This window comes from Synechococcus sp. Nb3U1 (assembly GCF_021533835.1).
Classification (GTDB): Bacteria; Cyanobacteriota; Cyanobacteriia; order Thermostichales; family Thermostichaceae; genus Thermostichus.
In genome coordinates this window covers 1,910,943-2,022,008 of sequence record NZ_JAKFYQ010000001.1, presented here as the reverse complement: position 1 = coordinate 2,022,008, position 111,066 = coordinate 1,910,943, and the positions used below count along the sequence as shown (strand labels likewise).

General features: G+C 54.4%; 127 protein-coding genes and 1 riboswitch (1 of these 128 cut by a window edge). Of the genes, 74 read left to right on the top strand and 53 right to left on the bottom strand.

Features of this window, described 5'->3' with window-relative positions; all coding sequences use genetic code 11:
• On the bottom strand, nt 1-401 hold the 5' portion of the coding sequence (locus tag L1047_RS09625) for a pseudouridine synthase (protein ID WP_235278639.1). 199 nt of this gene lie to the left of the window's left edge; only the first 401 of its 600 coding nucleotides appear in the window; its start codon is at nt 399-401; its stop codon lies beyond the left edge, outside the window.
• 132 nt (nt 402-533) lie between these two features.
• On the opposite strand from L1047_RS09625, the gene L1047_RS09620 reads away from it, so the two are divergent.
• Nucleotides 534-878, top strand: coding sequence for a hypothetical protein (locus tag L1047_RS09620; RefSeq protein WP_235278638.1), 345 nt, complete (start codon nt 534-536; stop codon nt 876-878).
• Between the two features lie 224 nt (nt 879-1,102).
• Here the strand turns inward: L1047_RS09620 and L1047_RS09615 are convergent, their stop codons facing one another.
• On the bottom strand, nt 1,103-1,354 hold the full coding sequence (locus L1047_RS09615) for an RNA recognition motif domain-containing protein (RefSeq protein WP_235278637.1): 252 nt from the start codon (nt 1,352-1,354) through the stop codon (nt 1,103-1,105).
• Nucleotides 1,355-1,735: 381 nt separating this feature from the next.
• On the opposite strand from L1047_RS09615, the gene L1047_RS09610 reads away from it, so the two are divergent.
• The 4 genes from L1047_RS09610 to def are packed head-to-tail and all read left to right on the top strand — an operon-like array spanning nt 1,736 to nt 3,157.
• Nucleotides 1,736-1,912 (top strand): NblA/ycf18 family protein, encoded by a 177-nt coding sequence (locus L1047_RS09610; RefSeq protein WP_235278636.1) that lies wholly within the window; start codon nt 1,736-1,738, stop codon nt 1,910-1,912.
• Nucleotides 1,912-2,244 (top strand): DUF2499 domain-containing protein, encoded by a 333-nt coding sequence (locus L1047_RS09605; RefSeq protein WP_235278635.1) that lies wholly within the window; start codon nt 1,912-1,914, stop codon nt 2,242-2,244. Before L1047_RS09610 ends, L1047_RS09605 begins: the two co-directional genes overlap by 1 nt.
• A complete protein-coding gene (locus L1047_RS09600; protein ID WP_235278634.1) occupies nt 2,241-2,552 on the top strand; it encodes a DUF3593 domain-containing protein in 312 nt (103 codons plus the stop codon). The genes L1047_RS09605 and L1047_RS09600 overlap by 4 nt, the downstream gene beginning before the upstream one ends.
• A gap of 41 nt (nt 2,553-2,593) precedes the next feature.
• Nucleotides 2,594-3,157: a peptide deformylase gene (gene def / locus L1047_RS09595; protein ID WP_235278633.1), complete on the top strand. Its 564-nt coding sequence runs from the start codon at nt 2,594-2,596 to the stop codon at nt 3,155-3,157.
• A gap of 244 nt (nt 3,158-3,401) precedes the next feature.
• On the opposite strand, the gene L1047_RS09590 is transcribed toward def, so the two are convergent.
• A complete protein-coding gene (locus tag L1047_RS09590; RefSeq protein WP_235278632.1) occupies nt 3,402-3,755 on the bottom strand; it encodes a hypothetical protein in 354 nt (117 codons plus the stop codon).
• 339 nt (nt 3,756-4,094) lie between these two features.
• Here L1047_RS09590 and cbiD point away from each other — a divergent pair, with 339 nt between their 5' ends.
• On the top strand, nt 4,095-5,216 hold the full coding sequence (cbiD, locus tag L1047_RS09585; protein ID WP_235278631.1) for a cobalt-precorrin-5B (C(1))-methyltransferase CbiD: 1,122 nt from the start codon (nt 4,095-4,097) through the stop codon (nt 5,214-5,216).
• Nucleotides 5,217-5,284: 68 nt separating this feature from the next.
• On the opposite strand, the gene L1047_RS09580 is transcribed toward cbiD, so the two are convergent.
• The 5 genes from L1047_RS09580 to L1047_RS09560 all read right to left on the bottom strand — a co-directional run bounded on the left by L1047_RS09580 (nt 5,285) and on the right by L1047_RS09560 (nt 12,168).
• Complete coding sequence (locus L1047_RS09580) at nt 5,285-6,577, bottom strand: ExeM/NucH family extracellular endonuclease (RefSeq protein WP_235278933.1); 1,293 nt, start codon at nt 6,575-6,577, stop codon at nt 5,285-5,287.
• Nucleotide 6,578: 1 nt separating this feature from the next.
• Nucleotides 6,579-7,496 (bottom strand): hypothetical protein, encoded by a 918-nt coding sequence (locus tag L1047_RS16655; RefSeq protein ID WP_235278630.1) that lies wholly within the window; start codon nt 7,494-7,496, stop codon nt 6,579-6,581.
• A complete protein-coding gene (locus L1047_RS09570) occupies nt 7,421-8,854 on the bottom strand; it encodes a choice-of-anchor J domain-containing protein (protein WP_235278629.1) in 1,434 nt (477 codons plus the stop codon). The genes L1047_RS16655 and L1047_RS09570 overlap by 76 nt, the downstream gene beginning before the upstream one ends.
• Before the next feature lie 224 nt (nt 8,855-9,078).
• Nucleotides 9,079-10,542 carry a hypothetical protein gene (locus L1047_RS09565; protein ID WP_235278628.1) on the bottom strand — a complete coding sequence of 488 codons (1,464 nt, stop codon included), beginning with the start codon at nt 10,540-10,542 and terminating at the stop codon, nt 9,079-9,081.
• A gap of 237 nt (nt 10,543-10,779) precedes the next feature.
• Nucleotides 10,780-12,168, bottom strand: a complete 1,389-nt coding sequence (locus L1047_RS09560) for a hypothetical protein (protein WP_235278627.1) — start codon at nt 12,166-12,168, stop codon at nt 10,780-10,782.
• A 212-nt stretch (nt 12,169-12,380) separates the two neighbouring features.
• Between L1047_RS09560 and L1047_RS09555 the strand changes: the two genes are divergently transcribed.
• The 4 genes from L1047_RS09555 (at nt 12,381) to purE (ending at nt 16,541) form a co-directional block, all read left to right on the top strand.
• The gene (locus tag L1047_RS09555) at nt 12,381-13,838 is read left to right on the top strand and encodes a BCD family MFS transporter (protein WP_235278626.1); all 1,458 of its coding nucleotides are present in this window, start codon (nt 12,381-12,383) and stop codon (nt 13,836-13,838) included.
• A 131-nt stretch (nt 13,839-13,969) separates the two neighbouring features.
• The gene (locus L1047_RS09550) at nt 13,970-14,935 is read left to right on the top strand and encodes a YihY/virulence factor BrkB family protein (protein ID WP_235278625.1); all 966 of its coding nucleotides are present in this window, start codon (nt 13,970-13,972) and stop codon (nt 14,933-14,935) included.
• Complete coding sequence (locus L1047_RS09545) at nt 14,935-16,038, top strand: L-threonylcarbamoyladenylate synthase (RefSeq protein WP_235278624.1); 1,104 nt, start codon at nt 14,935-14,937, stop codon at nt 16,036-16,038. The genes L1047_RS09550 and L1047_RS09545 overlap by 1 nt, the downstream gene beginning before the upstream one ends.
• The gene (purE, locus tag L1047_RS09540; protein ID WP_235278623.1) at nt 16,017-16,541 is read left to right on the top strand and encodes a 5-(carboxyamino)imidazole ribonucleotide mutase; all 525 of its coding nucleotides are present in this window, start codon (nt 16,017-16,019) and stop codon (nt 16,539-16,541) included. Before L1047_RS09545 ends, purE begins: the two co-directional genes overlap by 22 nt.
• Nucleotides 16,542-16,556: 15 nt before the next feature.
• On the opposite strand, the gene L1047_RS09535 is transcribed toward purE, so the two are convergent.
• From L1047_RS09535 to hisG, 3 genes are all read right to left on the bottom strand, one after another.
• Nucleotides 16,557-17,360, bottom strand: coding sequence for a class I SAM-dependent methyltransferase (locus L1047_RS09535; RefSeq protein WP_235278622.1), 804 nt, complete (start codon nt 17,358-17,360; stop codon nt 16,557-16,559).
• 136 nt (nt 17,361-17,496) lie between these two features.
• Nucleotides 17,497-18,291, bottom strand: coding sequence for a photosystem II manganese-stabilizing polypeptide (locus L1047_RS09530; protein ID WP_235278621.1), 795 nt, complete (start codon nt 18,289-18,291; stop codon nt 17,497-17,499).
• Between the two features lie 176 nt (nt 18,292-18,467).
• Complete coding sequence (gene hisG / locus L1047_RS09525) at nt 18,468-19,211, bottom strand: ATP phosphoribosyltransferase (protein WP_235278932.1); 744 nt, start codon at nt 19,209-19,211, stop codon at nt 18,468-18,470.
• Nucleotides 19,212-19,462: 251 nt separating this feature from the next.
• Here hisG and L1047_RS09520 point away from each other — a divergent pair, with 251 nt between their 5' ends.
• Both L1047_RS09520 and L1047_RS09515 read left to right on the top strand, forming a co-directional pair.
• A complete protein-coding gene (locus L1047_RS09520; protein ID WP_235278620.1) occupies nt 19,463-20,590 on the top strand; it encodes a nucleotidyltransferase family protein in 1,128 nt (375 codons plus the stop codon).
• Nucleotides 20,591-20,733: 143 nt separating this feature from the next.
• Complete coding sequence (locus tag L1047_RS09515; RefSeq protein ID WP_235278619.1) at nt 20,734-21,462, top strand: GvpL/GvpF family gas vesicle protein; 729 nt, start codon at nt 20,734-20,736, stop codon at nt 21,460-21,462.
• A gap of 2 nt (nt 21,463-21,464) precedes the next feature.
• Here L1047_RS09515 and L1047_RS09510 read toward each other — a convergent pair whose 3' ends face one another.
• Nucleotides 21,465-21,851 (bottom strand): thioesterase family protein, encoded by a 387-nt coding sequence (locus L1047_RS09510; RefSeq protein WP_235278618.1) that lies wholly within the window; start codon nt 21,849-21,851, stop codon nt 21,465-21,467.
• The gene (locus L1047_RS09505; protein WP_235278617.1) at nt 21,848-23,410 is read right to left on the bottom strand and encodes a hypothetical protein; all 1,563 of its coding nucleotides are present in this window, start codon (nt 23,408-23,410) and stop codon (nt 21,848-21,850) included. Before L1047_RS09505 ends, L1047_RS09510 begins: the two co-directional genes overlap by 4 nt.
• A 129-nt stretch (nt 23,411-23,539) precedes the next feature.
• Between L1047_RS09505 and L1047_RS09500 the strand changes: the two genes are divergently transcribed.
• The 4 genes from L1047_RS09500 to pdxA all read left to right on the top strand — a co-directional run bounded on the left by L1047_RS09500 (nt 23,540) and on the right by pdxA (nt 28,828).
• Nucleotides 23,540-25,639, top strand: a complete 2,100-nt coding sequence (locus L1047_RS09500) for a toll/interleukin-1 receptor domain-containing protein (RefSeq protein WP_235278616.1) — start codon at nt 23,540-23,542, stop codon at nt 25,637-25,639.
• A gap of 77 nt (nt 25,640-25,716) precedes the next feature.
• A complete protein-coding gene (gene aroB, locus L1047_RS09495; protein WP_235278615.1) occupies nt 25,717-26,838 on the top strand; it encodes a 3-dehydroquinate synthase in 1,122 nt (373 codons plus the stop codon).
• Between the two features lie 125 nt (nt 26,839-26,963).
• On the top strand, nt 26,964-27,752 hold the full coding sequence (locus L1047_RS09490; RefSeq protein WP_235278614.1) for a hypothetical protein: 789 nt from the start codon (nt 26,964-26,966) through the stop codon (nt 27,750-27,752).
• 38 nt (nt 27,753-27,790) lie between these two features.
• The gene (gene pdxA / locus L1047_RS09485; protein WP_235278613.1) at nt 27,791-28,828 is read left to right on the top strand and encodes a 4-hydroxythreonine-4-phosphate dehydrogenase PdxA; all 1,038 of its coding nucleotides are present in this window, start codon (nt 27,791-27,793) and stop codon (nt 28,826-28,828) included.
• 38 nt (nt 28,829-28,866) lie between these two features.
• On the opposite strand, the gene L1047_RS09480 is transcribed toward pdxA, so the two are convergent.
• The 3 genes from L1047_RS09480 to argC are packed head-to-tail and all read right to left on the bottom strand — an operon-like array spanning nt 28,867 to nt 32,287.
• Nucleotides 28,867-29,625 (bottom strand): pentapeptide repeat-containing protein, encoded by a 759-nt coding sequence (locus L1047_RS09480; protein ID WP_235278612.1) that lies wholly within the window; start codon nt 29,623-29,625, stop codon nt 28,867-28,869.
• A 53-nt stretch (nt 29,626-29,678) separates the two neighbouring features.
• Nucleotides 29,679-31,136, bottom strand: a complete 1,458-nt coding sequence (locus tag L1047_RS09475) for a hypothetical protein (protein ID WP_235278611.1) — start codon at nt 31,134-31,136, stop codon at nt 29,679-29,681.
• Nucleotides 31,137-31,174: 38 nt separating this feature from the next.
• Nucleotides 31,175-32,287 carry an N-acetyl-gamma-glutamyl-phosphate reductase gene (argC, locus tag L1047_RS09470; protein WP_235278610.1) on the bottom strand — a complete coding sequence of 371 codons (1,113 nt, stop codon included), beginning with the start codon at nt 32,285-32,287 and terminating at the stop codon, nt 31,175-31,177.
• 123 nt (nt 32,288-32,410) lie between these two features.
• On the opposite strand from argC, the gene L1047_RS09465 reads away from it, so the two are divergent.
• A complete protein-coding gene (locus L1047_RS09465; RefSeq protein WP_235278609.1) occupies nt 32,411-32,695 on the top strand; it encodes a hypothetical protein in 285 nt (94 codons plus the stop codon).
• Here the strand turns inward: L1047_RS09465 and L1047_RS09460 are convergent.
• Genes L1047_RS09460 through L1047_RS09450 form a run of 3 tightly spaced genes read right to left on the bottom strand, consistent with a single transcriptional unit; the run spans nt 32,692 to nt 34,958 of the window.
• The gene (locus L1047_RS09460) at nt 32,692-33,357 is read right to left on the bottom strand and encodes a hypothetical protein (protein ID WP_235278608.1); all 666 of its coding nucleotides are present in this window, start codon (nt 33,355-33,357) and stop codon (nt 32,692-32,694) included. The genes L1047_RS09465 and L1047_RS09460 overlap by 4 nt on opposite strands.
• Nucleotides 33,358-33,393: 36 nt before the next feature.
• A complete protein-coding gene (locus tag L1047_RS09455; RefSeq protein WP_235278607.1) occupies nt 33,394-34,128 on the bottom strand; it encodes a 2-phosphosulfolactate phosphatase family protein in 735 nt (244 codons plus the stop codon).
• Nucleotides 34,129-34,184: 56 nt separating this feature from the next.
• On the bottom strand, nt 34,185-34,958 hold the full coding sequence (locus L1047_RS09450; RefSeq protein WP_235278606.1) for an ABC transporter permease: 774 nt from the start codon (nt 34,956-34,958) through the stop codon (nt 34,185-34,187).
• Nucleotides 34,959-35,020: 62 nt separating this feature from the next.
• On the opposite strand from L1047_RS09450, the gene purS reads away from it, so the two are divergent.
• Together purS and purQ are read left to right on the top strand one after the other, a co-directional pair.
• Nucleotides 35,021-35,278, top strand: a complete 258-nt coding sequence (gene purS, locus L1047_RS09445) for a phosphoribosylformylglycinamidine synthase subunit PurS (protein ID WP_235278605.1) — start codon at nt 35,021-35,023, stop codon at nt 35,276-35,278.
• A gap of 35 nt (nt 35,279-35,313) precedes the next feature.
• On the top strand, nt 35,314-35,991 hold the full coding sequence (purQ, locus tag L1047_RS09440) for a phosphoribosylformylglycinamidine synthase subunit PurQ (protein ID WP_268836282.1): 678 nt from the start codon (nt 35,314-35,316) through the stop codon (nt 35,989-35,991).
• Between the two features lie 32 nt (nt 35,992-36,023).
• Here the strand turns inward: purQ and L1047_RS09435 are convergent, their stop codons facing one another.
• The 3 genes from L1047_RS09435 to psbB form a co-directional block, all read right to left on the bottom strand.
• Nucleotides 36,024-36,434: a response regulator gene (locus L1047_RS09435; protein WP_235278604.1), complete on the bottom strand. Its 411-nt coding sequence runs from the start codon at nt 36,432-36,434 to the stop codon at nt 36,024-36,026.
• 237 nt (nt 36,435-36,671) lie between these two features.
• Complete coding sequence (locus L1047_RS09430; RefSeq protein ID WP_235278603.1) at nt 36,672-36,770, bottom strand: photosystem II reaction center protein T; 99 nt, start codon at nt 36,768-36,770, stop codon at nt 36,672-36,674.
• A 114-nt stretch (nt 36,771-36,884) separates the two neighbouring features.
• Nucleotides 36,885-38,417: a photosystem II chlorophyll-binding protein CP47 gene (gene psbB, locus L1047_RS09425; protein ID WP_235278602.1), complete on the bottom strand. Its 1,533-nt coding sequence runs from the start codon at nt 38,415-38,417 to the stop codon at nt 36,885-36,887.
• Between the two features lie 376 nt (nt 38,418-38,793).
• On the opposite strand from psbB, the gene L1047_RS09420 reads away from it, so the two are divergent.
• Nucleotides 38,794-39,090 (top strand): 2Fe-2S iron-sulfur cluster-binding protein, encoded by a 297-nt coding sequence (locus tag L1047_RS09420; RefSeq protein ID WP_235278601.1) that lies wholly within the window; start codon nt 38,794-38,796, stop codon nt 39,088-39,090.
• An 81-nt stretch (nt 39,091-39,171) separates the two neighbouring features.
• Nucleotides 39,172-39,279 carry a photosystem II reaction center protein PsbM gene (gene psbM, locus L1047_RS09415; RefSeq protein WP_235278600.1) on the top strand — a complete coding sequence of 36 codons (108 nt, stop codon included), beginning with the start codon at nt 39,172-39,174 and terminating at the stop codon, nt 39,277-39,279.
• Nucleotides 39,280-39,469: 190 nt separating this feature from the next.
• Here psbM and L1047_RS09410 read toward each other — a convergent pair whose 3' ends face one another.
• From L1047_RS09410 to thiC, 4 genes are all read right to left on the bottom strand, one after another.
• Nucleotides 39,470-39,865, bottom strand: a complete 396-nt coding sequence (locus tag L1047_RS09410; RefSeq protein ID WP_235278599.1) for a VOC family protein — start codon at nt 39,863-39,865, stop codon at nt 39,470-39,472.
• A 118-nt stretch (nt 39,866-39,983) separates the two neighbouring features.
• Complete coding sequence (locus tag L1047_RS09405; protein WP_235278598.1) at nt 39,984-40,382, bottom strand: hypothetical protein; 399 nt, start codon at nt 40,380-40,382, stop codon at nt 39,984-39,986.
• 85 nt (nt 40,383-40,467) lie between these two features.
• Nucleotides 40,468-40,815, bottom strand: coding sequence for a hypothetical protein (locus L1047_RS09400; protein ID WP_235278597.1), 348 nt, complete (start codon nt 40,813-40,815; stop codon nt 40,468-40,470).
• A 201-nt stretch (nt 40,816-41,016) separates the two neighbouring features.
• Complete coding sequence (gene thiC, locus L1047_RS09395) at nt 41,017-42,396, bottom strand: phosphomethylpyrimidine synthase (protein WP_235278596.1); 1,380 nt, start codon at nt 42,394-42,396, stop codon at nt 41,017-41,019.
• 5 nt (nt 42,397-42,401) lie between these two features.
• Nucleotides 42,402-42,503: riboswitch (TPP riboswitch) on the bottom strand.
• A gap of 524 nt (nt 42,504-43,027) precedes the next feature.
• Here thiC and L1047_RS09390 point away from each other — a divergent pair.
• The 7 genes from L1047_RS09390 (at nt 43,028) to L1047_RS09360 (ending at nt 49,718) form a co-directional block, all read left to right on the top strand.
• Nucleotides 43,028-43,456 carry an ester cyclase gene (locus tag L1047_RS09390; protein WP_235278595.1) on the top strand — a complete coding sequence of 143 codons (429 nt, stop codon included), beginning with the start codon at nt 43,028-43,030 and terminating at the stop codon, nt 43,454-43,456.
• 45 nt (nt 43,457-43,501) lie between these two features.
• The gene (locus tag L1047_RS09385) at nt 43,502-44,311 is read left to right on the top strand and encodes a phytanoyl-CoA dioxygenase family protein (RefSeq protein ID WP_235278594.1); all 810 of its coding nucleotides are present in this window, start codon (nt 43,502-43,504) and stop codon (nt 44,309-44,311) included.
• 81 nt (nt 44,312-44,392) lie between these two features.
• Nucleotides 44,393-45,412, top strand: a complete 1,020-nt coding sequence (locus L1047_RS09380; protein WP_235278593.1) for an ABC transporter substrate-binding protein — start codon at nt 44,393-44,395, stop codon at nt 45,410-45,412.
• The gene (locus tag L1047_RS09375) at nt 45,390-46,220 is read left to right on the top strand and encodes an ABC transporter ATP-binding protein (RefSeq protein WP_235278592.1); all 831 of its coding nucleotides are present in this window, start codon (nt 45,390-45,392) and stop codon (nt 46,218-46,220) included. Before L1047_RS09380 ends, L1047_RS09375 begins: the two co-directional genes overlap by 23 nt.
• A gap of 53 nt (nt 46,221-46,273) precedes the next feature.
• Nucleotides 46,274-47,800 carry an ABC transporter permease gene (locus L1047_RS09370; protein ID WP_235278591.1) on the top strand — a complete coding sequence of 509 codons (1,527 nt, stop codon included), beginning with the start codon at nt 46,274-46,276 and terminating at the stop codon, nt 47,798-47,800.
• Nucleotides 47,797-48,405, top strand: coding sequence for an aromatic-ring-hydroxylating dioxygenase subunit beta (locus L1047_RS09365; protein ID WP_235278590.1), 609 nt, complete (start codon nt 47,797-47,799; stop codon nt 48,403-48,405). Before L1047_RS09370 ends, L1047_RS09365 begins: the two co-directional genes overlap by 4 nt.
• A 20-nt stretch (nt 48,406-48,425) precedes the next feature.
• Nucleotides 48,426-49,718 (top strand): aromatic ring-hydroxylating oxygenase subunit alpha, encoded by a 1,293-nt coding sequence (locus L1047_RS09360; protein WP_235278589.1) that lies wholly within the window; start codon nt 48,426-48,428, stop codon nt 49,716-49,718.
• Between the two features lie 49 nt (nt 49,719-49,767).
• Here L1047_RS09360 and L1047_RS09355 read toward each other — a convergent pair whose 3' ends face one another.
• The 4 genes from L1047_RS09355 to gap all read right to left on the bottom strand — a co-directional run bounded on the left by L1047_RS09355 (nt 49,768) and on the right by gap (nt 52,649).
• Nucleotides 49,768-50,514, bottom strand: coding sequence for a DUF1995 family protein (locus L1047_RS09355; protein WP_235278588.1), 747 nt, complete (start codon nt 50,512-50,514; stop codon nt 49,768-49,770).
• 40 nt (nt 50,515-50,554) lie between these two features.
• Nucleotides 50,555-51,013 (bottom strand): GUN4 domain-containing protein, encoded by a 459-nt coding sequence (locus tag L1047_RS09350; RefSeq protein WP_235278587.1) that lies wholly within the window; start codon nt 51,011-51,013, stop codon nt 50,555-50,557.
• A gap of 85 nt (nt 51,014-51,098) precedes the next feature.
• Nucleotides 51,099-51,626 (bottom strand): hypothetical protein, encoded by a 528-nt coding sequence (locus L1047_RS09345; protein ID WP_235278586.1) that lies wholly within the window; start codon nt 51,624-51,626, stop codon nt 51,099-51,101.
• A 6-nt stretch (nt 51,627-51,632) separates the two neighbouring features.
• Nucleotides 51,633-52,649: a type I glyceraldehyde-3-phosphate dehydrogenase gene (gap, locus tag L1047_RS09340; RefSeq protein WP_235278585.1), complete on the bottom strand. Its 1,017-nt coding sequence runs from the start codon at nt 52,647-52,649 to the stop codon at nt 51,633-51,635.
• Between the two features lie 159 nt (nt 52,650-52,808).
• Between gap and surE the strand changes: the two genes are divergently transcribed.
• From surE to L1047_RS09315, 5 genes are all read left to right on the top strand, one after another.
• Entirely contained in the window at nt 52,809-53,543 is a 735-nt protein-coding gene (gene surE, locus L1047_RS09335) for a 5'/3'-nucleotidase SurE (protein ID WP_235278584.1), read from the top strand.
• 50 nt (nt 53,544-53,593) lie between these two features.
• Entirely contained in the window at nt 53,594-54,259 is a 666-nt protein-coding gene (locus L1047_RS09330; RefSeq protein WP_235278583.1) for a hypothetical protein, read from the top strand.
• A 138-nt stretch (nt 54,260-54,397) separates the two neighbouring features.
• Nucleotides 54,398-54,847, top strand: a complete 450-nt coding sequence (speD, locus tag L1047_RS09325; protein ID WP_235278582.1) for an adenosylmethionine decarboxylase — start codon at nt 54,398-54,400, stop codon at nt 54,845-54,847.
• A 3-nt stretch (nt 54,848-54,850) separates the two neighbouring features.
• Nucleotides 54,851-55,783, top strand: coding sequence for a fused MFS/spermidine synthase (locus L1047_RS09320; RefSeq protein ID WP_235278581.1), 933 nt, complete (start codon nt 54,851-54,853; stop codon nt 55,781-55,783).
• A 103-nt stretch (nt 55,784-55,886) separates the two neighbouring features.
• Nucleotides 55,887-57,038 (top strand): NAD-dependent epimerase/dehydratase family protein, encoded by a 1,152-nt coding sequence (locus L1047_RS09315; protein ID WP_235278580.1) that lies wholly within the window; start codon nt 55,887-55,889, stop codon nt 57,036-57,038.
• On the opposite strand, the gene L1047_RS09310 is transcribed toward L1047_RS09315, so the two are convergent.
• From L1047_RS09310 to L1047_RS09270, 9 genes are all read right to left on the bottom strand, one after another.
• Nucleotides 57,035-57,952 (bottom strand): histone deacetylase family protein, encoded by a 918-nt coding sequence (locus L1047_RS09310; RefSeq protein WP_235278579.1) that lies wholly within the window; start codon nt 57,950-57,952, stop codon nt 57,035-57,037. The two genes, L1047_RS09315 and L1047_RS09310, sit on opposite strands and share 4 nt — an antisense overlap.
• A gap of 80 nt (nt 57,953-58,032) precedes the next feature.
• The gene (locus L1047_RS09305; protein WP_235278578.1) at nt 58,033-58,353 is read right to left on the bottom strand and encodes a hypothetical protein; all 321 of its coding nucleotides are present in this window, start codon (nt 58,351-58,353) and stop codon (nt 58,033-58,035) included.
• Nucleotides 58,354-59,143: 790 nt separating this feature from the next.
• Nucleotides 59,144-59,515: a ribosome silencing factor gene (gene rsfS, locus L1047_RS09300; RefSeq protein ID WP_235278577.1), complete on the bottom strand. Its 372-nt coding sequence runs from the start codon at nt 59,513-59,515 to the stop codon at nt 59,144-59,146.
• 12 nt (nt 59,516-59,527) lie between these two features.
• Nucleotides 59,528-60,181: a bis(5'-nucleosyl)-tetraphosphatase (symmetrical) YqeK gene (gene yqeK / locus L1047_RS09295; protein ID WP_235278576.1), complete on the bottom strand. Its 654-nt coding sequence runs from the start codon at nt 60,179-60,181 to the stop codon at nt 59,528-59,530.
• Nucleotides 60,174-61,985, bottom strand: a complete 1,812-nt coding sequence (gene lepA / locus L1047_RS09290; protein WP_235278575.1) for a translation elongation factor 4 — start codon at nt 61,983-61,985, stop codon at nt 60,174-60,176. Before lepA ends, yqeK begins: the two co-directional genes overlap by 8 nt.
• Nucleotides 61,986-62,123: 138 nt before the next feature.
• Entirely contained in the window at nt 62,124-62,648 is a 525-nt protein-coding gene (locus L1047_RS09285; RefSeq protein ID WP_235278574.1) for a LabA-like NYN domain-containing protein, read from the bottom strand.
• 156 nt (nt 62,649-62,804) lie between these two features.
• Entirely contained in the window at nt 62,805-63,791 is a 987-nt protein-coding gene (gene glyQ, locus L1047_RS09280) for a glycine--tRNA ligase subunit alpha (RefSeq protein ID WP_235278930.1), read from the bottom strand.
• A 60-nt stretch (nt 63,792-63,851) separates the two neighbouring features.
• The gene (locus L1047_RS09275; protein WP_235278573.1) at nt 63,852-64,616 is read right to left on the bottom strand and encodes a proteasome-type protease; all 765 of its coding nucleotides are present in this window, start codon (nt 64,614-64,616) and stop codon (nt 63,852-63,854) included.
• 37 nt (nt 64,617-64,653) lie between these two features.
• Nucleotides 64,654-66,084, bottom strand: a complete 1,431-nt coding sequence (locus tag L1047_RS09270; protein ID WP_235278929.1) for a DUF697 domain-containing protein — start codon at nt 66,082-66,084, stop codon at nt 64,654-64,656.
• Between the two features lie 142 nt (nt 66,085-66,226).
• Between L1047_RS09270 and L1047_RS09265 the strand changes: the two genes are divergently transcribed.
• From L1047_RS09265 to L1047_RS09255, 3 genes are all read left to right on the top strand, one after another.
• Complete coding sequence (locus tag L1047_RS09265; RefSeq protein ID WP_235278572.1) at nt 66,227-66,511, top strand: DUF427 domain-containing protein; 285 nt, start codon at nt 66,227-66,229, stop codon at nt 66,509-66,511.
• A gap of 53 nt (nt 66,512-66,564) precedes the next feature.
• The gene (locus L1047_RS09260; protein ID WP_235278571.1) at nt 66,565-67,173 is read left to right on the top strand and encodes a TolB family protein; all 609 of its coding nucleotides are present in this window, start codon (nt 66,565-66,567) and stop codon (nt 67,171-67,173) included.
• Between the two features lie 62 nt (nt 67,174-67,235).
• On the top strand, nt 67,236-68,438 hold the full coding sequence (locus L1047_RS09255) for an LL-diaminopimelate aminotransferase (RefSeq protein ID WP_235278570.1): 1,203 nt from the start codon (nt 67,236-67,238) through the stop codon (nt 68,436-68,438).
• On the opposite strand, the gene L1047_RS09250 is transcribed toward L1047_RS09255, so the two are convergent.
• Nucleotides 68,425-69,237: an EI24 domain-containing protein gene (locus L1047_RS09250; RefSeq protein ID WP_235278569.1), complete on the bottom strand. Its 813-nt coding sequence runs from the start codon at nt 69,235-69,237 to the stop codon at nt 68,425-68,427. The genes L1047_RS09255 and L1047_RS09250 overlap by 14 nt on opposite strands.
• A gap of 155 nt (nt 69,238-69,392) precedes the next feature.
• Between L1047_RS09250 and L1047_RS09245 the strand changes: the two genes are divergently transcribed.
• The 3 genes from L1047_RS09245 (at nt 69,393) to L1047_RS09235 (ending at nt 70,617) form a co-directional block, all read left to right on the top strand.
• Nucleotides 69,393-69,797, top strand: a complete 405-nt coding sequence (locus L1047_RS09245) for a universal stress protein (RefSeq protein WP_235278568.1) — start codon at nt 69,393-69,395, stop codon at nt 69,795-69,797.
• 196 nt (nt 69,798-69,993) lie between these two features.
• On the top strand, nt 69,994-70,338 hold the full coding sequence (locus tag L1047_RS09240) for a ferredoxin-thioredoxin reductase catalytic domain-containing protein (RefSeq protein ID WP_235278928.1): 345 nt from the start codon (nt 69,994-69,996) through the stop codon (nt 70,336-70,338).
• 162 nt (nt 70,339-70,500) lie between these two features.
• The gene (locus L1047_RS09235) at nt 70,501-70,617 is read left to right on the top strand and encodes a photosystem II reaction center X protein (RefSeq protein ID WP_235278567.1); all 117 of its coding nucleotides are present in this window, start codon (nt 70,501-70,503) and stop codon (nt 70,615-70,617) included.
• 117 nt (nt 70,618-70,734) lie between these two features.
• Here the strand turns inward: L1047_RS09235 and L1047_RS09230 are convergent, their stop codons facing one another.
• The 4 genes from L1047_RS09230 to L1047_RS09215 form a co-directional block, all read right to left on the bottom strand.
• Nucleotides 70,735-73,860 (bottom strand): efflux RND transporter permease subunit, encoded by a 3,126-nt coding sequence (locus L1047_RS09230; RefSeq protein ID WP_235278566.1) that lies wholly within the window; start codon nt 73,858-73,860, stop codon nt 70,735-70,737.
• Between the two features lie 23 nt (nt 73,861-73,883).
• Nucleotides 73,884-74,216: a hypothetical protein gene (locus L1047_RS09225; protein WP_235278565.1), complete on the bottom strand. Its 333-nt coding sequence runs from the start codon at nt 74,214-74,216 to the stop codon at nt 73,884-73,886.
• On the bottom strand, nt 74,149-75,252 hold the full coding sequence (locus L1047_RS09220; RefSeq protein ID WP_235278564.1) for an HlyD family secretion protein: 1,104 nt from the start codon (nt 75,250-75,252) through the stop codon (nt 74,149-74,151). The genes L1047_RS09225 and L1047_RS09220 overlap by 68 nt, the downstream gene beginning before the upstream one ends.
• Before the next feature lie 208 nt (nt 75,253-75,460).
• The gene (locus tag L1047_RS09215) at nt 75,461-76,471 is read right to left on the bottom strand and encodes an integron integrase (RefSeq protein ID WP_235278563.1); all 1,011 of its coding nucleotides are present in this window, start codon (nt 76,469-76,471) and stop codon (nt 75,461-75,463) included.
• 610 nt (nt 76,472-77,081) lie between these two features.
• On the opposite strand from L1047_RS09215, the gene L1047_RS09210 reads away from it, so the two are divergent.
• The 22 genes from L1047_RS09210 to L1047_RS09105 all read left to right on the top strand — a co-directional run bounded on the left by L1047_RS09210 (nt 77,082) and on the right by L1047_RS09105 (nt 94,161).
• Nucleotides 77,082-77,510: a toxin-antitoxin system YwqK family antitoxin gene (locus L1047_RS09210; RefSeq protein ID WP_235278562.1), complete on the top strand. Its 429-nt coding sequence runs from the start codon at nt 77,082-77,084 to the stop codon at nt 77,508-77,510.
• Nucleotides 77,511-77,578: 68 nt separating this feature from the next.
• Nucleotides 77,579-78,013, top strand: coding sequence for a hypothetical protein (locus tag L1047_RS09205; protein ID WP_235278561.1), 435 nt, complete (start codon nt 77,579-77,581; stop codon nt 78,011-78,013).
• Between the two features lie 187 nt (nt 78,014-78,200).
• Nucleotides 78,201-80,345, top strand: coding sequence for a Piwi domain-containing protein (locus L1047_RS09200; RefSeq protein WP_235278560.1), 2,145 nt, complete (start codon nt 78,201-78,203; stop codon nt 80,343-80,345).
• Nucleotides 80,346-80,483: 138 nt separating this feature from the next.
• Entirely contained in the window at nt 80,484-81,305 is an 822-nt protein-coding gene (locus L1047_RS09195; protein WP_235278559.1) for a class I SAM-dependent methyltransferase, read from the top strand.
• A 13-nt stretch (nt 81,306-81,318) separates the two neighbouring features.
• Nucleotides 81,319-81,708 carry a (2Fe-2S) ferredoxin domain-containing protein gene (locus tag L1047_RS09190; RefSeq protein WP_235278558.1) on the top strand — a complete coding sequence of 130 codons (390 nt, stop codon included), beginning with the start codon at nt 81,319-81,321 and terminating at the stop codon, nt 81,706-81,708.
• 173 nt (nt 81,709-81,881) lie between these two features.
• The gene (locus L1047_RS09185; RefSeq protein WP_235278557.1) at nt 81,882-82,352 is read left to right on the top strand and encodes an AraC family transcriptional regulator; all 471 of its coding nucleotides are present in this window, start codon (nt 81,882-81,884) and stop codon (nt 82,350-82,352) included.
• 477 nt (nt 82,353-82,829) lie between these two features.
• Nucleotides 82,830-83,075 (top strand): hypothetical protein, encoded by a 246-nt coding sequence (locus L1047_RS09180; protein WP_235278556.1) that lies wholly within the window; start codon nt 82,830-82,832, stop codon nt 83,073-83,075.
• A complete protein-coding gene (locus L1047_RS09175) occupies nt 83,068-83,208 on the top strand; it encodes a hypothetical protein (protein WP_235278555.1) in 141 nt (46 codons plus the stop codon). Before L1047_RS09180 ends, L1047_RS09175 begins: the two co-directional genes overlap by 8 nt.
• Before the next feature lie 95 nt (nt 83,209-83,303).
• Nucleotides 83,304-83,915 (top strand): hypothetical protein, encoded by a 612-nt coding sequence (locus L1047_RS09170; RefSeq protein ID WP_235278554.1) that lies wholly within the window; start codon nt 83,304-83,306, stop codon nt 83,913-83,915.
• A 139-nt stretch (nt 83,916-84,054) separates the two neighbouring features.
• Nucleotides 84,055-84,285 (top strand): addiction module protein, encoded by a 231-nt coding sequence (locus tag L1047_RS09165; protein ID WP_235278553.1) that lies wholly within the window; start codon nt 84,055-84,057, stop codon nt 84,283-84,285.
• Nucleotides 84,282-84,542: a type II toxin-antitoxin system RelE/ParE family toxin gene (locus tag L1047_RS09160; RefSeq protein ID WP_235278552.1), complete on the top strand. Its 261-nt coding sequence runs from the start codon at nt 84,282-84,284 to the stop codon at nt 84,540-84,542. The genes L1047_RS09165 and L1047_RS09160 overlap by 4 nt, the downstream gene beginning before the upstream one ends.
• Before the next feature lie 230 nt (nt 84,543-84,772).
• The gene (locus L1047_RS09155; protein ID WP_235278551.1) at nt 84,773-85,009 is read left to right on the top strand and encodes a hypothetical protein; all 237 of its coding nucleotides are present in this window, start codon (nt 84,773-84,775) and stop codon (nt 85,007-85,009) included.
• 2 nt (nt 85,010-85,011) lie between these two features.
• Nucleotides 85,012-85,248 (top strand): hypothetical protein, encoded by a 237-nt coding sequence (locus L1047_RS09150; protein WP_235278550.1) that lies wholly within the window; start codon nt 85,012-85,014, stop codon nt 85,246-85,248.
• Between the two features lie 131 nt (nt 85,249-85,379).
• Nucleotides 85,380-86,522, top strand: a complete 1,143-nt coding sequence (locus tag L1047_RS09145) for a hypothetical protein (RefSeq protein ID WP_235278549.1) — start codon at nt 85,380-85,382, stop codon at nt 86,520-86,522.
• Nucleotides 86,523-86,533: 11 nt separating this feature from the next.
• Entirely contained in the window at nt 86,534-88,648 is a 2,115-nt protein-coding gene (locus L1047_RS09140; protein WP_235278548.1) for an ATP-binding protein, read from the top strand.
• Nucleotides 88,645-89,751, top strand: a complete 1,107-nt coding sequence (locus L1047_RS09135) for a DNA methyltransferase (RefSeq protein ID WP_235278547.1) — start codon at nt 88,645-88,647, stop codon at nt 89,749-89,751. Before L1047_RS09140 ends, L1047_RS09135 begins: the two co-directional genes overlap by 4 nt.
• A gap of 52 nt (nt 89,752-89,803) precedes the next feature.
• Nucleotides 89,804-90,361, top strand: a complete 558-nt coding sequence (locus L1047_RS09130; protein ID WP_235278546.1) for a hypothetical protein — start codon at nt 89,804-89,806, stop codon at nt 90,359-90,361.
• 302 nt (nt 90,362-90,663) lie between these two features.
• Nucleotides 90,664-91,683, top strand: a complete 1,020-nt coding sequence (locus tag L1047_RS09125; RefSeq protein ID WP_235278545.1) for a DNA-methyltransferase — start codon at nt 90,664-90,666, stop codon at nt 91,681-91,683.
• Nucleotides 91,684-91,688: 5 nt separating this feature from the next.
• The gene (locus L1047_RS09120; protein ID WP_235278544.1) at nt 91,689-92,018 is read left to right on the top strand and encodes a hypothetical protein; all 330 of its coding nucleotides are present in this window, start codon (nt 91,689-91,691) and stop codon (nt 92,016-92,018) included.
• Nucleotides 92,019-92,567: 549 nt separating this feature from the next.
• A complete protein-coding gene (locus L1047_RS09115; protein ID WP_235278543.1) occupies nt 92,568-93,494 on the top strand; it encodes a hypothetical protein in 927 nt (308 codons plus the stop codon).
• A complete protein-coding gene (locus L1047_RS09110) occupies nt 93,487-93,852 on the top strand; it encodes a hypothetical protein (RefSeq protein WP_235278542.1) in 366 nt (121 codons plus the stop codon). The genes L1047_RS09115 and L1047_RS09110 overlap by 8 nt, the downstream gene beginning before the upstream one ends.
• 6 nt (nt 93,853-93,858) lie before the next feature.
• A complete protein-coding gene (locus L1047_RS09105) occupies nt 93,859-94,161 on the top strand; it encodes a hypothetical protein (RefSeq protein ID WP_235278541.1) in 303 nt (100 codons plus the stop codon).
• A gap of 360 nt (nt 94,162-94,521) precedes the next feature.
• Here the strand turns inward: L1047_RS09105 and L1047_RS09100 are convergent, their stop codons facing one another.
• The 4 genes from L1047_RS09100 to L1047_RS09085 form a co-directional block, all read right to left on the bottom strand.
• Nucleotides 94,522-95,520 (bottom strand): permease, encoded by a 999-nt coding sequence (locus L1047_RS09100; protein ID WP_235278540.1) that lies wholly within the window; start codon nt 95,518-95,520, stop codon nt 94,522-94,524.
• 14 nt (nt 95,521-95,534) lie between these two features.
• Complete coding sequence (locus L1047_RS09095) at nt 95,535-95,777, bottom strand: thioredoxin family protein (protein WP_235278539.1); 243 nt, start codon at nt 95,775-95,777, stop codon at nt 95,535-95,537.
• A 54-nt stretch (nt 95,778-95,831) separates the two neighbouring features.
• The gene (locus L1047_RS09090) at nt 95,832-96,260 is read right to left on the bottom strand and encodes a beta-lactamase hydrolase domain-containing protein (RefSeq protein WP_235278538.1); all 429 of its coding nucleotides are present in this window, start codon (nt 96,258-96,260) and stop codon (nt 95,832-95,834) included.
• Nucleotides 96,261-96,328: 68 nt separating this feature from the next.
• Nucleotides 96,329-96,784 (bottom strand): heavy metal-responsive transcriptional regulator, encoded by a 456-nt coding sequence (locus L1047_RS09085; protein ID WP_235278537.1) that lies wholly within the window; start codon nt 96,782-96,784, stop codon nt 96,329-96,331.
• A 611-nt stretch (nt 96,785-97,395) separates the two neighbouring features.
• On the opposite strand from L1047_RS09085, the gene L1047_RS09080 reads away from it, so the two are divergent.
• From L1047_RS09080 to L1047_RS09070, 3 genes are all read left to right on the top strand, one after another.
• On the top strand, nt 97,396-97,953 hold the full coding sequence (locus tag L1047_RS09080; protein ID WP_235278536.1) for a hypothetical protein: 558 nt from the start codon (nt 97,396-97,398) through the stop codon (nt 97,951-97,953).
• A 96-nt stretch (nt 97,954-98,049) separates the two neighbouring features.
• Nucleotides 98,050-98,454, top strand: a complete 405-nt coding sequence (locus tag L1047_RS09075; protein WP_443081689.1) for a type II toxin-antitoxin system VapC family toxin — start codon at nt 98,050-98,052, stop codon at nt 98,452-98,454.
• Nucleotides 98,455-98,550: 96 nt separating this feature from the next.
• Nucleotides 98,551-98,742: a hypothetical protein gene (locus tag L1047_RS09070; protein ID WP_017305734.1), complete on the top strand. Its 192-nt coding sequence runs from the start codon at nt 98,551-98,553 to the stop codon at nt 98,740-98,742.
• 189 nt (nt 98,743-98,931) lie between these two features.
• Here L1047_RS09070 and L1047_RS09065 read toward each other — a convergent pair whose 3' ends face one another.
• Entirely contained in the window at nt 98,932-99,237 is a 306-nt protein-coding gene (locus tag L1047_RS09065; RefSeq protein WP_235278535.1) for a hypothetical protein, read from the bottom strand.
• Here L1047_RS09065 and L1047_RS16785 point away from each other — a divergent pair.
• Entirely contained in the window at nt 99,127-99,486 is a 360-nt protein-coding gene (locus L1047_RS16785) for a VOC family protein (protein ID WP_443081712.1), read from the top strand. The two genes, L1047_RS09065 and L1047_RS16785, sit on opposite strands and share 111 nt — an antisense overlap.
• 384 nt (nt 99,487-99,870) lie before the next feature.
• Here the strand turns inward: L1047_RS16785 and L1047_RS09055 are convergent, their stop codons facing one another.
• Complete coding sequence (locus L1047_RS09055) at nt 99,871-100,128, bottom strand: ArsR/SmtB family transcription factor (RefSeq protein WP_443081688.1); 258 nt, start codon at nt 100,126-100,128, stop codon at nt 99,871-99,873.
• Between the two features lie 418 nt (nt 100,129-100,546).
• Between L1047_RS09055 and L1047_RS09045 the strand changes: the two genes are divergently transcribed.
• The 8 genes from L1047_RS09045 to L1047_RS09010 all read left to right on the top strand — a co-directional run bounded on the left by L1047_RS09045 (nt 100,547) and on the right by L1047_RS09010 (nt 105,823).
• Entirely contained in the window at nt 100,547-101,149 is a 603-nt protein-coding gene (locus tag L1047_RS09045) for an alternative oxidase (RefSeq protein WP_328286065.1), read from the top strand.
• Nucleotides 101,150-101,209: 60 nt separating this feature from the next.
• Entirely contained in the window at nt 101,210-101,926 is a 717-nt protein-coding gene (locus L1047_RS09040; protein ID WP_235278532.1) for an MBL fold metallo-hydrolase, read from the top strand.
• Between the two features lie 9 nt (nt 101,927-101,935).
• Nucleotides 101,936-102,481: a rhodanese-like domain-containing protein gene (locus L1047_RS09035; RefSeq protein ID WP_235278531.1), complete on the top strand. Its 546-nt coding sequence runs from the start codon at nt 101,936-101,938 to the stop codon at nt 102,479-102,481.
• On the top strand, nt 102,478-103,356 hold the full coding sequence (locus L1047_RS09030) for a sulfite exporter TauE/SafE family protein (RefSeq protein WP_235278530.1): 879 nt from the start codon (nt 102,478-102,480) through the stop codon (nt 103,354-103,356). The genes L1047_RS09035 and L1047_RS09030 overlap by 4 nt, the downstream gene beginning before the upstream one ends.
• A 193-nt stretch (nt 103,357-103,549) precedes the next feature.
• A complete protein-coding gene (locus tag L1047_RS09025) occupies nt 103,550-103,840 on the top strand; it encodes a nucleotidyltransferase family protein (RefSeq protein ID WP_235278529.1) in 291 nt (96 codons plus the stop codon).
• The gene (locus tag L1047_RS09020) at nt 103,830-104,168 is read left to right on the top strand and encodes a HepT-like ribonuclease domain-containing protein (RefSeq protein WP_235278528.1); all 339 of its coding nucleotides are present in this window, start codon (nt 103,830-103,832) and stop codon (nt 104,166-104,168) included. Before L1047_RS09025 ends, L1047_RS09020 begins: the two co-directional genes overlap by 11 nt.
• A gap of 154 nt (nt 104,169-104,322) precedes the next feature.
• Nucleotides 104,323-104,667 (top strand): SRPBCC domain-containing protein, encoded by a 345-nt coding sequence (locus L1047_RS09015; protein WP_235278527.1) that lies wholly within the window; start codon nt 104,323-104,325, stop codon nt 104,665-104,667.
• A gap of 391 nt (nt 104,668-105,058) precedes the next feature.
• Nucleotides 105,059-105,823, top strand: a complete 765-nt coding sequence (locus L1047_RS09010) for a SinI family restriction endonuclease (RefSeq protein WP_235278526.1) — start codon at nt 105,059-105,061, stop codon at nt 105,821-105,823.
• On the opposite strand, the gene L1047_RS09005 is transcribed toward L1047_RS09010, so the two are convergent.
• Nucleotides 105,809-107,239, bottom strand: coding sequence for a DNA cytosine methyltransferase (locus tag L1047_RS09005; protein WP_235278525.1), 1,431 nt, complete (start codon nt 107,237-107,239; stop codon nt 105,809-105,811). The genes L1047_RS09010 and L1047_RS09005 overlap by 15 nt on opposite strands.
• Before the next feature lie 297 nt (nt 107,240-107,536).
• Nucleotides 107,537-108,838 carry an IS110 family transposase gene (locus tag L1047_RS09000; RefSeq protein ID WP_235278524.1) on the bottom strand — a complete coding sequence of 434 codons (1,302 nt, stop codon included), beginning with the start codon at nt 108,836-108,838 and terminating at the stop codon, nt 107,537-107,539.
• A 431-nt stretch (nt 108,839-109,269) separates the two neighbouring features.
• Here L1047_RS09000 and L1047_RS08995 point away from each other — a divergent pair, with 431 nt between their 5' ends.
• On the top strand, nt 109,270-110,076 hold the full coding sequence (locus tag L1047_RS08995) for an FAD binding domain-containing protein (protein WP_235278523.1): 807 nt from the start codon (nt 109,270-109,272) through the stop codon (nt 110,074-110,076).
• On the opposite strand, the gene L1047_RS08990 is transcribed toward L1047_RS08995, so the two are convergent.
• On the bottom strand, nt 110,073-110,930 hold the full coding sequence (locus L1047_RS08990; RefSeq protein ID WP_235278522.1) for an ABC transporter permease: 858 nt from the start codon (nt 110,928-110,930) through the stop codon (nt 110,073-110,075). The genes L1047_RS08995 and L1047_RS08990 overlap by 4 nt on opposite strands.
• Nucleotides 110,931-111,066 lie beyond the last annotated feature (136 nt).

Below are 111,066 nucleotides of genomic sequence, written 5' to 3'. Positions count from 1 at the left end.
ATGGCACGGCGAAAGCGTATGGGCGGATCCCGTGGGGGGAGATCGGGTTCTGTAGAGAGAATGCGGGCTTGGGCGGGGCGGGTTTTGCGGCCTTGGATCATCACTCCTTGTCGCAGTTGTTCTAGGGCTTGTGGGGTTGGGATCCCTTCCACTTGAACCCAATAGGTGCGCTCATGGCCAAACTTGGGATTGATCAAACGGGCATTGAGGATGCCATCATCCGTGAGCAGGAGCAAGCCCTCACTGTCGCGATCCAGCCGCCCCACTGGATAGACCTTGGGCACCGCGATGAAAGCCTTGAGGGTAAGACGCCCCGATTGAGCATCCTCTGGAGATCCCAGAAGGCTATCGGTGAATTGGGTGAGGACACCGTAGGGTTTGTAAAACTTGAGATAACGCATGATCCCAACAATGGCGGTTCTTTAGATCCTTAAGATTTGCGGGGGCGGCTTCAACGGTAAGATCAATCCTTAAGGGAAGAGCATCCCTCAGTGGCAGGTGTAATTCCAGGTGTAATTCACGGATCCCACCTCATGGCAATAGACAACACTCTACTCTGGGTTTTGATCGGAACAGCGGGCATCTCTCTCCTCACCCTGGTGTATGTGCTGGTGGATGAGGGTACGAAACGACGTCGCTACGAACAACAGAAACAAGAGCAAGCAGAACAAGCTGCCGCTGCAGTGGCCCAATCATCGCAACCGGCAGAACCCCCAGAAGCGGAGGCAGGGATCCCGACGGTATCCTCTTCTGCTGAACCTGTCCCCAAAGAAACACCTAAAGAATCATCTGCTCAAGAACCGGCAGTGAGCCCTGTTGATTCTGCCTTGTCAGAGGAAGCGAAAGAAGAGGTAGAAACCCCGGAAACCTCCGGCTAAAGCATTCTGCTTGAGGGAGATCAATCCTGATCAATCCTTTCTAGAGGGACTAGAGGGACGTAGGGCCTACAGAAATCAACACTTCTGGGTAGAACAACTCCTATCTAAATCAAGCCATTGGTTGGGACAAGTCGACTGGTTAAAAGAGGAACCCCGTACGGTGTGCACAGCAACCCTGCCGGAAGTAAGCTACAGCGTCGGGAGGATATTCAGAAACTCTTTGCTTAAGCTTGTCGGCGAGGTCTGGCCCGATCCAAACGCAAAGGTCGCCCCATAAAGTCCTCCCCGTTGGCGCTATCGATGGCTTCGTCCTCTTCGGCATCCGTGGCCAGATCCACAAACGCAAAGCCCCGTGTTTGCCCGGTCTCTCGGTCTGTCGGGATTGTAACCGACTTAACGTTCCACCTCTGCTGGAAGAAAGCCGTGAGTTCTTCTGTTGAGGCTTTATAGTTTAGGTTTCCGACAAAGATGGTCATGGCAATTCAAGCAAAGTGCATCACAAATCAACAGGAATGGTAGCGAAACCTCGGGACACTTTACTTCTATCATGGGGCCTTACTTGATCGCACAACATGACGGGATGTAAAGGGATCCCTGTCAGAAAATCTTCGCACTTCACTATCAAGAAATGTGCATTTCTCAAACTTTACGGGCCTGTACTTTCTCTGCTGCTTTGTTCATTCAACTCTTCTCCCCTCACCACTGCCCCCTCACTCACGCGCCGACGGGATCCCGCACCTTGTCGTTTTGTTGCAACTTGTTAAGATATGTATTATCTTGCTTGCATTGCATCGCCGAATTCCCATTAGCGAATCCCTTCGCAGTTTCCCGTTCTTTAGGCCTCTGAGGTGATGATAATGGATGAAATGCTAGATCTGTCTTTGGAGCAACAGTTCCGCCAGCGGGCTTTCGAGAGCCTAGTCTCTCGGATGAGCCATGAGCAGGCTCAAGAGATCCTGGTTAAGTTGCACAAGCAAATGCTCTTGCAAGAAGCCACCTACCGTCATCTGCTTCGTCACTCCCTCAGCGCCTGATGCACGCCCTTTCGCTGCCCACTTGGTGGATTCATATTGCCAGTGTCTTGGAGTGGATTGCCGCTATCCTTCTGGTGTGGCGCTTTGGAGAGCGAATTGGCCAACTGGAATGGCGGGGTTTAAGCTGGGCAATGCTGCCTGCTCTGCTGGGGGCGATGTGTGCGATTACCTGGCACTGGTTTGATAACGATCCGAATCTGGACTGGATCGTGACGGCTCAGGCTAGTTTGACCTTGTTGGGCAACTGTACCTTGGCTTGGGCCGCCTATCACATTTGGCAAGTTCAGAAGGTACGGCAGCGTTTGCAGGAGGAGAAACAGGATCCGAAATGAGCAGTCTGTTTGCCCTCTCTTTGTTTCCTTATTTGGCCTTTTTGTTTTTCTTATCGCGGCTACGTCGGATCCCGCGTTTGGCTCTGGTTGGGTTTTGGATGTTGTTGCTGTTTGTGGCCGTGACCATCCCAGCAAGCTTGTACGCACAGATGCGTTACGGTACCTCTTTGGCCAATGTGGATCCCTTGCATGGGGGGGCAGAGGCGTTCCTTACTCTTTCCAACATTTTGGTGGTTTTGGGCTTCAAACAGGGGATTGACCAGCAAGCCGAGCGACCGCCAGAGTCGAAGAACCCTGAGCTAGAATAAGAGTCCTGCTTGGATTGTCTGCTGTTTTTTTGAGAAACCTGATGGTTGCCACCCTTTCCGTCCCTAAGGTGAAGTTAAAGCACCCCCCTTTGCGTATTCATCACATGGGGGATAAAGTGTTGCGGCAGCCCGCTAAGCGCATCAGCCAAGTTAACGATGAAATCCGCCAACTGGCTCGGGACATGCTGCAAACCATGTATAGTTCCGACGGCATAGGCCTAGCGGCTCCACAGGTGGGTATTCACAAGCGCATAATTGTGGTGGATCCCTATCCCGACAAGGCAGAGGTGCCCCCCTTGGTGCTGATCAACCCGGAGATCCGTGAGTACCTTGGCGAAACCGTTGCCGGTCAGGAGGGTTGCCTGAGTATTCCGGGGGTATTTTGCGATGTCATGCGTCCGGCAGGGATTGTGGTTTCTTTTAAGGATGAGACGGGGCGGCCTCGCACCATCCAAGCGGATGATCTGTTGGCGCGGGTAATCCAACACGAAATCGACCACCTGAATGGTGTGCTATTTGTGGATTACGTGGAAAATGAGCTGGTGCTGGATCAGGAGCTACGCAAGCACGGCTTCCACATGCAGGATGTGCAACGGAAAAGGTAAGCGCTTGCTGCCGAGTTTGAACGGCAACAGGAGATTTCAGGCTTTAGATAGCTCGGTCAGGGCTTACAGCCGACTTCACACAGGCCCTTGAGCCAGGCAAAAAGCTTTATGGAGCAAGGGATTGACCTGAATCTTCTATATCAGATAATGCTGGAAAAGGCTGTAGGGCTAATCTGGATCTATCTGGATCTATTTGGACTCAATTGGGATTCAGATTTATTTTCATTAGACTCATTCATTAGACTCAATGCTGCAGGCGCTGGGCCAAGAGCTGTTCTTCTAGCGCAGCAATGCGGTTGTAGGCGGCAGTTAACTGAGCACTCAAACGCTGAACCTGAGCTTCTGGGGCAATGTCGTGCCCCATGCTGCGGCTGCTCACCGTAGGCATCTCCTCATCCAGCAAAAAGCTGTGGCTGCCATCTTCTACTAGATCAGAGGTTAAAACGCTGTAACGGGAGGGAGTGGGGCTACTTCTTTTGGCATCTTGAGCAGCCAGGAGAACAGCGACCAATTGTTCGGGCATACGCTCGATGGCAGCTTTTAGCTCCTGTACTTGCGATTCCAGACGCTCAAAATGGTGCTGCAATGCTTCGCTCATAACTGCCCTATTCTTTGACTACTCTCATTGAAAGAGACAAATTCCTGTTCTGCCCCCACTTCCTCCAGATCATTTAACGATTGGCTCTGGGGTTTGTTCTGTGAATTCACAGATTCCCTTAAGGTTGGACAATCAGATAGGGATCCAACAACAAAAAGAGATGCTTTCGCTGGATGGGAGCGACTTTTGACAGGGATCCCAATAGCTGCCAACGTGATGATTGAAGTCCTTTCAGGAGGCGATCCAGGCTCCGAACATCCCCGCCTAGAAGCAAGGATTTTCCCAGAGTATTTTGAATTTCATTACAATCGGTTGGCGTTTGTTGGGTGAAGAAAGACTGTGAAGACCTCCGACCAGCCCATGGGGAGCCCGCAAGCGAGTGGATATACCCTGCCTGTATTTGCTGTGGCTGCGGCCAAGGCGGCGTTGTATCATCTGCTGGGGATCCCGTTGCAGGGGGAGCCGGAACAGCCCACCATTGCCGTCCAATTGCAGCCCGAACACAACCGAGGAGATGCAGTAGGGATCCCTGTGCAGCAACTGGCCTGTGTGGACATCGATACGGCTCTAGCCATCACCCGTTCCGATCCAGGCCCGCACCTGGATCTCACCCGCAACACCCCCATTTGGGCCTGGGTGAAACGGGAACCCTGGGTTGAGGGCTATCCAAGGTTGATCTTGGAGGCTGGAGAAGGGTTAGGCCGCCAAGCGGATGGCACACCGGCCATTTACGCCTATGCAAGGCGGCTCTTTGAGGTCAATCTTTTGTCTCATCTTCCTGTTCAGTGCCAGCTGCGGGTACGTATCATCTTGCCGGAGGGAAGACGCCTAGCGGAGCGAACCTCCAATGCGGCCTTCGGGGTGCTAGAGGGGTTAGCGCTTTTGGGGACGCGGGCGGAGGTAGAGCCCTCCTCCAGTGCAGACAGCTTAGAGAAGGCTCGCCGAGCGTTGCAACAGAGGCTGGAGCAACACAAGCAGTTGGCCTTTTGTGTGGGTAGCCACGGGCAACAGGTGGCGCTGCGGCAAGGGATCCCGGCGGAACGGGTTCTGGTGGTGGCCAATTGGCTTGGGCCTTTGTTAGTGGAGGCAGCCCTGCGGGGGGTAGACTCCATTCATCTGCTGGGCTACCACGGCAAGTTGATCAAGCTGGCGGGGGGGATTTTTAATACTTCTAGCCATGTCGCTGATGGCCGACTGGAGATTTTGGCGGCAACGCTGATTCGCTGTGGGGGAGGGGCAGAACAAGCTCGGCAGGTGCTCACTTTTGGAACGGTAGATGCCGCTGTTGGTTATCTGAGCGGCCTCGGTTGGGGGTCCCAGGTGATGGAGGAAGTGGCAACTCAAATCCTGGGGCGAGTGGATCGCTATATCCAGAAATATGCCAATTGTGCGGTGGAGCTGGGGGTTACCTTGTTTGATCGACAGGGGCAGATCCTCACTCAGTCCGGGATCCGAGGATAAAAAACGGGATCCCTCACCAGAAGGATCCCGTCAATAAATAATAATAAAAAATATTAGGAGCGCAGCGGTTAGTCAAATCGAGTGCGGAAACTGAAGTTGACCGGATTGGCCAGAGGGGATCCACCCAAACTGGTGACACCGCCGGCAGGGAAGGTGAAATCGTAGAGGGTGAGCCGATTCAACAGCGTGCCTCGACCGCTAACCGTGAGGATAAAACGGTTCCCATCAAGGGTCACCCGAGGGCTGGTGGCAATATCGGTGGTACGGGTATCGAGAATGGGCAACACCCGCCGCCGCAAGATGATGGTGCCGGTTCCTTTCTGGATCGGCTGATCAAAGGTGAGAATGATTTGGGTATTTCGGGGTACACCAATCGCTCCGTTGGCTGGGCTGGTGGAAACCACCACTGGCGCTGTCGGCTCTGTGGGGCCATTGCCGGTCAGGCTCAAGCCGACGATCACTGGGTCGTGGTCGGAAGACCGGAAGGGATCATTGGAGTAGAACAGGCTCTGTTGCGAGGGACTCTTGAAACTGAGGCCATAGTCTAAAATGACCGGCTCGTCGGCGTTGATATGCCATTTGTCTGACCCAGTGACCTGGCTGTTGAGGCTGCTGTTGGCCAAGGCATGGTCTAGGGATCCCCACTGCCCTTGGAAGCTGAAGGAGTAGCTGTTGGGGCTATTCAGATTGGTGAATCCGCCCGCCTCCAGGGTTTTGATCGGGTCTTCCATGGCGTAGGCGTTGATATCCCCCATGATCAGTACGTCAGGATCGTTTGAGCCGCTGGGGTTGGTGGCCAACCAGGTGAGGATTTGCTGGGCGGCGCGGGTGCGGTTGCCATTGCAATTGCCCTGGAAAGGATCGTTGTCGGCAGGATCACAAGCGGATCCCTTGGATTTGAGGTGATTGACCACCGCCGTAAAGGTGGCATCGGTGCTCAACTGCCGGAAGGTGACCGCAAGCGGAGGACGATGAAAACGCCCAGGGCCTTGGGTTAGTTCTCCTGTATTCAAAAAGGCGGGAACGGTACCCGGCGCGATTTCAACCGTGGAGGGCTTGTAAATAAAGCCATTGGTAATGGCATCTCCCCCCAAGTTGGACACCCCTACATCCACCAAGGCATAGGTGGCTGGCCCCATGACAGCATTGAGGCCATTGACCAAATCCTGGATGGCGCTAGCTGGCCCAAAACCATCATTCTCTAGCTCGATCAGACCCAAAATATCGGCATTGATCAGGCGGATGGCATCGATGATCTTGTCCCGTTGGCGGGTGAACTCGGTGGCGTTGCTGGCCCCGCGACAGTCGGAGGGAATCGGGAAACAGTTGCCATTGCCGAAGGTATTGAAGTAGTTGAGCACATTAAAGCTGGCCACCTTGAGGGATCCCCCCCACTGAGGGTGGAGTTTGCGGGCGTGGGTTGATAGCGGTAAAGGTGGGCAGATTGTTGGGGTCGTTGGGGTGGATGCGATAGTCGATGGTGGCATCGAGGGCCTCCTGGGATCCGCCCACGTTTCGGCCCCGCAACTGGGTCATGACCCCGGTGATGTTGCTGATGCGATCGCCACCGCGTACGGTATTGGCAGCGCTGAGGCCCGCCGGAGCAGGGTAGATGACCGGATCGGGGTTTTGGGTGAGGAAGCGATCGTCGATGCGAATCCGGTTGAGGTCATTCTGCGCCTGAAGGGCAGCTGCCTGGCTGGGATCGGCAATTTGGGTGGGGTTAAACAAGCGCCCACCTGTGGCAACACTCAGTTCTCCGTGCCGTCTGAGCAGGAAGGAATCCGTCACAAACAGGGGCTGATCCCCAAAGGTGACCAACATCCCCTCCAGGGCTTCCCGCTCATTGGGAGTGAGGGGCAAAGTGATTTGCACCGGGGCAGGCAGAGGATTGCCAGAACTACAGATGGCGAAGTTGTTAAAGACATTAGTGAGCTGGGTTTGCTCCCGGAATTCCGCGACGGTGCCGGTCACCTGCACTACATCCCCAAGGCTGACATTGTTAGCGGTGCTGCTAAACACAAAAATGCCATCGGAAGTGGTTGGATCCCCATCCCCAGCATCTTGCACGTAGTAACCCTGTAGGTAGGTTTGGCCGGCCACCCCTTCATTTTCAAAGTCGCCCACCACAATCCCAGAAATGGTGCGGGTTTGGCCGACAATTAGCGAGGCGAAGCCATCCCCTTGAACAGCGCCAATCGGAGTCAGGGTGGCATTGGGATCGCACCCACCACCGGGTTGGCCTCCGCCGGATCCCTCGGCAAAGCTGACGCTATCCACCCGCCAACGGGAGGCAGAGCCGGAACCGGTACCCGAAGACCGATAGCGGAAGGCGATATAAACAGGGCTGGTAGAAGGGATCCCGGACAGATCGATCTCGCCGGAATCGACGAAGGAGCCGGTAGAGATATTAGGATAGGAAGAGTCAGAGCCGTCCAGATGGCAGCATTCACCGCCGCTGGGGTGCCCGCACCGCTGTAGTTGGTGGAGTAGAGAACGCTCAGCTGAGGGAAGGCTAGACCATTGTCGCTGAAAAAACTCTCGTTGCGGAAGGTCAGGGCTGGATTGTTGACGGAGGCCAAGTTCAAGGGTGGTGTAATCAGCCAATCGTTGGCCGGCAGTTGACCACCAAAATTATTGGCCTCGGCCAAAGAATTAACACAACGCCAAGAACGGGTGGTGTCCCCGTCCACATCCACAATTTGCCAACCTGCCGGGGCAGGACTACAGGAGTCAAAGCCTTCGGTTAGAGGTAAATTGACGGGGGTCGGTGGAGTAGGAGAGGGAGAGGGTGTAGGTGTGGGATCCCCACCGCAAATGGCGGGGGTACTGGCAGCGCTATAGCTCAGCTCAACATCATCAAGGCCGAAACTATCGCGGGATCCTGTGCCAGTTGAACCCGAGAGGGCAGCAACGCGAATGTAGACCGGCTCACATTGATTGTTGATATCCGTGCCAAAGGCATTGAGTCCGGCTCCTGTGGCTAATGTTGTCGAGCCAAACACTCCCGGGTCAGCATAGGAGCCCAAAGGGATGAAAGAACCGCTATCCCCCACTCGATAGTCGATCGTCCAGGTGGTGGAACGAGTCTGCACACTCAACATCTGCGCCTTCAGAGATAGGCTGAAGTTCTCCAAACCCACGGTGTCGTCGATCTCGAAGACAAAGGCTGCCCCTGGATCCCCGAAAGCCCCAGTTTGCCGGATCCCCAAAGCCCGATCTAGCGCCGCACTTTGCTCCCCCGCAGTCGCGGCTTCCCCTAAGGCTTCACCAGAGGCAAAGTTCTTAAATCTTCCGGCGGTATCCGCCCAGGCGGTGGGGGCGGTATTGAACGTTGGCTCAGTGCCCAAGTTGGTCGTGGTTGCTCCGGTACGTAGAGTCCACCCGGCAGGCAAGCCAGCACCAATTTCATCAAAAGTTTGGGTGTAGGCGGTGCCGGAGAGGGTTAAGTAGCTGGGGGCAAAAGCAACCGGACTAAAACTCTCTTCGTCTAGGTCGCCCGTGGTCAACTCTTCGATGACAGAGGAGGTTGTGGTGGAGGTGGTTTGTTCCGGTAGCACCACCAGCGGGGATCCCCCGCCAGAGCCACATCCTTTTAGAACAATCAAGAACACCAGCCCCACCACCAGCCCCACCATCAGTTGGCCAGCACAACGCAGAGCCGCTTGAGACCCACGGCTGCATCACTCCTCCTTTGGGGATCCCATCAGGGATCCCATCTTTTCATGCCCTTCCATCAGTACCATCCTCAGGGGAGAACCTGAGTAAAGGGGGAGTTAAGGTGTGCTTAAAAATCAAGTTTTTATGAAGTTGCCTCAGTCTGTATCGAAATCTGTGGGTGGACAGAGGCAGGCGTGTTTCCCTAATCCCCCAATTCTGGATCCGGGCGAACTCGCACTTCCATCTGTCGCAACAAGCGCAGGGATCCCTCTGGCCCGTCGATCATCTGCTGCTCGTTGATCCAGTAAGTGGCAATGCCCAGATCCTCCAAAAAGTCGATGTACAGATCAGGAGGTGGCCCATCAAAAACGGCGGCCTTTTGTACGGAAAAGCCCTGCTCTAGCCAGGAGCCGAGGGCAAACCGTTCGTAATATAACAACTGCCCCACCACCTCTTGCAGGCTTTCTGCCGCATCTTTGTGGTGCAAGAGCTTCACTTCCGCCAAGAGCAAGTGCCCCTCTGCCACCGCCAGAAAGTCGAAGGTGTGTTGGTCTTCCCGCACCTCCAACCCAGCCAGACGGAACCAACGGCGAAAATGGTGCAAAATCTCGTTGTGACGTTCGCTGCGCTCCAATTGCCGCCGCCGCCGCCGCTCCGCCATCATCGGGTCTGCTCCGGCACTGTGGGGGATTCCGCTGCTGCGAAATTGCGGCGGTTCATCCGGATCCAGAACCACTCTGCCCCCAGCCGGTTGGTGGAGTAGGGGTGGCATCTGCGGCAAATGGGCGGATCCCCAGTGCATTTCCGGTTGTGCCGCCCAGGTGAGCAGATGGCGGTTGAGGGGGTGCTCGGGGTGGGTATCGAACAACTGGCGAAATTGTGCCTGACCAAACTGAAAATCCAGACGAAATTGCTCTATGGAAAGGCTGCTGCGTCCCTGTTGTAAAGTTTCTTGGCCAAAGTAGAGCATCACCAACAATGGGTACACTGGCAGCGGACGGTGGGTGGGAAGCAACATAGCCCACATGGCATCCGTCCAGTGGGGAAGCAAAATCTCGGCTTGTTTGCCCTTGCCTACCACCTGCAACATTTTCGGGTGCCCCGGCTGCCAACCGCAGGGGTGATCGTCGAAGCCACAGGTCTGCCGCCCCTGATCCACACTGAGGGGATAGCGCCCGTCGTAGAGGCGAAATGGACAGAGATCCCGGTCTTCGGCCAGAAAGCGTTCATCCTGCCAGAGGTGGGCTGCTAGAGCATGACAGCCGATGCCCTCCTGGCTGTTGCAGCCTTTGAGCCAGCGCCGCTCTGCTAACTTTCCGCCCACAGCACTGGGAGCTAAGGGCTGCACCAGGCCGTTTTCCGATTGGTTAAACAGGGGCCACACCAAGGGATCCCCGCTCTCGGGTAGGGTGGGGAGAAGGGGATGGGTTTTGCTGTAGAACGGATCACAAATGTGTTCGGCCACCTGCTGCAGGGGCAGCCCCTGGGCGGATCCCACCCAAGGCAACAGGGATCCCGAGCCAGCTTGGGCACGATGATATTGAATGGCCAAAGCCACTTCCACCCCAATCGGTCGCAGTTCGGGGGTTAACTGCCGATACCGCTGCAGAAGCCGTGAAGCCTGTACGAATAGGTCATAGCGCTGAACTGAAACTGCGTCAACCATAGTGTTGCAGAAAAAGGCTCCGCACCGCCTGGGGTAAAAGCTGCCACGTACACACGCCTTGTCTCAAAAGCTGAGACCCTCACTAAGGGATTACGACAGGATTACGACTCTTCTGAACCCATCGGATTATCCCTTGATTCCGCTGCACCTCGAGTCAGTTGTCAGTGTAATGGAGAAACCCAGGGGTGAGAAGATTTTGACACCTGCCATCGGGCTGTAAGAAAAATTCATAAAACTCTAGCGTCGGGGCCACCAGGGAAAGCGAAAGGGGCGTTCGGTTTCTGCCTTGCGGTCATACTCGGTGGGGCGGCCTGTATCCTCCTGAATCACCAAGCTACCCAGGTAGTCCGCCTCCTGATACACACGGGCAATCTGGTCATGAATCTGGGCCATATCTTCGGCGGAGACCACACCATTGCTGGTGCCCTTGTAGAACTGTACCGTTACCCGAATCGGAAAGCGCGGATCCCTTTCTATCTCCAGGTTATTGATTTCGGTGAAGGGGCCTTCCACCTCCCCATGCCCGATCACAGCGGCTTCCACATTGCTGCGGCTGGCCATACCCGATTCGGCACTCATCAACGCTTGTGGGGCAGCCGGTATGGGCCATCCAAACGCCACTCGTTGCGGCTGCCGTTGCTTGAGGGGCACTTGGATGAGCATCACCCTGTTCAGGGCTTCTTCTGCCACCTCCACGGAGGTGGGATCCCGGGGGGTGGGGTCGGTGGCTGGCTCGGCCTGAAAATCGCTGAGGCGCTGCCCGGTCAAGCTGGCCCGTTCGCCATTCTTATTAAAAAAGAGCCGTTGCCCCCAGGAATAGCCCGCTTCCAAGCCCTGTGGACTAGAGCCCAGTCCGCCATCCCGTTGGTTGTCGATGATGGTGATGCTGGTGCCCTCGCGGGTGGCCAAGATCGTCAGTACGGCTGGGTTACCGGGATAAGACTGGTAGTTGAACAGCACCGGGTTAAATTGGGCGGCTCCCCCTTGAGGAATGGGTAAAAAGGCTGCTTGGGCGCTCACCAAAACATGGCTATCGCGGGGGGGGGCCAGTAGAGAGCGCCGGTTGCCGGCCCAAGAGCTGCTATCGTGCAAATAACGGCGTAAATCTGCCAGCAGGTCGCGTAGCAGGACAGGTTGCAGGGCTTCTCCTTTTTCATTGCCGACCAACAGCCTTAATCCATCCATCGGCAGATCGGCAGATAAATCGGTGAAATTGGGATATCGGATGACGGGCATGAGGCTGAGTTCATAGCGGCCCGTCCCAGGGTTGAGCTGCTGCACCTGGATGGTCATATCGCTGATGTTGGGGCCGAGGGCGGATCCCTTGTGGCGTCCGGTATCTTCCCAGGTGACGTTGACTATGTCCAGGCCATAGCGCTCTGCCAAAGCACGAGCTTGTGGATCCCCGGTCATGGAAACGGTTTGGTCGATGACACGCTTATAGGCTTGGTACTCCTGCCATTTGTCCACGAGGGAGGGGGAGGTGGGCCGGGACGGGGTTTGTCCCAGAAGAAAATCTAATGGAGAGGCCTCAGCAGTGGGAACAGTCAGGTTGGGGGCTAGGGCTACCAGAGAAAGGCTTACCCAGCTCAGTGAACTCAGGAGCAGTGTTATCGGGGTGCGCATAAGCAGGAAGGATCCCTTGTGCATGTGGGGGAAGATGCCCTGACGCTAACTCGGAAAAAAGGGGATATTGGGTCAGTTTCGCTTTTGGTAACGGGATCCCGATCCCATCCCCTGCATCCATGCCTAACTGGCTCAGAAGGCAAATTCAGTCCCTGTAAGCGCCACAGGCCGCCTGGGCTAGGATAAGAGGCTGTAGCACTCTTTGCAGAATCATGACCGATACCTTCCAAGATCCCGAGGTAATCTCGTCTGCTGCTTCTGCCGAGCCTCAGGTACAGTTTCAGCTCTCTCCGCCCCCTTTGCCGCTGCACACGATGTTTCGCTTGGGCCTGTTTCAAATGGGTCTGGGCATGATGTCGTTGCTCACCTTGGGAGTGTTGAACCGAGTCATGATCGATGCCGAGTTGCTGGCCATTCCGGCAACAGTGGTGGGGGGATCCCTGGCCATGTACCAGTTTGTTTCCCCGTCCCGCGTTTGGTTTGGGCAACTCTCGGATGCCAAGCCGCTGTTCGGGTCGCACCGCACCGGCTATGTGCGCCTAGGGGCCGTGCTGTTCACCCTGTGCATTTTCTTGGCGGTACAGGTGGTCTGGGAGTTGGGAGATAGCTTTGCTACGACGGGATGGTCTTGGGCCACCTACGGCTGGATTGGGCTGACGGCCCTGGTGTTCGCCCTCTACGGCCTTTGCATCGGCACCTGCTCCACGCCCTTTGCCGCTCTACTGGTGGATGTGTCGGATGAAGACAATCGCTCCAAATTGGTGGGGATCGTTTGGTCGATGTTGATGGTAGGCATTGCGGGTGGGGCGATTAGCTCGGCTGTTTTGTTGCGCGGCCTCACTCCCGAGAATCTGCAGAGCACGATCAACCAGTTGTTTCTGGTGATCCCGGCGGTGGTGATCCTGCTGGCCTGGATCGCCACTTGGGGAGTAGAAAAACGCTATTCCCGCTATGGATCCCGTTCTACTTTGGCTGGACGAGAAGATCAGATCACCCTTGGCACCGCCCTCAAAGTGCTGACCGCCAGCCGTCAAACCCTGATCTTCTTCAGCTTTTTGGCCCTGATGACGATGGGGCTGTTTATTCAGCAGCCGGTGTTGGAACCCTATGGTGGGGATGTGTTTGGCATGACCGTGGCCCAAACCACTCAACTGAATGCCTTCTGGAGCCTGGGCATTTTGGCCGGGATCGTGCTGACGGGGTTTTTGATCGTGCCGAAGCTGGGCAAACAGAGGACGGCACGCCTCGGCTGTTTGTTGGTGGCGGCATCCTTTCTGCTAACCATTCTGTCGGGGGTTACAGGTGACCCCCTGCTGCTGCAACTGTGCATGATCCTGTTTGGCTTGGCCTCGGGTATCACCACCAACGGTGCGATCAGCTTGATGTTGGATTTGACGGCAGCAGAAACGGCAGGTACTTTCATCGGTGCGTGGGGCCTTTCGCAGGCGATGTCGCAGGCTCTTTCCACTCTGATTGGGGGGGCATTGCTGGATGTGGGGCGGATTCTCTTCCCCAGCTCGCCAGTGCTGACTTATGCCACCGTTTTTGGAGTGGAAGCAGGGGTGATGTTGCTGGCGGTGTATTTGCTGGGGCGGGTGAGTGTAGCGGAGTTTCGGGATACCACCAGTCGGGTACTGACGGATGTGTTGGCGCTGGAGTTGGAGGGCTAACCAAATTTGCGGCGATTGGCTGGGGAGCTAGCTTCCTTTCTCTGTATTTCCAAACAGCCGCTAAGAAGGGATCCCCCTAGAACCGGTTTGGGTCATGGCTGCTAAGCTCGAAACGTGTGCTGGACTGGGCAATGCGGCTGATCGATCGGCTGGGTAAATTGCGAATTCCACCCTCTTGGTTACAGCAGATCCCCAGTTGGGAGCTGGTGAGGCTGACTCTGCGGTTGGCGTGGGAAAATGCGATGCGCTACCGGCTGTTTGGGCTCGCATCTGAAATGGCCTACAGCTCGATGTTGGCGCTGTTTCCCTTTATTCTCACCATCCTGACCGCCATCGGGTTGTTTTCGGGATCCCCTGAGCAAACTTTTCAAGGGTTGATGGCCAGGTTAGGCCAGTTCGCTCCGCAGGAGGCACTGGTGATTGTAGATCGCTATGTGCGCGACATTAGCTTTGGGCAAAATCGTGGTTTGCTCTCTCTGAGCTTCTTGGGCACACTCTGGGCAGCTTCTGGGGCGTTGGGGGCGGTGATGACGGCATTGGATCTGAGTCATGAAATCCCGCAGGACATGCGCCGTCCATTTTGGAAACGCAAGTTGATCTCTCTCGTGTGGATGCTGGCCACGCTGGGATTGACGGGCTTGGCCAGTTTGATTTTCTTGTTCAGTGCCAGTTTTTTCCGCCTCTTGGCTTTGCAGGCGGGATCCCTGCCGGAAGGGGTGGCAGGCCCAACCCGTTTGGATCCATTCCGGGAAATATGGCTCAATCTATGGGGGATTCTCACTTTGCCCATTTCTTTGGGGTTGATCATCGTCTCCTGTTGGGTGCTCTACCGCTTTGGCCCCAGTTTGCGGCGACGTAAAATGCCGATTTTGCCAGGGGCCATTGCCGCCAGCGTGCTGTGGGTGGTGGTGTCCGGAGGGTTGCGGTTTTATGTGGGGCATTTTGGCCAGTTCAACCAAGCCTATGGCACCGTTGGAGCTGTGATCATCCTACTGCTGTGGGTTTGGCTCACCTCCTTGGCTCTGCTATTCGGGGATCAGATCAACATTGCCCTCTTCCAAGCCCGACAATTGATCCGAAAACGGCAGCAGAAATAATGCAAACGGACATCCTTTCCCCCAGCTCTGGCCACATTGAACTGGCGGCGGCAGCGCTGCGTCGAGGACAGTTGGTGGCTATGCCCACCGAAACCGTGTATGGTCTGGCGGGTCATGGCTTGGATACGGCAGCGGTGGCCCAGATTTTTGCGGTGAAAGAGCGGCCCCACTTTAATCCTTTGATCCTGCATCTGGCCCCTGCGATCCCTTTGGAAAAACTGCAGGGGTGGCTGCTGGATCTGGCGGAGTTTACCCCTGCTGCTCGGGAACGGCTTGAATCCCTGTGTACGACCTTTTGGCCGGGGCCTTTGACGTTGGTACTGCCGAAATCGGCTGTAGTACCGGATTTGGTCAGTAGTGGATTGCCTACGGTGGCGCTGCGCGTGCCTGCTCATCCTGTGGCTCAAGCGCTGTTGCAAGCGGTGCAAATGCCTCTGGCCGCCCCCAGTGCCAACCGATTTGGTCGCATCAGCCCTACTTCTGCCCAGGCAGTATATGCCGAGTTGTCGGGGCGGATCCCCTACATTTTGGATGGGGGCAACTGTTCAGTGGGGTTGGAGTCCACGGTGCTCAAGCTCAGCCCAGAGGGGATCCCAACTCTGTTGCGACCGGGCGGGATCCCTGTGGAGACTTTGGAAGCCCATCTGGGTTTGCGGATCCGGTTACCCGCTGACTGGGCCAACGCTTCTACCCACTCGGAAGGGCTAGAATCTCCCGGACAACTGAGGAGCCACTATGCCCCCAATAAACCCTTATTTCTCCTGCCTGCAAGGGTTTTGCAGCTTCAGCCTGCGGATTGGCAGCCAATCCAAAGCCAGGTTTCAGGACATGCTCACGTGGGAATATTGGGGTTTGCCCGGGATCCTGAGAAGCTGCTGGAGCGCCTGCAACCCCACTTTGCCGAAGCCATCTTGCATCTTGAACTGCTGGATCCGGATCCCAGCTTGGCGGCTCCCTCTCTGTTTGACCGTTTGCGCCATCTGGATGAGGGATCCGCGACTCTGCTTTTGGCGGAACCACCACCGCTCCGGCAGGGACTGGGTCATGCGATCATGGATCGGCTACGACGGGCCAGCACGCCATGGAACCCTCCCCCCCCTTGATTGCGATTGTCATGGGCAGCGATTCGGATTTGCCGACGATGGCTGCTGCGGCACAAGTGTGTGAACAGTTTGAGATCCCCTATCACCTTCAGATTCTCAGTGCTCACCGCACCCCCGAAGCAATGCTGGAGTTTGCCCGCTCCGCCCATACCCAAGGGATCCGAGTGATCATCGCCGGGGCAGGGGGGGCCGCCCATTTGCCGGGGATGGTGGCTGCGTTAACCCCTCTGCCAGTGGTTGGCGTGCCGATGGCGAGCCAGTCCCTACAGGGATTGGATGCTCTTTACTCGATTGTGCAAATGCCGCGTGGGATCCCGGTGGCAACCGTCGCCATCGGCAATGGACAAAATGCTGGGTTACTGGCGGTGCAGATTTTGGCCTGCGGGGATCCCGACCTATTGCAGCAGGTGATCGCCTATCGGGAAAGCCTGAAACAGTCAGTACAAGAAAAAAATATCCAATTGCAGGCCCAAGGCTGGAAAGACTATTTGGCCGACCAGTGAAAATGGCAGGGATCCCTACCAACGGGCCAGCAGCATCTGGAACTGGCTCTCCCCCAGCAGGGTGATCTGCGGGTTAGGATAGGTGTCCCGAAACCACTCCTGAAATTGCCGGATGGCAAGCATGAAGATCTCTTCCGGGATCTGCCAAGAGGCGCTGTAGGAGCGCTGTGCATACAAATCAAAGAGCGCCTGGGCACTGACCGCCGTTTGCCATTCTGCGGCCACCACCCGTTCTAACTGGGCACCCTCAGCTTGCAGATACTGCTCCACCTGCTCAGCATTGGCCCCCACCCGTTGGGGTTCAAAGCCTAGCCCCGCCAAAATCTCTGTCCAGCGGGGCTCAAACTCGCCTCGGGCGCTCACCACCCGATCCCCATAGCCGTAGAGATAGACCCCACCCGGCCTTAACACGCGGCGAATCTGGCCAATCACCTGCTGCCACTCCCGAATCAAATGCAGCACATGCACCGTAATCGCCACATCCACGGATCCCTCAGGAAAGGGCAAAGCTGTAGCATCGGCAAGCTGAACCGACACCTGCGGCGGGATCTGCCCCAGCCTTTCCCGTAACTTGCGCCGTAACTCCGCCAACATCTCTTCAGAAATATCAATGCCGGAATAGGAATAGCCGCGACGGATCAAGGGTAAGGCAATGCGTCCCGTCCCAATGCCCACCTCCAGAAAGTGTGTATCCGGGGTGGCCCCCACCGCAGTCAGGATTGCATCAGCAATTTCTTCATCTACGCCAACAGGGAAGCCACGGGTCGCATCGTAAAAGCCCGCCGCCCGATCAAAACAGACGCTGTAGGATTGCACCATTTCTGCGCGCTCCTAGTGCACTCAAACAAAACAATGGGCCAAGACCCTTTGGATCCCAGCCCATCTTAGAGCAACGAGACTGATTCCTGGTTTGCCTGTTGTTCACCTCAGTCAGGGATCCCCAACTTAGGCATCTTTAGGCATCTTCTGCCAAGCGGGCATAAAACAGGCCCTGAATGCGGACGGTGTGGGGCTCCATTGCCCCCTGCTCAGTGCTGGAGGGCTGAATGCTGACAAAAGAGCCCGCCATTTCGCCAGTACTGGGGTCAACACGGGCGATCCGCAGCGACATTTTCCCTTCCGAGACTTCATCCACCTTGCGGTTGGGGGCAAATTCATCTTTGGCAGCCTGCAACCCTACGGCGGTGTCGTAGCCGGTGTTGGAACCCCGTCCACGCGGATCCAAGAAAGAACTGCTGTGGTAGCCGGGCACCAAAAACTCCCCTTCAAAATCCGTTGAGGGGTCGATGGCGGATCCCTGGGCGCTGGCGACCAAATCTTTCACACTAAACAGCAGCGGCACCAGTTCGCGGCGGGGCATTTGGCCGGTGGTCGGCTGAGAGGTCATCCCATCCACTACCCTCAGCTCTAAGCCACTGTCTTTGGGGGTAACCTCTGCCTTGATAGGGCCAAGAGTAGCGGCTGAAATCAGAATGTTTTTGGCTTTGATAAACTCTTTCTCACCATTGCGCTTTTCTTCTTCCACCTCAATTTGCACCGGCTGGAAGCAAACATCGGTTAGTTTCAGGGATCCCCCGCTGGGTATTTCGATGCGGCCCCGAGAGTTGTCGGAGACCGAAGGACAAATAGCCGCCTTACCGGTGTTGCGGATCTGGTCATAGGTCAGCGGAGCCTTGGCAGCCTCAGCCCGAAAGGCGAAGACGCTCAAGCAAAGCGCCAACAGAATGGCGAGCAGTGGACGATACCGCATGGTCGAACCTCGAAAAAACCTTTTTTGAATCTGAACGCTGCTGGGGAAAACAAGCCAGAATGCCCCCATTGTACGCAATAGTGATCCTCTCTTTTGCCTCGTTTCGAGAAGTTTCTTTGCTGCCCAAATCGGTGTTGAGAGGGAAAGGGTTGAGGCCAGGTTGACCAGTCGGGGGCTTAGAGGCTGACCAACGGGGAGCCAAGCCACTGTTCCCGTATTTGAGCCACCAACTCGCGGATCGGCTGCTGATCAATGCGGTAGCTAATCGGATGGGCGATCAGGCGGGCCGTACTCTCAAACAGGCAGTCCCGTTCGATGAGGCCATTTTCTTTTAAGGTGCGCCCTGTTGCCACCAAATCCACAATTGCATCCGCCATGCCTGTTATCGGTGCCAGCTCGACCGACCCATACAGAGAGATCACCTCCACCGGCAGATCCAGACGGTTAAAGTACTCCCGTGCGCAGCCGACAAACTTAGAGGCCACTCGCGCATGGGGAGGTAACTGAGCGGCGGAGGTGTAAGGACTATCTTGGCGCAGCGCCACCGACATGCGACAGTAGCCAAATTTCAAATCCAATAGGTGAGCCACCCGTGCTTCGGTACTGGCATAGCGCTCCCGCAACACATCGTAGCCGACAATGCCCAACTGCGCTTGACCATATTCCACGTATACCGGCACATCGTGGGTGCGCACCAGCAGGGCTGCGTAGCGCTGTCCATTCAACGGGGTGGGAGACTCAATCCGCAACAGACGATTGCCGGGATCCAAAAAGCGGCTAAAATCGATGCCTACCTGTTGAAAGCATTGGATGGCCTCTGGCAGTAAGGCGCCTTTGGCTAGGGCAACGGTGATCGGTCGATTGCCGGGATCCAAATCAAGAGCCTCTGGATCTGGAGCTGGTCTGTTGCTGGGAGCCATCAACATCGAAGTGCAGGGATCCCCCTTGCTGGGTATGAAATGCCCTCTGCAAGAGAGCAGGCGCTACTGATTTTATCCTTGTGGCGGCGCTGGAGGGGTGGGTTGACTCCGCGAAGCTCAGTTGGCTTCAACGGGAGCAGATGAAACAGATACTCAGACCTTTGGAAGCTCTGTTCTATCCCATAGGAGAGGGATCCCGGTACTGGGGTGATAAAGTCAGAGCACGGTTAACCCCGAGGAGTAACAACGGCATGAAAGCCATGATCCTGGCAGCGGGCAAGGGTACACGGGTACGACCCATCACCTACATGATGCCCAAACCGATGATCCCGATTTTGCACAAGCCCGTGATGGAATTTTTGGTGGAGTTGCTCCGGGAACACGGGTTTAACCAGATCATGATCAACACCAGCCATCTGGCCCACCAAATCGAAGATTACTTTCGAGATGGGCAGCAGTGGGGGGTACAGATTGGCTTTTCCTTTGAGGGGCACTTCGAGAATGGCCAACCGGTGGCCCAAGCCCTCGGCTCGGCTGGCGGCATGCGCAAGATCCAGGATTTTTCTGGTTTCTTCGACAGTACGTTCGTGGTGCTCTGTGGTGATGCCCTGATCGATCTGAACATCACAGAGGTGGTCAATTTCCACAAAGCTCGAGGGGCACTGGCGACAGTGGTGCTGCGGCAGGTGGATCCCAGCGAAGTCTCCAGCTATGGGGTGGTGGTTACAGACGAGATGGGCCGGATCATCACGTTTCAGGAGAAGCCCAGCCAAGAAGAGGCCCTGAGCAATACCATCAACACCGGCATTTACATTTTTGAGCCGGAGGTGTTTGACTACATTCCCCGCGATTGTCCCTACGATATTGGGGGTGACCTGTTTCCAGCCCTGGTGAAAGCGGGTGCCCCTTTCTACGGGGTGACTGCCGATTTTCAGTGGGTGGATATTGGGCGCACTCCCGACTACTGGTTGGCGGTGCAGAAGGTGTTGCGGGGCGAGATCAAGGGGGTACAGGTACCGGGGTTTCAGATCCAGCCGGGGGTGTGGACTGGGATCAACATCCGTGCCAACTGGGATCGCATTCACATTAAGCCACCGGTGTATATCGGGGCCAGCAGCCATTTGGCGGATGGGGTAAAACTGATTGGCCCTACCGCGATTGGTTACGGATGCGTGTTGAATGAAGGGTGTACTCTGGATGGCAGCTTGATTTTTAACTACACCCAGATTGCGGCAGGGATCACCTTGCGCCACCAAATGGTGATGGGTCGGTACTGCATTTCCTCGGATGGCAACGCGATTGACACAGAAGAATCCAACCTCACCTGGCTGATTGGGGATGCTCGCTCCAGCGCCAATGGCAGCAAAGTTTCTGTCTAAGCCGCGATTGGGCTGAGGATTTCGGTTGCCCTACGTGCCGCTGCTGATGAGTTCTGATGAGTTTTTGATATGGATCCTGTATCTACAAAGATATCTACAGATATTTACGAAGATCTCCCTGCTCTGCCCTTTCTGAGTGACCCATGAGTGCCCTTTACCTGTATGGGATTGTCGCTGCCCCCGGCCCGCGCCATTTGAGTGGGGTGGGTCTGGATAAGCAGCCGGTGCATACTCATCTGCTGGGCTCCCTGACCTTCGTTTATTCACAAGCCCAACAGGAGCGTTACCTGGCCAGCCGCGCCAATTTGCTTGCCCATGAAGCGGTGCTGGAAAAGGTGATGAGCGAGGGGCACCGTGCTCTGCTGCCTTTGCAATTTGGCCTGGTGGTGGGCAGTTGGGAACAGGTGGAACGGGACTTGGTGGAGCCGCGCCTGGAAGATCTTTTGGCTTTGCTCCAGCATCTAGAGGGCAAACGGGAGGTGGGAGTCAAGGTCTTCTGGGATCCCGAACAGGAGCTCCAATTGGGATTGGCGGAAAACCCGGCCCTGAAGGCCAAGCGGGATGAAATGGTTGGAGCACCCTTGGGGTTGGATGCGGTGGTGCAAATCGGGCGGGCCTTAGAGCAACTCCTAGAGCAGCGGCGGCAGTATATTGCCCAATCCTTCACCACAGCCCTCAGCCCCCTGGCCAGCGATCGGGTGGAGGGAGAGTTGCTCACGGAAAATATGGCCTACAACGGCTCGTTTTTGATCAACTGGGAAGACGAGCCCAGCTTTGCCAAGAAAGTGGAGGAGCTGGATCAGGCCTTTCAGGGGCGGCTGCGCATTCGCTACAACAACTTCACCGCCCCCTACAACTTCGTCAAGCTCTAGTCTCAGGCTAGCCCATAACGGGCCAAAAAACGGGGCAAGTTCACCACAAGGCAACTGTAGGAGCCCTGCATGATCAGCCGCCCCTGCTGCCGGATCTCCGCTTGAAATTCAATGCGCCTCCCTTCTACACCAACCACCTCCACCTGTACCTGCAAGGAATCCCCCGGTAAAGCCGCCGCCTCATGTTCCAGGGCAAAGCGGATCCCTACGGCGGCTTCCTCCGCTTCGTAGAAAGGTTGTAGGGTGGTGTGGCTGCACTGCTCGATCAGGGTCAACAGGGCCGGGGATCCAATCACCTTTACCCCTGGGTTACCCAAGGCTTCAGCCGTCTGTTCGGGCCCTAGGATCCCTTGCCAAGTGCCGGTGGTGCTGAGGGAAAGGGGTTTCATCCCGGTTGCCGCAAACGCACCTGTTGCCAAACTTTCCAACCCTGCCAAAGCAAAAGGAATAGCAGCAGGATACCGCTGATCCCCCCCAGCACCAAGGCCCGTTCGATGCGGGTGGCATAAAAGCCGGTCACCGTCCAATCGTGGCTGAGACTGGCACCCAGAATGGCAATCACCGTCAGGCACAAGCCTTGTGCGCCCCAAAAGCCCACAGTTACCTCCCCGGTTCCCTGACGGGATCCTTGACTCCAAAAAACCGGCTCCAAAGCCGCCCACACCAAAGCCATCATCAAGGCTCCCAATAAGAAGGCTGCCTGTGGTTGTGCGTGAATGAAGTACCCTACCCCCAGCGGCAACATCAGGCTAGCCACCGTCAACCCAATCCCCGTTCTGCGGGGGTTGTCCTGCCCGTACAGCCGATGAATGAGCGCCGCCAGCACCATGCCCGCTATACCCAAGTACAGCGCTGCTGACACATAGGGCTGGGTGAGATCGATCCCGGCGGTCTGTAGATTGAACTGGTGCAACAGGTTTTGCAACAAGGGCCGGGCCGCCAAAAACAGCGCTGCCAGCGCCCCCCAACGGCTGGGAAAAGCCAAACACCCCAACCCCAGCAGAGCTGCCCCGTAGGATCCCCCCAATCGCAGCGCCAACAACGCCCCTCCCCCCACCAGCATCAGGCCCAAACAAGCCCGCCAGAGCAGCACGCCCCGTTCAACACGGGATTGACCCGATTGCGGTGAATCGGCTTCAACAGGGCCAGAAAAGGGAGCAAGTTGAGCCTGTAACCCCGACAAACCCCAGGAGAGCAGCCCCCCCACCCCGTATAACAAGGCCAAAAAGGGATCCTGGTACAGCCCATTGCGAGCCAATACGAGTGCCAAGGTGGTGGCCACCAGCCAACCCACCCCATGGCCCAAAGCCGACAGTAGCCCAGAGGAGGTGGATTGCGCCTCGGGAGTGGTCAACAGAGGCACTGTGCCCGCCACTAAACTCAAGGCCGCCAACCCCACCGGCAATAGCACCTGCCAAGGTAAATCCTGCTGGGATCCCATCTCCATCAACCGGGATCCCCAGGCAAAGGCCGCTACACCAACCCACCCTTGCCCCAGAGCCATCAGCAACGGGATCCCTTCTGTCTCCGCAAGCGGGCTAGATACCCGTCCGCACAGTCGCCCCAACAGCGGGATCCCCACCAGGCCCAGACCCAGACCTGCTGCGGCAAACGCGGCCACTCCCATTTCCGCCCCAAACCCGTGCAAACTCGCCCCGGTGGCCAAACTGAGCAACAGCACCACCAGCCCCTGCCCCGCCCGTCCACAGCCACTTAAACCCAGCAATCCTACCCCTACTAGTCCCCCCAGCAACAGAGCCATGGGGACAGGCACAGGCAATTGTCCCAGCCAAAACCCCAGCGCCACCAGGGCCGCCAAGCCCAACCCCAATCCCAGATCCCAAGGGTGAAGCGCCCCCCAGCGACGGTAGCGGATCCCTTCCAACAGGAGGACTACCAGGCCAATCGCAGCGGCAATCGCCAAAACTCCGGTTACCACTTGCCCCATCCTTTCCAACCCTTCCACAACTATCGCCTATCGGGAGCCGGTCAGGGTCAGCGAAAGGTTTGCCCCTTGCCCCAGACCCAGTCGGGGGATAGCAAAGATAAGCTGTAGAAGTGCGGCTACCAGGCGTTCATGTCTCCAGAACATTACAAATTCGATCTCTTTTTGCGCTACCACCGGGCTCAAGCTCGTTGGGCGCGGCAACTGGCGGAGCGGCTGGATCGAGAGGGCTTCAAAGTTTGGTTTGACCAGTGGATGTTGCAGCCGGGGGATGACCGCAGGCTGGAGCTGCAACTGGCGATCGAACAGTGCCGCTGGATCGCGCTGGTGGTCTCGCCCGAATTTGTCGGGGATCCCTGGCCGAAAGATGAGCTCTACAGTGGCTTTCCCCATGCCCCAGCCCGGCAAAATCAGCGGTTGCTGGCTCTGCTCCACACGCCGGTGGATTTGCCCCGACCGATCGAACAATCAGAACTGTTCGACTTTACCGGCTCAGAAGAGGATGCAGTGCTGTTCGAGTACCGCGCCCTGCAGTTGATGCATTTTTTGGATCCCAGCTTTACCCCGCCGGGGGATCTGCAACGGTTCCGGCTGCAATATCGCCGCTCCGAGCCGGTGGAAGATGAGGAGGTGCGGGGCTTTCAGGGCTTTTTGCGGGCCATCCAAGCGGCGATTGTCCGCATTGCCAGCGGGGAAACCCCCTCCGTCACCCCCGAAGAAGGGATCCGCCAGATCGCCATTCTGCAATTTATTCAGCGCTTATTTCAGTGGAATAGCGCCGATATCCAATTTGAGCGGGGGGAAGACTGGCGCAAACGGGGTAACCTGACGGAGGCTTTGGCCGCCTACGACCGTGCCCTGAATATGGATCCCAACTTCGCCTTGGCCTGGAGCCGGCGGGGGGATGTGCTGGTGCGGTTGGCCCGCTACCGGGAGGCGGTGGACAGCTACAACGGATCCCTGACCATCAACCCTTACGACGAGGTGACCCGCCTGAGTCTGGCCTTGATTTTGGGGCGCTTAGGGCAATATAAGTCAGCGGTCGTCAACTACGACAAGGTGCTGGAGAGCAACCCGGAAGATGCGCTGGCCTGGCACAACCGTGGCATTCGGCTGCTGCAACTAAAGCGACCGAAGCTAGCCCTGAATAGCCTCAACAAGGCCCTGCGCTACAGCCCGAAACAGCCGCGCACTTGGTTGGCCCGTGGGATCGTGCTGCGCCGCTTGCGTCGGCCCAGTTCGGCGGCGGCCAGTTTTGCTCGGGTTTTGAAGATCAACCCCAAAAGTGCGCGGGTTTGGCGTTTTCAAGGCAATGCTCTGCTGCGGTGCAACCGGCTGCGCTCGGCCATCGAGTGCTACAAGCGCTCTTTGCGGCTGCGGCGACGGGATCCAATCACCCTGCACAATCTAGGAGTTGCCTTGCTGCGGCTGGGGCAATATCGGTTGGCCAGCGATGCCCTAGAACGAGCTCTGCGCTACGATGCCGACAACCTGAAAAGTTGGTATGCCCGTGGCATGGCCTTTCAGCAATTGGGCTACCTGAAGGAAGCCTGCATCCACTTCGAGGAGGCACTGAAGATTGATCCCGAACATTTTCCAGCCCGCTATGCTCTAGCTCTGGCCCGACAGGACTTGGGCCAATACGAGGCCAGCCTGGATCATTTTGAGCGTCTGTTGCAGCAACGTTCCCGTAGCTTTGCCTGCTGGTTTGGCCAAGTGACCAGTTTGCGCCGCCTGGGGCGGTTGGAACAAGCTCGCAGTGCCTGCCAGCAGATGATCCGCCTCAACGACCGGGATCCCCTCGGCTGGTTTGCCCTGGGACTGAGCTACAGCGATCTGGGGGATCCGGAAAAAGCGGTGCAGGCTTACTCGCGGGTTTTGCAGCTCACCCCCGAAGATGCCGTGGCCCTGAACAACCGCGCCTGGGAAGCTCTGAAGCTAGGGAAACTGGAGGCCGCCCTAGCGGATGCCGAACAAGCCATCCAACTGGAGCCAAGTCGCCCTGGCTTTTGGCATACCCTGGGATCCGTTCAACAGAAAATGGGGCAGATAGCACCGGCCCAAGCCAGTTGGCAACGCTGCCTGGAACTGGATCCCCAGTTTCAGCCGGCCAAAACAGCCCTGGAGGCATTGGGCCACAAGGACTCCGTCCCGCTGGCGCAAACGGCGTTGCCAGAGTTGGACAGCCTCAATCCGGAGCCAGAACCCCAGCCGCTGGACCGTAGCTCATAAATGGCTCATCAGGCTCATCCAGGGATTCGGTCAGAAGAACATGCCACACTGGATCCCACCCTTTCCACAGCACCGCGATGGCTCCCCGTCTAATTCCCGTCAAGCTGCCCAGCAGCCAATACGACATTCTCATCCATGCCCCCGAAGGCCCCAGCGGCCATAGCCTGATCCAGTTGGGATCCCAGATGCAGGCGCGCGGGCTTTCCGGCAAGGCCATGGTGGTGAGCCATCCGGTGATCGCCAAGCACTTTGCGGCAGGGCTAATGCAGGGGCTACAGGAAGCGGGCTTTGAGGCACGGCTGTGTTTGCTCCCCGCCGGAGAACGCTTCAAAACACCGCGCTCAATCGCCAAAATTCACGATGCCGCCCTGGCCTTTGGCCTAGAGCGCTCCTCCAGCCTCATCGCCTTGGGGGGTGGGGTGATCGGGGATATGGCGGGCTTTGCGGCAGCAACCTGGCTGCGCGGGATCCCGTTCGTGCAGGTACCCACATCGTTACTGGCGATGGTGGATGCTTCCATTGGCGGCAAAACCGGAGTCAACCACCCGCAGGGGAAGAATTTGATCGGGGCCTTTCATCAACCCCGTCTGGTGTGGATCGACCCAACGGTGCTGAAAACTCTACCCGCTCGGGAGTTCTCCTCTGCCTTGGCAGAGGTAATCAAATACGGCGTTATCCAGGCCCCCGATGTGTTTGAGTTTCTGGAAGATCGGCCCAAACTGAGCCGTTATGCCGACTTTGCCCCCGCCGATCTGCATCACCTGTTGGTGCGCTCTGCCGAGTGTAAAGCGCTGGTGGTTCAACAAGATGAAAAAGAAGGGGGATTGCGGGCCATTCTCAACTACGGCCATACCCTTGGCCATGCCCTCGAAAGTGTTACCCACTATCGCCGTTATCTGCATGGGGAAGCCGTCGCCGTGGGCATGGTAGCAGCCGGAGAAATTGCCCAACGCTTGGGGTGGTGGAGTGCCGGAGAGGCCCAGCGGCAACGACAACTGATTAAAAAAGCCGGTTTGCCCAGCCAGTGGCCGACCGGGATCCCTTGGGAAGCAGTGTTGCAGGCGATGCAGGCGGATAAAAAAGTCAAGCAGGGGCGGATTCGTTTCATTTTGCCCCGCCAAATTGGCCAGGCGGAACTGACGGATCAGGTCAACCTGGAGCAGGTGCGAGCTGCTGTAGAGGCCATCACCGCAGCCTAATTGTTGACGAGCTCTAGCTTCTAGCTTGCTTCCGCGTAGGGGTAGGACGGGGCTTCTATCCCTTTTTCTGCGGTCAAGCTAGGATCCAATAGCTGAACAGGATAGAGTTCTGGGAGTCGCCATCTGTGAACGATCATTCGCGTTCCCCTTCCTCCGGTCAGGGATCCTGGCAAGACTACATGCGGCGGATCCACCGAGGTGCAGCTCAGATGGGATCCCAGGTGGCGCTGCTGCTGGTCTCGACTTTGCGCGGCCCGCGTGGTCATTGGGGTGTTTTGGCTCTCTCGGGGTTGGCCTTGGTCGGATTGGCGGTTTGGAATTGGCGGCTGGGTCTTTCTCTGCTAGTCGGCTCGTTGGTGATGTTGGGCCTCTATGCTTTGCGGGGTCGGGAACTGATCCGACGCTGGCAAGAACTTCAGGCTTGGTTTCGTCGAGGAGATCGCTCCCTGTTGGTGGCGATTGGTTCTGGAGCAGCTGCTACCCTTGGCACCTATACCCTCGTTTCTATCTGGGCAGAAGCCAATCAACGCTGGCTGGCTACGGGCGCGATTTTGCAGGGACTGGCTACTTTGGGGTTGTTGGCGGTGCTGCTTTGGGAGTGGTTAAATCGCCGACAGGAGAGGCAACGGTCTCAATTGGAGCGGGATCTGAGCGATATTGCTTCCCCTGATTCGTTTAAGCGGCTGGTGGGCGTTCGTCGTTTGCAAAGTTTGATGCCCCAGTTGGATGCTGACCAAACCCGTTTGGCAGTGGACTATCTGCGTTTGGCCCTTGATCAAGAGACGGTGGCCATTGTGCGTGAAGCCCTACTGGAAGCCCTACAAGGATGGGGGATCCTGCGTCGCCTCAATGATCTGAATGAATTTAGCCGCTCCGAAGCCCCCGGGGATCCCTCCTTACATCGCAACCCTTGAGGAGCCCCTTCTGCCAGCCTGCCAGAGTCGCAACCCAAATGATGTTACCTGCTTCTCCACCCCCCAAACTGGCCCTGACCCTTGGGGATCCACTCGGCATTGGCCCGGAAATTATTCTCAAGGCGCTTGCGGAATCTGAAGTGCAAGCCTGTGGACAAATGACGGTGGTGGGCAACCGACAGGTGTTAGAAGCCACCTACCAAGCCTTGAAGGAGAGAACCCACACGCCCCTAGCCGATCCGGCCCATCTTTCGATTTGGGAATGTGATACGGATTTTCGGCTTCATCCCTCTGATCTTGGCCAGGGCAATCCTGACAGTGGTGCTGCCAGTTTTATTTATCTCAAAACGGCGATTGAACAAACTCTGCTGGGACAGTTTCAAGCGATTGTCACCGCTCCTATTGCCAAATACCTCTGGCATCAAGCGGGCTACCGTTTCCCCGGTCAAACCGAAGTTTTGGCGCAATTCAGCCACTCTGAACGCTACGGCATGTTATTCGTGGCCCGTTCCCCCTTCAGCCACTGGCAGCTGCGGGTCCTGTTGGCAACCACCCACATTCCCCTGCGCAAAGTTCCAGATAGGCTCACCCCAGATCTGCTGCGGGCCAAATTGGACTTGCTAGTGGGATCCCTGCAACAGACCTTTGGAATTTCTGATCCGGTGATCGCAGTAGCTGGACTGAATCCGCACGCGGGCGAACAAGGTCAACTGGGAGATGAAGAGCAGCGATGGCTGACCCATTTGCTCCAAACCTACTCCAAGGCACGCACCTGGGGGCCGCTCCCACCGGACACGATGTGGCTATCTCCCGCCCAAGCCTGGCACAGTCTGGGCTCCGCCGCTGTCGCTGATGCTTATGTGGCCCTTTATCATGACCAAGGGTTGATCCCCGTCAAGATGCTGGCTTTTGATCGGGCGGTGAATATGACAATTGGCCTGCCTTTTATTCGCACCTCCCCCGACCATGGCACAGCTTTTGATATTGCTGGGAAAGGGGTCGCCCGTGCCGATAGCCTCAAGCAAGCAATTTTATTGGCAGCAGAACGGTTCCCCATTGACAGGGTGCTCTCTTGAATCTCTAGTGAATAGGAACAGAAATAGCTCAGGCTGGGTCAGTATAGCCGCCGCATACCCTGAGCGATGGGATCAAAGTCGGCATCAAATTGGGTAAGGCTGTCGAAATAGGCACCGCCAAAGGCTGCTCCTGTCAACTGTGCCCCTCGCAGATCGGCCCCCCGCAAATTGGCTCCGATCAGCACCGCCTGGCTCAAATTGACACCTTGGAGATTGGCCGTTTGACCGTTGGCTAGGCGTAGGAGAGCCCCACGTAAATTCGCCCCCCTCAGGTTGGTCTGCCAGAGGGTACAGGCGCTCAGATCCGCTTGTTCGAGGCTGGCTTCATTCAAGTTGGCTTGAAACAAATTGGCCCCGCGCAAATTCGCTAGATTCAGGTCGGCCTCTGTCAGTTGAGCTCTTTGTAGGTGTGCCTGCTGCAGGTTAGCCCGTCGCAAAATGGTGATGCGCAAGTCCGCCCCCTCCAGACGGGATCCCTGCAAATTGGCTCGGTGCAGGTTGGAGCCGCGCAAATTGGCCTCACTCAGATCGACCTCCTCCAGATGGCTATCCTGGAGGCTACAGCTCTCTAGGTTGGCTTGGCTGAGGTTACCCCCGTGCAGATGAACCCCCTCCAGATGGGATCCACACAGCATGGCCCCCTGCAGATCAATCCCCGGCAGATGGGATCCCTTGAGGTTGATCTCTCGCAAGTAGGCGGCTGGCAAGCTGGCGCCGTGCAGGCAAATGCCGATAAAGTCTCGTTCCCAGGCGGCATAGTGCTCCAGCAGATCGGCAGCGGTGCGAACGGTGATCATAACGGCTCACAAGCGGTAGGCTCCGGTGAACCTCAACAGCATACCAGAGGGGTTTAATCGTCCGGCTGCTCCAACTTCGGATCCAGACTCTTAGCCGTCAGGCGCAGGGCTTCTGCCTGATCCATGACCCGTGAGGCTTCTGCTGCCGCTTCAATGCCCTGGCCATAGCTCTCCCATAGGGGCATTTCTGGGTAGGTGGTTTGCAGTTGCTGGATCTGATCCAGAAGCGCCTCCAACCAACCGGCACTGCTCCAGGTGAGCAAAAACTGAAAGGGGTTCCAAAGGTTTAGTTGCCGCCCCAATTCGTTCAAGCCTTCGTTACGGATGGGTGGATCGAAGGTATCGGCCACCGCCATCAACTGCCGTGCCAACAGGGGCTTCAGGGTTTTCTCGGCAGCTTCGGTGACAGCGGGAATGGCCGCCTGGATCCGTTCTGGGGTAGGGATATTCCGCGCTTGGGGCAAGGCTTGTAACACCAACTCCAGCCGACGTCCTGCTTCGGCGGATTCTAAGGCGGACTCCAGGGTGGTGCCAACGCTGAGAAACACTTCCCCCGTCAACAGCCGCATCGCGTCGATCACCAGGTGATACAGCGGGGGAATGAGGAGCTTAATCCACTCGCTCTGGAAAAATTCCCGTAGTCGCCGCGCCACATAATCCCCCACTTGGGTGGTTTGGATCCCCAGTTGGGTGAGGTTGAGATACCAGTCGTTGCTAGGGGGGGATCCCTTGGGATCCAACCAACGACGCAGGGTTTGCCATTCCTCTTCTGTGAGAGCGGTGCGCCCCTGTTTCAGGCCCGTCTGCCGCAATTTGCCATCGGCACTCAAGAGTTTGCGCAGCTCCGGTGTGCCCAGCAAAGACAAGGCACCTGCCGAACCCACGCTGCCGATCTCGATGGCGATCAGGGTGGCCAACAGGGCAGCTGAGGCTTTCACTTGGATCTGACCCGACTTGTCCATCACCAGGGGCATGCGGCTGTTGCCATAGGCGCGGGCGCTCATAGTCTCCAAAGAGGAGCACTGATCAGGGGATAAGACAGACGGGATCCCGTCTGTTGGGGTCTCTGGATGTGGTTGCTCTTGCCCCCAGTGGAATAGCAGGCTGGCCACCAACGCCCGGTCGGAAGCACGCGCCAAGGAGGCGATCACCACTTCCCATTGGCTGGGGTTCAGTAGCGGCAACAAAGCCCGGATCTCCGCCGGAATGGGCTGCAGGGATCCTGTGGCTTCGGCGGCTTCCAAAGCTTTTTGTAAGCGATCCCGCGCTTCTCGACACAACCCGCCCCACTCCAGTTGCAACCGAGCTAGGGTTTGTTGCACTGTTTCTTCGGAGCGTTGTGGGAGTTCCTGCCAGCTTGCCTCCAGTTGCCGCAACAACTCCTCCCAGTTCAGGCCCGCAGCAGGGGATGTGGCCGATCCATTAGCGGATTCCGACGCAGCCGGGTCGGCAGCAGTTGCAGTGGATGAAGATGAAGAAGAGTCAGACTGGGGATCCAGGGGCTTAGACATGGGCAAAATCGGCCTCAGAGGGGCTATCGGCATTATAGCTAGGGGTAAAAGGCCAGCCGGGGCAAGCCCAGAGTTTCTGGCCAACCCATCATCACATTTAGGCACTGCACCGCCTGTCCCGCTTGGCCCTTCATTAGGTTGTCGATCACTGAAAGGACGATGACACGGTTGGTGCGGCTATCCACCTCCACCCCGATCATGCAGCTGTTCGTCCCCGAGACCCATTTGGTTTGCGGGTAAACGCCCCGGGGTAGAACCCTCACCCAAGCCGATTGGCGATAAAAGGCGTTGTAGATGGTGAGCAGGTCTTCCCCCACCAGGCCGGGATCCCGCAGGGTGGCATACAGGGTGACATGAATGCCTCGCACCATTGGCACCAAATGGGGGGTAAATTGCACCGTGATCGGGGTGTGGGCCAAATCAGAACAGGCTTGCTCGATCTCGGGGGTATGGCGGTGTTGTGCCACCCCATAAGCGGCAAAAGAGCCATCCACCTCCGCAAACAAAGATCCCACTTTAGCGGCTCGCCCTGCCCCAGAAACGCCAGATTTGGCATCGAAAATGAGGCTGTCTAGCTCTACCAACCCTTGCCGCAAGAGGGGGGCCACGGCCAACAACGAGGCCGTCGGATAGCAGCCAGGGCACCCCACCAATTGCGCTTGAGCGATCGACTCCCGGTATAGTTCCGGCAACCCATAGACGGATCCCTCATTGGCTTGACGATATTCGGGGCTGGGCCAGTTGGGATCCGCTTGGCCCATGCGGTACCAAGACTGATAGGTGGCCAGGTTGCGAAAGCGGTAATCTGCCGACAAATCCAAAACTTTGCAGCCTTTGGCCAAGAGAGGTGGGGCCAGATCCGCGGCCAATCCATTGGGTAAGGACAAAAACACTACATCGCTGCTGGCGGCAATTCGATCCACATCCACCGGCTGAATCGACAGATCCACCATATGGGCCAATTGGGGGTAGAGATCTCCGTATCGTTTACCGACGCTGTCTTGCCCAGCTAGATAAGTCATTTGCACGCCGGGATGTTCGCTCAGCAACCGCACCAGCTGTACCCCCCCGTAGCCAGAGGCACCGATGATCCCGACACGAACGGCTTCTGTGGGGTGAGAAGGACGGGGCGCTGCGGCGCTGTTGGACATGATAGGGTGCCTGCGCAAAAGAGATTGCCTTACTTTTATCGCATTTGTCCGGATCCCGTCTTGGTCAAAAGTGGAGTTTGTTATGCTGAATTCACTTGGAGCGGCTCTGAATCCTGACAGGCTATGCAGTATGAGCGACTGATCAACATTGTTTTGAGGGCCTATGGCCAAAGCAGCCGTCATGGCCTGGATCAGGAAACCCTCACTCTCTACGCAGAAGGCCCCTACACCCTCTACAAGCTCACTTCCCACTTCGACCGTCGCTCCATTTTTGTCTTGGCGCAAAATCAGCGGGATGTGTTTGTTTCGGGCGATGCTTTTAACAGTAAGCTGATTCCTGGTGACTGGCAGGTGTGGCTCCAGCAGAAGGCTTTGGGCATTGCCCCCGATACGGCCCAAGCGGGTTAGTCGGGGGCTGGTTTGGGTGTAGAAGGATCCCCCGAGACCCAGCGAGCCAGCCAGAAACCGGTCACCCCGCCGTAGGCCAGCCACCCCAACCCATAGACCACCGCCGTAGACCCGCTGGATCCCAAGGCCGGCCCCGCACAGAGCAACTCACAGGCATAGGCGCTGATCCCGCCTCTGAGGGCCCCCGCCAACAGGTTGACCCCAACCCAACTCAAAATAGGTAGAGGAAATCGCCGTAGGTACAGCCCCCACTGCAGCAGCGACAGCCCCAAGCCCTGCGCCGCCTCATTGACGAAATTTAGCCAGACTACCCCGGCAAAGCTAAAAAGCGGGTTCAGGCCCTCGATTAGAAGGGTCAACCCCGGCTGCATCCCCAGCCGCACCCATCCTGCCAGGATCCAAGCCAAGCCCGTCACGGCCACCCACCCCCAACCGAAGGTGCGACAGGATCCCATGACCTGCGGTAGGCGGAAACCAGCCAGGCCAAGACTTTGAGCCAAGCCGACAGAAAACCCCAACAGCAGCAGTGTGGCCGAAAACTGCCAGCCGGATCCTTCTAGCCACCCTGCCACAGCCCCCCCCAACCCACTGGCCAAGCACCAGCGCCAAGAAAAATTCGCCAAGCACCCTGTTTGGGCGGGCAGTTTCCGAAAGGGATCCATGTTGGAGAAAACCCCGCGCAAGAGCTGTAACCCAGCCTAGCTGGCACTGGCCAGGATCCCAGGCTGCAGCTGTCGAGGTACGACTGCCAAGCGATCCACATCGGCACAGTAGGCCAGATCCGTCTCATTCTCTGGCCCAAGCCCCAAAAGCCGCTGCCCATGACTGGAGCGCCGCACTAGTTCCAGCAGAGCCCCCTGCCAAGTGTGATACAAAGCCAAGGCCGCAAGCGCCTCGTCGTTGCCCAGCTGCTCCAGATGGGTTTGACACCCCAGACGATGCAAAATGGCCCCGGCACACACGGTATCTTCCAAAGCAAAAGCTCCCTCCCAGCCGGATCCCACCAGCCACACCTCCTCAAAGGCCCCCGCCTTGAGAAAATCCACCACCGCTCCCAAGTTCACCAGCGCTGCCGTAATCACCACAGGGATCCCTTCAACGCGCTGTAGGCTGCGGGTGCCGTTGGTGGTGCTCATAAAAATGCGCTTATCCTGAACCCGTTCCGGTGTGTAGTCCAGGGGAGAATTGCCCAGATCGAATCCCACCACTGTTTTACCCCCCCGTTCTCCGGCCAAGAGCCGCTTGGGGGCTGGCCAAGCTTGGCTCACCTCCTGCAGCTGCTGCAAATGGGCAAACACCTGTACCGCTTCTGCTCCCGCTGCCAGCGCCGTGGCAATGGTGGTGGTGGCTCGCAACACATCGATGACCACCGCACATTCGGGGATCCCGGACAGAGGCACCTGTTCAGGGGTATGGAAATGGAAAAAACGCATGAGGGGAGGGAATAGTGGAGCAAAATTTCAAGATCTGGGATTCAACTAGGATCAAATCAAAATTGACGCCGTGCAAACACCAACACCGCTAGGATGAGCAGCAGAGTCGTATAGACCAAGCCATAGAGGGCATCCCCCAGCAGCTCTCCTGCCGATGGAATCTGGCCGTAAACGGCGGCATCTCTCAGATTAAGACGTTCCAGGTCGGGCAAAACCAGATAGATCACCTCGAACACCTTGCCAAACCCGGCATCCTCCACCAACCTGCTCAGTTGCAGCAGGGCGCGGCTGGCATGGCCCATGAGGAACAGGGCAATCGTGTAGAGGGTGGCCAAAATCGAGGAGGTAAACACCCCAAACAGCAACGCTGCCGCCACGATCAACACCAGCTCTAGGAAGATAAACACCGCCGCCCAGAGAAGGGCGAACAGAGGGATTTCCGCCTGCACCAGCAACAGGCCCAGCAGAAAAATCGCCGTCATGATCGCCAGCAGCACCGACAACAAGGCCGCCAGCCCCAGATGCTTACCGACGATAAACTCCGCCCGACTCATGGGTTTGGCGATCAACACGTAGACGGTACGCTTTTCAATTTCTTTGTTGACCAACCCTGTGCCGACGAAAATTGCCACAATCAAGCCGAGGAAATGAATCGCCGCCAGCCCCAGATCGGCAATGACTTTGTTGTGGGCTTGGTTGGCCACTTCCGGAATCAAAACAATGGCCCCCAGCATGACCACCGCAAACACCATTACCAGGTAGAGAATCCGATCCCGAATCGTCTCTCGGAAAACGTTATGGGCAATGGCCACCACTCGCAACGTATCCATGATTTGATCCAAAGCCGTAACGGTCTGGCTGATACACTCGTAGCAGATCCAACATTCATTCTATGCAGTTCCAGGCCCAGATCCAGATTCACCTGCGCCCCTCTGTGCTTGACCCCGCCGGTGTGGCGGTGCAGTCCAGCCTGCATCAGTTGGGCCATACCCAGGTGCAGCAGGTGCGCATCGGCAAGCACATTCAACTTCAACTAGAAGCCCCAGATGCCGAAACGGCGCAAAAACGGGTGGGGCAACTGTGCGATCAACTCCTGGCCAATCCGGTGATCGAGACCTATCACATCCAGGTGGATCCCATCGGTTCTTGATGGATCCTCTCGGTTGTCTTTTTTCAAGGATCCCTATGTCCAGTGTGAAGTTCGGTATCGTTGTCTTTCCAGGATCTAATTGCGATCGGGATGTAGCCTGGGTAACGCGGGGATTGCTGGGCTGTCCTACCCGCCTGATTTGGCATTCGGAGCCAGATCTATCAGGGTTGGATGTGGTGGTGCTACCGGGGGGCTTCAGCTATGGGGATTACCTCCGCTGTGGGGCCATCGCTCGCTTTGCCCCGGTGATGGGATCCCTGCAAGACCATGTGGCGCGGGGGGGCTATGTGCTGGGCATTTGCAATGGCTTTCAGATCTTGACGGAGGCGGGCCTGCTGCCGGGAGCCCTGGTGCGCAATGCCAATCTGCATTTCATCTGCGACCGAGTGGGCATTCGCATCGAGCGACAGGATTTAATCTGGACAAGTGCCTATCCCCAGGGATCCACCCTTACCCTGCCAATTGCTCATGGGGAGGGGCGCTACACCTGCGATCCAGAGACCCTCAAGCAGCTTCAGGATCAGGGTCAGATCGTCTTTCGCTATGATCCAGTGGCTCCCAATGGATCCCTTGATCAGATTGCCGGCCTTTGTAGCCCCTCCGGTCGAGTGTTAGGGCTGATGCCCCACCCGGAACGGGCCGCCGATCCAGCGTTGCCGGGACAAGACGGGATCCCTTTTTGGCAGTCGATTGTGCAGAGCTTGGCAGCTTAGGTAGGTGGAGAACCAACTGGGTTTCAAGCCTGCTACGGTTTCTGGGAGGACTGTGGCAATACCTTACGCACCTGGTTCACCATGTCTTCGTGATCGACAACCGGCTTGGCAATATAACCATCTGCTCCGCTCTGGGCCAAAAACGCCTCCCGGTCACCCCGCATGGCATGGGCCGTCACCAAAATGATGGGGATAGGGTTGCTTTTGGGATCCTCTTTCAACAGTTGAGCAATGCGGATCCCGTCTACCGCCTCACCCCGAAAGGTGCTTTGGGAAAGGGAAACATCCAGCAGAATCACATCCACCTCATGCCCTTGGGCCAACTGCAAAATTTGCTCCACATTCTGGCTGTGGAAGACCTCGAACCCACCCCGCCGCCGCAATACCTTGTCGAAAACACGGGCATTGACGGGATCATCTTCCACTAGCAGCACTGTTGCCATGGTTCATTTGACTGTGGACTTTCACTGTGATCTTAGAAGGTCAAGGTGCAAGGGTTCTCCGCCAAAATGCTGAGAATTTCAACCGAAGCGCTAGAAAATCTGCACCCCTAATACACTCCTAAATACAACAAAGCCGGAGGGATCCCCGCCGGCCTTGCTGGCAAGAGAATATACGACCCGATGCCCCATTGGGCCGTGGCCTCAGCTCCCTCAAACGATTCTCAGATGACTCTTGGGTTACTTTTTGGTGATTTTGGGGGTTTCCCGAAAGGCGATGGCAAAGAACAGAACGCCCAGCGTCAGGAACAGGATAAAGGTGTAGGCAATGGCTTCCATACGAAACCTCCGAACTGGATTTTTAAGATGGCTTGATTTCAGATTAACTCGGAACCGTCAGCACCCCATCCTTAATATCAGAACAGAGTGCTGACGGCAGCGGCCAATAGGGCCTTAGGCTTCTTGGGCTTTGCGAGTGGTGGGATCCCCCAACTTTTGGAAGACACCAAATTCCACCATTTCTTCGCTCATATCCGGGTCAATACCGGCAAACACATCCCGGAACAGAGTGCGAGAGCCGTGCCAGATGTGGCCAAAGAAGAACAGCAACGCAAAGACCGCATGTCCAAAAGTGAACCATCCCCGGGGGCTGGTGTGGAAAGTACCATCCGCTTTCGGGGTTTCGCGGTCGAACTCAAACAACTGACCCAACTGCGCTTTTCGGGCGTACTTCTTAACGGTTGCGGGATCGGTGAAGACTTGGCCGTCCAACTTACCGCCAAAGAACTCAACCGTCACCCCCACCTGCTCAAAGCTGTAGCGAGATTCCGCCCGACGGAAGGGAATATCCGCCCGTACCACCCCATCCGCATCCCGCAAAATGACGGGGAAGGTCTCGAAGAAGTTGGGCAACCGTTGTACCGTCAGTTCCCGCCCTTCTTGGTCACGGAAGACGGGGTAACCCAGCCACTCGGTCGCCAAGCCATCCCCTTTGTTCATGGGGCCAGCGCGGAACAAACCCCCCTTGGCCGGGCTATTGCCCACATAGTCGTAGAACAGCAGGGATCCCGGCAGGGACTCATAAGCCTCATTACGGGTCATACCGGCTTCCATGGCCGCATTCACTCGCCGATTGATCTCCTGACTGTAGTAACCGGAATCCCACTGATAGCGGGTGGGGCCAAACAGCTCCACCGGGGTCGTGGCACTGCCGTACCACATGGTACCAGCCACCACAAAGGCTGCGAAAAACACCGCCGCAATCGAACTCGAGAGCACCGTCTCGATATTCCCCATGCGCAGGGCGCGATAGAGGCGCTGGGGCGGACGAACCGTCAGGTGGAATAGGCCAGCGATAATACCGACGATGCCAGCAGCAATGTGGTGGGCGACTACACCGCCTGCGTTGTAGGGGTTAAACCCAGCGGGACCCCATTCCGGTGCTACCGGCTGCACATGGCCTGTGGTTGCGTAGGGATCGCTCACCCACATTCCAGGGCCGAATACCCCGGTCAGGTGAAAAGCACCAAATCCAAAACAGAGGATCCCGGCCAACAGCAGGTGGATCCCAAACATTTTCGGCAAATCTAGAGCCGGCTCACCGGTGCGGGGATCCCGGAACAGCTCCAGATCCCAGTACACCCAGTGCCAGCAGGCGGCCAAAAAGAGCAGCCCAGACAAGACGATGTGGGCAGTGGCTACCCCTTCAAACGTCCAGAAGCCTGCATTGGCCACGCTCTCACCATAGATATTCCAGCCACCCCAGGAGTTTTCCACCCCAAGGCGAGCCATAAATGGCATTACAAACATGCCCTGACGCCACATCGGGTTCAGGACGGGATCCGACGGATCAAAAATGGCTGTTTCATAAAGCGCCATCGATCCGGCCCACCCTGCTACCAGAGCGGTATGCATGAGGTGCACCGAGATCAGACGACCTGGGTCATTCAGTACAACCGTATGGACCCGATACCACGGTAGTCCCATAAAGTTCGGTCCTCCACGTTCTCCAACAATTGCGCGATATCCAGTAAAAAAATTAAGCCGACATCTTCACCTGGGATCCTGACCTGAGCAGTCTCTTCAGTCAGTCTCTATCAGTGTCGAGGGGTGCCGCACCCGCCTGAACCCCTAAGCGCACCCAGTAAGGATATCGCTCTCAGAATCTTCATCACGGGCATCAAACAGTATAACGAAACGCAACCGACCTGAGCGGTTTCAGGCAGGATGCCGTCTGGTTTGGCATCATCCTCCCAGATCTCTCGACAGAGATTAAAATTGTGACTTAAAATGTAACAATATTTGGTAAAAGTGAGCGCTTTCCTAGCTCAGGCTGAAAGGTGTCGTCGTCCCCTGCTGCTCTATGGCAACGATCCGCTTCGTCAACGAAAACCAGGAGATCTTCGTCGCTGATGGCGCCAACTTGAGGTTGAAGGCGCTGGAAAACCAGATTGATCTCTACAAAATGATGGCCAAGCTGATGAACTGCGGCGGCAATGGCCAATGTGGCACCTGTGTGGTGGAAATCCTGGAAGGGTTGGAAAACCTCTCGCCGCGTACCGAAGCCGAAAACCGCAAGCTCAAGCGCAAATCCGACAACTACCGCCTTGCCTGCCAGACCAAAGTGCTAGGAGATGTTTCCGTCAAGACCAAACCCTAAGATGAGTCCTCCCGCCCTTTGCGCAAGCCGTACCTGAGAATGATATGCTGACTGCCAGTTGGGTTCGCGGCATGTGGAGTTATGGAAACAAACTACTTGGGCCTCCTGGGTACGATGTTGGCGATTTTGGTGCCCGCTATTTTCTTGGTGATCCTGTACGTGCAAACCTCTAGCAAGTCCAGCGACTGAGTCTTTTCATCTGGGTCTAGTTTGGGTCTGGTTGCTGATGCTACGTCTGGGCTGGACTCAGAAAGAAAGGAAACTTAGGAAAGTAAAGTTACGAAGCAGAAGGGATCCCTGTTCTGAGTCAAGGGATCCCTTTTGTTTGGACGGGAGATGTTGTATCTACTCTTGAGCCATACCTCTTGAGCCATACCGCCTAAGTGCCTGAAGCAACGGCTTGGCCTGCCACGGTTTGAGCAAAGGTTCCGGCAGGCTCATACAAAAACTCAAATAGGTTGCCGTCGGGATCCTTGCCATAAAAAGAGGCCGTGCCATCCCGATGTTCGTGAATGGCTCCTACGGGGATCCCTTGGGATTTCAAGCGCTGGTGCTCTTGCTCCAGTTCCTGCAAGTTATCGAAGACAAAGCCAAAGTGAGGCCCTGCCGAGCGATATCCTGGCCCCAACAGTGCTAAGCCATCCTCTCCCGCCTTCATGTAGGCCCAGTCTGCATCTTGCCAAACATTGACCATACCCAACTGACGGTAAAACTCCACCGCCTTAGGAATGTCTTCGACTCGAACAGCGACATGCCCGAGTTGCTTGAGTGCCATGTCATCCTCTGTGCTCAATTGAGCTTACTGCAATTGTTTCTCTTATCATTCAGCATAACTTGCGGCCAAGAAGGGTGGGGGAGCCATCGCCAACCCGGCCAATCAATTCAACGGGAGTTTAAGGAACGTCCACTTCTCTTTTTACCATGGGTAGATCTGGCAAGATTTGAGGCACATCTGTCACCTCAAGCTCGAGCAACATGGCCATATTGTTCCACTTCCCCTCATGGAGGATGTAAGTGTAGGCCAAATCTACCGGAAAATCATTCAAATATAAAGAATAATAATCATCCAAACCGGTGTAGTACACAGCAATTGCATCCACCGTCAGAGATTCGGACTGTGTATCTCCACAAGGCTGACAGAAAAAGCGCACCTCTTGATCCAGATCAATGCGGTTACCGGCTCGAATGGCATCGGCTCGGCTAATGTAGCTGGCTTGGTCGGCGAAGGCGGCTACTCCTGGCCAATGGACGGTAACCACCACAAAACCCGCGATCCACAGCAGTCTTCTCACGACCTTGCCCCACAGTGATGATCGACAGTAGACAGTTGAAAACTAGCACTTCAGCAGCTTGGCTTCTGTGATCTGGATCCCGAACTTATGGCACTTGACGCAGGGCACTTCGGTACAGAACCTCGAATACCAGCAGTGTCCAAAGGATATAGGTGACGAGACCCACCAGCACCTTGGCCAGGATCCCCCCTCCAACCCATAGGCGAGGCAAGAGGACAAAGCCCGACACATAGCCCCACAACAGGCCAAAGGCATAGCCCAGGCTCATCATGAAGGCTATGGCCAAAGCCCCCAACTCTAGGCTAGGGGGGAATTGCCGCTGGAATAACCACAGGTAGAACTCTGTCAACTTTAGCCCCAGCCAAGGGGGGACAAAGGTGGAAAGGATCGCCCAGAGAAAAGTCAGGCCCACGACTCCAAGCAACTTCCCCATTGGCTGGCCACCACGTTACACCTATCTTTTCTAGCAGCTTTTTCTTCAGTTTCTGCTGAATTTCATTGTAAAGAAGGCTCTCTTGAAAATGTGGTGGAGCAGGAGCCTTCTGTGCCTTGAGATCCTTACTCCGTAAGGCGTTGACATGTGGAACACCTAGTGTTGTCACCATAGAGTCAGGAGAACCGCAAAGAATCAAGCTCAGGTTAAGGCTTCTGCAACCGGCTGTTGGGCCAAAAATTGTTCCAGTTCACTTAGGGCTTCTGCATCCATTTTGGTTTGCATCGGGCAAAACTTTGGCCCACACATCGAACAAAACTCAGCGGTTTTATAGATATCGGCGGGTAGGGTTTCGTCGTGGTATTCTCTAGCACGCTCCGGATCCAAAGATAACTCAAATTGGCGGTTCCAATCAAAATTAAAACGAGCCTTGGACATCTGATCATCCCGATCCCTGGCCCCCGCTCGATGTCGAGCAATATCGGCGGCATGAGCAGCAATTTTGTACGCGATCAAACCATTGCGCACATCCTCCGCATTGGGCAAACCCAGGTGTTCTTTCGGGGTGACATAGCAGAGCATGGCGGTGCCGTACCAACCGGCCAAAGCGGCCCCAATCGCTGAACTGATATGGTCATAGCCTGCGGCAATATCGGTTACCAACGGTCCCAAAACATAAAAAGGAGCCTCGCTACATTCCTCCATTTGCTTGCGCACGTTGAACTCGATCTGATCCATCGGTACATGACCAGGCCCTTCCACCATCACCTGCACATCCTGCTCCCAAGCTTTCCGAGTCAGTTGGCCCAGGGTTTTCAATTCTGCCAGTTGGGCTTCATCGGAGGCATCGTGTAGACAGCCCGGTCGCAGAGAATCTCCCAAACTAAAAGAGACATCGTATTTTTTGAAGATCTCGATAATGTCGCGGAAGTGGGTGTAGAGAGGATTTTGTTGGTGATGGGCCAACATCCAACGGGCTAGGATCCCGCCACCCCGAGAAACAATCCCCGTCAAGCGATGGCGCACCAGGGGCAAATGCTCGATTCGGATCCCGGCATGGATGGTCATGTAGTCCACCCCCTGCTGGGCGTGTTTTTCAATGATGTGCAGAATATCTTCTGCCGAGAGTTTCTCCACCTGGCCATGTACACTTTCTAGAGCTTGATACATGGGCACAGTTCCAATCGGCACGGGCGAAGCCTGGATAATCGCAGTCCGAATTTGATCCAAATTGCCGCCGCCGGTGGAGAGATCCATGACGGTATCGGCCCCATACTTGACGGCTAACTTCAGTTTTTCGACTTCTTCAGTCAATCCCGAGGAATTAGGGGAAGCACCGATATTGGCATTGACTTTGCACCGAGAGGCGATCCCAATCGCCATGGGTTCTAGGTTGGAGTGGTTGATGTTGGCCGGGATAATCATGCGACCCCGAGCAACTTCGGAGCGGATCAATTCAGCAGGCAAAGCTTCCCGTTTGGCCACATAATCCATCTCTTCGGTGATCAACCCCTGACGGGCAAAGTGCATTTGTGTGACATTCGCTTGCCCACGACGACGGGCAATCCATTCGTTGCGCATATTGTTTGCTCCAGTGCTTGCTTTCCTACGCTGGTGTGAGCCAGTTCAGGTTCCAAGGATGTAATCTCAGCCTGGGGAAGGGATCCCAGACACTCCTAGCGTGGTGTAATGTTATCACCTGAGTTGAAGTAGGGCGGGGAGCTTCACAATTTGTTCGTTTCAGCTTCAGCTCCTTGGCCAAATCAATGGGATACAAGCCCCATTGTTCTAGGACGGCTTCCCTTGCCCCTGAATGTACTGGTTGGTCATTCTGCTGAGCTCATGGCAGCAACTCCTGCAGGATCGGGGCAAGGCTGGGGTAATCTTGACTGAGATAGCAGCAGCGCCAGCGGCTGGGATCCTACATCGGCAAGGCTAAGGCTGGTCTTGGTGCCACCCATATCTCCTGCTGGTAGCAAGCCCATACGCTTTTCTCCTCTCTCTGGCCAGCGCATCCGCTCCCACCCTGACATCCCTGGAATGCCGATCTCAGCCGATCTCAATTGTAAAGGTCTATCGATACTGGAATAGCCGGAATAGCCGAGCAATTGTGGGCATAGTCTTGAGACCTTAGACTTGGCGACTCGGGGGTGGCCACGTCAAACTTGGGGTTGTGCCGCCCTACTCATGCAAGCCAGTAAAGGGATCCCTGATGAGCACCAATGCTGATATTGTTCGCGAGTACCACACCCGCCTCTGGGCCCAAGGGGATCTCAGCGCAGTAGAGGACTACTGGCTACCCACAGCTGTAGTTCACATGACCGGCTTTGATGGCAATGGCATCGATGTGGTTAAAGCGGATGTGGAACGCTATTTCAAAGCGTTTAAGGAGGTGGAAACCCGGATCGATCATCTCGTTACGGAAGGAGATATGGTGGTGCTGCACTGGACCACAAGTGGCCTACACGTAGATACCTACGATGACATTCCCGCCACCCAAAAGCGAATTACCATGACGGGCATTGATCTGCTGCGGTTGTCGGGGGGGCGCTTTGCGCAATGTTGGTCTATCTGGGATGGTCTGTCAGTCTACGAGCAACTGGGGGTATTGAAACTTGAGCGGAAGTGCCCCCCTCAATAGGCTATTTATTGAAACTTGTTGAAAGTTATTGAAGATGTCTTGCGGATGGCCTTACCAACTAGACTACAGCTCAAATTGGGCATGAAGTTGCTGGAGGTTCCCTCCCGCCCCCGCTCCCTGCTGTCTGAGCAGATTGGGCAAGATGGAGTGGCTGTGCTGCCAGGGATCCTTGAGCCCAATTTGTGCGCTGCATTGATTCGGACGATCGATCGTTTACGGGCTAAGCCAGGGCCTCATTTTCGGACGCTCTCCCCACCCGGCGAGCCCGTTACTCAAAGCGACTTGTTTCGCTGGCTCGAGGATGAAACCCTGGCTGGGGTTGCAACTCAAGGGATCCTGCCCGAGCTAGCAGCAAGTGTCTTTGGCACCCATTCGGTTCTCTTGCTAGAAGATCAGTTTTTTTACTCGGAGGCTGGATCCCAAACCCTCAGCCCCTGGCATCAGGATCACCCCTATCACCCTCTTGAGCCCTGGTTTCTAACCTTTTGGATTCCATTGGACAGGGTTCTGGAAGGGCAAGGATTACGGGCTGTGGTGGGATCCCATCACGGGCCGCTCTACGCCCCTGTTGAATTTTCTGCGGCGGAGGCCACTCTGGCTGAGGGGGGGCATATTCTTGCTCCCGTTCCTGATATTGATGGGGCAATGCAAGGGAAAAGACTGGATCCTAAGTTCCGGATTCTTGCCCCCAGTTTCCAGCCTGGGGATGTCATGATTCTGGATTCCCGCACCCTCCACGCTGGTGGCCAGGCCTGTCCCCATCCCTTCCGGCGGATTTCCATTCGCTATGCTCACCCCGAGACTTCTGTTGTGGAGCGAGCGTGGCCTGTTGCGGCCTTTTGGCAAGAGCAGTAGCTATAGGTACAGAATCTACCTCAACAGTTGGGGCACTTTTGGGGCAGCGAGCTGTTTTTCTCTCTGTCTCAAGAGGGTTTGATGTCTGGATCTCATGTTTTTTCTCGTCGTAGCGCCATCAAACTCTTGGGGGCTGGTGGGGCCTTTGTGGCTGGCTCCTCATTGCTGCGGTCTTCCTATGTCCGTGCCGCTACATCGGTGGGCTTTCAGCTTTCCTGGTTGCACTCGGTGCAGTTCGGGGGCAGCTACATTGCCCAGAATAAAGGGTACTGGACTGAAGAGGGGTTGGAGGTGAGCTTAGTACCCGGCGGCCCCAACGCGCCCGTCGAGCCGCCCGTGGTGAGTGGCACCGCCTTGATGGGCATCTCGGCGGCAGACTACACGGCGGCTGCCGTCTCGCAAGGGGCTCCCTTCAAGATCATCGCGGTGGCGATGCAGAAAAACCCCTTTGCTATCGCCTCTTTGCCGGCTAACCCGGTGAACGAGCCCAAAGATCTGGAGGGTAAGAGCATCGGCATGGCCACCGCCAACACCCCTGTGTTGCAGACCCTCTGCACCCTCAACGATGTGGATATCGACCAGATCACCATCATCCCTACCCAGTACGATGCCGCCCCGTTGGTGAATGGCGAAGTGGACTGTCTGTTATGTTGGCTCACCGACTTGCCCGTAGCTATGACCGTCCAGGGGATCGACAACGTCACCCTGTTGATGGCGGACTATGGCTACACCGTTCATAGCCAGACCTACATTGTCCTAGAAAAGAGCCTAGAAACCCGCCGAGAGGAGGTGATCGGCCTCCTGCGCGGGGAGATCAGGGGCTGGCAAGACTACAAAGCCGATACCGACGCGGCTGCTGAGCTGACCCTAGCGATGTTCCCGGATGCTGGCCTGGATCTGGAGACCCAGAAACTACAGGCCAGGGAGCAGCTGAAGCTGATGTTCTCGGATTTGACTGACCAGAACGGATTTGGCTGGTTTACCGATGACACAGTGGCTGCCAATGTGGAAACCCTCAACCTCCTAGGAGAGGAGGTCACCCCTGCTCTTTGGGATCGCTCAATCTTAGAAGAGATCTATGACGGTCGATCTACCATCTAGAGCCAACCTAAGGGATCCCAGAGCCATCCAGCCCCCAGAGGTGCGGGTGGTGGAGGGCAGCAAGATCTTCGGCTGGGGGCGATCTCAGGTGCCAGCCCTGGCCAATATCAACCTGCGGTTGCAACCGGGATCCCTGACGGCGCTGGTGGGGCCATCGGGCTGTGGCAAATCCACCCTACTACGGGCGATCGCGGGGTTGGAGCAGTTGTCCTCTGGCCAGGTGCTGATCGACGGCCTACCGCCCGTGGTGCTGAAGAAGCGGGGGGAGATCGCCGTCGCCTTTCAGGATCCCTCATTGCTGCCCTGGCGCAGCGTGGAGTCGAATGTGGCTCTGGCCCAAACCCTGGCCCGGCAGTCGGTGGATCGGCAGGTGATTCGAGATCTGTTGGCGCGGATAGGTCTTGAGGGGTTTGAACGGGCCAAACCGGCCGAGCTGTCGGGGGGCATGCGGCAACGGGCGGCTATCGCCCGCTGTCTCATCACCCAGCCCCGACTGCTGCTGCTAGATGAGCCGTTTGGGGCGGTGGATGAGCTGACGCGACGGCGGCTCAATCTGGAGTTGCCCAGCCTCTGGGAAAACCGAGGGGCGACGGCTCTGTTGGTCACCCACTCCATCGACGAGGCGGTGCTGCTGGCTGATGAGATCGTGGTCATGAGCGCGAGGCCAGGCCAAATCGTGGCCCGAATCCCGGTAAGGCTGCCCCGACCTCGCTCAGCTCAGATCTTGCGCTCCCCAGAATTTCATCACCTGGTCGCTCAAGTCTCAGAGGCATTGGGACTGGAGCAGATGTTGGAGGTGCAGCGGTGAGCCGGCTCAGGGCTGGGCCACAAGGGATACTGCTAGGGGCCAACAGCCTACTTATGGTTGGGGGCTTGCTATTGGCTTGGGAGCTGCTGGTGCGGCTGCTGCTATCGGAACGCTATATTTTGGCGGCCCCCAGCGCTATCGGGGAACGGTTGGCCAGTCGTCCCGATCTGTATGCTCGTGCCCTACTGGTGACCCTGCGGGAGGCGGCTTGGGGTTTCCTATATGGCAATGGGGCGGCCATGCTGTTGGCTGTGGTGGTGGCCTTGTTTCCAGTGAGCGAGGGATTGATCCAAAACCTGGCTCTAGTGGTGTTCTGTCTGCCGCTGGTGGCCACAGGGCCGGTGCTGCGGGTGATATTTGGCACCTCCGATGGCCCGCAAATTACCCTGGCGGCCCTGGCAGTCTATTACACTACCTTTGTGCCCCTGGTGGTGGGGCTGCGGGCTATTCCCGCCAGTTGGGCGGATCTGGTGGCCAGCTATGGTCGTAGTCGACTGGCGATGCTGCGGTATGTGCGGGCGCGTGCTGCTGTGCCCTATCTGGTGGCCGGGTTGCAGGTGGCGGCACCAGCAGCGGTCTTGGGGGCGATGGTGGGGGAATTTACCGGTGCCGAACGGGGCCTGGGGGTGCTGGTGATTCAGGGGATTCGGTCGCTGGATGTGGTGGCCACTTGGACGGTGGCCAGCCTAGCGACGGTGGCTTCCATCGCGGTTTATCTTCTGGCGGTGGCGTTCGGGCAGTGCCTATCTCCGGGGGCCCCCCCTCTCTTGCTGACGGCCCGCTCCAACCGCAAGCCAGCACCAGGGTGGATCTCTTTGGGGATGGCACTGTTGACGGGGCTGCTGATCCTACTGGCGTGGCAGACGAGCATGGATTGGCTCAACCTCAACCGCTTTTTTGCCAAGCGGCCGGGGGATGTGTGGGAGTTTTTGGTTACCCATGCCAACGCGGGATCCCATCGAGAACAAGTATTTCAGGCCCTGGGATCCACGCTGCGGGTGATGGTGCCGGGCTATTTTGTCGGCCTGATGGCGGGCTTACTCACAGCCTGTGTATTTGAGCTGTTTCCAATGGTGCGGCAAGGGGCGATGCCGGTGGCTATTGCCCTGCGTTCAGTGCCCATCATCACCACTGCCCCACTGGTGATCATCATTCTGGGGCGGGGTGGCGCCAGCCTGATCACGCTGGTGGCGGTGATGACCTTCTTCCCCACCTTGATCGCCTGCGCCCAGGGGTTGCGGCAGGTGCCGGGGCAGGTGGTTGATGTGTTCAACACCTTCGCCGCCCACCGACTGAGAATCCTGATGTTGGCCCGTCTACCGGCGGCGTTACCCGCCTTCTTTGCCAGCGCTCGCATCGCCGTGCCCACCGCAGTGCTAGCAACAACGGTGGCAGAATGGCTGGCTACCGGCACCGGCATCGGCAACCTGATGGCCCTCACCTACTCCACCAGCAACTACGGTTTGTTGTGGAGTGCGGTGGTGGTGCTGACGTTGGTATCGGTGGTGGGGTATGGCTTGGTGGTGGGGTTAGAACGGTTGGTATTGTCGCAGGTGGCCCCTGAGCAGGTGGTGGGATGAGTTCTGTACAACTCTCTCCTCAAGGGGGGGTGGAACGGGTTAAAGCCCTTTACGATGATTTGGCCGCGGATCGCGATTGGGTGCTGGCTGCCCCTCTGGCCACCAATCAGGCTCTTGTGGCAGATGTGGCCCGTTTTTTGGCCCTAGAAGCCCGTCTGTTGGATGCGGGACATTTTGAGCGGTGGCTCCAGCTCTGGGATCCCCAGGGGTGGTACTGGATCCCATTGCGGCGGGACAGTCATCCGGGAGCGGATCAGGCACTGTTTTTGGATGATCGGCGGCGATTGCAGGAGCGAGTCTGGCGTCTGAGGGATCCCTATGCCTGGGGGATCCAACCCCTGCCAGAAACGGTGCGAGCGATCACCAGTGTTGAAGCCTGGGAACACCCCCGCACAGAGGAGGGCGAAAGGATGGTAGTGGCCAGCAGTGCCCTGATACTTCACGGGGGTGTGGGATCCCAGCCCTGCCGGGTGGTGGCCCGTCAGATCCACCGCTTGCGCCCTGAGGGGCCTAAAGTGGAGGGGTTTGGGTTTGAGATGGTTCGCAAAACCCTGCTGATTCCAGACCTAGCCCAGGGATCCCGGCAGATGGGTTGGTTGCTATAGGTTTTGAACGGAGTCTGGCTATGGTCTTTCCCACCACCGACTCACCTAATTTTGACTGGCTCATCCAGTCAGACCGAGTGCATCGCTGTCTCTACACGGATCCCGCCCTATTCGAGCTGGAGATGGAGCGCATTTTTGGCGGGACTTGGAACTACTTGGGGCACGACAGCGAGCTCCCTCAACCAGGCTCCTTCGTCCGTCGAACCCTGGGTCGGCGCCCCATTTTGCTGACCTGGGGGCGGGATGGCCAGATTCATGGCCTCTTCAACCGTTGTACCCACCGTGGCACCCTCCTGGTCACGGCGGACAGGGGATGCAGCCAGCGCCTGACCTGCCCCTATCATGGCTGGTGTTTTGACTTGGACGGTCACCTGCACACCTTGCCTGTAGCCGAAAGCTACGCCAACCCCCACAAGGCGTCGTTTCATTTGGGCCAGCTGCGGGTGGAGACCTATCGGGGCTTGATCTTTGGCACCTTGGCCGCAGACCCCCCGAAGCTGGCGAACTGGTTAGGAGCAGCGTTGCCGTGGCTGGATGAGCATCTCAATCGTCATCCCAAGGGTACCATCCGGCTGTTGGACTCTCCGGTTCGGCTGGAGTTTGCTGGCAACTGGAAGCTGCTTTGGGACAATGCTGCCGATGGGATCCATGCCACCTTTGCCCATCGCTCCTACAACCAACTCGGCCACCAAGCTAAGACGAAGACTGTTCTGGCCCGCAATCCAGCCAGCACCCCGATGGTCAGCCAAACCCTTGGCCATGGGCATTGTGTGGTGGATCAACGGCCTGGGATCCCGGGCGGCCCGTGGTCAACCATGCGACAACTGCCGACTTGCGAGGAATTGGAGGGATCCCTACGGGCTCAGTATCCTCCCGAACTGCTGGATCTGGCTACCGGCAACATGGTCAACCTCAGCCTCTTTCCCAATTTGATTCTTGTGGGTAACCAACTGATGGTAATAGAACCTCTAGCGGTGGATCGCACCCGCATCAACCTATACCTCGCAGTGGCGACGGATGTACCCGAGGAGATCAATCTGCTGCGATTACGGGTGGACGAGGATTTTGTCAGCTTTGGCACCCCGGATGATTTGGCGATTTTTGAGCGCATCCAGGAGGGGTTGGGGATCCCTGAGGAGGAGTGGTTGGATATCAGCCGGGGGGAGCAAGCGGGTGATCGACAGGATGATTGGGGCCGGGTCACAGGCTCTATTGCCAGCGAAGCGCCCATTCGAGCCTATTGGCAAGAGTGGAAACGCTTGATGAGGGAGCCTGTCCCCCTGAAGGTGCGGCGGGCTGTTGTGCGGGATTGAGGCATCGAGGCTGCTGAAAGAAGAGCCGAGCCCAAATGATTATCATTATTCAACGCCGGGATCCAAACCACCGCCGCCAGCCCCACCAGGGATCCCTTCTTGCTGCGGCAGTGGCCCTGAACAACTCAGCAACTTCTTCTCCCGTCGGCTGGGCAGGCAGGGTTTGCAAGACGCCATACAGGCCTGGCTCTTCCTGTTGCCAAACACTCCAGGGATCCGGATACGCCCGAAACAACGCCCCTTCCACCAACGAGCGCAGGTAGTAGCTGGTTTCAAAGGTACTCAAGAAGCGCTGACGCAAGCGGCGACCGGCCAAGCCCACCCCCACAGTGGCCGCATCCTGCAATTGCGGGTTGAGCAAAATCACCGGCTTGGGATCCCGCCCTTTCTGAGCCAACCCGGAGGGATCCCCACCACTGACTAGCTGGCAAACTCGTTCCACCTGATCCAGGCCATACACTGCCGGCATCACCAACAAGACACTTTGCTCCGGGCTGGGCTGAGTGCGGGGGCTGAGGCTTTGCAGTTGCAATCCCTCTGGTGTAGAGTCCCATTCCCGTTGCGCCAGGGCCGCCCCTCCCGCATCGCTAAACAACACCAACGCCGGTGGCTGCACCAGATCTAGGAAAGGACGCGCCAACACCTCCGGCTTCAGGTCAGGAGCGATGATCTCGACTAGCAAGCGACGATACCCAGCTTGCATCGCCAATCGAGTCGCCTGGATCGCTTGTTCACAGGCTTGGGCCAGATCAATGGGCAGATCTGGAAACTGGGTCAGTTGCAGTGGCTCTACCACAGCCAGGGATCCCAACAACAGTTCATCATGTTCAAGCGTTTCAAGAGTCTTCCCAAGCCTTGTGGGTGAGTAATTCCTCCAGAACCCGCGCCCCACGCAATTGGTTGGAGAGGGGTAAATGGCCCTTAGGAGCCGAGGGCTCCCAGGTGAACTCATCCGGGTAGCGGGTCCAGTGGTAGCCCTGTTTCCAGCCGATGAGCGGCCAGAGGCGTTCCCACTTGCGATTCACTCCCAGCCACAGTTGCCGCTGAATTGAGTACCCGAAGCGACCTGAAGAGGCCACCCGCCACAGTTGATCGATGGTACGCAGATCTTCAACCGGGATCCGACTCACCTCGGAAAAATACAGCCAGCCCCGCCGCATCGCTCCTTCCCCTGCCGCCCGACAGAGCAGCTGCAAGGTCAGCCGATCCGCCTCTAGCCAAGAACCTGACTCCAGCAATGTCTGCAAGGGACGGTAATCAATATCCAACATCGATGTGAGAGAGACTGCCGCCATTGCCCCATCAATTGCTAATACTACTAGGGTACCCCCCAGGATTTTAGTCGCTGTTGGCCGGGATCCCTAGACAAATCATTGCCACTCAAGTCTCGGGAGGATATTCGGGGGGATCCCCAAACATAAGGCGGTAGCCAATGTATGCTACCACTAGCAGTCCTGCCAGGATCCACAGGAACGTCGAGAAGGGTATATACGAAAAAAGAACAATATAAACCCGACGGCTAAGCCAAGACAGGATCAGGTATACCCCTGCCAAAAGGCCGATCCCCTGTAGCGTGCGAAAGGCCGGTACCCGAGAGAGGGGCATCCGCTGTCGCGCCACCCAAATGGAGCTGATGATGTAGTAGGGGGGCAGCAACAGCAGGAGGATATCCGCCTGTTTCACCACCGCTTGCCAGCCTCCGGTGTTGGAAGCATAGGCCAAATACCCAGCCCAGAGCACCACACTGACCGTTGCCAAGCCGATATTCAGGCTGAGCAAAAAGGGCTCTTCCCACTGTCCCGGGATCCAATGACAAAGGATCCAAATCAGCCAAGGGGCGGCCAAAACCAACAGAGCGATAGGCAAGCTGTTGTTATTCAACCCGATCAAAAACGTTTCCAGCGTCATGGTAGGTCATCCTAGCGCCGCCCCGATCTTGGCCGCCAAATCCACCACCCGTGAGGCATAGCCATACTCGTTGTCATACCAAGAGAGCACCTTCACCGTGCGATCTCCCAAGGTCATGGTGGATCCCAAATCGACAATCGAAGAATGGGGATCCCCGACAATATCTGCTGAAACAATCTCCGGCGGCGCAATCCCCAATACCCCCCGCATCCGGCCTTCTGATGCCTCCACAAATGCCTGATTAACGGTCTCTTTAGTCACGGGCTGTTCGGTGCGCACCACAAAGTCCACAATCGAACCGGTTAGCGTTGGCACTCGCAAAGCCAGACCGTCCATCTTCCCTTTCAGAGCGGGCAAAACTTCCGCAACGGCAGTGGCAGCCCCTGTGCTAGAGGGCACAATCGACACGGCTGCTGAGCGACCCCGACGAAAATCTTTGGGATCCGGACGATCCACAATTGCCTGGGTGGCGGTATAGGCATGGCAGGTGGTGAGAAAACCTGTCTCAATGCCGAAGCGATCCAGCAAAACCTTGGCCACCGGAGCCAGACAATTGGTGGTACAAGAGGCATTGGAGACAATATGGTGGCGGTCGGGCTCATACTGGTCATCGTTCACCCCCATCACCACCGTCAGATCGGGGCCTTTGGCAGGAGCCGAAATAATCACCTTTTTGGCCCCAGCTTCCAGATGTTTTACGGCCCCTTCCCGCTTGGTGAAAAAGCCCGTTGATTCCACCACCAAATCAATTCCCAGATCCTTCCAGGGCAGTTGGGCGGGATCCCGTTCTGCCAAAACCCGTACCTTCTGCTCGCCAACGTGTAAATGTCCTTCTGCAGCACTCACCCCCTGGGCCAATCGTCCATAGGCAGAATCGAACTGGAGCAGGTAGGCCAGATTGTCCGGTTCGGTCAAATCGTTTACTGCCACCACCTCCAGATCCAAGGCCGGCTGAGACAGCAGTATCCGCAAGAAAGCCCGCCCAATACGACCAAATCCGTTGATGGCTACCCGTGTTGTCATCGTTATCCTCCCGCGTAAACACTGTTGCGATGGATAGGTTATCTTCACAAGCGATAGGGTAAGGGGAATCAGGAGCCCGAGAGACTTTTCCACCCAAAGTCTCCAGATTTGCAGCCAGGATAAGCTGAAGGAGCTGCCAGCAAAGGAAAAAACCAAGGGATGAGGGTGTTGTTGACCAATGACGATGGCATCGACGCTGCTGGCCTCGCCAATTTGAAGCTGGCCCTACAGCCCCTGATCCCGGAAGAGCAATGCTGGATCGTGGCACCCTACCAACAATTTTCCGGTTGTAGCCACCAGGTGACGACGGGGCGACCTTTTCGAGTGGAAGCTCGGGGGGAACGTGCCTTTGCGGTGGAGGGATCCCCTGCCGACTGTGTGCGGGTGGGCTTGTATAAGTTGGCCCCAGCCGTGGATTGGGTACTTTCCGGCATTAACGAAGGGGGCAATCTCGGGTCGGATGTGTACTTGTCGGGAACAGTGGCGGCAGTGCGGGAGGCAGCGATGCGACGGATCCCGGCGATTGCCATTTCTCAATATCGGGCTGGCGGCAAGCCCATCGACTGGGAACAGGCACGCCGCTGGACGGGCAAAATCTTAGCGGAATTGATGGAACAACCCCTGCCCACCGGAGCTTTTTGGAATGTGAACCTGCCCCATTTGCCTTCGGGATCCCCTCTCCCGGAGCGAGTGTATTGCCCGTTGTGTACCCAGCCCTTGCCCCTTGACTATGCCGTTGAAGCCGAAGGCAATGAGTCTCTGTGGTTTCGTTACCAAGCCCGCTACGCGGATCGAGTCCGGGATCCGCAAACCGATACAGACGTCTGTTTTTCAGGCCGGATCGCCATTACCCAAGTGCAGTTGGCGGCGAAGAGCATGGACAATAAGGGTTAGGAGTTGGGTTTGGTACCCCTAGATGACGGCTGGGAAGCCAAACAGAATCCATGCCTGTAGCCTCCCATAGGTTTGCCGCAGCGAGCTTGGCAGATACGTCTGATGCACTGGGGGAAGTCAGCCCAACCCCCGCCGATCCCGTGCAACATCACCAGCAGCGGCGTGGATCCCAGGCTGGCTTGGCGGGGAGGCTGAAAGTGATCAGTCAGCGGCAGATTGCTATTTCAGCTAAGTTTGTGCCGCTCTTGCTGTCCTTATTGCCAGGGGTAGGGGTGGTAGCGCTGGCGACAGCTGGGGTGACGGTGGTGTACATCTACACGGATTCGATTCGGGAATTGAATGTGCAGGCCGCTCGGCAGGGAGTGGAGTTGAATGTTGGGCTGGTCACCACCCGCTTGGCGGTTCCGCCGGATGAGCCGTTGTTTTTGCCCTTACCAGAATATGAACTCACCGATGCGTTCCAAAACAGGATCCCTGTGGCCCTCCCTCTACCTAGCTTCCCTCTGCCAGAAGCACCTCCCACCCTACCGGGAACGATAATCCTTGATCCTAAGGATAGTTCTATTGGCACATCTCCCTTTGGCGAGGGAGTGGATCTGATCGGTATCATGGCCCTCCGCCTCGTTCCCCGATTTTCCGGTCAAGATACGTCTTCCAATAGAGGCATCAAGGCTAAACGCCTCAGGACGGGATGGGATAACCCTGATCTCTCATGACTCCTGTCTACCTGAGTATGCGGTTGCCCTGAAAGTTGGTGAATCCTCCTCAACCTATGAGACAAACCTATGAGATAATGGCAAAGCTGTGCCCTTTGGCATAGTCTTGTGTTTCTATCTGGCCAATTAGGGGATAGTATGGCTCACACACTATCTGGCCAATTAGGGGATAGGTCTCTGGCTCTAGTCGGGCTCCACTGCATCCTAGAGCTATACGACTGCCCGGCCAATCTTTTGGATGATGTCTCTCTTGTGCAACAGGCATTGCGGGAGGCAGCGAGACGCTCCAACTCCACTTTTTTAGGGGAACTGTGTCATCAGTTTGAGCCCCAGGGGATTACGGCCCTCGCGCTTTTGGGGGAATCTCACATTTCTATTCACACCTGGCCGGAGGCGGGCTATGCGGCGGTGGACGTGTTCACCTGTGGTCGGCATACCCAGCCGGAGGTAGCCTGTGAGTATTTGATCAGGGTGTTTCAAGCCCGTGGACATTCTCTGCGCAAGGTACCTCGCCGCCCGATGGGGATCACCGACCCTGTAGACTCCCTTAACCCTAGCTGGGAAGCTGCCCCTCGGCGAGGACGCTAGGGCATGGATACGCCTAGGATTTGGGTACAGGAATACTCCACCCCCTGGGACTACAGCGTTCGCGGCATCACCCGCATTTTGGCCTACCGACAAACCCTCTTCCAACAGATGCTGATTGTCGAGACGGGGGCCTACGGCAAAGGGTTGGTATTGGACGGGCGCTGGCAATCGACCACGGCGGATGAGTTTCTTTACCACGAGGCCTTGGTGTATCCGGCTCTGTTGCAGGTTCACCAGGCGGGTGGGATCCCGAAGCGAGTCCTGGTTTTGGGTGGCGCAGAAGGAGCGACGGTGCGAGAGGTGCTGCGCTGGCGCTCTGTTGAACAGGTGGTGATGGTGGATATCGACGGGGAGGTGGTAGAGGCCTGCCGAGAACACTTGCCGGAAATGCATCAGGGGGCGCTTGAGGATCCGCGGGTGCAGGTGGTGATTGCCGATGCTTTGGACTTTCTCCATCACACTGGCCCGATCTGGGATGTCATCCTTTCGGATTTGTCTGACCCGATCGAGTCTGGCCCTGCCTACCGCCTGTTTACCCAAGAGTTTTTCCGGCAGATCCGCTCCAAGTTGCAACCGGATGGGGCCTTCGTGGTACAAGCAGGGCCAGTGGGGCCGGTGGAATTTCAGCAGCACACCCGTATCGTTCACACCCTAAAAACGGTCTTCTCTGCTGTACAGCCCTATGCCATCTACACCCCTACCTATGGCGGACCACTGGGGTTTGCCCTCTGTGCCAGTCAGCCCATTCCCTCTCGACCAGACCCAGGCTCGATTGACCAGATCCTGGGCCAACAGTTGGATCCCGGTCGAGGAACCTTGCGATTCATCGACGGCACCACCCTTTTGGGTCTTTACCAAGTTCCTGCCCATCTACGGCGAGCTATTGCCGAAGAAACCACGGTTTATACCCTAGACACCCTTCCCCACATCGAATAAGCTAATTTCCTCAATTCTTGGCCGCAAAAACGGGATCCCGCAGGAGTTTGTCTTTGATCCCATAACTTGATAGATTCGTGAACAATCGAATTTTTCTCTACAGATGAAAGTCCTGATTATTGGTGGCGATGGATACTGCGGCTGGGCAACGGCTCTGCATCTATCCAGCAAGGGCTATGAGGTTGCCATTCTCGATTCTTATGTTCGCCGCCTCTGGGATCTGCAATTGGGGGTTTCCACTCTGACGCCGATCGCTCAACTGGAGCAACGGGTGGATCGCTGGAAAAGCTTGAGCGGCAAGGATATCCCCATCTTTGTCTGTGATATCACCCAATACGATGCCCTGATCTCCAGTCTGCGCCAGTTCCCACCGGATGCCATCGTGCATTTTGGCGAACAACGATCCGCCCCCTACTCGATGATCAGCCGTGACCATGCGGTGATGACCCAGGTGAACAATGTGGTGGGCACTCTGAACATCCTCTACGCCCTCAAAGAGGAGTTTCCCGACTGCCATCTGGTGAAGCTAGGCACGATGGGGGAATACGGCACCCCCAACATCGACATCGAAGAGGGGTACATCACCATCGAGCACAATGGCCGCAAGGATACCCTGCCCTATCCGAAGCAGCCGGGATCCATGTACCACCTTTCCAAGGTGCATGACAGCCACAACATTCACTTCGCCTGCCGCATTTGGGGTCTGCGTGCCACCGACCTCAACCAAGGGGTGGTATACGGGGTGCTGACGGACGAAACCGGCATGGATGAGATGCTGATCAACCGTCTGGATTATGACGGGGTATTTGGCACCGCGTTGAACCGCTTCTGTATTCAAGCTGCTGTTGGGCATCCGCTGACGGTGTACGGCAAAGGCGGGCAAACCCGTGGCTTTTTGGATATCCGCGATACGGTGCGCTGCGTAGAATTGGCCATTGCTCATCCTGCTGAGCCGGGGCAGTTCCGGGTGCTGAACCAATTTACCGAGCAATTTAGTGTCGAGCAGTTGGCGCTGTTGGTGCAGAAAGCGGGCACCGCGATGGGTCTCAAGGTGGAGGTGAACTACCTAGAAAACCCCCGTGTCGAGCTAGAAGAGCACTATTTCAACGCCAAAAACACCAAGCTGCTGGATCTGGGCCTGCAACCCCACTACCTATCAGATTCCCTACTGGATTCGCTGCTCAACTTTGCCCTTAGATACAAAGACCGGGTCGATATGGGGCAAATTTTACCCAAGGTGAAGTGGAAGGGTTAAGGCTCGCCCTCAAGGCACACCTGCGCCAGACTCAGCCAACTACGGGCCAAATTGTTCAGGTCGTAGCCCCCCTCGAGGCCGAAAAGGGTTTTGCGGGTGACTTGCTCTAGGCAGAGCTGAGCCATACGGCCAAAATCTTCAGGTTCTAGCAACATGCCTGCCAGGGGATCCCCTTTGGCGCAGTCAAACCCAGCACTGATCAGCAGCAGATCCGGCTGGAACTTCTGTAAAAACGGCAGAATCTTCTCGCTCAGGGCACTTTTGTAGACTGACCAATCTGAACCGGCAGGTAAAGGCACGTTACAGATGTTGCCATGGATCCCGATTTCGCTGGCGGATCCTGTGCCGGGATAGAGAGGAAACTGGTGGGTGGAGGCATAGGCCAACTGTGGATAGTGCTCCACCACCGCCTGGGTGCCATTGCCGTGATGAACATCCCAATCGAAAATGGCGACCCGCTCGATGCCCGGTTGTTCGAGCGCCCAAAGGGCTGCAATGGCGGCATTGCTAAACAGACAAAATCCCATCGCCTGCTCCGGTTCAGCATGATGTCCTGGTGGGCGACAGAGCACAAACGCCGGTTGAGAGGTTTGCAAAACCCTTTCCGATGCCGCAATCCATGCCCCTACAGCCAAGCGAGCCGCCTCAAAACTTCCAGAGGATACAAGTGTATCGGCCTCAATGCGCCCGCCGCCCGCTGCCGCCAGAGCGGCTACAGATTGAATGTGCTGAGGAGAATGAACCCGCTCGATTTCAGCAAGGGATGCCACAGGAGGATCCCGCCATTCCAGTTTGTTGGCAAAAGGTGCGCTGCGCAGGGTTTTCACAATTGACAGCAAACGCGCCGGACGCTCCGGGTGAAACGCCCCTGTATCGTGGCTGAGGAAGACATCGGAATAGTAAATGGGCAGCATAACAGAATGAGCAAGCTGAAGCGATGTTTTGCAGTCTAGCCCAGCCTCTTAACGCTGCCCCAGGTTCGGCCCCAAGGCTTTTAGCCGTAGAAGGCTTCCGACATGGATCCCGCGTAGGGATCAGCACCAAAGGAAGCTTGCTGCAACTTTTGATTGACCACATCCCGCACGACTGAGCGTAACAGTTCCTGCTCGGCAGGATTGAGTTGATTGCGGTTGGGGCACTCATCAGCAGCCAACCACATGTAAATGGCAGGGATCCGGTTTAATACCTGCTGCATCATCGATTCCCGCTCCATCGCATCATGGAACACCTGCTGGTGAGGATGCTCTCTACAGAGGCAGTCCTCTAATTCTCCCAATGCCAGGTACTCGATGATATTGACCAACATCTTTTCCATGATAAATCTCCCAAAATAATCCTTGGCAGCTCTTCAAGAGGTGTTCTGAAACGAAGATATCCTGACAGAACCTTGCTTTGGCTGAACCCCTGCTCACACCTGACTCTTGGCTGTAAGCAGTAAGGAACAAACCCCAACTTGGTTCAACCCTCACACAAACCTTCACACAATAGAAAACCCAACGTCACCAAAGCTTCCGCCAGAACGAATGGCAGGTTTCCAATTCAACTCCATCAGTTCCATCTGTCAAGTCCTAAGATCCTATCGATACCAACAATCAGCAAACCTGAAGCCCAAGCCATTGGTACCTAGCATCGGTACTACAGGGCTTGCACAGCCTTTTCACAGGTTCACAGTAAAGCTTGTGCTTCTACTGCTCACTCATGCCCACTCAACAGATCAAGCTCAATTTGCACTGCTCACACTGTAGACTGCTCACACTGTAGTATGTGGCTTGCCAAAGGACTGTAAAAGGACTGTAAGTTAGGTAAGATCACCAGCATTTGAGAAAAACATTCCAAGCTTCTGTGGAGAGAATAAAAGATCAACCAAATGAGAATCTGATGAGAAGAAGATGAGTATTTTGTTCATCGACCTCCTGTCTATCAATCAATCTAACATGCAATTGCGTAGTACCTTATGGATTTGTTGCGATCTGTACATATTTCTTGACCAAGTAAAACCTCCACGAGATGGGGTTACTTTGGAGTCACTTTTAAGATCGAGCAACGACGTGTAAAAGAATACTTGTGTAGAGAAATACTTTTGTCTTGGCGTAAGCCCAGAAGACTTAGCCCGCTATCGGCAAATTAACTCGGTGGGCCTGAGCCCAAAAAGATTCCAGATCGTAATAATCCCTTTCCTCTTGCATCAGCACATGCACGATTAGATCCGCATAATCGATCAGGATCCAAGAGCCTGATTCTTGTCCCTCAATACGGCGTGGGGCTTGCTGCCACTCTTCCCAGACCTGTTCTTCGATCGCTCGAGCAATGGCGCGGACTTGTGTAAGGGAATAGCCACTGACCAGAAGAAAGTAATCTGCCAACGTCGAAACTTGGGATACTTCCAGCAGAACGATATCGCCACCTTTTTTGTCTTCTGCGGCGCGGGCTGCGCTCAACGCCATGCGATAGATGGGATCCCCAGCAGGGTCAGGCATGAGATGTAGCAACTAAAAACCTCCTAAAACAACTGGATTTACAGGTTGATTGGCCTGGGATCGGAACACCGGAATTCCTAAGGGATGTAACAGAAAATGATTGCGCGTCATGAGCGTGCGCGGATGGATCACCTGACTCCGGTTTAGCAAAAATTTGAGGCTGAGGTCACATACCCCCACCACTGTTTGGGCCAAATCGGTGAGAGCTAATTGCCGCAACTGCGCTAAATCTGGGTTGTGGCCCCGATTCGGTTCTAGGGCATCGGCAACAAAAATCACACAACTTAACGGATCCATGCCGGGCTGCCCCAAGGTGTGGTTGGCAATGGCCGCCAAAATTTCGGGATCCTGCACCTGAAAGTGATCCCGCGCCACCAGGGATCCCGCTTCTGCGTGGAGAATATGGGGTTCTGCCCGTTCGATTTCATCCAGCTCTCGCTCTTGAGCCACCATCTCCAACAGTTTCTCAGGCGGGAAATACTTGGCCAAGTCGTGCATTAATCCCGCCCAGGCGGCCTTTTGCTTATCCAAACCATAGTGAGCCGCCAGCTCCTGTGCCGTGGCTTCTACTCCCAAAATATGGCGGAGGCGAGGGGCAGGCACCTGCTGCTCTAGCCAGTCCAGCACCTCTTCTCGTCGCAGTTGGGATCCCATCACACTACTCATTCTGCAACTTTAACACCGCCATGAATGCCTCCTGCGGCACATCCACCGTGCCCACCGATTTCATCCGTTTCTTCCCTTCTTTTTGCTTCTCCAACAGTTTTCGCTTGCGGCTCACATCCCCTCCATAACACTTAGCTAAAACATTTTTGCGCAGGGCAGGGATAGTTTCTCGAGCAACGATTTTGGAGCCAATCGCCGCTTGAATCGGCACCTCAAACTGATGACGCGGGATCAATTCCCGCAACTTCGCCACCAATGAACGGCCCACATAAAAGGCTTTATCTCGATGCACAATCGTGGATAATGAATCCACTGGATCCCCGTTGATCAAAATATCCAGTCGCACCAGATCATCCTGTCGGTAGCCAATAATTTGATAATCCATGCTGGCATAGCCACGGGTGCGGGATTTCATCTGATCAAAAAAGTCAGTGACTACTTCTGCTAGGGGCAACTCGTACACTAGCGTCGTGCGGCCCTGGGTCAGGTATTTCATATCCTTAAAGGTGCCCCGCTTGGTCTCACACAATTCCATCACCGTGCCGACAAATTCCTCGGGCAAAATGACCTCAACTTTGACGATCGGCTCCTCAATACTAGTGCGCTCGTTGGGGGAGGGCAATTCGCTGGGGTTATCCACCCGAATGACGGATCCATCGTTCAGGGTGACCCGATACACCACCGTCGGGGCCGTGATCACCAAATCCAGGTTGTATTCCCGCTCTAGACGCTCCTGTACCACCTCCATATGCAGCAGGCCCAAAAAGCCACAGCGGAACCCAAACCCCATGGCACTAGAGACTTCTGGCTCAAAGTTGAGGGCAGCATCGTTGAGCTTCAGCTTTTCTAAGGCTTCTTTCAGTTCCGCATATTGATCCGAACTGCTGGGGAATAAGCCGCAAAACACCATCGGCTTGGCTTCTTTGTAGCCCGGTAGTGGCTCCGGGGCCTTGCGACTGACCAGGGTGATAGTATCCCCAACGCGGGCATGTTCGACACTTTTAATGGCAGCAGCAATGTAACCCACTTCCCCTGCATGGAGAGCGGTAACCGGCTCTTGTATGGGGCGCATTACCCCCACTTCAGCAATTTCATACTCCCGCCCGGAAGCCATAAAGCGGATTTTGTCGCCGGTTTTCACCTCCCCATCCATGACCCGCACATAGACGATCACACCGCGATAGGGGTCGTAATAACTATCAAAAATCAAGGCCCGCAAGGGATCCACCACAGTGTCTCGGGGAGGGGGCACCCGCTGCACGATCGCTTCTAGGATTTCGTCGATACCGATGCCGACTTTGGCAGAAGCCAGAATCGCCCCGCTGCAATCCAGACCGATCACCTGCTCAATTTCTTCGATCACTCGCTCCGGCTCGGCCCCCGGCAGATCGATTTTGTTGATCACCGGAATGATTTCCAGATCATTTTCCAGCGCCAGATAGACATTAGCCAGGGTTTGGGCCTCCACCCCCTGCGAGGCATCCACCACCAACAAAGCCCCCTCACAGGCCGCCAGAGAACGGGACACTTCGTAAGTGAAATCCACATGGCCTGGGGTGTCGATCAGGTTCAAAACATAGTCCTGACCATCCTGGGCGCGGTAGTTCATGCGGGCTGCTTGCAACTTGATGGTGATACCCCGTTCCCGTTCTAGCTCCATGTTGTCCAACAGTTGGGGCTTCATTTCCCGAGCAGCCACCGTGCCTGTATCTTGCAGAAGTCGATCCGCCAGGGTGGATTTGCCGTGGTCAATGTGGGCGATGATCGAGAAGTTGCGAATGCGGGAGACGGGAACGTCGGTCATAAAAACCTGAGAAGGGCAAAGATTTTTTACGATCGTAACCCCTCCAGACTCCTACGGCTCGATCCCATGCCAAGGTACTGAGGCCGTGCTGAGTTGGCCCAACCTCGGCAGAGGATCTCTGTACTGCTGTCCCTATCCCTACTTGTCCAGCTTCTCAATGTGGTGGCGAATCTCGTTCAGGTCGATGTAGCGGTCGGTAGCATTACGTAACTCACGGGCGATCATTCCTTCGGTGGAGACCACAGTGATCAGGGTATTCTTAGAGCGCAACAACTCAACAGCCCGCTCGAAGTCGCCATCGCCGCTGAACAAAACAATCTTGTTGTATTGTTCGACCGTATTAAACATATCGATGACGATTTCGATATCCAAGTTCGCCTTTTGGGAATAACGTCCAGAATCATCATCTCGATATTCTTTGAGAAATTTGGTACGTACTGTAAAGCCTAAACTAATCAGGGCATCTCGAAAGGCTCTTTGGTCATGGGAATCCTTGATTCCGGTATACCAAAATGCATTGATCAGTTCGACATTAGGCTGTGATTTGGCAAAATACTCTAGGACGCGGCGTGGATCAAAAAACCAGCCATTCTTTTGTTGGGCATAAAACATATTGTTGCCGTCAATAAAGATGGAAACCCGAGTGACGGGAGCTTGAAACATAGAGTCATTTCCAAAAATTAAGGGTGAATGTCCAGAAAATGAGAACCCACAGAACAGGCATACAGATGAGCCAAAAGTTCATCACTTGCATCCGTCAGCGACTGAGAGATGCCGATCTCTTATCATAACCAATAGAGGGATCCCTTTCTTAACAAGCTAGCTGATCACGGCGGCGCCACTGTAGACTAAGGTGGGTTCTGGCTGCCGCAAAGCATAGTTGGCTCCTGGGTGCCCCGCCTGACTGACGTAGAGTTCCGCCAGTTGTCGCGCTAGGTTGCGAATGCGCCCAATGTAGAGGGTTCGTTCTGCCACGGCAATGACGCCACGGGCATCAAGCAGGTTGAAGCTGTGGGAACATTTGAGCACATAATCGTAAGCGGGTAGCAGCAAAGAAACCGCCAACCGATCAGGCAAAATTTGTTCCTGAAGCTTTTGTTGTGTGACTTCAATCAACCGTTTGACTTCTGCTTCATAGCGACGAAACAATTCAAACAGCATTTCTGGATCGGAGTAATGAAAATTGTAGTGGGACTGTTCCACCTCGTTTTGAAAATAAATTTGTCCATAGGTAATGCGCCCGAGGGAAGGATGTTCATTCCAGCAGAGATCGAAAACGGAATCCACCCCTTGCAGGTACATAGCTAGGCGTTCCAACCCATAGGTGATTTCCACAGAGACAGGTCGACAATCTTGCCCGCCCACCTGCTGAAAATAGGTGAATTGGGTCACTTCCATGCCATCTAACCAGACTTCCCAGCCCACACCCCAAGCCCCCAAGGTGGGAGACTCCCAGTCATCTTCCACAAAACGAATGTCGTGCTCCGCTGGATCAATCCCCAAAGCGCGCAAGCTATTCAGGTACAAATCCTGAATATCATCGGGGGAGGGCTTAATCAGTACTTGATACTGAAAATAATGCTGTAGGCGATTTGGGTTTTGCCCATAACGTCCATCGGTAGGGCGACGACAGGGCTCCACATAAGCCACCCGCCAGGGATCCGGCCCCAAAGCTCGCAAAAAGGTATGGGGACTCATGGTGCCTGCCCCTTTTTCGGTGTCATAAGGTTGCAGGATCAAGCAGCCTTGTTCCCCCCAAAACTGTTGCAATTGAAAAATGAGATTTTGAAAATGATGGGTTGACATGGCAAGTGAAAAAGGGCGTAGACACAGGGCAGCTCCCATCCTATCAAGGCCCTTCCCCCCTCAGTCGATCAGCTCCTCTTGATCTTGGGGATCCAGGTAGGCCCACTCGATCGGTGGCATTTGGTCAAAGGCCTGCTTGAGGGAACTCTCCCACAGTTTGCGCATTTTGGCTAAATAGGGATCCCCGGTGCGCAGGCGCAGGCGATGGCTCACTTTGAGCTGATCCGCCTGAACCATCACCAGATCGATGGGTGGCCCGACGGAAATGTTGGATTTCATGGTGGAGTCGATGGAGAGGAGGGCACATTTGGCGGCATCCTCCAGGGGGGTTTCATAGGAGAGGGTGCGATCTAGGATCGGTTTGCCATATTTGGTTTCCCCCACCTGCAAAAAGGGGGTTTCGGGGGTGGCCTGAATGCAGTTGCCCTGGTTGTAAATCAGGTAGAGGGATGGATTTTCGCCGCGGATCTGTCCCCCCAGCAGCAGGCTGCATTGGGCATCGATGCCATCTTTTTCCAGCCAGGGGCGGTCTTGCTCTTGAATGATGCGAATTTTGGAGCCCAGGTAGCGGGCGATGTCGTAGAGATTGGGCAGGGTGTGCAGGTTGAGGGTTTCCTGTTGGCGCAGATCCCGCTGAATCTCGGTGAGGACGCTCTGGGTAATGGATAAGTTGCCGGAGGTGCAGATCAAGATCACCCGCTCTTCTGGCAACGAGAAATCGAACAATTTTTGATAGGTGGAGACGTAATCAACCCCTGCATTGGTACGGGAATCTGCGGCCATCACCAACCCGGAGTGCGTGATGATGCCAAGGCAGTAGGTCATGGAAGTAACCGGCTCAGCCCTTTGATTGTAGGGTGCTTCAGGGGAGAGCAGATCCGATTTTGTCGCGGATTTCTTCGCGGATGCGGGCGGTGATCGAGGCTTCGTCTAGGTCGGCCAAAATCTGGGCAATGCCAGCTTTGGGCCCCTCGGGTCCCCAACTGGCTCCTTGGGTGAGGTAGCGGCGGGCCGATTCCCCAATCGCGTAACAGGAAACCCCCGCCAACACCGCTTGGGTGAGGGCCACGGAGGTGTAGGCCCCCAAAGAGAACCCCCCACCGAAGGGAACGGATCCCCCCAGCAAGGTTTTCAGGGATCCTAACCCCAACAGGGCTACCCATTCCCCGGCCCCCAGGCTGAGCATGCTGAGGATGATCTTTTGTAGCAGTTGAGTCGCCCCCTGAGTGCTCATGGGTAACCCGTACAAGTGAGATAGGCGCAGGATGAGGGCGACATCGATGGCCAAGCCCCCCAGCGTATCCAACAGGGTGATCGGGTTGAGGGCCACCGCCAGCGCTTTGGTGCGTGCTGCTGAGCCAATCAGATCTTGCGCTTGTTCAGAGCGGGTTTCTAGCTTACGTTCGATCACCTGTTGATTCAAGCGATCCGCAAACAGCAAAGCATTCAGAGCCAGCAGAGAACGCCCCTCCCGGTGCAAGACTTCCAGGATCTTCAGCCGTAACCCATCCACCTGCGGGGATCCCACCTCTAGCTGCGCCCCGAAGCTGCCATCCGGCTTTTGCACCAAGCGAGGAATGCGGGGGGATGCCGCCACCATCACGATTTCGTTGGCAGAAAGGAGCTGCCGCACCCGTTCATTGCGGATTTTGTCGTAGATAGCCTGCCGATCTGCCTCGGGGTACTGGTCGATTTTGTTGAACACCAGCAGCATCGGTTTACCTGCCTCCCGTAGGGCCGCCAACGCCTCAAACTCCACCCGTGTCAAGTCTCCACAGATCACAAACAGGATCAAATCCGCCCGCTGCGCAACCTCCTGGGCCAGTTGGGCTCGGGTTTCTCCATCCACTTCGTCGAGGCCGGGGGTGTCGATCAGCTCCAGACGGGATCCCTCCCAACGGGTTACCTGTACCGATTGAACCGAGGCCGGGGGTAGGTAGGATCCCTGGGCGGTCACCGGCTCCGCTCGGGTTTTTGGGCGGGTTTCCCAACTGACGTTCCAGGCGGCGGCTTGCTGGCTGCGGGTAACGCCATGGGTGGGCCCCGTTTCAAACACCGACTCTCCCAACAGGGCATTGAGCAGAGAGGATTTGCCCCGTCCCACCAGGCCAAAGGCGGCGATGTGAATCACTTCCGTTTCCAGCTTGTCCAGGAGGGTTTGCAGGCTGTGCAACTCCGCTTCCAAGCCCACTGCTTCTTGGGGCTGTAGATCCAGTTGGGCCACCCACTGGCGTAGGCTGCGTTTGGCTTGCTGGTAGTTGAGATCATCTTGGAGGGTATTGCGGCGGGCCATGGTGACCAATACAAATAGGGGATCCGAAAATCAGCCGGTTTTCCAAAGTTGCAGGAAATAATGGAGGAATACAGCCTCGGCCCGGGCTGGAGCAGTGGGGGCGGGCTGATCCCATTTAAGGCTTTTCAAGAGGAGACTCACCATGCCCAAGGCGATTTGGAACGGAGCGGTATTGGCAGAGACAGAGCGCTACGAGACCGTAGAAGGCAATATCTATTTTCCGCCAGAATCCCTCCATCAGGAGTATTTTCAACCCAGTTCCACCCACACCACCTGCCCCTGGAAGGGGTTGGCTAGCTATTACAGCATTGTGGTGAATGGGCAGGAGAACAAAGATGCCGCCTGGTACTACCCGGATCCCAAGCCTGCCGCCGCCAACATCCGCGGTTATGTGGCCTTTTGGAAAGGGGTTAAGGTGGAAGCCTAGCCATCCTGGCTGACTCAGTAAGATGGAGTAGAGAAAAACCTGGAGGGGCAGTAATGCTGACCGATAGCCTGACCCGTTTGCGTCAGCAGAACGGGATCCTTTTCAGCTTAACCCGCTGGTCGGGGGGGCTGTGTTTGGCTGGCCTGAGCCTGCTGCTGTTTGGCTGTACCCCCGAGGGCTTTCGCACCCCACAGCCCAACCTCACCAACAGCGGCCTAAACAGCATCTTCCCGGATGGGGAGCCTGCCTTTAGTGGGGATGGCCGTTACTTAGTGTTTTCTTCGGCTCGCAGTGGCAGCCAAGATATTTTTCTGTATGACACCCAAGAGCGGCGCCTGGTAGAATTGCCTGGCCTCAACTCCAGCGATGTGGCCACCACCTCCCCCGACATCAGTGCGGATGGCCGCTACATCGTCTATGTATCAAACGCGCTGGGCAAGTCAGAGATTTTTCTCTACGACCGCCAAACCCGTAATGTACAAAATATCAGCAGCCGGGTAGCCGGGGATGTGCGCAACCCCACCATTAGCGGTGATGGTCGGTTTATCGCCTTTGAGAGCAACGGCCAGGGACAATGGCACATCGAGATTTTCGACCGTGGCCCTGCCGCCAGCACTCGCCCCACTACCCCCTCTTCCCCCAATCCCAGCTCCGGATCGTGAATAGGCTGGGGGCGGACTGGCTCAGGCTAGGATAGACTTCCCCGCCCTGGAAGAGTTGCTGCATGATTGCCCCTTTTGCCCAACGTCTGCACCCCCTTGGCTCCAATGTGTTTGACCAGATGGATCAAGCCAAGCGGGAGGCTCGGCAGTCGGGTCTAGATTTGATCGATCTTTCCCTGGGATCCTCCGATCTGTTTCCGCCCCCCGAGGCGTTGGCCACAGTGCAATCGGCCCTCTCGGATCCGACCACCTATGGGTACACGCTCTTTCACGATACGGTTGCTTTTCGTGCTGCCTGTGCCAAGTGGTATGAGGGAAAGTTTGGCCTAGAGATTGACCCAGAAACGGAGGTGTTGCCGCTGATCGGATCCCAGCAGGGGACGGCACTGTTGCCCTTGGCTCTGCTCAACCCTGGCGATGTGGCGTTGCTTACGGATCCGGGCTACCCCTCCCATGTGGGCGGGATCCATTTGGCGGGCGGGATCCCCTACTATTTGCCCTTGCTGGCGGAGCATTCTTTTTTGCCCCAGTGGAACCGGATCCCGGAGGAGATCTGTCGGCAGGCGCGGCTGCTGGTGTTGAGCTATCCCCACAACCCCACCACGGCAACGGTGACACCGGAGTTTTGGCAGGAAGCGCTGCACTTTTGCCGGCAGCACCAACTGGTTTTGGCCCACGATTTCCCCTATGTGGACTGGCGTTTTGATGGCCAAGTGGCCCCTTCAGCTTTACAGGCGGACCGGGATAAGACCTGCACGATCGAGTTTTTTTCCTTGTCCAAGTCTTATCACATGGGGGGGTTTCGGGTAGCCTATGCCATCGGCAACCGGGAGCTGATTCGGGCGCTGCGACTGGTGAAATCCACCATCGACTTCCATCAATATCAGGGTATTCTGCGCGGCGCAGCAGCGGCTTTGGCGGCTCCAGAAACTTTTTTGCACCATTGGCGGCAGGTGTATCGTGAGCGGCGGGATATCGCAGTGGCGGCACTACATGGCATCGGTTGGCCCGTGCCGCTGCCGGAAGCGACGATGTATCTATGGGCACCTTTGCCGGCGGGCTACGCGGGATCCTCTGGACAGTTCTGCCTGGACTTGGTGAAAACAACGGGGGTAGCGTTGTCTCCCGGCTCTGGCTTTGGCCTCAGTGGGGAGGGCTACGTGCGTTTTGCTCTGGTGGTCGAGGGATCCCGTTTGTGGGAAGCCGTCGGACGGATCGGCCACTTTCTGGCAAAAGGAAGGGGGGATGCCCTCAAGAATCCTTGAGCTGAGCCTGAGTCACCGCCAAGGCTAGGGCCGTCGCGCCAATCGTCCCAAGCGGCAGGATCAACAGGTTCAACAGCGGAATCGCCAACAGGAGTGCCGACATGAGGCCAAATCCTGCCATCAAGGCCCGATGTTCGGAAACAAACCGGAGCTTTGCCCCTAGCCGCCAACCCCACAGCCCCAAGACGGGATCCACCATATCCAGGGCCGCCAAATAGATCCAAATCCCCAGCCCGATACTGTGTCCTAGCCCCGGCAGTAACCAACTAAGCCCCAACCCGATTAGGGCCAGCACCAGTTGCAAGCCGATCAACCCCAACACGTCTACCAACACCGCCCCTAGGCTCAATTCCCCCCGTTTGACCTGACCGATCAACCGCTGTTCGGTTTGGGCTGCCAAGTGTTCCCGAAACGGGCCGGCCACCAGCGTGACCAACGGAAAAAACAGAAAATAAGTTAGCCCCAGCACAATCAATAGGGCCACCAACCCTTGTGCTAACCCCAACAGCCACAGAGGAACGGCCAAGACTTCGAGGCCATGCCGTGTTAGCCAAGCACCCAAGAACGCCAATCCGCCAAAGGTGGCCGCCGTTATGAGCGTGGGCAGGGCTCCCCACAGTTGCAGGTGCCGAGAACGCCAAAATAAGCTCCACCCAAAGACGAAAAAGCGGATACCCATCCAAAATTGGTACAGGGATCCCCCATGGCGGCGATACTGGGTGATCAGCGTCGGAGGGATCCCCAGAGATCCTTTTAGAGCAGGGGAATGGGGATCTGGGGAAGGATGGGATAGGGCCATTGGTTTCTCTTGGTACTCTGCCTAGTCACCCTGACTGAGAATTGCACCTTGCCCAGCAAGATAGTGCTACGCACCTTGCCCAGCAAGATAGAATAAGGCCAACCAACCCTTGCCCTGTTGGATCTGGATTGGGGTTGACCGTGGGATCTTTGGCTATGTTCGACAAACTGCTCTTTCCCATTGATAACTCGCGTGAGACCAGTCATGCCTTGCCGTTGGTGGCGGATATGGCGCAGCGCTACCAAAGCCAGGTGTATCTGCTTTCGGTTTTGGATGATGCTGAACTCGGCCCTGAGCAAGCACAACAGGCACGACAAAACATCCAAACTTTGCTCAAACAGACAGAGTCGGGCCTGCACCAAATTGGGCTTGGCAATGTCAAGAGTGAGTATCGGGAGGGGAAGGTGCCCTTTGTGATTTGTGATATGGCCGATGAGCTGGAGATCGACCTGATCATCATGGGCTGCCGGGGCCTCAGCCTGTCTGGACAAGGGCGGGACGACTCCGTCAGTAACCGGGTGATCAACCTCTCCCCTTGCCCAGTGTTGGTGGTGCCCTAGGTGGGAGGGATCCCATAGACGGTATTCTGAAGAGTACGTCAAGGCTGGTTCTTGTCTGGGTTCTTGAATGTTGCCTTGTGTAACGACGAGGCTGCTGTCATTTGTCTCCCTAGAGAGGCTGCAGTACAACGAAGAGCGAGAGAAGACCCATCGTGATGTGATGCAGCGGGTTTCAGTTCCACCGTTAGGGATTGTCATGGAAAGTCGTGGCCATAATAAGTCCTCGCAGAAAAATTTTGAGGTGATGCGGAATTTCGCAGAGACCTACGCCAAACGTTCCGACACTTATTTTTGCTCGGATCCTTCGATTACGACGGCAGTGATTGAGGGTTTGGCCCTCCATAAAGAACAGTTGGGAGCGCCCCTGTGTCCCTGTCGCTTTTATGAGGATAAAGAGGCAGAGGCGAAAGCGGGTTACTGGAACTGCCCCTGTGTCCCGATGCGGGAACGGAAGGAGTGCCACTGTTTGTTATTCTTAACCCCTGAGAATCCCTTTGCGGGCAGCAATCAAACCCTGGAAGAGGTGAACCTGGAGTATTGACCCCGAAGTATTGCGAAATATGGATTGGCAGGTGGATTGACAAGGGATCCCTGGCAAAATCTGGCAGCGAGGGAGCAAGTGAAGATTCAGAACGGTTGCAAAGCTCGATATGATCGAGGAGCCCTTTGGGGCTATTGACTCGCACAAGAAGGAAACTCTTTTATGACTGCCTCACTTTCTAACTTCCTCTGGAGCCTAGTCGCTGGTGCTGTGGTGCTGGGTGCTCTCTTCGGCGCTATTGTCTTCGTCAGCCAAAAGGATAAGGTTCGTCGTCGTTGAGCCTTCGCTCGAAGCCCTTGTGGCTGGGATGGCTGGTTCTACGGTTGCAAGTTACTTGTAAATTACTTGGGTTCGTCAGTACTATGGCTCACTCTCTTCATTTGCATAGAGTGGGCCTCAGTCCTGGCTTAGGGTCTGAGCTGATGAGAGGCGAGTTTGCGACGATAAAGACTCATGGGTTTGCGCTGGCTCTTGCCTGGGTTTCCCTGAACGATTCAACAGCAGATGGGCACTGGGTACGGCATAGAGGGCCAAAAGGGTGGTTCCCCCCAAGCCCCCGGCAATACAGATGGCCAAGGGCGGCCAGAACCCTGTAGCATCAAACAGCAACGGCGTGAACCCCACCAGTGTGGTCAGGGTAGTCGCCACCACATGTCGGGTGGAACGGCCCACCACTTGCAAGGTGACCACAGGATCCCCCCACCGGGTCAGCGGATGCTCCCGCAGAGCCGAGAGCACCACGATTGAGTCGTTGATGGCTAATCCCACCAAACCCAAGGTGCCCAGAATGGCGGTAAAGCCGAAAGGATAGCCCGACACATACAAAGACCCCTGCCCCAATCCTCCGGCACAGGCGGCGATGACCAGGATGATCCCGGCGGGCACAAAGGAGTTAAACGAGAGCACCAGGGTGGCCAACATCAGCACCGACAATACCCCCACTGTCGAGAGCAGGTTGGCAATCGAGGAGCCCCGCGCATCCGCTTCACCCCCCAACTCGAAGCGATACTCCAGCGGCAAAGCCAGGGCACTTTGATCCAAGCGCTCCAGAAAATCCGCTAACACCTGGGAGGGCAGGATCCCGGCGGTGGTATAGGCCTGAATGGTATTCACCCGTTGCCCCTGCCGGCGGGCGATCACCGCTTGCTCAGCCATCAGGTTCACGGATCCTAAGGTGGCGAGGGGTACCCGCTCCTGCCCCACCACATCCAGGGATCCCATCGCTTGCACCTGGGAGCGCAGTGTGTCGGGCAGCCGCACCCGTACCGGCAGCTCTTCGTTATCCTCCAGAATAGATCCGCCCGTTATCCCCTCTAGATAGGCATCCAGTTGGGTGGCCACCTCCGCTTGGGTGAGGCCGACGCGGCGGGTTTCTTCTTCATCCAGAGTTAAGCCCAGCTTGGGCAGAGCTTCGCTGAGGGTGGCGCGGGTGTGCAACACCTGCGGGGTTTGGGCCAACAGACCGCGCACCTGTTCCCCCAACTGCCGCAACTGCTCCAGATCTGGGCCGTAGAGCCGCAACTCGATCGGAGCCTCGAAGGGGGGGCCTTGCTCCAGTTGCCGTACCAACACTTGCGCCTGGGGCAGAGCCTGATCCAGCTCCTGCTGCAGGTCACGAATCAGCTCGGAACTGGCGGCTTCTGTCAGTTGCACCAGTGCCTGGGCATAGTTGGGGGAGTTTTGTTGACCGCTCAAGACGTTGTAATAGAAGCGGGGGGCGGCTTGGCCCAAAAACCAGCTTACCTGCTGCACATCAGCATGGGTGAGAATCTGCTGTTCCGCCTGCAAGACGACTGCTTCGGTGGCCGCCAGAGAGGCCTGAATCGGCAGCCGCAACTCGAGATAAAACTGATCCCGCCCGGCAGGCGGAAAAAACTGCTGTGGCAACAGGGGCGCAACGGCAAATCCGGCCACGGGCAGCACCAATCCCAAAAGGATCCCCACCAAGGGACGACGAAAGGTAAGACCCAATGAGCGCTCATAAATGCGGCTTAGGGCTGCGGAATGAAAGCCAATCTGCCACCAAGCCTGCCCAGGGGCATTCATTAGACCATCGAGGCGACCCACCAGAGCCGGGATCACCCTCAAGGACAAGATCAACGAGCTGGTCAAGGCCAAAATCACCGTGGTGCCAATTGTGCCCGTGAACTCGCCTACTGCCCCAGGGGCCAAGGCAATCGGCAAGAAGGCCAGCACCGTCGTCAGGGTGGATCCCAATAGGGGCACCGCCATATGGCCCACACTCTGCCCCACCGATTGCGCTCCGTCCAATCCCGCCCGCAGACGGATCCCCACCTCATCCACCATGATGATGGCGTTGTCGATCAGTAACCCCAAGGCGATGATCAACCCCGTGATGGAGATCTGATGCAAGGGGATCCCCATCGCCTTCATGCTGCCAAACACCATCAAACAGGACAGGGGCAAGGCCAAACCCACAATCAGCGATGACCGCCAGCCCATGATCACCAGCGTCACCCCAATCACCAATCCCGCCCCAATCAGCAAATTGCCCAGCACCGTGCGCAGGCGGGCCTGCACATAGCGGCTTTGATCCAGCACCACCTGCAAGCGGATCCCGGGGGGCAAACTGTTTTCAAAATTCTGCAACGCCGACCGGGCACGGACGGCCCATTCATCCACCTGCTCTTGGAATTCTACCTGGGCCGACACTACCACTGCCGGCTTGCCATCTAGCAATGCTTTGGTCGCCAGCGGTTCGCGAATGCCCCGGCTCACCCGGGCGATATCCCCCACATAGGCCACCTGCCCACCGGATCCCAATTGGATGGGGATCCGCCGGATTCGCTCCAGTGAGTTCAGCTCCCCTTGAATTTCCAGCAACAGCTGATTGTCAAAGCCGCGCACTTGCCCCGCCGCCACCCGTGCATCGCTGGCCTGCAACTGAGCCGCCACTGCCTGGGGGGTCAAGCCCAACTGCGCCAAGCGCACGGGATCCACCTCCACCCGAATCTCTTCTTCTGCTTCCCCAAAGCGTTCGACAGTTTTGCTACCAGGCAGGCGGCGCAGATCCTCCTGCAGGGTTTCCGCCAGTCGGCTCAAGAGGCCGTAGTTGGGATCCCCGGGCAAATTCCACACCAACCCGGCAATCAGGGCATTGGCGGAGATAGTGGCCACCTCCACCTCGGGCTCTGTTGCCCCGGGCGGCAGTTCAGGAATAGCATCTGAGGCTTTGTCCCGCACCCGCGACCAGGCGGCATCCACATTGCTGATGGTGTCCTTGAGCTGCACCTGAATCACCGAAATGCCTAGCCGCGAGGTGGAGGTGAGGGTGTCGAGCTCCTCTAGCTCCCGCAGCTTTTGCTCAATCGGCTCCGTGACCAGGGTTTCCATCCGCTGGGGGCTAGCCCCCGGCAAAAACGTCGTGACCGTGGCATTACGGGGAGTCAGTTCCGGATCCTCTAATCGTGGCAGGGCAAAAAAGGAGCTCAATCCCCACACTAGAATCAAAATCAGCGTCAGGATCAGCAGTTGCACATTGCGAAAAAACAAGTTCGACATGATTGGGGATCCTCTAGGGCAAGTCAATAGTCAAAAATGTCGTTGCTCATCGACTGTCGCCATTCGGGATCCTGTTGATAATGCTCAAGCACGGCTTCAGCTTGCTGTTGCAAGATCCTGCTGTGTTCAGTTACAGGCCGCACACTCACTACCTGACCGGGTACCAACCGCTGAGATCCCTCGATGATCACCGCATCCCCTGGCTGCAGCGTGCCCCGCACCAACACCTGCTCCGTTTCGGTGTGCAGGATCTCCACCTCTTGCCGTTGCACCTGAGTTTGCCCCATCTCAGTCGGGCCAACCGTATACACCGTCCACAAGCCCCGTGCCCCCGGCACCAAGGCTGTTGTCGGCAACCAGAAACCTTCCATCGGGATCCGCTCCGTCAGGGTGAGTCGTGCCGTCTGCCTGCACCGCAAGCAACACCGTCACTGTGCGGCTAGCGGGATCCACCTCCGGCAAAATCGCCACCACTTCCGCCCCGTAGGATTGGGAGCCCACCTCCAGAGTTTGCCGGGATCCCACTGGGGGCAACAACTGGGGCGGCACACCAATGCGGGCCTCCCAGGAGCCACTTTCCACCAGCCGCAAAACCGGCTGACCGGATCCCACCACCGTGCCTTCATTCACATAGCGCAGCCCTACTCGTCCAGCAAAGGGAGCCCGAATCACGCTCTTGCTCAGGGCCACATCCAGGCTGACCAGACTGGCCTGAAGCTGCTGTACCCGCGCTTGTTGGGCGGCGATCTGTTCTGGTCGGGTGCCGGTTTGCAATTCCTGGAGTTGTTGCTGGGCGGCGGTGAGCCGAGCTTGTAGGGATCCCACCTGATAGGCCACCTCATCCAGCTGTTGACGGGAGATCGCCCCTTCATTGAAGAGATCCTGTCGCCGTTGTCGGGAGAGTTCCGCCAGCGCCAGTTGTTGACGCACATCTTCCACGGCGGCGGCAGCAGCAGCAATGGTCTCCACACGGGGGTCGGCCTGGAGCTCCTGTAGTTGCGCCTGAGCTGTGGCCAGTTGGGCCAGGATCCCCTGTCGTTCTGCCTCTAGGGTGCGGGTATCCAAATAGGCCAAGGGGGATCCCGCTGTGACCGTCATGCCCTCACTCACCAGGATCTGCACTACCTCGCCCCCGCGTTCAAACCCTAGTTCACTGCTGCGTTTGGCCCGAATTTCACCGGTGTAAGCCTGCTGGGCTTCGTAGGCTTGAATGGGCTGAACCTCCTGAGTAGAGACCGGCAGAGCCGTAGAACTTTCTTGCGCCAGAGCTTGCCTGCTGGCCTCAGAACTGGGCAACCCCCGCCACACCAACCCCAGGACGGATCCCAAAATCAAACCACCCGTCACCCACAGCCTGGGTTGCCAAGGGATCCCTTTTGCCTTCCCGTCCATGCCTGCCAATCCTTAACTCTGTTTACTACTCAATTTTTTGAATATGTGACTCAGTGTATTGAGTCTGAGTAGGACTGTCAAGGCCCAATGTCAAGCATGGGCTGGAGGGTTTGGGCAGGGGATCCCTGATTTGCGCGGATCTTTGGAGTCAGGGAGGCAACAAAAAGGGCTTGGCGCGGAGCGAAAGATGGGCTTGATGAGTAACCCGTCACAGATCCAATGGGCTTCTTAGCGGCTTGAGGTCGGACTTGATGGTGTGGGTATAAATCATCGTGGTGCGGACATCACTGTGACCCAACATCTGCTGGATCTGACGGATATCGTAATTGGCTTGCAGCAGGTGGGTGGCGAAGCTGTGGCGTAAGGTATGCGGTGAAACTCGCTTCAGGATCCCGGCCCTCAAGGCAGCGGCTTTGATGGCTCGCTGAATATCGGTTTCTTGCACATGGTAGCGACGCAGTTCCCCTGTTTCTTTAACCCTTGTCAGGTTGGGAGCAGGGAAAAACCATTGCCAGGCTAGCTCTCGCGCCGCTCCTTTGGCTTTCTTTTCAAAGTTTCCTGGCATAAATACTCCGGCATACCCCCTGGCTAAATCCTCCTGATGGAGAGCTTTGATGCGCTCTACTTGCGCTTGAATCTCACCCTGAATACTCTCTGGTAATGGCACTGTCCGAGATTTCCTCCCCTTACCAAACTGTACCGAGAGCATACCGGTATCAAAGTTGAAATTATGCAACCGCAAAGATAGCGCCTCGGAAAGACGCAAACCGCATCCATAAAGGAGCTTCCCCATCAATCGATAGGGTGGCTGCAACTGTTCGATGAGTGAAGCCACTTCTGAGCGAGAAAGCACTGTGGGTATCGACTGCCTGCGTTTGGCTCTGGGGGTATCCGCAAAGTTTCCAAGCTCACGCTCGAAGACGTGTCGAAAGAGAAACAGTAGGGCGTTAAAGGCTTGATTCTGAGCTGAGGCAGAGACCTGCTGCCGTACCGCCAAATCTGTTAGGAACCGCTGGACATCTTGGCTTGTGACCTCTGATGGTAGCTGATTGTCTAAAAACCGACAGAGTTTCCACATCCAGGTTGAGTAAGCCTTTAGAGTTCTGGGTGAGTAATGGCGCAGCATAATCTGTGCTTTGAGCTTGTCAGCCACTTCCTGCCAAGGATCCCGTATCGGATCCGGTTTTTTCTTGTCGGGGAGTAAGCCCCCCTTGGCCACCGTCGGTATGACTTTTGCGATGGGAGCGACTGAGTTCTCGTCAGCGACTACTAGTTCTATGGTTTCGGACTGGGCCTGGGCCTTCCCCCTTAGTTCAATAGATGGCGAGAGGAGGGAGCTAACTGCCCGCTGCGCTTCCGCCTGTTGTTCCACCGTCTGTCCCTTGGATGCCAGTTTTGCGATAAAAAGCGGCAGACTCCCAGGATCCCCTGGTTGATGCCCATACTTGTTACAGAAATGCAGGTAGAAGCGCACCCACTTCCGATAATCGGATCATCGTGCTGGTGGGATCTGCTCAGATCTCACCACTTCGTCAAACCTGGGGTCAACTTCTGGGAAACCGCTCATGAGGATCCATGCCGTATATCCTTACAATCTACATGCTATCCAACACCTCTATGAACTTAGCGAAACTTAACATAGGTTGACTAAACTGTGATCTGGCGGGTACAGCTTGTGTATTCAGATGGCTGGCAGGGGCTGGATATGGGCTGTTTTGCCGTTTATCCTTGCAAGTTGGGGGATATACTACCGATGTAGGTTGATCGTGCAGTTTAATCACTGGTTCGGCGGCGGAAGGGCTTGACGTTTGAGGCAGAACGGGAACCCCATGAATCAAGACGATCATCCGCAGGACGGACCACACCGCGAGCTCTTCTCCGACGGCACGCTTGCCGGCGAGGGGGCATACCGGGGCGGAAGGAAGCACGGGCGGTGGGAGTACTGGTATAAGAACGGGCAGCGGAAGGCAGTCGGCGAGTACGCAAACGGAGAGCTTCACGGACTGTGGCAGTGGTGGCGCGAGAATGGTCAGCCGCTCCAGGCCGGGGGGTTCCTGTTCGGCGTCCAGGTCGGCCACTGGCAACGGTATTACGACAACGGTCAGCTTTGGGACGAAGGGACATACGAGGGCGGCAACAAGGTCGGTCAGTGGACCGTGTATGACCGCGCCGGGGTTGTCAAGCAAAGCAAGGTCTTCAAACCCCGCAAGCCCAAGCAGGCCGAACCAGGCGCTGCAGCCGACGGCGGGGCCGTGTAGACTTTTCGTGCCATGTAGCTCACTCGGCCCCCGCCGCCGCTGAGCTTGGTCGTTAGGCCACTCCACGTATGTCTGACCTAAAACAACACGCCAAAGGGAAGTCGGAAGCGATCACGCGCCAAGTTACATCCGACCCGCGTTGGAAGCTTGAGGACGAGTTGATGTGCCAAGTCTTCGGCTTCACGCTTTATGGTTACGTCTTTGGGATTGGGAGAGTGCATTGCTTCATGGATGTCGGGGACATTCACGCGATTATCGTTGATCAGCTTGCGGGCCTCGGTATCGGCAGGAAATATGTCGAGGGATTGGTGGAAGCTGCGCACCAAGAGTTCATCACCGAGAACAACCAATCGTGGCAGAACCGACTGATTGGAGTGGGGCATTCCCACGCCCTGAAGGAGGACATGAGAGTGCTGGTTGATTCCATCTTCACCAATACCGCAGCGCTCCAAAAGGCAACATCGCAACCGACTGCGGCACGGCCTTGGTGGAGATTTTGGTGATGACAACGACGTGGCCTAACCAGGGCGCTGCAGCGAACCGCCGCCCCGCTGGGCAGTCGGACGGTTCGGGTAATCTGTCAGCGACTGTTACAGCCGACCGGGCGTTTCCGGCGGCGGTCGCTGAGCTTGATCGTTATGCCGCTAATATCGCCGTGTAAGCGTTCCCACCAGAAGGAGAAACTACGATATGGATATGATTATCTACGTTGATGTCTTTCCTGTTATTCCTCAGGCGTTGCCCAAGCTGTCTGCCTATACAATCAAAGCGGTGAGCGATGATGTATCGGCAATCGGCGGAAAGTTAGCATATCGCTTGCGGAATAAGTTTGGTGGGAATTGGGTATGGTGCGGTGGTCAAATCATCACAGACAAGCCGCCCCAAGATGAAGCAATTGAAGAATTTCTGAAACAATTATGGACAGAAGAACGATTAAATGATGTGCTGAGTGTTACTCTTAATACAAAATGGGAACCTTCGGCTTGGGAGCAGGGCGAATTCACAGCTCGCGGTTTGCTCGCAAACCACCAAGCAGAAATTCGGAGAGTGCTTGAGCCGAAAAAACAGAATTTCGGCAAAATCCGAGTTGACCGCGACTACGCTTTACGCGGTTGGGCAGTGAACAACGAACCAGCGATTTCCATCACTGTTTCGTCCAACATTTTTCATACTCAATTACTCCATGAGTTTGCCGCCACCCTGAAAAGTCCGCAAGAACTTGTCGGAATGATGGTCGCTGTGACAGCGAAGGATTTCAAAGGGACAATCGTCGAGATTACTGGCAATGTTCGCGAAATGCGTGAACGGCTTCTCAGTAAATCCAGCGATGAGATGACACGCAATTTGATTAGTCGCGCTCCTGATGATGAACTGACTGTTAAAATTGAAACTCGCACAAGCCAATATATTTATATTGCAAGTATGTTACGCCCTGTCGTTCGAATGGGTGATCTCAAGAAATTTAAAGTGAAGCCACGTCAAGTTTCCGAAGCATTGCGGCTTGATCCACAAACAAGATACACTCTTGTTCGTGAAATTGCCGCTATTGGTAAAAACAACGGAATTCTCGCCAACAGTTTCAATTCTGAATCATTGCCGCAAGCATTCTTGGGACCGCACGATGTGGCCTTTGAGCCCAAATTGCGTGTTGGCGACGATAAAATTCATCAAGGGCAACGCATTTATGAGAGCTTGGAAAAGCATGGCGCATTTAAACGTTCAAATGCATTTCCTGACAAAAAACACCCTATAAAAATTGGGGTAATTAACGCGTCATCGCAAGTTGCGCAGCAAGCATTGATGACGTTCCTACGTAAGCTCAAAGCCGCGTTGGAGAAATTGAATTTCTCTATTCAATCAGTTGAAGTCAATGGACAACGTCAACAGAAGATCGAAAGACTTTCGCGAGCAAATTTGGAAAACGCAATAAACTGTTTCGAATCGGCAAAGCCTGACATTTTTCTTGCTCTATTCCCTGGAAGTGCATACCACGACGAGCGGGAAGAAGGCGAAGAAGCGAGCATGTATCATGTCTTCAAGTCATTGACAATGCGACTTGGTATCCCGAGCCAAGTTGTCTATGAAGATACATTCTCTGAAAAATATGCGATGGACAATATCGTGTTGGGTATATTAGCAAAAACAAGGAACGTTCCATTTGTTTTAGCGAAACCGCTTCCTTACGCTGATATTGTCGTTGGGATTGATATTGCTCGTAGAGCGAAACAAAAGTTATCGGGAACCATGAACGCGACTGCCATGGCAAGAGTCTATTTCAGCGATGGTCAATTTCTACGATACATTATCCACGATGCACCGATTGAAGGAGAAACAATACCAAGCAGTATTCTGCGCAGTCTTTTCCCTCTCAAGGAATTTCAAGGCAAACGAGTCGTGATTCATCGTGACGGACAATTTCGTGGCGGAGAAAAATCGGCATTGAAGGAATGGGCAAAACAGATTGGTGCAGAGTTCCATCTGGTTGAAGTAATCAAATCTGGAGCCCCCCGTCTTTATCAAAGCACATCCGCCTCCGCTATAGACAGACCGCCGAAGGGGACAGCATTTAAAATAAGCGATACGGAAGCATTCTTGGTTTCTTCACTGCCTCCTTTCAAAGGCAGCACACCATGTCCGCTTCAAATCAGGACAGAACTATCCTTCTCAATCGAAAATGCTATTCATTCGGCGCTATCGCTGACGCTCTTGCATTATGGTTCGGTTAGAGAGCCGCGTTTGCCAGTGACGATTCATTACAGCGACAAGATTGGAGAATTTTCACTGCTTGGCATCAAACCAAAGGATTCAGAAGGGGACGTGCCATTCTGGTTGTAAAAGAAGGTAAACTTCAAAGAAAAGCGGCATAACCAGCGCATCCAGCCGGCACGCTCCGCGTGCGGCTGATGCTCTCGTTAGCCTGCAATCTTGGGTTCTGTGTTAACCTAAAAATGCAACTCGCAGCGAGGCTGAAAATTGAGTTTTGATTTCTCCACTGCCTCAGATTCGATCACGAATCCATTGAGCTATTTTTCTGATCGAGGCGAAGATTACGAAAAGTATCGCCCGATTTACCCTGCCTCAGCAATCGGCACAATTTTGTCAGATTTGGGATATTTAAGTCAGATTGTTGCTGCGGATGTTGGTGCAGGAACAGGGATTGGAGCAAGATTGTTGGCAGATCGAGGGATTCAGGTTCTGGCGATCGAACCCAACGAAGACATGAGAACATCAGCGACCTCGCATGAAAACGTAGAGTTTCTGGTTGGCACTGCTGAACAAATTCCCCTGGATAGTGCATCAGTCGATTTAGTCACCTCATTTCAAGCATTTCATTGGTTTGATTTTGATAAAAGTCTCAAAGAGTTTCGCCGTATCCTCAAACCCAGTGGACGTTTAGCATTAACATGGAGTTTTTGGGATCAAGATGACCTTGTTTCCAAAGAATACACTCGCTTGGTTTTTGCAGTATCCCAAGATCAAGAGAACCAATTCCGATCTGGAATGCAACCGGAAACATGGCTCAAGAGCATACGTTATCAACTGTTTTGGCAAGGGCTATGGTTGCCTTACTTTACAAACTTACAGCGACATGAGTTCGTCTCCAATCAATCCTTAGATCTTCCAGGACTAATCGGTTTAGCTCGAAGTCAAGGATTTACACCATCTGAAGGAAAAGGTTTAGAAAAACTCATGTCGGACTTAGCCGTATTCCATCAACGCTCTTGCGATCGACAAGGTTTGGTAAGACTGATTTATCGCACACGCTTGTATACTGCAATTTCCAACCATCGTTAAAGTACCACTTATTATGGATATCAAACCCTTGCAAAAGAAGGCTAAATCACGAGGTATTGCTGTTAATGGGCAAGGTGGTTATGAACGCCATATTTTATTGTGTACAGGGCATCGCCAAAGTGGAGATACTTGTTGCCCTGCTGAAGAAGGTGCTAAAACCTGGAAATATTTGGGTAAACGACTGAAGCAACTTACTCAAGATGGACACAACATTTATCGCACAGAAGTGGAATGTTTGATGTTTTGTCGAGGTGGCCCGCTTGCAGTTGTCTACCCTGAAGGGACTTGGTATTGTCACGTTACACCAGAGGTTTGTGAACGCATTATTCAAGAGCATTTGTTGGAAGGCAAACCCGTTGAAGAATTTATGTTTGCTTGTAACCCATTATTAGAAGACCTGTAAGCACACTTCCCATACAGGCTAACAACCGCGCTGCACCGGAACGTGTCAACATAATTGGTTGAGTTGCAAAGGTTATCTGTGTCCGGTGAGCGCGAACGTTGGGCGGCTGTGCCCTATTCGATTGCTAACAGTTGTGAGCGATACCTACCAAATTGCAAGTACAGGAGATTCTAATGAGCGTTTTTTCTGGACAATCATTACACGTTACTCTCCAAGATTTGCCACCTGTTTTCGTTGTTTATATTTCTTGCCAAATACAGCAAACTACAGGCAATTACATCGAAAAAATTCGGGACGGTTTTCAACGCATCAAAGATTGGGTTCAACAACACGGTTATGATCCATCCGCACTAAAGGTGATTGGCATCCCACACACAAATGATACGCAATTGGTCGGTTATGAGTGCGCCTTGGAGCTCACTGCAGCAGTATCCCCTAACACAGGAGACATCTCAACAAAGCAACTACCAGGTGGACGTTATGCAGTCCTATCGCTTGACAAAAACTCCGCTACAATTGGAGAGACTATCGGGCGTTTCTTTACGGAGTACATACCGCAACATCAACTGATCATAGACTCGCAACGCCCTATTTTTGAAGTCTACTACGAGCACACTATGGAATATTGTGTTCCTCTGCAGTAAGCAATCTAAGGATAAATTCGCACCGCAAAGCGCCGCCCAACCCGCCGCTCCAGCCGACGCCGCCTTCGGCGGCGCGGCTGAGCGGCAAGCCGTTAGCTAGCTCCGCATCCAGACCTTACACTCGTGCTTCAGCGTGATCGGTCAGCCCGAAACCGCCCAGAAGCTTGTCAGTTGAGGCCGTCATTTGAGTCCTGTTGGTGGTTGCGAAAGCGCCCAGCAGGTTATCGGTGAGGGCCATAGCGAGGGGCGATCGGTGATCCCGAAACCGCCCAGGAGATTGGGGGTGAGGCGTGGTTAGGGGGCGATCGGTGCGTCGCTGAGCTAACAACGCTGTTGCAACGGATTGGTGAGTTCTGGCTGTAGGGGAGCAAGATTGATCCGCAACCGCTGAACAGCAACGTTAGGCGTCTCGCACACCCCATGCGCCATATCAAATTTTCCATCGGTCGTATCGAAGCCATTGGTAACTGAGAGGCCTTGGTCGGCGGGCGTTGTTGTGGTGATGAGATTCGACGCGGTGACCGCACGACAGTGATTACGAAGTCAGACGGCGTTCAGGAGATCATGAGACGAGACCTGATGATTATCTTCCACACCGTTCGAGCGTATGACCGCGACATAGACGTGATCTCCCCCGGCATGACGGCGGGCATTATTGTTCCTGACACATTGGCTGAGGAGATGCGCCTCAATTGGGTTTTGGAGGGTGAGTGTCATGACTAGTAGAACGACGCCTAACCAGAGCGCTGCAGCGAACCGCCGCCCCGCTGGGCAGTTGGACGGTTTGGGTAATTTGGCAGCGACTGTTGCAGCCGACCGGGCGTTTCCGACGGCGGTCGCTGAGCTTGGTCGTTAGCCTGCTTCGTTTCTTAGTTGGGACGTAGCAGGAAGATTATCTGTTAGCATTCCGTTTCAAGTTGCCATGAGCTTGCATTTGGGACAAGAGTGTAAATGAAAACTGAGCATTACCAGAAAAAAGCTGATACAAACTTCCGTTCAATCCTGTCCATCGTTATCACACTATTTGGCCTGGTCTATTTATTACTGGTATTGTTAGGTCAAGTCGATAAACAAAGTAAGAGATTTCAAATACCCGAAGTTATTGTATTCACAGTAGTCCTTCTACTAAATTCAGAAACTTTGCAGCGGTTATCCAAATTACAGTTTGGGAAAGAGGGAGTCAGTTTAGAATTAAACGAGATCAAACAAAGCCAGGATGAAATTAAGCAAAATCAGGAGAGGATTCAGGCAACTCAGCAAGAACAGCGAGAATCCATAAGTGAATTGAAAGAGATCTTTGAGAAGTTTCTCGATAATAATCAACCTCTTGTCGCTATGCTTAAACGGGCGAGTGAGGTTTCTATAACTGATAGGTTCTTGCCTGATAAATCTTCTACTTCAGACACGCTTGAAGATACTTCACAAAAGACATCAACTACTGTTCTATCGTCTCTACTTAAACTTGCAGCAACTCATCCTGATGTATTAGATTCTGTAGTGACTGGACTAAGAAAGGAGCGACAATCACCAGAGGACGAAACGCCATCTGATCAGGATAGATAAGTACAAACCGGTTTTGAGCGTGAGTGCCATTTTAATTCACAGGCTAAATAATAGCTCTGAGCCGAGTGAAATGACTTCAACTCTGGCACGTTGAATCTTGCTAAAATTGTAATCAAGATTTATTACCCTGCGAGGATTTATGCGGTCGATTGAGCAGCTAACAGAGGAACTTCTAGCTCTCCCTAGTGTGTCAAGGGCACTTCTAGCAGAAAAGCTAGTTGAAAGCCTTGAATTTGATACCGACCCAACCATCCGAGCGGCTTGGATTACTGAAGCCAAGAAACGACGAGATCAGGTTCGTGATGGTTCTGCGCAACCTATTCCAGGAGAAGAGGCTTTGGCTCAAGTGAGACGGTTACTAGGGCAATGAAGTATGTTTTTCATCCTGAAGCTCTCACAGAATATGCTGAGGCTGTTCAATATTATGCAGAACAACGGACTGAGGTGGCACAGGCGTTTATTGATGCTGTTGAGGATGCAGTTTATCGTATTAGAGAATCTCCTACTCGCTACGTTGCTATCGATGAGGACGTTCGACAATGTATGACACGCAGGTTTCCGTATGGAATTCTCTATACGATTGAGCCGGACTACATTCTTATTCTGGCGGTGATGCATTGCAGCTGAGAACCCGGGTACTGGAAAAGCCGTAGGTAGTTGCAGTTGTCAGCAGGCTAACACTGCGCTGCAACGGACGGAGCCGAGACATTGGTGGTGATGCAAAGGTTGTCTGCCGCCGTTGAGCTTCACCGTTGTGCCGCTTTGGTTGCGAATGATGGCAGTCGTTGGGATATTGATGTCATGGCAAAGATCAAAGTACGCTAGTATCAAACAGCACCTTTTTGGATCGCTCTCGCGTGGACTTTGAGATTATTGGCAATATCACAAACATTGAGGTAATTGCCACAGGGACGGGAATCCGCGATCGGGCACGACTACAGAAGCAGTACGGTCGAGGCAAGTGGAGAAAGTTGAAGGGCATTGCCCAGGTTCAGCTTGCAAACGGTATGATACGGTTAGCCGAGATTCATTGGTATGAAGCTCATGGGATCGGCAAAAAAGAGTTCAAGCTCAAGCTACCGTTTCTGGATTGACTATGAAAGCCGAGCAAATCCAATCAAATCAGTTTGCGGTGTGCCTGAACAATGAGGGCTATGAAGCTTCATTGGAGGTTGGCAAAATATACCGAGTGGTTGCTGATGAGGAAGCAAAAGCAAACGGGTTAGTTCGGGTGATTGATGAAAGCGGTGAGGATTACGCTTTTTCTGCAAATCGGTTTTACCCGATCGAAGTGCCAAAGCCTGTAGAAGAGGTGTTGTTGTCAGTGAGCTAGTAGCGACAGCGGCACAACAATTCAAATGCAGCGGACGGTTGAAAGCCGTTGCTGCTGAGTTCAGAGTTATCTGCTGCCGCTGATTTGAGCCGTTAGGCGTCACTATCTGACCGACCGAGAGGTCTTGGAAGATGATCGACCCGGCAAGCCAAGCCCAACTGAGGGAGGCAATCGCAGACTGCATCGGCACCGACCAATGGGTGCTGGATGCACTGCGGGAAGAGATTCGCCCCCTGAAGAGCGCCACACGCCGCATCCAACCACGTGCCACGACGTCGATCTCGCTGGTCGCCACCGATGGCGGCAACAACCAGCTCCAGTTCGATCCCTTCCTCATACAGCTGGTCAGGGTGGTGGACAGCAGCAACAACGAGTACTGCCTGGAGGCGGTCTCGCCGACGACACCCATCGACAAGCTCGACAATCGCCAATTCGAGCCTGATGGAACACCTCGCACGGCACTGGGCGAGATGATGGCGTACTTGGACGTAGCATCCCTTCAAAACCTTTCTCCCGTCTTCCCACGACCAGAAAAAAACAAGCCTGTGTCTCCCAGCTGGGTGCAGGTCTACCGGGAGCTAGTCGAGTGGGCCATCTTGTTCAAAATACTCGGAAAGGACTACGGTACCGACACACTCATCATTTGTGACGGCCTACTGCGCAGCAAGGTTTTCGCCAAGGACCTGTTCCAGCGACTGCTCCAAGGTATTGAGGAGCGCATCAAAGCACAGTGGAGCAAGAGCCGTCGTCGCGTGTATCTCGCTGGTGTGGCCAAGCACAGCAAGGTGCTGTCCCGATACCGCTTGGCAATGGCGTTGGAAGGCGTTCTTCAGACCGACTATCCCGCCTATGTAGAGGTGCCACGCGAAGTAGAGGAGAAAGCCTACGTGTGGTTGGAATTCGCCCGAGGCGATGACCGCGCTGGTGAGGGTGGGGAGATCAACAAGTTCGTCGGCGGCAAGATGTTTTTAGTGAAGTTCGGGTCGCACCGACGCGACCCCGTGTGGCCGGTGGATATCTTTGTTCCACAAGTTAGCGAGGCTCAAGCCATCCTCGGTTCGATGCTCGCCGACGCGATCAACGGCTTCCCGGTGCCGCACTATCCGCGTTGCCTGCAAAAGGCACATGAAAACGCGGCCCTGGTCGATTTCGATTTCGACATCCTGCAGGACTTCATCTACGAAGGCGTCCGATCAAGTCTCGGCGGCGACGCGGGGACCTTGGACGCATTTCAGCTTCAGGATGCCGACCCGGCGCAACGCCGGTACGGATAAGGGAGCACAACATGGCAGAAATCCAACTCTTTCCCAGGGAACAGGTCGTTGGCATCTTCCGGGGCTTCCAGCAAGGAGGCATGGAGTTCCACGCCGACCTCGTGTTGCCGTACCGGAACGAGTTCCAGAACATCCCGATGCACGGGCAGTTCCTCCTCGTCCAATTGGAGACGCCCGATGAGGCGGTGTTGGGCCGCATCGCCTCTTTCTCCTCGGAGGGCAAGCTGTCCTTCGGCTCCGGCGAGGAGTTCAACATCCGCGCGGTCCGCGAAGACCGGCCGATCCCCGAAGACCTGCGCGAGCAGTATCTCAAGTACCGGGTCAACATCCGTGTGTTGGGCGTGTTGCGCAAGAATGGGAAGGGGCTGACCTTCGTCCCTTCGCATCGCCGGCTCCCCCATGTCGGTAGCAAGGTAGCCTTTCCAAATGACGAGGTGCTGCGCGAGATCGCCGGTCACAACATTGACGGCGCTCCCATCGGCCATCTGGCCTTTGGCGAGTACATCTATGCCACGGGCAGCAAGTCATTCCAGTCGCAGGAATGGATGCAGGTGGTTGCCCCGGAGGTCTTGGTCCGCTTTCCGATCGAGTCGCTGGTGTCTCGCCGCAGCTTCATCTTTGCCAGAGCGGGCTTCGGCAAATCCAATCTCAACAAGCTGCTCTTCTCGAAACTCTACGAGACGACGCCCTTCGTCACCAAGCGCGCCGGCAAGCAGGTGCCCGTGGGCACGGTGATCTTCGACCCTGATGGCGAGTATTTCTGGCCTGACGACAAGGGTCGCCCCGGCCTTTGCGACGTCCCTGCTCTTGAGGACAAGCTCGTCGTCTTCACCGACAGGAAAAATCCGAGCCCCTTCTATCAATCGTTCGTGGCTGGCGGCATCAAGCTGGATATTCGCCGCCTACGCCTAGGAGACGTGATTTCGATCGCGCTCGGACCAGAACGCCAGGAGCAGCAGAACGTTCGGAAGCTGCGCGGGCTTCCGCAAGACCGGTGGGAGTCGTTGGTCAATCTGATCGACACCAACGGCAACACTACGCCGCTTGACGATATTTGCCGACTGCTCGATCTCAATCCTCAGCGGCAGGAGGCTGAGGCCCTAGCGGCCAGAGGCAACATGACGGCCATCGTGAAGATGCTGCATGACAAGAGCAGTCAGCTCATGGACATGCTGGTTCATGCGCTCTCCGAAGGGAAACTGTGCGTCATCGACGTCTCCCAGATGCGTGGCGGTCAATCCCTGGTGCTCTCCGGCCTGATCCTGCGCCGGATCTTCGACCGCAACCAGCAGGAATTCACGGCAGCCGATCCAAAGACGATCCCAACGATCGCTGTCGTCGAAGAAGCGCAGTCTGTACTGAACGAGAACGCACCAGCGGCCGAGCCCTATATCGCCTGGGTGAAGGAAGGTCGCAAGTACGATCTCGGCGCGCTGCTGATTACCCAGCAGCCGGGCAGTATTCCTGTCGAGATCCTCAGCCAGGGCGACAACTGGTTCATCTTCCACCTGCTGTCAGCGGCGGATCTCACGTCCTTGAAGCGGGCCAATGCCCATTTCAGTGATGACTTGTTGAGCTCGCTGCTCAACGAGCCCATCCCGGGGCAAGGTGTATTTTGGAGTTCTGTTGGAGGCAAGCCCTATCCGGTCAGCCTTCGCGCCCTGTCGTTCGAGAAGATGTTCTCGTTGCGGGACCCTGGCTACAACCAACCCGCCGGTCACACCTACGCACAAACGCTGTGCAGCAAATTTGCAATGGCGGGGCAGACTACGACGACAGCCAGAATTCCTGAAGCCCCGGACGTAAGCAGTTTGTTTCCCGAAGAAACGGAAGCCACAGAAACCGAGTCAATGGATGTTATGGCGGCCATCGAGCAGGCCGCCATTGAGGCTTTCAGGCAAAATGACGATCTTCGTCAGAAACTCGAAGCGCAGAATGGCATACCGTGGTATGGGGTTCAGCAGTTTCTAATGGATCACTTGCCAGAACACTTGGATGACCGTCGTCAGTTTGCTTACAACCTGGTGTCGAAGGCGATGAGCGCTGTGTTCGGACAACAATCTACGGCGTGGGAGACTTTCAAGAAACCGAGTACCGGGAAAACATGGATAAGAGTCAGGAAATGACCGTTAACCCCGAGCGTATAGATGCTGTCTTGAATGGGATTTGTCCGTACTTCACGATGTTCCCGCTGGATTTCCCGCTTGGCATTCTTAAGCAGCATGCTCGGGCTGGCCAGGTCGTGCTGGATCCATTCTGCGGCCGGGGCACCACCAATTTCACTACACGACTTGTCGGCCTCCGCTCCCTTGGGGTAGATTCCAGCCCCGTTGCCGTAGCTATTACGGCATCCAAGCTCGCGACGGCCACCGTTGATGACATCCTTGCCGAAGCACGCAAGATTCTGACCGAACGTGAGGCGCGTCATATCCCGACGGGTGAGTTTTGGCGCTTGTGCTTTCACCCGACAGTGCTGGACGCGCTGTGTCGATTCCGGGAGGCATTTCTGGAGGACTGCACCACGGACGCCCGCATCGCACTCCGCGGCATCGTCCTGGGTGCGCTGCATGGCCCGAAGCAGAAGACCTTCCCGAGCTACTTCTCCAACCAATGCCCCCGCACCTACGCCCCTAAGCCTGCCTATGCGACACGCTTCTGGCAGGAGCGAGGGCTTGTGCCTGAGCCTATCGATGTCTTGGCCGTGATTGAACGGCGGGCGAAACGCTACTACGGAACGTTTTTCGACATCACGGGAGCCGTGCGATTGGCGGACAGCCGGGAGGCCGAGGCGCTCCAACCTGAAAACCCGGACACTCGGTTCGACTGGGTGATCACCTCACCCCCGTACTATGGTATGCGCACCTACATCCCCGACCAGTGGCTTCGCAACTGGTTCGTCGGCGGCCCCGACGCTGTCGACTACACCAACCGCGATCAGGTCGTTCATTCGAGCCCTGAGGACTTTGCGGCCGATCTGCGTCAGGTATGGCGCAACGCGGAGAACGTGTGCGCGGAAGATGCCAAGATGGTCATCCGGTTCGGCGGCATCACAGGCAGGCGCGCCGACCCGCTCGACCTCATCAAGAGCTCCCTCAGTGACAGCGGCTGGCGCATCACCACCATCAGGGAGGCCGGGTCTGCCACAGAAGGCAAGCGCCAGGCGGATGCCTTCCTGCGCATCAAGTCCAAACCGATGGTCGAGTATGACGTATGGGCGATCCGTCACTAGCTCTCATCGGTGCGGTGGGCATAAATCCGGGACAGCGACGCCCAACAAACGGTTGCAGCGGACGGCGCTGCACGCCGCCGCTGATGCTGAGCGTTATGCAGCTTCGATTACAGCTAGGGCGCAATCGGAGTATTATTTGTGGGACGCGATTGTACACAGTAGGCTAAAATTTGCTCTGAATTCCCAAAACCTTACTATTTTACTTATGACGATTGAAGAACTACAAGCCGCGTTGGCAGACATTAACAATTTAGTTGTTACGTTTCAAACATCAGTAGCCTTGGAAAAATACTATGCTGAGGATACTGTGATGATTGAAGGCGACGGTACGATCACCACAGGGAAAGAAGCCTGCCGCCAAGGAAGAGCTATCTTTTTCAACGAAATGTTGGTCGAGTTTAGAGAGTCTAGATTGATTAGTCAAGATATTGCAGTCTCAGCCGATCACAGTTATGACTTCGTTGTAGTTTCCAATTGGTACAACGATTTCACCATTAGATATGGTGAACAGATCATTGATAACAAAAGCAATCAACTTTCGATCGGTTATTGGAAAGATGGTTTAGTCGTCAAGGAAAGTTATAATTACCCAGTGATTTCAATGACCTAGTGCCGCATAACAACCGCGCTGCACCGGAACGACTCAGTACTGTCGGTTGGTTGCAAAGTTTATCTGCGTCCGGTGAGCGCGAACGTTAGCTGGCTTCGTTCCTGGGTGGTGGCATTACCGAATAATCACTTGCGGGTATCAGAAGTTACAAGTATCGGGCATACTCAAACCGAAAAAGTTATAAGGCTATGAAGCCATATTTCCAAAATCTGGTAAGCTAAGGGGTCAATTGCTCAATCCTACAAATGTACTATCCTTGGGTTAGTGCGTTTATAGTTTCTACTCCTGACTCATGGTTAACTATGTTGGAAAATAAGGAACGCGCCCCTCGAAATAGGACAATTACTCTGAAGGACGGGGAAGAAGCAAAATATAAACAGCGATTGTTGCGGTTAGATAAGCCTATGGGCTTGCAAGAAGTACTCAACCGCACGATTAACCAGGACTTGTTTCAAGTAATGGATTTCCTGCCAAAGCAATCTGTTGATTTGCTGTTTATTGATCCACCTTATAATCTCAATAAAACATTTAACTCTAGCAGTTTTAAGAAAAAAGATTTAGAGACTTATACAGATTGGCTAGATGCATTTTTAGCCGGTCTTGAAGGAATTTTAAAGCCTACCTCTTCGATTTATATATGCTGTGATTGGCAGTCTTCGCCCGCTGTGTTCGAGGCAGTTAAAAATCGTTTTCAGGTTCGTAACCGTATTACATGGGAACGGGAAAAAGGGCGAGGAGCCAGCAAAAACTGGAAGAACTCATCAGAGGATATCTGGTTTTGCACAGTTTCTGATGCATATACTTTTAACGTAGATGCAGTCAAACTAAAACGGAAAGTAATAGCTCCTTACACTGTGAATGGCACCCCGAAAGATTGGGACATGACAGAAAAAGGCAACTATCGTCTTACTCATCCTTCTAATCTGTGGACAGATTTAACAATTCCTTTTTGGTCAATGCCAGAGAACACAGATCATCCAACTCAAAAGCTAGAAAAGTTGGTTGCTAAAGCCGTTCTTGCAAGTTCTAATCCTGGGGATGTTGTTTTTGATCCTTTTCTTGGCTCAGGAACAACATCTGTAGTTGCCAAGAAATTAGGCAGGCAATATTTTGGTGTAGAGCTTGACGAAATGTACGCTTGTTTAGTTGAGAAGCGCCTTGAGATTGCTGAAATCGAGTCTTCGATTCAGGGCTACTCTGAAGGGGTGTTTTGGGAAAGAAACACGCTGAATGAACAGGTACGCTCTATTGACAAGAAGCGTAATTCCCGCAATGGCAAAGTAGCTCAGCAGCAAGATTTATTTCTTTTAGCGGAACCGTAATCCTGATGGAAAAGAGTCAGATTTTCTACAGCGACAAGTTTGGTGAAGTCCAAGAAGCTATTAGAGAATTTCTGAATTCTCAAGAAGATTACTTGTCCGCATCTACTGCAAACAGTCCAAGGGCAGTTGGTGATGCTATTCAGGATGTTCTTGGCAGCAATCTACAGCAAGTGCTCGGCGAAGAAATTTGTAAAAACTACTCAGCAAACTTTGCCCGAAGAGCAATGGCTGATCTGGCTTTCGAGGATGACAACGGCTTTTATTACGTCATTGATGTAAAAACACACAGGCTGAGCACAAAATTTAATATGCCGAATTTAACTTCTGTAGATTAATATGCCGAATTTAACTTCTGTAGAGCGGCTCACTCGTTTCTACGAGTCAGATAAGAACGTCTTTGCGGTTCTAATGGTTGCGTATGATGTTGAGGGAACCCGCGTTGAAGTTGAAAGAGTAACGTTTGCGCCAATAGAGTTTCTAGGGTGGGACTGCTTAACAATTGGAGCCTTGGGATGGGGGCAAATTCAGATTGCTAACTCAAATGTGATAACCGTCAACCCTGGGTACTCACGTAAGCAATGGATGCTAGAACTGTGCGACACCTTAGCAGAGTTCTATCCGCGAGAGATTGCTAAGATCGAGGAGCGGTTAACCCACTTTGGCAGAGTAAGGGAATTTTGGCTCAATCATAGTGATTAGACTAAGCATAATTTGGTCGTAGCGCCAGCCAGCTAACACTGCGTTGGTGCGGACGGTACAGAGGTTATTGGTGAGAGTTCAAGCTTATCTGCCGCCGCACAACTTCACCGTTATGCCGCTAACTTTTTGCTCATGTTGGGCTATATGGAACAAACTAGAAACATAAACCATTCTGTTGAGCCACCATGAAAATTGGGGTTGTGGGCGCTCGCGGTCGATTAGGTTCGGCCATTGTGGGAATATTGCAAGTTGCAGAGGGTGTAGAGGCTGTAGCTATTGACACTCCAGACGCTGATTTGAATGCGGTGATTAATACCGCGCCTCTAACCGACGTACATTTACATCGGGAGGCTCTGGGTTATGGATGTCACGTCGTGGATGTCACGATTAACCCTGATCTGATTCGGTCAATGCTGGCCCTAGATGAGGTCGCCCGGCAGCAAAACCTTTGCCTGATTGCGATGGCAGGACTTGCGCCCGGTCTAACCGGACTACTGGGTCGTGAGCTATTGCAAGAATATCCCCAGTCCAGCTGTGTACAAGTGAGTTTGCTCCAGAGTGTGTCTGGCAAGTCGGGTAAGCAGGGAACCCTAGAGATGCTGGATCTGCTGACCAGCCCTGACTGTAAGTTTGCCAAACGCCCCTATCCCGAGTCCCAGAAATCCCAGACATCATGTCGGGAACTGTTTGATTTTGCCAATCCGGAGTTAGTGTTCTTACCCTTTGCTGACAAACTTCGTCTCGTGACCGGCTTTGACAATGACAACCTGAACCGCATGATTCGGGGCTTGGCCTGGGTACGACAGATTTTCCCGGCTGGCTACTCCTTTCTAACTCGGGCGATCGCCCAAAGCAAAGCAAAGGCGAACAAGGCAGCAGCCGAGGTGATTGAAGTAGGTGCGGTTGCCTTGGATCAAGATGGAAATGTTCTGGCTGGTCGTTGTCTGAAACTAGATTCTGACTATGGCACCACGGCTGCGATCGCCAGTGCTACAGCTGTGCTTGCCATTCGGGGATTACCCACACTTGGAGCAGGACACCTCAACCAGTTCATTACCCTCGATACCCTGCTCAACCACCCCATTGTCAAACCCCATCTTCTCAATGGATAGCCGTGTTATTACAGCTCTCTCACTGCTGCTACTGAGTGCTGCCCTCGCGGTCAACTCTCTGCTGGGGCCGCAGTTTGCTCAAGTCCTGATCTATCCCCTTTCCGAAACCTTACTCAACCAGACCCGAGGACTTGAACTCTTCTCTCTCGTTGTGCTGGTGCCCTTGGGCATTGCGGCGGCAATCCTCACCTACCGGGGTCATCCTGTCGCTTCTGTGCTGGCATTTGCCCCGGCGGCAAACGTGGTCTACATGTTTGTCCAGTACATCGTTGGGCCTAACTATGACGATGTGCCATCGTTCATTCTGTTTCATCTAGGCGTTTTCATTCTGGGGATGGGAATACTGATTCGCTCCTAGAATGGGATGGCTACCTTGCCTCCATTGCCTCACCCTGCCGCCCGACTTTGGTCTTTAGTCCTTTTAGTTCTGGCAGCCTTTGTGGTCTCCCGCTACCTGAATGTGTTGCCGGGTGGTCAGACCCTCCCGAAGGAGGTAGCCGATGACCTAGCCATGTTTTGGTCGATGTTCCTGCTGGACTTGGGTATCGTTCTGCCGATCACGCTGGCCTCAGCAGTTGGTTTGTGGAAAGGAGCCGCGTGGGCAACCCCCGCCCTGTATGGCCTGATGGGATGGTTTACCTTGGTCCCCCCCCCTCTGTGGCATTGATGGGTGTAGTAATGGTTATGAACGACGATCCCTATGCGGCAGTCGGCAGCGTTATGGTTCTCAGTATTGGGGCAGCAATCTTTGTGATGCTAGCAGTGCGGTTATATCTCCCCCTGTTTAAGTTGGAATGATAAATCTCGACCTTGAAGCCGGTGTTACCATACTTGTCGAAACTTTCCGCTTGCATCTTGAGGATGTGGCGTGATGATCACAGCGGCATAACAACCGCGATGCACCGGAACAATTCAGTCTGGTCGGCTAATTGCAACAACCATTGGTGTCCGGTGATTGCGAACGTTAGATGCCCTTATTCCCTGGTTGGGGCGATCTTCTCGGTAATGCTTGGAAGACAAAAAATGATTAAGCAAGGAGATAATTAAAAATGTAGCCAACGCTAATGATCCCAACAGTCATCAGTCCAACAAATACAGCTAAGAGTTGAGGGCGCAAAACTTTCTTGAGAATCACGATTTCAGGAAATGACAGGGCGGTGACTGCCATCGTGAATGCTAATACAGTACCCAGCGGCATTCCTTTGTTTACTAATGCTTCGGTAATGGGCATCACTCCCGCGATATTGGCATAGAGTGGCACACCCAAGACTACGGCAAGTGGGACTGCAAAAGGGTTGCGAACACCTGCATATTTGACAATAAAATCGGTCGGCACATAGCCATGAATTCCTGCACCGATCGCAATGCCAAGTACAACATACAGCCAAACTGATCGCACAATTTCGCTAGATTGAAATCTGCCCTGCTCAAATCGTTGGTGCCAAGTTAAAGCAACGGTTTTGAGATCCTTTTCATTATTGACAACCATGCCTTGACGCGATCTTTTTAGTTCCCAAACAAAGGGTTCCACCCATCTTTCAAGTTTGAGCAGTCCGATAATGTACCCTGCTGCGATCGCTAAGCCCACACCAAAGCCAATATAGATCAAAACAACCTTGATGCCAAATAATCCCCATAGTAAGATTACAGCTACCTCATTGACCATCGGTGCTGCGATCAGATAGGAGAAAGTAACCCCTAAGGGGACACCTGCTTCTAAGAATCCAATAAACAAGGGAACCGCAGAACAGGAACAAAATGGGGTAATAATGCCAACAATCGCTGCCGAGACATTGCCAGCAAAGGTGCGCCTTCCTTCCAATAACGAACGAACTCGTTCTGGTTCAAGAAAGCTCTGAAATGTGCCAACGATAAAGCTAATTACAATTAGCAGTGTTAAAACTTTCGGTACATCGTAGAGGAAGAAATGCAGACTAGAGCCAAGATGAGAAGCAACCTCCAGCCCCAAGAGTTTTGTGACAATCTGCGTTGCTAACCAATCAAAGGGATAAAAGGGATCGAACATGATTCTACTCTCCTCTATGTTTGCAAGAGCGGCTGAATTTCCTCACTGGTCATCACTTTACCTTTGCCTACAACCTTACCGTTAATTGTTAGGGCAGGTGTAGACATGACCCCGCGCATCGCAATTTCCACGGGATCGGTAACATGCACGACTTCCGCCGCAAGATTCAGATTTGCTACTGCTTCTTTGGCATTTGCCTCTAGCTGTTGGCACTTTTTGCAGCCTGTTCCTAGAATTTCAATCTTGATGGTTTCCATGAGAATTCTCCTGTCTGATAATTTGTGATTTGGTCAAGCCAGCTTTCGGACGCTCTAGACCTTTTGCGCGAAGTAATTACGGGCAAAATTTCCGAGCGGGCAGTCAGGTTTTTGATCGATTCCTATGCTCTGAAATCGCTCCAGATACTGTACCTCAGACCAACCTTCTTGTTCAGCAAGGAACAGCAAGCTGAATACACACGCTCGTAATGCCGAAGCACAACGAACATAAATCGGCTGGGGCGATGTGTCGATCGCTTGCTTAAAAGTTGCTAGAGTTTCACGATTCAAGTTTTTGGGTGAAATGGGAACACTAACGTACTCTAAAGCCAGACTTTTTACCTCAGATGCATCAAGTTGATTACCTTCAGCCGCAGTACATAAATCAATAACAGTCTTATAGCCTTTCTGAGTAAGGTCTTTCAGAACTTCAGGCTGAGAGTCAGAACCAATAGCGATCGTGGCATTAATCTCTTTGAACATGGGTGTTTTCCTGTCTACTATGACTGTAGCTTCAGGATAAGCCCTATACCCATGTATAATGTCAAGGGCTAATCAGTCAAATCTGGTGAAGTTTCCTGCTCCACTATCGATGAATTTTTGGTTCCTTTCTCAAGAACAACGCATTGGTGCGTCGAATCAGGATGGCTGAGATTGGTGCGACACTGCTCAAGAAGAAGTGCTAGCTCATTATGAAGTACTTGTAACTGTTGAATTTCTTCTGCAATATCCTGAATCTTTCGATCAAGACGCTCGTAAACTGCTTTGCAAGTCAGTGATTGCCTATCCTTTAACACCAAGATGTCCTTAATCTCATCTAGACTAAGCCCCAAAGACTTTGCTCGTGTAATAAAGGTAAGCCGATCCACATCCTGTTGACTAAATAGCCGATACCCTGCTTCTGTGCGCTGCGGGGATGGAATTAACCCAATTCGCTCATAAAAGTAGAGAGTTTGTGGATTAAGGCTCAATCGACGCGAGACTTCCCCCACTTGAAACATTGACATAACTCCATTGCGACCTGGTAGACCTATGGTAAGGCTTATACCTTGACATAAGGTCGGTTGTCAGGTAAACTTTGCTGAAGCTGTCGGGCATCTAACACTGCGTTGGTGCGGACGGTATAAACCTGATCGGTGGATGTTTGAGGTTATCTGCCGCAGCACAACTTCAACGTTAGACCGCTGAGCTATCGGTCGGGACATCCTGCCAAGTTGCCTGTTTGCATTCAGGGTTGAGCTACCGCCCTATCCTTGTGTGTGCACAAATACATTCATGTTGCTATAACAGATCAGAATCGCTCAATCTAAAGTTCAAGGTTTTCCAAGTGACTCAACAGAACCCCCTCCATCTTGCCAAATAAGGAGATCCTAATGCCCTTGCCGCATTAATAAATCGTAGTCTTAAATCCAAAGGCATAACTGCAAAAGTTAGTCGCAAGGATGATTGTCTAAGGGTAATGCTTGAATCCGATGAAGTTCCTAACCAAGATAGTTTGGTTGAATTTATTCGTAGTGGCATCCTTAAACTTGATGTATCTAGGATCAATACCCTTCAAATTTTTGGGAAGTAAATAGGTGAAGAGATTCCTGCATGGAGCCGAACGATTAGTTTAGAAATGCCGTTATTATCAGTTAGTCAGCAGCCAATATCAGACCCAAAGAGTCCACGCACTCAGCGTACTCAAAGTCCTATTTCTAATCCTCAAAGCAGTGTTTCTTCAGTCATCCCAAATACCTCAAATAATAGCTCACCAGCCAATTCTGGAATTGACACAGCAAGTCCAATATTACTTCTGATTGGCTGCTTCTTAATTGGATTATTCCTCCTAGCTATTAATCCTGCGTTGCCTATTTTTACTGCTCTTTTAGCACTTGGCCCTGCTTTGCTCGCTAGTGAAAAAGGTAGAAATCCACTTAATTGGTGGTGTTATGGCTTTTTGTTATTTATCGTTGCAATTATTCATGCAGCAGTCACCCCAGCAATTCCTGAACGAGCAAACGTAACTAAAAGACAGTTCTGGCGAGGGTTAAGAATTGCAGCAATCGTACTCTCTGTGCTAAGCATATTCAGCTACCAATTTACGGAAGAAGGCAGCCCAGCAAGGGTTTTCCTGGGTATTGGCGCACTAGCAAGCATCGTTATGTCAATTGTCGCATGGACACAGAAGGTCTGATCTTATCATAAGTCAGTGCAGACTAGAGATGATACTATCTAAGGTGACAAGCGGCGGTGTGGACTAAAATAGAAAAGATTGCAACCAGTTGTCTGCATGAGTGAAGCTGTTTACATCGAAACTAGTATCTTAGGATACCTCACTGCTCGACCCAGCAGAGACCTTGTTGTGGCTGCCAATATTGAGATTACTAGAGAGTGGTGGGATACACGTCGCAGTAAATTTCAACTTTACACGTCTCAAGCAGTAGTAAAGAAAACTTCCCAAGGCGATACTCAAATTGCAACCCAGCGGCTCGAAATTATTCGTGATTTTGAATTGCTCGAACTGAATCAGTCCGTCCTTGACTTGGCAGAGCAATTCTTGGAACGTAGTAGCCTTCCTGCAAAAGCCGATGTTGACGCGGTTCATATCGCAGCCGCAACAATTCATGGGATGGATTATTTGCTCACATGGAATTGCAAGCATATAGCTAATGCGGAATTGCAAGCATATAGCTAATGCCCAAATTCAGAAGAAATTGGCAGAGATCAGTTTCGATTCTGGGTATGAGTTGCCGATTCTTTGTACACCCTATGAACTGCTTGGAGATTAACTATGTATCAAGATGCAATTGTGGAAGAAATTCACAGAATCCGTGAAGAGTATTCACGGTCATTCAACCATAACTTAAAAGCACTTTTTGCTGATTTGCAAAAGCAACAAGCTGAGAGTGGCAGAAAAGTTGTGAATTTGTCGCGGAAGCACGGTCTAACAACCCCAACGCAGCGGACGGACGAAAGCCGCTGATGCTGAGTTCGAGGTTATCTGCCGCCGCTGGTTGGGAACGTTGGGCGGCTGGCGAGACAGGAGTCGATAAGCATGAGTGAACAAGGTTGGCAAGAGTTTCTTTCCGCTGAAGGCATAGACGATTGAGTCGTTCTACACGGAGGAGCGACGGCTGTCTTTCGTGTCGGGTCCCTGAGAGAAGCCGTGCGGTTAGCCGAAGCAATCGCAGGGATTACCGGTCTTGAGGATTCGGGGGTCGTGATGACGATAGCGAATGACCGTCTCACTGTTCGGCTGACGCGCGACATCTGGCAACTCGAGCCGCGACACATTGAGTTTGCGCGGGCCATCTCTGCTATTGCACAGGAGCATAATGTACCTGCGGATCGTGCCGCTGTTCAGGAGGTGCAGGTTGCAATCGCGGCGAAGCGCGATGAGATAGATGTCAACTTCTGGCGCGCCGTGTTGGGCTACGTGCCGGCGGCTGACGACAATGCGGTAGACCCCCTTGGACATGGATCGACAGTCTGGATGCAGGAGCTCAACGAGAGCAAGCCCTTGCGGCACGCGATGCACATCGATGTGTCGGTTGCGCGTGAGCAGGCCATGGTACGACTACAAGCAGCGCTTGCAGCGGGTGGACGCATTGTTGACGACTCTCATGCGCCCTCGCACTGGAGGCTCGCCGACCGCGCGGGCAACCGCGTCTGTATCGCTGCGTGGCCTGATGGGTCCACCCGGAGACTATCGAGCGGCTCCGAATAGCGCATCTCTAATCGGCTATCGTTTTGGTCGCCGCGTAGCTGCCGAACAACCGCTTGCAGCGATATTGCACTACCACTACGCGGCAGGTTGGTTTTGCGGTCGTGACAGTGCTCTCGGAGGCGTAGCTTTGCAGTGCCGCCCAAAAAGCGTTTCCAGCCGCGCCGCGAAGCGCAGCGGAGCGGCTGAAGCGCGAGCCGTTAGGTTGCTTAGGTTATCGGTGAGGACAATGCTTCAAACCCTCCCTCAATAGAAATCAGCACGTCCACCTCACATAAAATCGAAATAATTAGGGCTGACGCAACCCGTCGAGGGTTTTTAACGCTTGTGACTGTTCTTGCAATTGAATTTCGAGGCGTTGACACACTAGTTCGCATAGATCAAAAATCATGGGGTCGGTGATTTGATAGTGATTTGATAGTAAACACTGACTCCCTGCGGCTGCCGTTTCACAATTCCTGCTTGGGTCAAAATCTTCAAGTGCTTGGAAACGTTGGCTTGTCCTAGGTTCGTTTCTTCAATGATTTCAGTCACATTCTTTGCCCCGTCCTTGAGAACACACAATACTTGCAGCCGACTCAGTTCTGATAGAACCTTGAAATAGTCGGCAACTTGGGTGAGCGCGGAAATTGGGATTTGTGACATAAGGGCGGGAGTAAGCAAATTTTAATTCAGACTTGTCTTTTTCATCATACTACTATATAGTAATATCATCAATAAACGCAAGGAGGGGCAAGTAGTGATGCTATTTCGTCAACTTTTTGACCGTGAAAGCAGTACCTACACGTGTCTGATTGCCGATCGTGCTTCTGCTGATGCAATCCTAGTAGATCCAGTCTTAGAGCAGGTTGAGCACGATCTCAAGTGCCTAAGAGGATTGGACACTACCTTATCCGTGGTTTGCCAATATCAGGAGTAATCCTATCTCTACGCCGTTTTGCTGACAACTTTTAGGAGATTGACCATGAAACTTTTGATTCGATCATTTGTTAGCGTCTTGGTATTCATCACAGATGTGGTTTACCAAAATCGCCCCTACCCGCGCTTCTAAGTATTAGAAACGATTGCTCGCATTCCCTACTTTGCATATTTATCAGTGCTTCATCTCTATGAAACCCTCGGCTTTTGGCGCAAGGCAGACCTTCTGAAGGTTCACTTTGCAGAAACCTGGAATGAGTTACATCACTTGCTGATTATGGAGTCATTGGGAGGTAATGATGTTTGGGGTGATCGCTTCTTGGCGCAACATTTAGCAGTGGCATACTATTGGGTCGTCATTTCGCTTTATATGCTATTTCCCAAGTCCGCTTATTACATGGCAGAGCTAATTGAGGAACATGCATACCATACCTATGCCGTATTTTTAGAAACGCATGGCGAAATCCTCAAAACGCAACCTGCGCCACAGGTTGCCATCAACTACTATCGAGATGGCGACCTCTATATGTTTGATGAATTTCAAACCACTATTCGGTCTGAATCACGTCGCCCAACAGTAGACAACCTTTATGACGTGTTTATCAATATCCGAGATGACGAAGGGGAACACGTCAAAACGATGATTGCTTGTCAGCAGACGCAAGCGCTATTAACGTTTACGAGTCCTCACAGTAGAGTTTTAGAGCCTGAGACTGCTGAGATTACTGAGATTGCTGAGGCTGCCTAAAGAGATTAAAGAGTGAGAGATGGAATTTGTCCGTTAGATTTTTAAAGAAGGTAAATAGTGATGCTATTTCGTCAACTTTTTGACCGTGAAAGCAGTACCTACACGTATCTGATTGCCGATCGTGCGGCTGCCGAGGCCATCCTAGTCGATCCAGTCTTAGAGCAGGTTGAGCGCGATCTCAAGTTACTGCAAGAATTGGGCTTAACCCTGCGCTACTGCTTAGAGACCCATGTTCATGCCGATCATGTTACAGGCGCAGCCCAACTGCGATCACAGACGGGATGTTTGAGTGTGGTGCCCAATCAAGCGTCGGTAGCATGTGCCGATCGATTTATTCAAGACGGTGAAATGCTGCATGTTGGTGGCGTGGAAGTGCAAGCGATCGCCACACCAGGACATACCGATAGTCACATGGCCTATCTTGTTGGTGGAACGCACTTGCTAACGGGCGATGCGCTATTGATTCGTGGCTGTGGGCGCACGGATTTTCAGAGCGGGAATGCTGAAACCTTGTTTGATTCAGTCACGCAACGATTATTCACCTTGCCAGAGGCCACATTGATTTATCCAGCCCATGACTATCGCGGACAGACAGTTTCTTCCGTGGCCGAGGAAAAACGCTGGAATCCGCGATTTGTAGGGCGTAGTCGCGATGAATTTCGGCAATTTATGAATGAACTGAATCTGCCCGATCCACAAAAAATGATGGAGGCATTGCCCGCCAATGAACGATGTGGGCAAACACTCGCAATCGTTGCTAACACCTACTCAATTTAAAGGATAACCATGACGAACAATACTCGGATTCAAGCAATTGATGCTCAAACTTTGAAGCAATGGCTCGACGATCATGCCGTTACATTAGTGGATGTACGTGAATCAGCAGAACATGCAACTGAACGGATTCCTGGCGCGAAGCTCCATCCTTTATCACAGTTCGACCCACAGCAACTCCGTTCGGTTGAGGGCAAATCCCTAGTGCTCTACTGTCAATCGGGCAATCGATCGACCCAAGCGGCCCAAAAATGTGTAGCTGCAGGATTCGACTCGGTGATACATCTGCATGGCGGTATTTCCACTTGGAAAAGTGCAGGCTACGGTGTTGAAAAAAGTCAAAATGCCCCGATTAGCCTGTTTCGGCAGGTGCAAATTGTGGCTGGTTCCTTGGTGTTTTTAGGAACTGTTTTAGGGGTGCTAGTATCCCCCAATTTCTTGCTTCTCAGCGGCTTTGTTGGCCCTGGACTGGTGTTTGCTGGAATTACCAACACCTGCGCCATGGGATTGCTACTCGCCAAGTTACCCTATAACCAACGATCTGGTAATAAACTATGACTTGGATTCTTGGGCATCTTTTTGCCGTTTGCATTGGGATCAGTCTTGGCTTGCTGGGTGGTGGTGGTTCGGTGTTAGCGCTGCCTGTGCTGGTTTATATCATGGGAGTCCCGCCGAAACCCGCGATCGCCATGACTTTAATTATTGTTGGGAGTGTGAGCTTATTGGGTAGCATTCCCCATGCACGACGCGGCAATCTGAATCTTAAAGTAGCGGCAATTTTTGGCTCGGCAACCATGGTGGGGGCTTATCTGGGTGCCAGGATGGCTACACTTCCATTCATCACAAGTGCCTTCCAGATGATTCTGTTTGGACTCTCAATGTTGGTCGCTGCTGGCTTGATGATTTATCGATCGATTAAGGCAAAGCCTGAGTCCAATGAGGATGAGCTAGCATCGATCCAGTACATCAAACCTGCCTGTAAATATTGCTGGCTATGGCTGATGACGGAAGGAATCGCTGTGGGCGTTTTGACTGGGTTGGTCGGTGTTGGGGGTGGCTTTGCGATCGTTCCGGCTTTAGTGCTGCTGGGCAATATCCCAATGCGACAGGCGATCGGGACTTCGCTGTTGATTATTGCCTGTAATTCTGTTGCGGGTTTGCTCGGTTATTTAGGGCATGTTTCTTTAGACTGGACGCTGACGGTTTCATTTACTTTTTTGGCTGGCTGCGGAACGGTGATTGGAGCCTATCTTGCCCAATTTGTTTCCACAAAACAACTTCAGAAAGGCTTTGGTTACTTTCTTCTAGCTGTTGCCACATTTGTATTAATACAAAATCGTGACAGCTTATTACAGGGTCTCAAGAAGTCATCTGCGTACCAGCAACCTAACAACGCCCATGCACACCGACCGCCGAGAGTTGATCGATTATGATTCAAAGGTGATTTGCGGCGGTCGCTGAGCTTGGTCGTTATGCCGCCTTTAGTTGTCGATGAGAGCGTAAGCGGCAAGCTATTGGTGGGACGCGATGTCCCAGTAGTTGCGAATCTTCTATTGAGACGTAATTAGGAAGTGACTGGTGGGCTACAATTCTCAATAGGTTTTTCTCTTCATTGCAGGTTAGGTAGTGCAAAAACAGGAAGTCCTTACATTACTGGAAAAGCACCAAAACACGCTGAAGGATTTTGGCGTAAAGTCTATGATGCTGTTTGGTTCAGTAGCAAGAGATGAAGCGCGAACAGACAGCGATGTTGATCTGCTGGTAGAGTTCGACCGTCCGGTCGGGTTGCTCACCTTTGTACGCTTGAAACGATACTTGGAAGAGATTTTAGAGAGTTCGGTCGATCTGGGTACACCTGACTCCCTCAAACCTTATCTACGGGAACCCGTTTTCCGGGAGGCGATTCGTGCCTTCTAGAGATTGGCAAAATAGAGTAAGAGATGTACTAGCCGCGATTGCAGAGATCCAGGAGTTCACAAACGAGATAACCTTTGAGGAGTTTCAGAACGACCGAAAAACGATCAGAGCAGTTTTATATAACCTGGCAATTATTGGTGAAGCAGTTCGTAGCATTCCACCTGATGTAGAAGCTTCACATCCTGAAATTCCCTGGGACGATGTGCGTGGAATGCGAAATATTGTGATTCACGAGTATTTTCAAGTGAATCTATCCATTATCTGGCAAACGGTTCAAGAAGACCTTGTTTCGTTAGAAGCTTCCCTTCAACAATTGATAAACCCTTGAAAAGAATGGGTAATAGCAGAAGCAACAGCAGCATAACAACCCGGCTGGAGCGGACTACCGAGAGATCTTGGCGGTGTTGCAAAGGTTGTTCGTAGCCGCTGATTGGGAACGTTAGGCCACATCACACGCCACAACCAGCAAGGAAGCATCACACATGATCACAGTAGAGACCACGGTCACTGCGCCCATCGAGGAGGTATGGCGTGCATGGACGACGCCGGAGGACATCAAGCAGTGGAACGCCGCATCCGATGACTGGCACACCACAGCCGCCACGGTGGATTTGCGAGTTGGTGGCGCGTTCTCATCGCGCATGGAGGCCAAAGACGGCAGTTTCGGTTTCGACTTCGAGGGCATCTACACGAAGGTCGTGCCCTACGAACTGATCAAGTGTTCGCTTGGGGATCGTGGCCTCGTCGTCGAGTTTGTCAGTAACGCGAGCGGCGTGACGGTGCGCGAGACGTTTGAAGCGGACGCTGACCATTCGGTCGAGCAGTAGCGTGCGGGCTGGCAAGCGATCCTCGACCGCTTTGCCCGGTATGTGGAAGCACGTCGGTGAGCTTGTGGCCTAACCAGAGCGCTGCAGCGAACCGCCGCTTCACTGGGCAGTCGGACGGTCCAGGTAATTTGGCAGCGATGGTTGCAGCTGACCGGGCGTTTCCGGCGGCGGTCGCTGAGCTTGGTCGTTATACGGCTTTCAGCTATTTGTAGGGCACACCCGTTTAGACTACTTCCCAGCATGAACGGTTAAAACGTTGTGAGTAAGTGAACTTGGCAGACGGTTAAGAATTGTGTCGCTTGAAGTTTAAGAGTTTACTGGATGAACTAAGTAATCATTTGTGTAGGAAATGTGGGCATCTCTAAAATAGAGTTACCCTTTCACGGATCACATGGTTACTTTCGATAACATTATCGCTACTGCTAATTCTGAAAGCGAGTTTTTGCAAGTTTTTAAGGATGCCTTTTCAGAAATAGATGAATTATTTCTGGAAGCACATGAGGTTATTCTTTCAGCTTGTTATAGAAATCCAGGGCTGTCTCCAGGCTTAAAGGGCACTTCAGAAATAGCCCTTGCCCAAAGGTGGCTCAAAAAGTACCATAATGCTTTCGAGAGTAGAATTTCACAGCGGGTGTCCAGTCCACCGGGGACAATTGCGGATTCTATAGTTGAAACAATTATTAAAGCAAGACTTACTGGGTTAGAGATCGAACATCTTGAGCAGATTAAATACGCCCATAGGTTGTCTATGTCAGCAGAAAATATTCAGGGATTGCTTCTTGAAGAATTCCTAGCCGAGCAGTTAACAAATTACGGATGGTTTTGTTGCTGGGGTGAAGTAATACGTCATGTTGATTTCTGCCACAAGGATCGTTCTCTCTTGCAAGTAAAGAACCGCAGCAATTCAGAGAATAGCTCTTCATCAAGAGTTCGTATCAATCAAAGAGTTCGTATCAATCAGCCAATTGAGAAATGGTACAGAGTTGATGCAAAGACTGGAAGATTTCAATGGGCATACTTTAATCAAAAATATGATACTGATCAATTTTCTGAAGAAAATTTCATTTTGTTCGTTCAGAGAACTTTAGAACGTAATCCAAACGCTCTACCTGTGGAAGTGGGAAATCCTTGGCAGTACTTATCAGATCAGAGCTAGACAAAGTTGCTTATCTGATGGTTCATCTATGGAGCCAATAATTTCTTTTGTCCAACTTACATCGTCTGTGTTGTTGTAACGTGAGTAGGGAAAGTCGTTAAATATTTTTATACTTTCCCCGTTTAAGTGACTAATTAGCATTCTACCGATCGCCCTACCTAGAGAGCATGGAATAGCGTTGCCAACTTGTCGATATTGATCTAATAAACTGCCTTCTATAATCCAGTCATCTGGAAATTCTTGTATCCGCTTATATTCTTGAATACTAAGTGGTCTATCTTCTTCTGGATGTGCTAAGTCAGTTGCTGGCATCGCTGGATGAGTCACCAAAGTTGGAGAAGGCTTGTCCCAAGCTAGTCTCCTGTAAAAACCCGTCTTTCCACCACTAGCATGATATGAGGCTCCTAATGCTTCTTCATGTAATTCTGTAGGCAAATCTCTCCAATACTGCCCTGGTTTTAGCAACCGATAATATTTCAGGCGCTTCTCTGGAAATTTGACAAAACAGTGCCCATCAGTTGGCAAACCTTGAAGAGCCTCCCTGAGTGTTCTCCATTTCGGCAGTTCATATAAACCATTTTCCGAGTGCGTAGGAGTGAGATAAGGCAATTTTTTCCCATCTCGACTACAGATAATCACTACTCTTTCACGACTTTGAGGTGAACCAAAGTTTGCAGCATTATATAGATTGAACGAAAAGCTGTAGCCTGCTTCTTTCAGCTTACGAGTAAGGTGAAGTAACGCTCCACCTCTCTTTTCCTCTGGGGATAGTGGTAAATTTTTATCACCTCTCATGTTGTGAGGTCTATGCTTCAAAGGAGCGGATAATAAACCCCTAACATTTTCAATAACAGCATATTTGGGCTTCAACTCAATAATCAAATCGATGAAGGTTAGAAATACATTTCCTCGCTCATCATTAAAACCTTGTCTCTTGCCAGCACTACTAAAGGCTTGGCAGGGTGGACCACCAACTATTACATCAATATCTTCTTGAAGGGCTAATCCTGCCTTTTCTCTGATCTGTCTAGCTGAATAGTCTCTGATATCGCCAATCAGAGCAATATCAGGTTTATTTGATTCGATTGTCCTTCGTGCGGCTTTATCTACTTCGCAGGCAAGGATTACTTCAATTCCTTCTTTTTCCAGCCCCAAATCAAGTCCCATGCAGCCAGAAAAGAAGCTTAACGCCTTCAAAATAGGTTTGCCAGAAGACCGTCTCTCATGATCTGGAACAACAGAATCTGGTTTATCCTCTTTATAGCGATATTCATTAGCCGATTCTGATGTGATCACCCATCTATTACTGATCAATTCTCCGCTGAGTTCACCACTCCTAAGCAGCCTGCGAACGTATTGTTCTGAATAGCCAAGCATTTCAGACGCTTCTTTTACAGAGAAATATCCTGTGGACATGAGTTTCGCCTGCGAAACTAGAATCAAGCACTCAATCTTAAGGCAAGTACAGTTGTTTTGCAAGTCCTACAAGCTTCGGTGTTGGTGCCGTAGTTTCCCAAATGCCGACAGCCGCATAACATAGACCCTGAGGGAGACGGAGTCAACAGTCAACCGTGAAAAGGTACTGAGTAAATTGATGCACAGACTCTAAACGCAGCAAACCATAAGCCAGCCCGAGGTTGGCTACGTTGCATTCAATGTTTCATTCCTAAATACGTTCCATCCGTTGAACTGTCACGTGTCTTTTAGCGTGACTTAAACCGTAGAATTGCCGCACTTACCTGCTGTAACAGTCACCTCAACTGGGCTTTGGACTAGCATCGCTGCTAGCGGCGACCTCTTCCGCTGGAGCGCCGCCAGATAGCGGTCTTCGTCATAGGGCACTCGGTCTTGCCAGCAGCGCCAGAGAATTCGTCCCCACTTATACGCCAGAGCGCGAACCGCTTTAGGATGACTTTTGCCCGATCGCCGCTGCTGCTGATAGAACGCATTGGCCCACGATGAGTGTCGCCGCGACTGGTCAGCCCACTCTACAAAGGACTGCCGCAAGAACTTTGGACAACTCCAGCGCCAATGCGTCCAGCGTTTCTTGCCACTCTCCTCTTTGACCGGTGCAATGCCGATATAGCTCATAAACGCCTGGGCGCTGCCGAAGCGACTGCGGTCATCGCCAAAGGCAACCAGCAGCCGAGGCGCAAGATGAGGACCTGCTCCAAGTAAAGCATCAAAAAACGCTGCATCTGGCAAAGACTGAAACAACTGCTCAATCGTTTGATTCAACTCATCAAGCCTGTACAAGAGTGCCTTGAGCTGAATCACCAGCGTTTGCACCAGCCACTGCATCGGTTTGACGATGCCTGGGTCTTCTGTCAGCGGGATGCCAGCGGTTTGGATTTGGTGAATGCGCCGCTCAATGGCGCTACGGCGGATGACTCGATGAGACTGGAAGAACTGAGTCAATTCCTCAGCCGAGGCTGCTTGGGCGCAGCGGAGGTCAGGGTACTGACTCATAAAGTCGCAAAACACTTGAGTATCTTTATCCTCAAACCAATCCAGCACTTGGGGATAAAAGTTTTTCAAGGCAGCGGTCATACGATTGGTCAACCGCACCTTCTCGCCCACCAGCATGCGGCGAGATTCACTCCACTGCCGCAAAGCCCGCAGTTCACAGGATGCGGGTTGCCACGGGGGAATCTTGTCAGGGTGCTTGAGCAACAGCTCAATCAAAATCTGGGCATCCACGGGGTCTGATTTGGCTCGTGAGGGCTGAAAGGCTCGCCGATAGTTGGAAACCGTGCGCGGATTGATGGGAAACAGCACTAGGTTTTCGTACTGGCACAGCGCGTAAATCAGGGGTTCTCGCTTTTGCTCCAGGCAGATGGCAATTGGGCTGTTGCCGTATCGCTGTTGCAAGGTCGCAACCCAATTGGCAATCTCTTGCGGTTGAGCGCCAATCACGCTGTATTCTCGCTGTGCGCTCTCGGGGTCGTACAGACAGATGTCGTGTTTGCGATCTGACCAGTCGATGCCGATGTAGGCGACAAAGGTTCTTTCCATCAGCTAAGTTGGGGATAGTTTGTTGTGAGGAACTGGGCGGCCTGCTTCTGAGCGAAGAGATTATGGAAGGTGTCTGTCACCACTCCCTGTTCGCGAAGCGTGTGCGAAGCACGTAGAATTCGTTGAAGGAAGCCGGTCAAGGTTGAGGCGATGCAATATGTTAGTAGACATCGGGCTGTCTGACGTTGGATGGTCGTCCTCAATCCCTAGCCCAGTCCCTTTTCCTATTACCATTTCTCTGGCTCTCGGCGATCTCTATGAGAGGAGCGAAGCGATATGTTAGTAGACATCTGACTGTCGCTCACTGCATGGTCGTCTCCTCTCCTTTGCTGTTCCGTCTCCCCATAAACCCGGTTGGAGCGGACTGAAGGGAGATGTTGGTGCTGGGCGTTATAAGATGCAACAATTCCCGTTAGCCTTCGGGAGAGCTTGTGGATCTGCACAACCTGCATACCTACATCCGTCCTCAACAGCTTGAGGAACTGACCGCCTGGGATCCCGGCTGGAACTGGTTGGCGGGAGGAACCTGGCTCTTTTCTCAGCCGCAACCGCACCTGCGGGGATTGGTGGATTTGCAACCCTTGGGTTGGGATGAGCTGGAGATTTGCTCGGAAGGGTTGACCCTAGGGGCTACCTGCACCTTCGAGCGGCTGCTCCAACAAGAGTGGCCACCCGACTGGCCGGGGATCCGCGCCTTGTGTGATGGGATCGCTGCCTTGGCCTCTTTTAAGGTGGCCCACTGCGCGACGGTGGGGGGTAATCTTTGTCTGGCCCTGACGGTGGGGGTAATGGCACCGGTGTTGATCGCTCTCGAGGCCACCTACACGCTGGTTAACTTGCAGGGATCCCTACGCCAAATCCCCGCCAGTCAGTTTCAAATCGGCCCCCAACAAACCCTACTGCAAGCGGGGGAAGCGCTACGGCGTATTTGGATCCCGGCCCAACGCCTGCGAGGCCCCAGTTCCTTTCAAAGGCTTGGCCTTGCCCAAACGGATCCCGCCCTAGTCATCGTTGTTGGCTCTCGGGATCCTGATTCGGGAGCTTATTGCTTTGGCCTCAATGCTGCGGTTTCTGTCCCCCAAGCTCTGCGGATCCCATCTCCTGGGGATTCCACCTTGATACCACAGCTCCTGCAGGAACACATCCACGGCTGGATCGCAGATTTTCGCGCCAGCAGCCTCTACCGCCGACGCATGAGCGAAGTGTTGATCCGCCGTTGCCTGGCTGCTTTGAGCTAATCGGGGTGCTGTCCCATTCCCGCCGGGGGTTGGGAGCGCCGTACCCATCCCGCCACAGCCAGCAAGGTGAGCAAATAGGGCAGTGCCAGCAGAAAATCCTTGGGCAGCGGCAACGTCAAAGCCTGGGCTTGCAATTGCAAAGCCTGGGCCGCACCAAAGCACAGGGCCACCATCAAAGTGCCCAGGGGGCGCCAGTTGCCGCAGATCAAAGCCGCCAAGGCAATGAACCCACGCCCCGCCGTCATCTGCTGCACAAACATCGAGAGTTCCCCAATTGCAAGGTAGGCCCCACCCCAACCGGCCAAAACCCCAGCCACCAGCAAAGCCCAATATCGGTAGCGCTGCACCGGGATCCCGACACTGGCCGCCGCTCGGGGATGTTCTCCCACCGCCAAAACCCTCAGCCCCCAGCGAGTTTCGTAGAGAAAGCCTTGGATCCCTAGCACCAGCAACAACCCCAAGGGCACCAACAGGTTCAATCCACCCACAAACGGTGGCAGCTTCGGCACCATTGGCGAAGTACCCGCCACTCCCCAAAGGCTCTGCAAAAGAAAGTTGGGCAAACTCAGGGCCAGCAGGTTCAACCCAGCTCCCGCCACAATCGGCTCCGCCCGCAAGCCCACACACCAAAGCGCATGCAATGCTGCTGCCAACATCCCACACAACCCGCCCACCAGCAAACCCACATAGGGATCCTGGCTGAGGTGGCTGCCCAAGGCTGCTCCAAAGGCCCCCAGCAGCATGTAGCCTTCTAGGGCAATGTTCATAATCCCAACCCGCTCCGAGAGCAGACCCGCCATCCCCGCCCAAATCAGAGGAGTCGCCATGCGCAAAGTGGCCAGGACAAAAGCCAAGGAGAACACCAGATCCCTCCAGTCGTGGCTCCAGAGATACGGCAGGGATCCCAGCAGGAAAAGTAACTAAAGCTACCCTTCTCCACTATTGCTAAAGGAATAATAAAGACTCAACACTTGCATTCCCAACGTGAAC

Coding starts and splice junctions, on each gene's coding strand:
- hisG (WP_235278932.1), bottom strand. CDS start 19,211: ATGGCTCCCAGCAACAGACCAGCTCCAGATCCAGAGGCTCTTGATTTG.
- L1047_RS09620 (WP_235278638.1), top strand. CDS start 534: ATGGCAATAGACAACACTCTACTCTGGGTTTTGATCGGAACAGCGGGC.
- L1047_RS09545 (WP_235278624.1), top strand. CDS start 14,935: ATGCAAACGGACATCCTTTCCCCCAGCTCTGGCCACATTGAACTGGCG.
- purE (WP_235278623.1), top strand. CDS start 16,017: ATGGAACCCTCCCCCCCCTTGATTGCGATTGTCATGGGCAGCGATTCG.
- L1047_RS09140 (WP_235278548.1), top strand. CDS start 86,534: ATGGCAGAAATCCAACTCTTTCCCAGGGAACAGGTCGTTGGCATCTTC.
- L1047_RS09375 (WP_235278592.1), top strand. CDS start 45,390: ATGACGGTCGATCTACCATCTAGAGCCAACCTAAGGGATCCCAGAGCC.
- L1047_RS09605 (WP_235278635.1), top strand. CDS start 1,912: ATGCACGCCCTTTCGCTGCCCACTTGGTGGATTCATATTGCCAGTGTC.
- L1047_RS09170 (WP_235278554.1), top strand. CDS start 83,304: ATGAAAACTGAGCATTACCAGAAAAAAGCTGATACAAACTTCCGTTCA.
- L1047_RS09250 (WP_235278569.1), bottom strand. CDS start 69,237: ATGGCCCTATCCCATCCTTCCCCAGATCCCCATTCCCCTGCTCTAAAA.
- L1047_RS09000 (WP_235278524.1), bottom strand. CDS start 108,838: ATGGAAAGAACCTTTGTCGCCTACATCGGCATCGACTGGTCAGATCGC.
- L1047_RS09570 (WP_235278629.1), bottom strand. CDS start 8,854: ATGGTGGGGCTGGTGGTGGGGCTGGTGTTCTTGATTGTTCTAAAAGGA.
- L1047_RS09065 (WP_235278535.1), bottom strand. CDS start 99,237: ATGTCCAAGGGGGTCTACCGCATTGTCGTCAGCCGCCGGCACGTAGCC.
- speD (WP_235278582.1), top strand. CDS start 54,398: ATGGCTCACACACTATCTGGCCAATTAGGGGATAGGTCTCTGGCTCTA.
- L1047_RS09120 (WP_235278544.1), top strand. CDS start 91,689: ATGGAAAAGAGTCAGATTTTCTACAGCGACAAGTTTGGTGAAGTCCAA.
- L1047_RS09380 (WP_235278593.1), top strand. CDS start 44,393: ATGTCTGGATCTCATGTTTTTTCTCGTCGTAGCGCCATCAAACTCTTG.
- L1047_RS09095 (WP_235278539.1), bottom strand. CDS start 95,777: ATGGAAACCATCAAGATTGAAATTCTAGGAACAGGCTGCAAAAAGTGC.
- surE (WP_235278584.1), top strand. CDS start 52,809: ATGAGGGTGTTGTTGACCAATGACGATGGCATCGACGCTGCTGGCCTC.
- L1047_RS09320 (WP_235278581.1), top strand. CDS start 54,851: ATGGATACGCCTAGGATTTGGGTACAGGAATACTCCACCCCCTGGGAC.
- L1047_RS09410 (WP_235278599.1), bottom strand. CDS start 39,865: ATGGCACTCAAGCAACTCGGGCATGTCGCTGTTCGAGTCGAAGACATT.
- glyQ (WP_235278930.1), bottom strand. CDS start 63,791: ATGTCAACCCATCATTTTCAAAATCTCATTTTTCAATTGCAACAGTTT.
- yqeK (WP_235278576.1), bottom strand. CDS start 60,181: ATGAGTAGTGTGATGGGATCCCAACTGCGACGAGAAGAGGTGCTGGAC.
- L1047_RS09190 (WP_235278558.1), top strand. CDS start 81,319: ATGGATATCAAACCCTTGCAAAAGAAGGCTAAATCACGAGGTATTGCT.
- L1047_RS09360 (WP_235278589.1), top strand. CDS start 48,426: ATGGTCTTTCCCACCACCGACTCACCTAATTTTGACTGGCTCATCCAG.
- L1047_RS09100 (WP_235278540.1), bottom strand. CDS start 95,520: ATGTTCGATCCCTTTTATCCCTTTGATTGGTTAGCAACGCAGATTGTC.
- L1047_RS09220 (WP_235278564.1), bottom strand. CDS start 75,252: ATGGACGGGAAGGCAAAAGGGATCCCTTGGCAACCCAGGCTGTGGGTG.
- L1047_RS09615 (WP_235278637.1), bottom strand. CDS start 1,354: ATGACCATCTTTGTCGGAAACCTAAACTATAAAGCCTCAACAGAAGAA.
- aroB (WP_235278615.1), top strand. CDS start 25,717: ATGGCTCCCCGTCTAATTCCCGTCAAGCTGCCCAGCAGCCAATACGAC.
- L1047_RS09090 (WP_235278538.1), bottom strand. CDS start 96,260: ATGTTCAAAGAGATTAATGCCACGATCGCTATTGGTTCTGACTCTCAG.
- L1047_RS09230 (WP_235278566.1), bottom strand. CDS start 73,860: ATGTCGAACTTGTTTTTTCGCAATGTGCAACTGCTGATCCTGACGCTG.
- L1047_RS09600 (WP_235278634.1), top strand. CDS start 2,241: ATGAGCAGTCTGTTTGCCCTCTCTTTGTTTCCTTATTTGGCCTTTTTG.
- L1047_RS09510 (WP_235278618.1), bottom strand. CDS start 21,851: ATGAAACCCCTTTCCCTCAGCACCACCGGCACTTGGCAAGGGATCCTA.
- L1047_RS09070 (WP_017305734.1), top strand. CDS start 98,551: ATGTATCAAGATGCAATTGTGGAAGAAATTCACAGAATCCGTGAAGAG.
- L1047_RS09110 (WP_235278542.1), top strand. CDS start 93,487: ATGGATAGCCGTGTTATTACAGCTCTCTCACTGCTGCTACTGAGTGCT.
- L1047_RS09275 (WP_235278573.1), bottom strand. CDS start 64,616: ATGACCTACTGCCTTGGCATCATCACGCACTCCGGGTTGGTGATGGCC.
- L1047_RS09115 (WP_235278543.1), top strand. CDS start 92,568: ATGAAAATTGGGGTTGTGGGCGCTCGCGGTCGATTAGGTTCGGCCATT.
- L1047_RS09330 (WP_235278583.1), top strand. CDS start 53,594: ATGCCTGTAGCCTCCCATAGGTTTGCCGCAGCGAGCTTGGCAGATACG.
- L1047_RS09350 (WP_235278587.1), bottom strand. CDS start 51,013: ATGGCGGCAGTCTCTCTCACATCGATGTTGGATATTGATTACCGTCCC.
- L1047_RS09150 (WP_235278550.1), top strand. CDS start 85,012: ATGAAAGCCGAGCAAATCCAATCAAATCAGTTTGCGGTGTGCCTGAAC.
- L1047_RS09310 (WP_235278579.1), bottom strand. CDS start 57,952: ATGCTGCCCATTTACTATTCCGATGTCTTCCTCAGCCACGATACAGGG.
- L1047_RS09135 (WP_235278547.1), top strand. CDS start 88,645: ATGACCGTTAACCCCGAGCGTATAGATGCTGTCTTGAATGGGATTTGT.
- L1047_RS09160 (WP_235278552.1), top strand. CDS start 84,282: ATGAAGTATGTTTTTCATCCTGAAGCTCTCACAGAATATGCTGAGGCT.
- gap (WP_235278585.1), bottom strand. CDS start 52,649: ATGACAACACGGGTAGCCATCAACGGATTTGGTCGTATTGGGCGGGCT.
- L1047_RS09210 (WP_235278562.1), top strand. CDS start 77,082: ATGAATCAAGACGATCATCCGCAGGACGGACCACACCGCGAGCTCTTC.
- L1047_RS09480 (WP_235278612.1), bottom strand. CDS start 29,625: ATGATCACCGTTCGCACCGCTGCCGATCTGCTGGAGCACTATGCCGCC.
- L1047_RS09200 (WP_235278560.1), top strand. CDS start 78,201: ATGGATATGATTATCTACGTTGATGTCTTTCCTGTTATTCCTCAGGCG.
- thiC (WP_235278596.1), bottom strand. CDS start 42,396: ATGCGCAACGAATGGATTGCCCGTCGTCGTGGGCAAGCGAATGTCACA.
- L1047_RS09165 (WP_235278553.1), top strand. CDS start 84,055: ATGCGGTCGATTGAGCAGCTAACAGAGGAACTTCTAGCTCTCCCTAGT.
- L1047_RS09145 (WP_235278549.1), top strand. CDS start 85,380: ATGATCGACCCGGCAAGCCAAGCCCAACTGAGGGAGGCAATCGCAGAC.
- L1047_RS09010 (WP_235278526.1), top strand. CDS start 105,059: ATGGTTACTTTCGATAACATTATCGCTACTGCTAATTCTGAAAGCGAG.
- L1047_RS09125 (WP_235278545.1), top strand. CDS start 90,664: ATGTTGGAAAATAAGGAACGCGCCCCTCGAAATAGGACAATTACTCTG.
- psbB (WP_235278602.1), bottom strand. CDS start 38,417: ATGGGACTACCGTGGTATCGGGTCCATACGGTTGTACTGAATGACCCA.
- L1047_RS09460 (WP_235278608.1), bottom strand. CDS start 33,357: ATGGATCCCTTTCGGAAACTGCCCGCCCAAACAGGGTGCTTGGCGAAT.
- L1047_RS09385 (WP_235278594.1), top strand. CDS start 43,502: ATGGCCTTACCAACTAGACTACAGCTCAAATTGGGCATGAAGTTGCTG.
- L1047_RS09435 (WP_235278604.1), bottom strand. CDS start 36,434: ATGGCAACAGTGCTGCTAGTGGAAGATGATCCCGTCAATGCCCGTGTT.
- L1047_RS09455 (WP_235278607.1), bottom strand. CDS start 34,128: ATGCGTTTTTTCCATTTCCATACCCCTGAACAGGTGCCTCTGTCCGGG.
- purQ (WP_268836282.1), top strand. CDS start 35,314: ATGTCCAGTGTGAAGTTCGGTATCGTTGTCTTTCCAGGATCTAATTGC.
- L1047_RS09475 (WP_235278611.1), bottom strand. CDS start 31,136: ATGTCTAAGCCCCTGGATCCCCAGTCTGACTCTTCTTCATCTTCATCC.
- L1047_RS09185 (WP_235278557.1), top strand. CDS start 81,882: ATGAGCGTTTTTTCTGGACAATCATTACACGTTACTCTCCAAGATTTG.
- purS (WP_235278605.1), top strand. CDS start 35,021: ATGCAGTTCCAGGCCCAGATCCAGATTCACCTGCGCCCCTCTGTGCTT.
- L1047_RS09255 (WP_235278570.1), top strand. CDS start 67,236: ATGATTGCCCCTTTTGCCCAACGTCTGCACCCCCTTGGCTCCAATGTG.
- L1047_RS09175 (WP_235278555.1), top strand. CDS start 83,068: ATGACTAGTAGAACGACGCCTAACCAGAGCGCTGCAGCGAACCGCCGC.
- L1047_RS09040 (WP_235278532.1), top strand. CDS start 101,210: ATGCTATTTCGTCAACTTTTTGACCGTGAAAGCAGTACCTACACGTAT.
- rsfS (WP_235278577.1), bottom strand. CDS start 59,515: ATGCCTGACCCTGCTGGGGATCCCATCTATCGCATGGCGTTGAGCGCA.
- L1047_RS09345 (WP_235278586.1), bottom strand. CDS start 51,626: ATGACGCTGGAAACGTTTTTGATCGGGTTGAATAACAACAGCTTGCCT.
- L1047_RS09005 (WP_235278525.1), bottom strand. CDS start 107,239: ATGTCCACAGGATATTTCTCTGTAAAAGAAGCGTCTGAAATGCTTGGC.
- L1047_RS09590 (WP_235278632.1), bottom strand. CDS start 3,755: ATGAGCGAAGCATTGCAGCACCATTTTGAGCGTCTGGAATCGCAAGTA.
- L1047_RS09450 (WP_235278606.1), bottom strand. CDS start 34,958: ATGGATACGTTGCGAGTGGTGGCCATTGCCCATAACGTTTTCCGAGAG.
- L1047_RS09015 (WP_235278527.1), top strand. CDS start 104,323: ATGATCACAGTAGAGACCACGGTCACTGCGCCCATCGAGGAGGTATGG.
- L1047_RS09530 (WP_235278621.1), bottom strand. CDS start 18,291: ATGCGGTATCGTCCACTGCTCGCCATTCTGTTGGCGCTTTGCTTGAGC.
- argC (WP_235278610.1), bottom strand. CDS start 32,287: ATGTCCAACAGCGCCGCAGCGCCCCGTCCTTCTCACCCCACAGAAGCC.
- L1047_RS09560 (WP_235278627.1), bottom strand. CDS start 12,168: ATGCGCACCCCGATAACACTGCTCCTGAGTTCACTGAGCTGGGTAAGC.
- L1047_RS09430 (WP_235278603.1), bottom strand. CDS start 36,770: ATGGAAGCCATTGCCTACACCTTTATCCTGTTCCTGACGCTGGGCGTT.
- L1047_RS09245 (WP_235278568.1), top strand. CDS start 69,393: ATGTTCGACAAACTGCTCTTTCCCATTGATAACTCGCGTGAGACCAGT.
- L1047_RS09055 (WP_443081688.1), bottom strand. CDS start 100,128: ATGTCACAAATCCCAATTTCCGCGCTCACCCAAGTTGCCGACTATTTC.
- L1047_RS09500 (WP_235278616.1), top strand. CDS start 23,540: ATGTCTCCAGAACATTACAAATTCGATCTCTTTTTGCGCTACCACCGG.
- L1047_RS09565 (WP_235278628.1), bottom strand. CDS start 10,542: ATGGTTGACGCAGTTTCAGTTCAGCGCTATGACCTATTCGTACAGGCT.
- L1047_RS09105 (WP_235278541.1), top strand. CDS start 93,859: ATGGCTACCTTGCCTCCATTGCCTCACCCTGCCGCCCGACTTTGGTCT.
- L1047_RS09365 (WP_235278590.1), top strand. CDS start 47,797: ATGAGTTCTGTACAACTCTCTCCTCAAGGGGGGGTGGAACGGGTTAAA.
- L1047_RS09520 (WP_235278620.1), top strand. CDS start 19,463: ATGAAAGCCATGATCCTGGCAGCGGGCAAGGGTACACGGGTACGACCC.
- def (WP_235278633.1), top strand. CDS start 2,594: ATGGTTGCCACCCTTTCCGTCCCTAAGGTGAAGTTAAAGCACCCCCCT.
- L1047_RS09555 (WP_235278626.1), top strand. CDS start 12,381: ATGACCGATACCTTCCAAGATCCCGAGGTAATCTCGTCTGCTGCTTCT.
- L1047_RS09260 (WP_235278571.1), top strand. CDS start 66,565: ATGCTGACCGATAGCCTGACCCGTTTGCGTCAGCAGAACGGGATCCTT.
- L1047_RS09235 (WP_235278567.1), top strand. CDS start 70,501: ATGACTGCCTCACTTTCTAACTTCCTCTGGAGCCTAGTCGCTGGTGCT.
- L1047_RS09305 (WP_235278578.1), bottom strand. CDS start 58,353: ATGGAAAAGATGTTGGTCAATATCATCGAGTACCTGGCATTGGGAGAA.
- L1047_RS09535 (WP_235278622.1), bottom strand. CDS start 17,360: ATGGTGCAATCCTACAGCGTCTGTTTTGATCGGGCGGCGGGCTTTTAC.
- L1047_RS09370 (WP_235278591.1), top strand. CDS start 46,274: ATGGTTGGGGGCTTGCTATTGGCTTGGGAGCTGCTGGTGCGGCTGCTG.
- L1047_RS09030 (WP_235278530.1), top strand. CDS start 102,478: ATGACTTGGATTCTTGGGCATCTTTTTGCCGTTTGCATTGGGATCAGT.
- L1047_RS09610 (WP_235278636.1), top strand. CDS start 1,736: ATGGATGAAATGCTAGATCTGTCTTTGGAGCAACAGTTCCGCCAGCGG.
- L1047_RS09420 (WP_235278601.1), top strand. CDS start 38,794: ATGGCAACGATCCGCTTCGTCAACGAAAACCAGGAGATCTTCGTCGCT.
- L1047_RS09265 (WP_235278572.1), top strand. CDS start 66,227: ATGCCCAAGGCGATTTGGAACGGAGCGGTATTGGCAGAGACAGAGCGC.
- L1047_RS09085 (WP_235278537.1), bottom strand. CDS start 96,784: ATGTCAATGTTTCAAGTGGGGGAAGTCTCGCGTCGATTGAGCCTTAAT.
- L1047_RS09400 (WP_235278597.1), bottom strand. CDS start 40,815: ATGGGGAAGTTGCTTGGAGTCGTGGGCCTGACTTTTCTCTGGGCGATC.
- L1047_RS09465 (WP_235278609.1), top strand. CDS start 32,411: ATGCAGTATGAGCGACTGATCAACATTGTTTTGAGGGCCTATGGCCAA.
- L1047_RS09080 (WP_235278536.1), top strand. CDS start 97,396: ATGCCGTTATTATCAGTTAGTCAGCAGCCAATATCAGACCCAAAGAGT.
- psbM (WP_235278600.1), top strand. CDS start 39,172: ATGGAAACAAACTACTTGGGCCTCCTGGGTACGATGTTGGCGATTTTG.
- L1047_RS09315 (WP_235278580.1), top strand. CDS start 55,887: ATGAAAGTCCTGATTATTGGTGGCGATGGATACTGCGGCTGGGCAACG.
- lepA (WP_235278575.1), bottom strand. CDS start 61,985: ATGACCGACGTTCCCGTCTCCCGCATTCGCAACTTCTCGATCATCGCC.
- L1047_RS09550 (WP_235278625.1), top strand. CDS start 13,970: ATGCGGCTGATCGATCGGCTGGGTAAATTGCGAATTCCACCCTCTTGG.
- L1047_RS09285 (WP_235278574.1), bottom strand. CDS start 62,648: ATGTTTCAAGCTCCCGTCACTCGGGTTTCCATCTTTATTGACGGCAAC.
- L1047_RS09505 (WP_235278617.1), bottom strand. CDS start 23,410: ATGGGGCAAGTGGTAACCGGAGTTTTGGCGATTGCCGCTGCGATTGGC.
- L1047_RS09515 (WP_235278619.1), top strand. CDS start 20,734: ATGAGTGCCCTTTACCTGTATGGGATTGTCGCTGCCCCCGGCCCGCGC.
- pdxA (WP_235278613.1), top strand. CDS start 27,791: ATGATGTTACCTGCTTCTCCACCCCCCAAACTGGCCCTGACCCTTGGG.
- L1047_RS09035 (WP_235278531.1), top strand. CDS start 101,936: ATGACGAACAATACTCGGATTCAAGCAATTGATGCTCAAACTTTGAAG.
- L1047_RS09390 (WP_235278595.1), top strand. CDS start 43,028: ATGAGCACCAATGCTGATATTGTTCGCGAGTACCACACCCGCCTCTGG.
- L1047_RS09240 (WP_235278928.1), top strand. CDS start 69,994: ATGGAAAGTCGTGGCCATAATAAGTCCTCGCAGAAAAATTTTGAGGTG.
- L1047_RS09075 (WP_443081689.1), top strand. CDS start 98,050: ATGAGTGAAGCTGTTTACATCGAAACTAGTATCTTAGGATACCTCACT.
- L1047_RS09205 (WP_235278561.1), top strand. CDS start 77,579: ATGTCTGACCTAAAACAACACGCCAAAGGGAAGTCGGAAGCGATCACG.
- L1047_RS09270 (WP_235278929.1), bottom strand. CDS start 66,084: ATGGCCCGCCGCAATACCCTCCAAGATGATCTCAACTACCAGCAAGCC.